Here is a 115,343-nt window from a genome sequence, read left to right on the forward strand (position 1 = left end):
CTGCAAGACTAATTCCATCACCTTCATGTCCTGCTGCTATAAAGTAGTTCGGAATATGTTCCACTCCTGAAATGATTGGCAAATGATCTTCTGTCCACGGGCGTAAACCAGCATATGAACGAATCACCATCATATCTGCCATTTTCGGATAAAAACGAATTGCTCTATTCGCAATACATTTAATAACCTCATTGTTAATCCTCGTATGAAAGCCTACAAACTCTCTACTACTACCAATTAAAAAATTTTGGCTTTCTGTCGGTTCAAATACAAGTGCCACCCCGTATTTTTCAGTTAAAGCATCCACTTTTCGTTTTCCGCCAAATTTAGAAATTAAATAACCAAATTCCATTACTTTACGGCAACCTACGTGTTGTTGCCTTGAAGCTACAATAATATGTCCCTTTCTCGGTTCAATTGGGATATTCACATCTAACATCTGTCCGATTTTAGGAGCCCACACACCGGCTGCGTTCACCACTTGCTTCGCAGTAAACGTCCCATTTGTTGTTTCTACAATAAAGGAACCATCTATATCTCTTTTCATTTCTTTTACTTCTGTATGATTAAAAGCTTTTGTACCAAATTTCTTCGATTCTGCAAGAAGTGAAAAAGCAAGAAGATATGGATTTACAGTTGAATCCGTTGCACATTCTAAACCACCCAATAAATCATCTGCAAAAAATGGTGATTCTTCTTTTATATCTTGCCTATCAAGCATTCGAAACGGTAATCCAGCTTCTTTTTGACGATTTACCCATTGCTGTGCTGCCTCCATTTCTTCGTCTGATTCACAAACGAGAATGCTTCCTGGCGCCCTATATTCAAATGAGTGCTCCAACTCTTCACTTAGTTCTGTTACTAATTTTTGACTTACTAACGACATTTGGCTATCAAACCCTGGGTCTTTATCAATCGCTAAAATATTCCCGTCACACCGTGAAGACGTTCCACTGACAAATTCTCCTTTTTCAATGATCGTTACGTCTCTTCCGTATTTTGAAGTGTAATAAGCGATAGAACATCCTATAATTCCACCGCCTATTATTAAAACGTCACAGTGCCTCATATATAGCACTCCTCCTTTCTCCTAAATCTCTCACTTTTTATTTATGCAATTGGTGTGCCAACTCTACATACAGAACTATTTATATGAAATAATTTTTATTTGTAAAAATATTTTAAATTTATCGTAAATAGGTGTATTATTTCTTTATCACTGTCTAAATTTTTATACATACCAGGAGGACACTATGACATTTTCATTTCCAACAATAAAAGAGTTTATAAAAATTTTATCAATTGATCGTACAAGCACCATTCAGCACATGAAACAGGAAGGTGAAAATTTTTATTACCTTCCTTCATCTACTGAAGAATGTAGTTGCGCAGTTATTTATGAAGAGGACTCTTTCACTACGTTAATCGAAGCTTTTTCTAACAATTCGGCAGTTGTAATTGTGAACGAAAATCTAGATCCTATATGCTGTGTAACTGCTCAACAAATGATTCCATTTCTTTATAAGTCTTACAATGATCTGCTAGCTTTTTATAACACTGTCATTCAAACGACTGATTCTTCTGTTACCGTCATTGATGAGAAAGAATGCGTTCGTACGTGGACAGATGGCGCTGAAAAAATCTTTTCAGTCAAACATAACGAAATTATCGGACAACCGATTACACGTTTTTTTGATTATAAAGATTTAGAAATTTTACAATCATTACATGACGGAAAAAGCATAATCGCCCAGTTCCATCAGCCTCGTCCGGATTTGTTCGTATTAATTAATTCAAATCCAGTTTATTGTAACAATGAAATTATAGGAGCAGTCGTTTCTGAAACTGATGTTACAAATCAAGTCGCTTTGAATGAAAAACTATTTAATATGTCGCATGAAATGCACCGATTAGAACAAGAAGTAGCAAAATATAAAGATACATCCGATCCTTTCCTTGCGATGAATGGAAAAAGCCCTGTTATACAACGAACGATTCAATTAGCTAGAAAGGTTTGTTCAGTGAAATCTACGGTTTTAATACTCGGCGAAAGCGGAGTTGGAAAAGAAGTGTTTGCGAAAGCAATTCATGAAGCAAGTGAGACAGCGAATGCCCCGTTTATTTCAATTAACTGCGGTGCAATTCCTGAAGCGTTATTTGAAAGTGAATTATTTGGTTACGAACGTGGAGCCTTTTCTGGTGCAAATAGTAAAGGGAAGAAAGGGAAAATAGAGCTCGCGCAAGGCGGTACTTTATTCCTTGATGAGATTGGAGAAATGCCTCTCGATATGCAAGTGAAACTTTTGCGTGTACTGCAAGAACGAAAGTATTACCGAGTTGGTGGAGAAAAAGAAATTAATATCGATTTCCGCATTATCGCTGCTACAAATCGTGATTTACAAGAAGAAATGAGAAAAGGAACTTTCCGGGAAGATTTATACTATCGCTTAAATGTAGTTAGCTTGCACATTCCGCCACTGCGCGAAAGACGAGAGGATATTATTGAATTAACCTACTCCTTCTTAAACGATTTTTCAATAAACTATAACAGGCCTATTCGTGACTTACCTTCAAGCATTATGCATGAACTGCTTCATTACAATTGGCCTGGTAATATTCGCGAGCTCCGCAACGTAGTTGAAAGACTCGTCGTATTTGCGACAGACGGCATTATAAAACAAGAATATTTACCGTTTCATACAAATGATACTTTAGAGAACAAAACATCTCATTCCCTATTACTCAGCAATAATAATATGATTCTTTCTTTACAAGAAGAAATGGATGAGCACGAGAAAAAGGTAATTGAAAGAGCTTTACGCATTTTAGATGGTAATAAATTAGAATGTGCGAAACAACTCGGGGTAACGAGGGCCACTTTATATAACCGCTTAAAAAGGCTTGGGTTACAATAACCCCTTCTCCACCTCTATGTTGGCATAGTTATTGCATAATAATTTGTGTAAACCGAACTAGAGGAGGAATACATATGACGAATAAAGAGAATTTAATTGTTTGTCGTTGTGAAGAAGTTACATACGGACAACTTCAATCGACAATTGCTGAATATAATTGCTCAGCTCGTGAGTTAAAACTAAGAACGCGTGCTGGTATGGGTTTTTGCGGGGGACGTACATGTAGAACAACACTAGATCGAATGATCGAAAACGCTAACCCTGGTACATCTCCTGACGAGATTCCATTAAAATATCAACCACCAGTGCGTGCAGTTACTTTTGGGGCGGTAGGTGAAAATAAATGAATAGAATTATAAATCACCCTATTTTAGGTAGTTTAAATAGTAGTCAGCGTATCAATTTTCAATTTAATGGTCAACAATATGAAGCATATGAACATGAAACGATAGCGGCCGCTCTACTTGCAAACGGAATAAGAACGTTAAGAGTCCATGAAGATAGCGGGACGCCGCGAGGTATTTATTGTAATATCGGACATTGTTCTGAATGCCGCGTGACTGTAAACGATCAAACGAACGTACGAGCATGCTTAACGGTTGTAGAAAACGATATGGTTGTTGAAAGCGGAAAACAGCATCCAAATATCGTGAGAGAGATGGTGAAAAAGCGATGATCGATGTAATTATTATTGGTGCAGGACCAGCAGGTTTATCAGCTTCCATCTCTTGTGCACGTTTTGGACTTAACGTACTTGTTATTGATGAATTTATGAAGCCGGGCGGGAGATTGTTAGGACAGTTACATCAAGAGCCTACTGGGGAATGGTGGAACGGAATAGAAGAATCAAAACGCCTTCGCGAAGAAGCAAAATCACTTTCAGTCGATATTCGGTGCGGTGTTTCCGTCTATAATTTAGATAAAGATGAGAGTTCTTGGTTCGTACATACAAATATCGGTACGTTAGAAACACCGTTCGTACTAATTGCTACTGGGGCTGCGGAGTATTCTATTCCCCTTCCTGGCTGGACACTTCCAGGAGTTATGTCAATTGGAGCAGCTCAAGTTATGACAAATGTTCACCGCGTGCAAGTTGGAAAAAAAGGAATCATAATTGGCGCTAACATTTTGTCTTTCGCCATTTTAAATGAATTACAATTAGCTGGAATTAAAGTAGAACATATTGTACTTCCTGAAAAAAGTGAGCTAAGCCAAAAGGCTGGTGAACCAGAAGAAGTTTTGAACTCTCTTTTAAATGCAGCTCACCTTGCCCCATCTGCTTTCCTACGTATAGGTAGTCGTTTTATGAAGTATGATTGGATTCGAAAAGCCGGATTAACCTTTTATCCAAATAGCGGAATGAAAATAAACGGAACACCACTTCATCTCCGAAAAGCTGCACTTGAAATTATCGGAACGGATCAAGTTGAAGGTGTCCGTGTTGCTAATATTGATTCTAAAGGAAATATTATTAATGGATCAGAAAAGATATATGAGGCTGACTTCGTTTGTATTGCCGGAGGTTTATATCCGCTTGCTGAGCTTGCCGCTGTAGCGGGATGCCCATTCCATTACATTCCTGAACTTGGCGGGCATGTTCCGCTTCATTCAGAAGAAATGGAAACCCCTCTTCCCGGTTTATTTGTAGCTGGAAATATTACTGGAATTGAAAGCGGTAAAATCGCAATGGCGCAAGGAACAGTTGCAGGTCTATCTATTGTTAAACATGTAAGTGAGAAACGTGACGTAGTCGACCAACAATTACAACAAGCAATGGAAAACGTTCACTCTGTTCGTCAAAAAGCAGCGATTCAATTTAATCCAATGATTGATGTTGGTAGACGGAAGATGAATGAACTTTGGTATGATTATTCTTCTACATATGCACATACTAAAAAGAGCTGCTGAGATTACTCTCAACAGCTCTTTTCACTACTCATCTGAGTTATTAAATTTCGCTAATGCGTAAATACCTTCTTCATCATCTAATTCAAGTTGCAATCTTGCTGCAAATGAATTGACGTTGTATTCTCGATCAAGTAGTAAGCGTAGTGCTTCGATTAAGTTCGCTTGAATTAATATTTGCTGGCGACCATTTACCTCTACTTCTGCAGAGAAACCGTAGTCATCATCATACATTAGTTCAACTGAAACTTCTTCTGGACCAACTTGTCTTTTTTCAGCGATATATATACAAAGCGCATTTATAAGCTCTTGTTCAGAAATTTTTATTGTTTCCATGCTACTTCATCTGCCTTTTTCTTACGTTGATCCTTGAAGTATTTAAATGCACGAACTGCTAACATTACAATACCAGCCATTACTAACATATTTACCATAAACGCTAATACAGAACCAAGAGCTCCCATATTTGCAAATAAGCTACCCATTAGTAAACCACCAAGACCACCTAGTAATAAGCCTTTCATAAAGCCACCTTTATTACTTTTTGGTGCTGTGTTTGTTGCTTTTGTTTTTGAATCTGTTGTCGTTTTTTGTGAATTTACATTAGAATCTTTTTTGTTTAAATCAACTTTTGAATTTTGACCAGAACTTGGTGTATATGATTTTTTACCAGATTTGTAACTTTTCGCTTCCGCGTGATTTACGAACATAAAGCTACTAGCCCCAAAGATAACCATGAATGCTGTCATTACTGCTACAAGTTTTTTCAACATATTATATCCATTCTCCTTTTATATAGATATATGTGAAATCTACCTTTCTTTTAAAACAAGAATGATAGATTTATTTTAAAACCTTTTTAAAGGTTCTTATGAACTTATTATATGAACTTTTGTCGAAATATGCAAGTATTATTTACTTACGACAATAATTCCATAACAAAGGAAAAATTAAGAAAAACGGAATTGACTTTAAATGAAACAAAACATATTATAAGTTCATAAGAACTTTTTATAATTTTGGAGGTGAAAAGATGGAAACATTTCATCTCACACGAAACGAAATGGCAACGCTCCTTCTATCACTTAGAGGATGGAATCCGAAAAAGCCTCTTAGCATTTTACAAGAAGCTTGGGCAAAGTCACATAAAAAAGATATTGAAAGCGGACAAAGCGTTACAGCTTTTATTACAACCGCACTTTCACCTATTTTTGAAAAATTAATTAAAATCGATGATACGGATGTCGGTTTTTCTTTAAATGAAATAGTTGCGCTTGGTAATCAGATTGAAAACACAAGTTTCTCTGTAACTGCTATGCAAAACTGGGTGAAACGAGATATAAAAGAAATGATTGGCTCCCCTCAAAAAGGGAAGAAATACTCAATCGAACAAGCAGCCTTACTATTCATCGTCGAAGATTTAAAAACAGCACTTGATTTTGAATCTATTCGTAAACTATTACGACTCATCGTAAATGACCCGGCCGATCGAAGTGATGATTTAATTAACCCTGTTCATTTATATGTAGCTTATTCTTCTTTATTTGAAGAACTGAATCAAGGGAACTGCTTACAACTAAATGCAACAGATACCATTCATACGATCGAAAATATTGTAAAAGAAAAAGCTGATAAAATTGCAAGCAAGTTTGATCAAATTAATAACGAACAACGCGAAGCAATTCGTAACGCTATTATTATCGCTACCCTATCTGTTCATACCGCATATGTACAAATGTTAGCGAAGCGCTACGTTTCAGCAACGTTATTTTTACAAAATTTAGATGTGAAGCCGTAAAAAGAGGAGCCATAGTTTAGGCTCCTCTTTTTGTATTTATAAAAGATAGTATATGAAATATCGATGTTGCAACTAGGAATAGCAAACCCTCCTCCCTATTTTTACCACATAGAAAATGAGGATTTTTTAATACTCCTTTCATTTTCTCTTCATGAAAACTCAATTTATTTCCTTTATTATAAATACGAGAGATAAAAAGTATTGAAATAGCAATCCCCTATGTAAATAAGGTATAATTTACACATAGTGAATTTTTTATGTTGTTAAACAAAAGGTTCACTATATTCAAAAATCCATGAACTAGAAGGTGCAACAATGTTAAGTAGTTTTATTCATTCAGTATTAACATTTTTTGAAGGATTAGGTTATTGGGGCATAATGCTTGGACTTATGATTGAAATTATCCCAAGTGAGATCGTCCTAGCTTATGCTGGATACTTAGTATTCAATGGTAGTATCTCATTTGTAGGTGCAGTTATATTCGGTACAATTGGCGGTGTTATTGCCCAAATCTTTGTTTACTGGATTGGTCGATATGGTGGTCGCCCTGTATTAGAACGTTACGGTAAGTATATTTTCATACATAAAAAACAAATGGATGCTGCTGAAGATTGGTTTAATCGTTACGGAACTGGCGTAATTTTCACAGCGCGCTTCATTCCGGTAGCGCGTCATGCGATTTCAATTCCTGCTGGTATCACAAAAATGCCATTACTACGTTTCACTACGTTAACAGCACTTGCGATAATCCCTTGGTCTATCATTTTCATTTATCTAGGTGAAAAACTAGGTGAAAACTGGGAGAATATTAATGAAATTGCTGGACCGTATGTGAAATCGTTTGCTGTCGGTGGCGTCGTACTTATTCTTTTATATTTCGTAATAAAAAAGTGGACAAAAAAACGTAAACATCTTGCTTAAGATTATAATAAAACCGCTATAAATTCATTAAGAATTGTAGCGGTTTTTATTATAGGCTTGATTATGTATTAGAAATTGCATTATTTCTTCTTTATGCTTTAAGTCATGCTGAATGAGTGATGAAAAATAATCATTTAACCTCACTTTTTTTGTACCAAATTGATAATCATTATTAAAATTACGAGCAGGAATTCGCTCAATTTGGTCTACTAATTGTTTACGAGTAAAGCTAAATTGATCTATTAATTCTTCTTTCGAAATACCAGACCTTGCATATTTTATTGCACCCTTATTCATTTCCTCAACATCTGTTGGAACGTTAGGTACAGATTGTCCACTTATAAAATATTGAATTCTATACTTCATTAAAAACTCATCCCAAACGATAAAATGTGAAATTACATCCGCAATTGCCCATGAACCTTTTTTAAATGGTTGAAACCATATATCCTCCGATATTCCATTCAATGTTTGGCACCATTCTATTAGACTTAACTTTTCTTCCAGAATCCTTTCTTTCTCCATAATGCACTCCTCTTCCACACTAATAATTCATTCATGTTAATGATTTCTAGACATTTCATTAAAACCCTCCAGTTTAAGATTTACTTGGATAAGTTACAATTCATTTGTAACTTCGTATAGTAACTCAAAAGGAGTGATTCCCCTATGCATTGGCATCAAAAAGTACCATACTTAATCGGACACCCTATCGGCATTTCCTTTATGAATGGACAAGGAACTTCCGGCGTTTTATGCGGTGTACAAAATAATCAATTATTTGTTTACGAATACCTTTACCAAGCTCAATTTGCAATGAAACATTATGATTTTAGACAAATTCAAGATATACACGCCTTTCCAAATTGTCCGCACCAAAATCCTTTATATTAAAAAACAGGAACGGCTTTATCGCCATTCCTGTTTCCATTGTTTATACATTATTTTTCAGAGTAAAACTTCTGCACTGCTTCATCAAAATAGATCCAGCCTTTCCAGCCTAAATGAATTGTATCTTTTAAGAAATACTTATCATATTCATGGCTAGAAAAATCAACTACTGGGTATCCTGCTTTTTCGACTTGATCGCGAACCTTGTTATAATACACATCACGGCGTTCTTTTGGGAAACCAGCGTAATCATACCACGGTCCGTTTACAGGCACAGAAATAAAGAGTGGTTTTACATTTTTTTCTTTGAAAAGATCTAAAACAATTTGTAAGTCATCATATTCTGGTGAATCATCATACGATTCATTTGCTCTAAAGTTTTTTAAACCTTTTAATTTTTTCTTTAAATTATGTTTATAGTAATATGGATTTTCAATTCCGAATGTATTTGTTGTGGATCCTACTTTACCTTCTTGTTCCGCATGTTTACGTGCATCTTCCCAAGAAAGTGAACGTAATCCCATATTTGTTTTCTCTTTCATCGGTTCGATTTTAAATAGAGAGTTAAATAGATCTCTATGATCTAAAATATTCCGGTACATGTATGCTAACGGTTTAGCTAGTCCAGCCTTTATGTTATGTTTTGTATCGTTATACACAATACTTTCTAGTGAGCTACTTAATATCGCATCCTTACGAACTACTTTATAATCTAGTAAACGTGTCGCAATTTTCTTCTTCATATCAGGATTTATTTCATCATTAAAAATAAAATGATATGCTTGTTGTTTAGAAAAATTATTTAAAAAATCCCCTTGTGATACACCAGTTTTTGTAAACCATTGTGGTGAAAGAACAAACACTACCTTTTTACCTTCTAATTCATCCATTGTTGACGTCATATTTAATATATGAGCCAAACTTTGCGTACCGCCAGTCCCGATTAAAAATGGTGTAAAGCCAGCTGGATTTACTTTAAAATAGTTAGACGGATGATATGCATCCATTCGTAAAAACTCTGATGAACCATACATCGGTAAGTACTGCGAATTCTCTAACATTTTCTGTTGCAAGAAAATACTTTGTAATTTCTCTTTTTGCAAGGAAGTTGCCGCATCTTCAACCTTCTTATCGCTAATAAGTGATACTAAACTTTTAGATGGGATAAGCAGAACAATGAAAAAGAGTAGACACGCTATAATAATTGGACCAAAAGCATGCTTCATCTTCATCGGTTATTCCTCTTTCTATTACGAATAAATTGTAACCCTTGTTTATGACACGTCATCATTTCTCTCCTTTTTCTCTATACATGTTCCATTCTATTTATCTATTATATACATGTATGTATTTCCTTCCTTGTTCTATTAAGTCCTATACAAATAGCGCAAGAAAATGTTTCCAAAGAAACACGTTAATTATACAAGATTCCACATATATTTCACACTGGAAATTTAGTAATAATTTTATTTTTAAACAGTGAAAAAATATATAAAATGTCTATAATTCATTGGAAGCTATAAGAAAAAACAGACTATCACATACGTGAAGTCTGTTTTTTCTCTTTCTTTACTTTTGTATGTCTGCCCATTTCAAGCTTGTTGCTGGGCCAAATTGATGTACGTATAAATCTTTCACGTATGGTTTTTGTAAGTAAGATAATCCGCGCTGGAATACTGGTGCGATTACTGCATCATCAAGGAGCATTTTTTCCGCATCTTGCAATGCCTTCCAACGAGCTTTTTCATCATTACCTAATTCTGTTTTAATCTTTTTAATTAACGCATCATATTCTGGATTTGCATATCCTGTATTATTGACAGTACTTCCCGAAAGGAATACTTCTAAGTAAGTCATTGGATCTGGATAATCAGGTAACCAGCGTGATAACGACATTTCATATTCTTTTTTCTTCTCTAGCGCTAGTTTTTGAGTATGGGGTTGTAATTTCACATTTACTTTTAGCCCTGGTAAGTTTTTCTCAAGCTCTTCTTTAATATACTCTCCTACTTTTTTAAAGTTTTCTAAGTCATAGTTTAAGAATTCTAACGTTACTTCATTTGTTCCCGTCTCTTGCTTTGCTTTTCCCCAATATTCCTTCGCCTGTTTTACGTTCGTCTTATTAAACTCTCCAGCCGTATCTCTAAAATCTTTCTTATCTGGTCCCTTTAAAAATCCTTTCGGAACGTAGTAGTTCGCAGCTACCGATCCATCATTTAAAAACGAAGTCGCAAGTCCCTTCTTATCAAAAACTGTGCTAAGTGCAAGACGTGCGTTTTTATTTTTAAGAATCGGTACATTTTCATTGAAACGGAAGAAATACATAACTGGATCTGTATATTGTTTCAGTTCTTTATTATTTTTATATTTATCTACGAATTCTGTAGAAATGACAGCTCTATCTACTTTATCTGTTTCATATAAATTTACCGCTGTTGAAATTTCTTTAACAATTTGATAGTTTACTTCATCTAACTTCACTTCTTTTTTATCCCAATATTTATCGTTTTTCTTCATTGTAAAACTTGCTTCGTGCTTCCACTCCGACAACGTAAACGGCCCATTATACACCGCTTTATTTGCCTCTAAACCGTATTTATCACCTTGCTCTTTCGCAAAATTTTCATTAATTGGATAGAACGACGGTAAAATAAGTAGTTTTGTAAAATACGGTACTGGATGTTCTAATTCCACAACAAACGTTTTATCATCTTTTGCTTTCACACCTAATTCTTCTAATCCTAATTGTTTCTTATTTATCTTTTCCGCATTTTTCACATCGTACGCAATATATGCATATTGAGAGGCTGTATCTGGATTAATAAGTTGCTTCCAAGCATATACGTAATCATGAGCTGTTACTGGATCGCCGTTAGACCATTTCGCATCACGTAAGTGGAATGTATAAGTCTTTCCGTCTTTACTCACTTCATATTTCTGTGCCCCAGCCTGGATCACTTCATCATTTTTCGATAAACGGAATAACCCTTCCATTACGTTATTCAAAACGTTAAACGATACGGCGTCTGTTACTTTCCCTGAATTTAATGATGGAATTTCACCCGTTTCTAGTAGCTGTAATACTGTCTTCTCATCTTTCGGCTTTGTAGTTGTTTTTTCTTTTGCACAGCCAACTAAAAATGAAGAAACTAATAGAGTACTAACTAATGAATAGCGAACTACCTTTTTCATTTCAAAACCCCCTCTATTTTTTAAGGTAAGTAACGACGAGAACCAGCGTATTCTTCTATATATCCTGGTGTATTTAGCGGTATAATTTCTACCGATCTTTCAGCTTTTGGAGAGTGAATCATATTTCCATCACCAATATACATTCCAACGTGATGAACACTACCTTTTCCTTGATTATGTGCAAAGAATATTAAATCGCCCTTTTGTAGGTTTTCTTTATCAACCGCAATTCCTGCTTTTGATTGTGGCCCAGAATCCCGCGGTATGGTAATGCCATGTGATTTATAAATCGTATGTGTAAATCCAGAGCAATCAAATCCAAAACCACTTGTACCAGCCCATATATATGGTAATCCTAAAAACATTTTTCCGGTGTTTATTAAATCATCAGCGGTTGGAGTCGGAATATCATTTTGAGAATGGTAAACAGTTCCATCATTTTTCCGTAGCCACGCCTTCTGACCATTTGGTAATAGTACGCGGTACGAAATAGCATCTTCACTCAAAAGTGGTAATCGCGTATTATAACTTACTTCTAGTGATTTATGTTTTTCAGAAGGGTTAATATATACAATTGCTGTCGGTTTCGTTACTAATACAAAAGGTTCGTTTGTTTTATCTGCAAATTCCTGATTATACGTTAATTGTTTTTCGGGCATCCATCCCGGGTAACCTACTTCGTTTCGTGGTGTTGGCTGACCATGGACTAACACTTTCACCCAGTCACCTTTCTTATCAACAACCGTTACCTCTTGACCGAGTAGCGCTTGCGTTTCTAATTTATTTGCACTCGTTAACCAAAGCTTCTCATCAAGCGTCATTGATTTCGTCCACTTCCACAAATCAACTGGATTTGTTGCACTCGGTGCATCGATTGGCCGAAGCGAATCTGGTGCGGTCCATAACGTCGCAGCTGCCACATCAATAAATGCTTTCTTATCTTTTTTCTCTTCGGCATTTGCCGATGTGAAAGATGAAAAAATGAATAATGTCGTTAATAATGCAGTCCCCACTTTTTTCATAATATATCCCCCTTAAAAGATAGTTTACTAGGTACTCCTTCTAAGATTGTATATTCACTACAGAATGCAGGTTTACCTTTGGACCAGTGTAAGTCATTCCTTCTGGCTCTTCTACTAACCATAACGGTGCATCAAGATCAAAGTAATGAATGTTCGGATGAGCCACAGCTAAATGTGCAACAGCGCTAACTGAAAGTGAAGATTCCATCATACTTCCAACCATACATTTCACACCTGCTGCTTCCGCAATATCCGCAATTTTCCAGGCTTCTCGAATACCACCGCATTTCATTAATTTAATATTAAGTAGGTCTGCATATCCTCCTTGGACAATCTTTAATGCGTCGCTTGCCGAAAACATACTTTCATCTGCCATAATAGGCGTTTGTACATTGTCCTTCACGTACTTTAATCCATCCCAATCTTTCGCATGAACTGGTTGTTCTACAAATTCTATATTTAAATTTCTATTCTCCATTTCTCTAATAATAGAAACAGCCTCTTTTGGTTTCCATCCTTGATTTGCATCTAAACGTAACGTCGTATTCTTTGGCACTACATTTCGAATTGCCTCTATGCGTTCCAAATCTAAATGTGCCTCTTTACCCACCTTAATTTTTAATGTTTGGAATCCCTTTTCAATATGCTTTTTCGCTTCTTTTGCCATTAATAAAGGTTCATCCACACTTACTGTAATATCAGTATAAATCTCTTTCTTTCCACCTAGTAATGCGTATAACGGTATGTTATGAAATTGACAATACACATCGTATAAAGCCATATCTACCGCCGCTTTTGCACTTGTATTTCCTATACAACTCATTTGAATGTGTAGCAATAACGTTTGAAATTGCAGTACATCTTTTTCAACTAATACAGAACGAATTGGTCCTAATATTGCTTCCTCCATCCCGTTGGCAAAATCACCTGTAATAACCGGCGTTGCTGCAGCAGCTCCTCTTCCAACAATTCCTTCATCTGTATGAATAAACACATCTATACTTTCGATTTCCGTTACAGTACGAAGCGCTGTTTTAAACGGTGTATGAAGCTTTACATGTCGGCGGTTTACCTTCACATCGGTAATTTTCATTTTGTTCATCCTTTCGTTGTTTATAGAGTGATACTTTAATACACGGGAGACTTTATTCTGCCCGTTAATGCGAAACAAAAAAATCCAGCCATAAGAAGATTCTTACGGCTGGATTTTGTCTATGAATGGGTAGACAAAGCAGCAATCTGATTATATTTTTTCTGTGCATCCTTTAGCGCTACAAGTAGCGCCTTTTGAGACGAACCGAAGTATCGATTTTTTATTTCTGTTACTAATGCTGGGTCATTAATATTTTTATGTAGAAACAAATATTTAACAAATTGAGATGTTAATGCAATTGTCGCTGAGCAATCTGCATCTACAATTTCCCCTGTATCCTTCTCAAGTACAAATGCTACAAAATAACTTTTGAACTTTTCGGTAATGGGATTATTTTGAGGTGCTTTCGCATCCCCTACGACGTAAATTGTATTTGAAGCGTACACAGCTATCTTCCTTTCTTATACGAGGATAACGGTTTTCTTAACAGACGTATAAGCTGTTAACTCAACGTTGATCAAAAAATGTATCCGCTTACCTTGTATTATATACAATTGACAGAATTTTAACAATATTTATTTTGACATATATTCCATAATTATGGAAATCTCTTAAAATAATTAAAAATGGCTCAAACTTCTCATTTTTACAATATGTCATTGCTCCTTGTACCATGACATTCACACTACAAACACCTTTTTCCTCATACATCAAAAAACAGTTAGCTATCGCTAACTGTTCCACCACTTCACTTTGGCAATACGAATATTGTTTCGTTTGACTTAGAAAATTGATACTCTTTTCTCGCAAACTTTAATATTTCTTCTTCATTATCCGTTAAATTCTCGATGTTAGTCTTTAAAGAACCTTGATCTTTCTTTAAAGAAACTAATTGTTTCTTTTGGTTCGTTATTGTATTTTGTTTGCCATTAATTACTTCTTGTTGTTTCGTCAAAATATATTGAACGTAAAAAGTAGTCGCAGCAATAAAAATGAACATGAAAATAAAACGCCTTAACTTCTTCTTATTTATAGTTCGATTGTCGTTAGGCTGTGATAGTTGCTCTGGTATATTAGGAACATTTACTCTTTTGAGTTTCCTCATTTTCAAATCCCCCTAACCCATATTTTTTCACTACCATAGGCACGATCTCTTATTAACTTAAATTCTATTCTTATAAAATAAGCTCCTTCACAAAAAAATCTCACAAATTAACCAATTAGAGATAGCGTTCGACGACATCTCTGTATTTAAAATGAGAATTTTTATTTATGCTGCTATAAAATAGTAGTTTATGTTATTCTTTTTCCCCAATTGTAGAAAACATTTTTACACATATAAATTCTAGTTTTGCATACCGATGTTATAACATGCTTACAAGGAGGAAAAATGATGCACTACCGCAAATTGGGTAAAACTGGAATTACTGTTTCTGAAATTGGCTTTGGAGCGTGGGCGATTGGCGGCGATGAATGGGGTCCTGTTAACGACAAACAATCTATAACCGCTATGAAGAAAGCAATTGAATGCGGCGTAAACTTTATTGATACTGCTGATGTATACGGATTAGGACATAGTGAAAGGTTAGTAACTCAAGCGATAAGAGAGCACCGTAATAATATCGTTTTATCAACGAAAGGTGGTTTAATTGGACATCACTATGATCCAAGTGGAGAGCCTGTTTATAATACTGCCGAAAAAGTGATCGCAGTATTTGAAACTAGCTTACTGCGCCTAGAAACAGATTATATTGATGTTTATTTCTGTCACATTTGGTGGGATAAACAAGAAGAAACAGAAGCATTTTTACGCGCATTTGAAATATTAAAACGGGACGGAAAAGTAAGAGCTGTTGGTGTTTCAACTCACGACCTACAATATATAAAACACTTCAATAAAAACGATGAAATTGATGTTGTGCAACTTGATTACAACATATTAAACCGAAAACCAGAAAACGACATACTGCCCTACCTACAAGAGAACAATTTAGGAGCTGTTATACGCGGACCTTTAAAAATGGGGATATTAACTGGAAAGTTTACAAATAAAACAACTTTTCCTGATGGAGATTTACGCAAAGAATGGCCAAAAGAAAAGTGGTTTCAAGAAGATTTACAAAAAGTAGAAAAATTAAGGTTACTCTCAAATAAAAATCAGACATTAGGACAACTTGCACTTCGCTACGTCCTCTCCCATCCAGCAGTATCGGTCGCAATTCCTGGCGCAAAAACAGAAACACAAGCGAAAGAAAATGCAGATGCAACTACCCGTCCGATCCTTACAGATGAGGAATTAGCGTATATTCAGTCAATATAAAACAAGACCAGCAGTTGGATTTTTCCAACTGCTGGTCTTGTTTTACTTTTAATATTGTAAATCAATATCATATTCCATTCTCTTCGCTGTTTCTTCAGCAACCCGAGCACCTAACAAATTTTTCACAATATGAAATGACATATTAATTCCGGCTGAAATTCCACCAGACGTAATAATATGCCCCTCATCTACAAACTTTACATTTTCTAATACTTCAATATTCGGAAAATCATTTCTAAAACTTTCAATACTTGCCCAATGTGTTGTCGCTTTGAAGCCATCGAGTAATCCAGCTTTCGCAAGTAAAAGCGCACCGGTACAAACAGAAGTCATTAACTTTACTTCTTTCATTTGCTCGCGGATCCAATTTGTTATTATTTCATTTTTCATTTCGTTTTCTCTAACACCTAACCCACCAGGAATAATTAAAATATCAACTGGAGGCAAGTTTTCGATACTATAGTCCGGTTGTACCTTTAATCCATTTCTCGCTGTAATCATTTCTCCATCTTGACTAACAGTATGAACTGTAAATGGTTGACCTTCACTTGTTGCTGTAACGGAAAAGACTTCAAATGGGCCCGCAAAATCTAACACTTCCACTTCCTTAAAAAGAAAAATCCCTACATTCCAGTGGCTAATCAAAAGCTCACTTCCTCTTGCAAATGATGTAATAGGGATTCATGCCCTTTTTCTAAAGCAATATCATATGCGGTTTTCCCATCATTTTTCTTAATCATTTTATTAGCACCATTTTCAAGAAGTAATATAATGATTTCTTCATCTCCTAATAACGCTGCTTCATGAAGTCCTGTCCAGCCACCACTTTGCACAGCATTCACATCTGATCCCTTTTCAATTAAGAAAGCTACAAGCTCGCTTTGCTTATTCGCAATTGCTGCTTGAAGAGGTGTCCATCCATCTTCACTAAATGAGTTAACAACACTTGGATCCGTATTAATGATTTCTACTACCTTTTCTTTTTCCCCGCTTATGACTGCTTGTAATATTGATATGATTTGTTCCATAATGAACCTCCATTTATACAAATATTAAATACCCCTTAATAAATTCCATTAATAATCACATGTTCCTTTCTAAATAATTAAGTTTACATAATAATATTATTTTTATAATTCGTTATCCTAATAAAAAAAACAGCCCACTCTTAAGTAGATTGTTTTTGAATTTCATTTTTATAATTATTTTAAAAAATTATCATTTTCACTTGCAACTAATTAACATTAATAAAAATGAAATGAAATTATATATTTAGCAGCCATGAACTCTTTACATATCGAAACCGGCTATTTACTTAAATCAATAGTTTTTTATCATTTGAAAACCAAAATGAATTTTATCCTTACATTTGAAAAATCCATATGTAGCAAGCGTCTATAACGGTACTCTTATCATACTAATCTATAACAATTCTGCCTTCTTCCCTTACCTGTATCCTTTAAAACATAAGACTTTAAAACGAGTGCTGTTAGTGAATCTGTTAATGTTTTATATGATAAATTTGAAAGGGCTAATAGATCGTTCGTATATAACATTCTATGCTTCTCTAATAATAATAGTACTAATCGTTCTGACGGTTTTAATGTTTCATCACTTTCTAGTATAAAATCTATATTTTTCATATTCCCTACTTCTTACTCCTTATATAAAAAAATGATTTTAGTAGTTATTTAATATAAAAATACTACATAACAAATTTGAAGATATATCGAAATAACATAACGCCCAAACACTTTTATACTATAACATAAAAAAGACATTTCCCCAAATTGAAAATGCCTTTTTATATCTACTTCTCTTTTTTATATAATTGATAGGATTGTTCTAGCCCTTTATTATATTTCGTATTATTATCTGTCCATTCTCCCCCCAAGTTTCCTGGCCACCCTGATGTATTAGCAACATATTTAAGCAACTCCCAATCCTGCAGTCCTTTTTTCACACCACGCTCATACGATTTGACCATACTTGAAATTGCTATCGTTGTATTTATACGTGAATCCACTAAACTCTCTTCCGATAATTGTGCTGGTGCTAATCCACCACGATGTAATTGGAATAATCCGAAAGATGTTCCGTTATCTCCTATTGCTTTTCGGTTAAATTTTGTTTCATGATCCGCAATTGATAATGGTATCCAATCTGGAATATCATACCTCTTTGCAACTTCACTAATTACTTGTTTATTATTTTTAATCTCTTTATGCTTTTCATAGTTGGTATGAATTACATAACTTAAGGTAAATAACGTAAGTAATATAAATATATATTGTAACGCTTTTTTCATCATTTCATCTCCTGATTTGTGTATGTTTCACTTTCTATATACACTATAAGACTTTTATGTGACATTCATTTGACAAAATGATATTAATTATACATAAGCTGTTACAATTTTAACTATCAATCTAAAAACTACAATTCTTCTAAAAGACTCCTTCAACACATAAAAACAATCAGCCTTTCATGTATAGTACATGAAAGGCTGATTGTTTTTCACTACACTTTTTTATGTATACAGTATATCCCTGCTATAATAAAACAAATTGAAATTACCGATAAAATTGTACCCTGGATTTCATAAAATGCAGTAAAGAATTTTCCGCTTGGTCTATCCCAAATTTCTAATGAACCCGCGTAAATTGCGGAAGTTATATATGTAAGACCGAATAGGAGAACTCCCGAAAGAACATAGGTTACTCCACTATTTTTCATTATTAGCTCACCTCCATTAATTTTATTTGTGAATAAAACAAAAAAGACCTTTATACGTTAAAGATCTTTTCATCTTATTTTTGTTACAAAAAACGCCAGAATCTAAAACAAAAACTTACTTTATGATAGATATTTATATATATATAAATTAAAGACTACAAGCATCTTCTCGATTAACATTTTTCACATTAAATATCTCTTGCAATATGCGGTTTACTATAATGGCTTGTTCCACCACCGCCTACTATTACTTTACCGCCTTTTTCAAAGATTAATAATTTTCTTGAACCATCAGAAAGTAAAACTACTACTTCCGCATTGTCACTTGTAGCCGTATATATTACATATCCACTTTTCGAAATACAAGTTGCCCAATTCTCATCAAATTCTGATCTTAATACTCGATTAGAATACACTTGATTTTCAATTCTTCCTGGCTGTTCGTTTTCCAAATTCTTCTTACCTTCCTTCTGAAGTTGTCATTTATATATAAATGACGGTTTCTCAATAAATTAGTGACCGTCCTTAATATAAATAGTATATGTGTTTATTAAGAAAAAGCTTGGACAATGAAAACGTAACAGCATTTAAGTATTTTATAATCGAAATTTCTCCTTAATCATTACAGCTACTTCTTTAGCACTCAAATGAGTATTATTAATTTTTATGTACTCTTCTTTTTCGATTTCACCATGAAGAGAGTTTAATCTATGTTTTTTCATCGTTTCTTTTAAATTTTTTTCGGACCATTCAATATCTCTTTTTTTTGGTTTATGTTCTAATCTATGGGGACTTTTATTACGCTCTAATCTTTCACCAATTTCTGCTTCAAGTTCTACAAAATATACTGCTGCACCTTTTGATTCAAAAATGCTTACTACATGGTGTATGTAATCCCAATCCGATTGAAGGTCAAATGCCCATACATATGTAAAAATCATTCCGTATAAATCACTTTGAGACACTTCTTCAAATATTTCATTACGAAACAAACTTACTAATCTTTTTGCTTCTTTTGTACTGTAATCAAAAAATGTACTTACTAGATCAATTGTCATGTGATTATGAAAAATTTTCAAATCTGTTAGTTTCGCTAATTCTTGTCCAACTGTCATTTTCCCGACTGCTTGTGGGCCAAATATTAAGATGAATTTCATTTGTTTCCCTCCGATTTTTCTCTATAAACAATTACATAAAACATATCCTAAAATTAAAAATAAGGCAGTCGATGTTATGTCGATTGCCTTATTTTCATGAATATTTCCTACATTATTCGTTTCGTACAGCTTCAAAAGTAATAATTTGGTCTGCATTTGACGGTGCTTTTTCATAAACATAGTCAGCAGAACAAGTAATGTTAGAGAAACCTATACTTTCTAAAAGGAGTCTAAACTCTTCTATTCCGTACCAACGCATTGCAAAACGTTGTAGTTCTGTTTGCACTAACTGTCCTTTACTCCATTTTTCATATTTTAAATATGATACAGTTACTTGGTTAAGCCAATCTATTTCAATTGATTTATTTTCTAATGTAATCCCGTCCCCGCTCGGCAAAGAAAAAGTCGATGTATGAATTTCACCCGTCTTCCAGTCATATGGAAGCCCAAGATCTACAATTAAACGCCCACCTGGATTAAGATGTTCATAAAAACATTTCAAAGCGTTTATAGAATCATCACGATTTTCAATTAAACAAAAGGATCCAGTAGGAATGATAATTGCCTCATATTTATGTGGCAGTGAAAATTGTTGTAAACTTCCTTCATATAAATTAGGATGTAAACCTCTTTCTTTACAACGCTTCCGGCAAGAATCTAGCATTTCAGGTGAATAATCTATCCCATCCATTTTAAAACCTGCTTCAAGAAATGGAATAATGACACGTCCTGATCCGACTGCCGCTTCGAGAATTCTTCCTTTACAACCTTTTAAACGGTCTTGATAATATTCAATATCACCATTCAAAGAGTAACCGACAGGTTTTGTGTAATCATAAAGTTCTGTACAAAGTGTACTATAAAAACTAAACATTTATTTTCTCCTCCGTTTTATGTGTACGGAAGATTTTAATTTACTTAATCTTTCCGTACCTCAAATTTTAATGAGAATTCGAAAGAGCTGACTGTCATAATATATCACTCGCTTTCTATATAATATATTTACATTGTATAATATTTCCTAGCGATTGAACATATAAAACTTGAAAATTCTGATTATAATCAAAGAGCTTACTATAGTAAGCTCTTCATCAAAAACCATTTATTTCACAATCGGCAATGTTACTTCACTCAATTTCACCGTAAGCTTTGTTCCTGCTTTCGGTCTAATTGTATAATCGTAGTCACTTGCGATTAAAACGACCCCCATTTGATGTCCTGCTTTAAATACGTAATCATCTGGCTGCATGTCCCATGTAAATGTATAATCTTTACCAGGTTGAATCGCTGTTGAATTTTCTATACTATTTAAGTTTTGCGGATCCATCCAACCTCTCGTTACAATTTCAGGCTTCGCTCCGCCGTAATCAACGAGTAAAGCTGTTAAATTTGAAACAGATCGATCAATATTTCCTGTTATTGAAATCTTAGGCGTACCACTTATTCGCATATCTTTTTGCAGTACAGGCATTGTATATACTAATCGATTCGCTATTTCTAACTCAGGGTTTTCTACTAGTTGATTTGACTTTATTTTAGCATCATCTACTAATGAGAAAACATTGTTTACTGATCCCATACTTAATGGCAAATTGATTGCTTTATTACTTAAATACATACGGACTTTTGATGGTACAGCCGCTGGATCTGGCCAATTTTTTATTTTTTGCCACGATTTATTTTCACGTTGTACATCTACCATCGGTTCAGCCATAATTCCATTTTCAATCCCATATAACCAATAATCGAACCATTTATTTTGCGTTTGTTGCCAGTTATTACTTGATGTTCCGCCGTGTCCACCTTGATGTAACCACATTTTACGAGGAACATTATTTTCGCCAAGAGCTTCCCACCACTGTGAAAATTGCTTCGTTTTTACATTCCAATCATTTAGCCCATGAACTACAAATACACTTGCTTTCACATTTTTTACATCTTTTACATAGTTACGTTTATCCCAAAAGTCGTTATAATCGCCTGTTTTACGATCTTGTCCAGCTGTTAGTTCTTTAATAACCTGCCCGCAAACTTCAGGATTCTTTCTTGTTAGTACTGCTTCAGCCATATTATCTGTATCTTCTCCTTGATAACCTCCTGGCGCAATTACTGCTCCATTTGCACGATAATAATCATACCAACTACTAATCGCTGCGATTGGAATAATTGTTTTTAACCCTTCAACTCCAGTCGTTGCGACAGCATTCGGTAACGTACCATTATAAGAAACTCCTGTCATTCCTACATTGCCCGTAGACCAATTTGCATTTACTTCCTTACCATCCTCTGTATATGCTTTTGCCCGACCATTTACCCAATCAATGACAGACTTCGTCCCTAGTATTTCTTGTTCATCTCCAGTTGTCGGACATCCATCTGATTTTCCAGTTCCGATACTTTCACCTAAAATAACTGCATATCCTCTCGGAACATAATAATTGCCGTATGAACCAAGATTAACTGCCCCATACGGTTTTCCTTCATACGCATACAATTCTTCATCAACATTATAAACAGGAACATCTTTTAATCCAGATCGATATGGACTCATTTCATAAATAACAGGAACTTTCACATCTGGATTCGTCTTTGGACGCATAACCTTTACTGATACACGATCTTTTTTACCATCTCGATCACTATCAACTTCTGTCTCTACAAATAGATTTTCTACAATGGCTTCATCAAGTGAATAGATTGGTTTCGTCATCCCATTTTCCAATTGAATTTTCGTATTTGGAGTTAAAGCTTCTGAAACTTGTCCATTTAACTTAACATCATTCTCTTTTACGAAGCTCCCTTCCTTATTTTCCGCATGTGCAGTTATACTAGAAACCCCTGAAGTAATTGTTAAAGATACTATAGCTGAAAGTGTAATTGCTAATTTCTTTTTCTTCATACCCTTCCCTCCCCATATGTTCCTTCTCTTACTATACATCAAAAATACAGAAAATTCAGTTTATTTTTTATAAAAAGTTGAGAAATTTGTAGAACTATCAAATCTTTTTATATAAAAGAAAAGGAACTAATAACAATTAGTTCCTTTCTATATACATATAAAATTGTATTTCCCCATCTACTACCGAAACCCCGTATTCAAATCCATGTCTTTCTAAAATACTTTTTACAATCGCTAGTCCTAATCCAGTACCTGATTTCTCTTTACTACGAGAAGATTCTAATACGTAAAAAGGTTCCCAAATTTTATCTATCTCTTTAACGCCCTCAGCAGCAATACCATTTTGAATTTGAAAATACACAACGTCATTTTTCTCTTCTAATGTGATTTTTATATTTTGATTCGTTGTATATTTTATCGCATTAGAGATTAAATTTTGAAAGACCATTCTCATTTTATTTAAATCAGCATAAACAATCGCGTCACCAGCATTATAGTTCACTTGCAACTTGATTTCTTTCGAATCCAGTTCAATTTTATGCTTATCTATTATACTTTGGACTAGTGGTTCAATAGGGAATTCTTCTTTTTGTAAAATATCTCTTTCTAGTTTAGAAAATCGCAATAACTCTTCAATTAAATTTGAAATTTGATCTGTTTGTTTAATGATTGTATCAACATATGTGCCATCATCTAAACCATCTTTTATTCCCATAGAATATGCTTTTACTAATGCGATTGGTGTTTTTAATTCATGAGTTACATCGCCCATAAATCGTTTTAAGTGGTCATTTCGATCTGTTAAATCTTGATGTGCTTCATGTAATTTATCACTCATGATGTTAATACTATTTGCTAAATCACCTATTTCATCATTCGTTTTAACTTTCGTCCGTTTAAATTTCAGACGTGAAATATCTTCTGCGACATCACTCAATTCATTCAGTGGTGTAGTGATTGTTTTTGAAAAAATCCAGACGAGTACAATAATAAGAAATAGTGAGAATCCCAAAATGTATAAATAAAATGAGTTAAGCGTTTTAATTACTTCATTGGAATGTGCGATAGAAACTCCTACTAAAATCAACATATCATCTTTCGCAATGTATTTCGCAAAAAAACTAGATTTTATCTTTTCTTGATCATATATTTTATTCGATTGTCCGAGGTTCTTCACTTTCGTAATTTCTTCTTTTGTAATCCAAAGTTTATTCAATGCAACTCTCTTTTTTGTAAGTTGCATGCGTAATTCTTCATTAATAGCATCTTCTGAACTATTTATTGATGTATAAGCAATCGTAACATTACCTTCATTTTCAATACGATTTATAGCATCATCCAATTCTTTACGCGGTATTGACTGGATTTGCGCTGTAATGCCTTCTAAGCTTTCGCGTGTTTTGTGCACATTATATTTTGGTAAAAAATAGTTAATTAATAATAAAGAGACCGTATAAATAAGGATGACTGTTACAGAGATGCTGAAAAATAACTTTTTACCGAGTTTATTCACACTCTTCCTCCAAACTGTATCCTAAACCGCGATGTGTCTTTATAATATTTTCTCCTATTTTTTTACGTAATCTTCTTACATGCGTATCAACCGTTCGCTCTTCCCCAAAATAATCAAATCCCCAGACGATATCTAACAACTTTTTCCGCGTTAAAATCGTGCCTTTATGATTTAAAAAGCACTTTATTAATTGTAATTCTGTCTTTGTAATGTCTAATTCTTTCGCATTTTTATATACTTTATTTTTGGTGAAATCTATTTTTAAATCTTGAACTTGAATAACATCTTCATGCTGCACAAGCTTTTTCGCTCGGGTTATTAGCACTCCTGGATGAAATGGTTTTTTTACATACTCATCTGCCCCGCTTTGAAGAGCTACTAATTCATCTTCACTTTCACTTTTCGCAGTAAGCATTAATACTTTCACACTTGAATTCTTTTTTATTTCCTGACAGACAGTAATACCACTATTTTTCGGCATCATCCAATCTAAAATAGCTAAGTCAATTTTCTCATCATAAAATATTTGAAGTGCTTCTTCTCCATCCTTCGCTAATAAAACTTCGAAGCCTTCTTTTTCAAAATACGCTTTTAAAATTTTCAGCATATCTTGTTCATCATCTGCGATTAATACTTTCATTACATTTCCTCCATTACCTATAAACAAATATCAATTTTATCATACAACTTCTTTGTTACATGAATGTGACAGAAAAATATTTACAACATTTGAGGGTATAGTAAGTGTGAGGTGTTGTTTCATGTTCAAAAAAATAGGAGTCATTACTTTGCTTTTCTTTTTATTATCAACAAATGCGCTCGCAAATACAAATAAACAAATTGAAGTATTTGATTGCAAAAAAGAAATGGTAGTCCAAAAACAATCTTTAGATGCGGCTATTCAAAAAGAAGCAGTTCAATTTGCAAAATCAATTACCGGTCCATTCAAAAACTTAAATGTCGTTCCGAAAGATGGACATATGATAAAAATCCCTTTATCTAAGCCTGTTTCTATTACAAATCAATGGTTACATACAACAATCGATGAAGTACTCATCCTTCTTCCACTTAATGAAAAACCTTATATTATGCTTTACGACGATGAGAATAATCCGCATTTTTATTATGTAAAAGGTGATCCGAAGGGATTATTGAAACAAATGAATGTTAAGATGTAATTGCTTAAGAAAGGTTCCGTACATGAGTATGGGACCTTTCTACAATCTTATAAAGTGACTTGAACCTTTATAAGATTCTCCTTTTACAAATCCATTTGCGCAATAAAACTCATCACCTTGCTTCGTATCCGTATGTAGAACCACAACGTGAAAATACTTTTCCGCATGTCTTAATAGTTGCTTTAATAACAACTTCCCTAATCCGATGCGCCGATAATCCTTTGAAATATAAAACCTTCTTAATCGGCCAATCTTTAAACCTTTCGTATTTGGATCTTGATTTAATCCTCCAATACTAATTAACTTATCCTCTCGAAAAATTCCATATAAACATTCGCCTGTTTTACTAAATGTATTTCTTTTACTTTCATATTCATTTATTAATTTTATTAGGAAGTTAAATCCTTCTTCTGTACTTTCTTCGACAAGATGATTGATCTCATATTTAAACAAATCTTCAATCTGCTTAATTTGTATATTTTCCAGCTAAATACCCCACTTCCTCTATCTAAATGTATCTTTTTGAAAAATAAAAATGCCCAAGAACATATAACCCTGAGCATTCATTTGACTGTGAACTTATTCAATTTATTATGTAAATATTCTTCAATTCTGGTAATATGCCCTTCAACTCCATTAAATCATCTATTACTAAATCTGCATGAGCAAGTTCATCTTCTTGTGCAAAATCAAAATTACATCCGATCGCAATCAAACCATTATCTTTTGCTGCGTTAATATCAGATAAACGATCGCCAACAACCGCTGTCTCTTTTATATCATATTTCATCAAAATATTTTTTACTAAGTCACCTTTATTAAGCGATTGAATTTGTTCGATACTAAACGTTTCAGTAACCCATTGATCTAAATCATAATGATTTATGATTGCTTTTAAATAATCTATTAAACCATTACTAGCTATGTAAATTGAGCAACCACTTTCTTTTAAATAACTAAAAACTTCTTTTACATTCGGATATAAAGCGCCTTTCCCACTCTTTATGTTTTCAATTAATCTTTCTAAAAAATATGCATCCGTTTGTTCTCTTACTTCATGAGAATGATTCGGTAACAAAGCTTCCCAAACTTTCGGTAAAGGTACACCCATAATTTCACGGTATTTATCAATAGGCGTTACCGCATCCCATAAATGTCGTGACCGTAAATGATCAAATGTATCATCCAGTGATAACTCTAAAATTTTGTCTGTTTGAAATAAAGTTCCATCCATATCGAAAATTAGTGCTTGTAACATAACTTTCTCTCCCATTCTTTACGTATAAACTACAATACAGTTTTACTCGATTTACTTTTAAGCATCTCAACAATAATTTCTGAACAATAATTCGCTGCGGTTTTCACGAAATCATCATATGAAACCTGCGCTGAATCATCTGCACTGTCAGAAATACATCTCAAAACGAGAAACGGTATGTCATTTATCTAAGCAATATGTCCAATTGCTGCTCCTTCCATTTCTGTACAATAAGGTGCATATTCAGTGACTAATTGCTCCGATAATGCCGATTCTGTTCATGTATGTAGTCCCCTTTATCAATTTGTAACCCCTTTAATCCTCTCCCCCATAACCGATATTAAAAACTTTGGAAGTACGAGTTGTCTTTTTATTCTTTTCGGCTGTGAGATCAATCTATATAACCATTCTGTCCCTGTATCTCTCATCATTTTTAGTGCTCTTTTTACAGTGCCAGATAAAATATCAATCATTCCTTCGACACCAATTGATAGAGGAACATTCAAATCTTGTAAATTTTCATAGATAAACTGTTCTTGTTTAAGTGAACCTAAACCTACTAATAGTAAATGTGGCTTAATTTGAGTAGCCTCTTATTTTTACAAATAGTTACAACACTTTACTCCCTACATAATTATATATGAATTATTTAAATTTCAACACACCTGAATATTCAGACTAATATTAGTTTTTACTAACTGCTTTTTCATTTGGAAAAAGCAAGCTCAATAAATACTAATTACATATGATATTTTGTATTTATTTATGAAATGGACATCGTCATGAGAGCACTTTTATGAAGTGCTCTTTTTAAGTTTCAAATACTTATAAAATGGTGTAAGTGTCCACACTGATTTGTTGGACAAGTATAAAATAAATTAAATCTACTATAAAGGAGGAACAAATATGAAACACCATCGAACGCTTACGTACAAACTCACCTCATTTAACGGGACGACGCTAACTGGTGTCACTAGAGATGGCATTACGCTGTCTGCGACCATCATACCGAGAACAATCTATCATGTCGCGAATCTCAATCAATATATCCCTACTGATCCGATTCTTCCACTAGTCGTGACCTATAATACAGCCGTCAGATCAGGTAGAAGCTCCACTATTTTAAATGCCGTGACGCGCTGGGGCGAATGTACAAGTCCGTCTGGAACCCTACAGCAATATCGTAATCTCCTTCCGCCCTGTTCCCCCAATAATATAGGGCGGATGGCTTCACTACTGCCGCACGTGATGAGCACGAAGTCACTTCGACGGAAGCTATTCTAGAGATTTTACTAACCCTCAATATTTTGATTGGCCCCTACCCTTACATTTATCAATATGTCTGACCCTGCAGACGTGTATGCCTATCAAGCTACAGTTAATATTTCAAACGTCATTTTCGGCACTTATCAAAAAGAATCACATGAATATATATTTTAAGATTATGAGGATATTGCCAAAGATTATACTTAAATATATAATCATACAAATATAAACTTAACAATCTAAAAACGCTAACTTTACCGATATATATAATTTAAACATAGTAGAAAGTGAGAGAATAACTTATGACAACTAATATTGTGCAATCAACCGACTACAATCAAGCATCTGATGCATTACGACGCGAAATTGCTGTAATGCTACAGCGGGTTTGGCCAGATTCCGATTCCCTGCCTAAGGGGAAAATTCCTGAAACACATCTTAAAGAATTTAATGTACACTCATTTTATTCCTATATAGATGAAAAGCTAGTCAGCTATGCAGGTGTAGTGCGCAAAACTATCCATCATAAGGGACAACCATTTAATATAGCCGGACTGAGTTGTGTAGCGATTGATCCAGATTATCATGGTCAAGGTTTAGGTTTACATACAGTTACTGTCGCTACCGAATGGATTGAAAAACAAAGCGATATAGATTTCGGTATATTTACATGTAAACCGTCTTTAGCTCCCTTTTATAATCGTGCTGGCTCTTGGCCTGTTATACAAGATGTAGTACTTATTGGTAGAGAAGATGAAAATGCTTTATCTAGTGCATCCTTAGAAGTTGCTGTTTTAATGCGTTTGTTTTCAAAGAAAGCGAAATCTCATAAATCAATGCTGCGCCATACTACTATTAATCTTGATTTTCCAGTTGGTCAGTTTCTATAATACAGATAAACAAAAGCCAATTCCCATATGATAAGGACATTGGCTTTTTCTTTTTTATTTTGCTTCACATACGGAATTCGTATTTTGTGATTCCTTCCCATACAGTACCATTAATGCGTGGGAACCTCTTTTAATTAATAATCTGAGAAAACATATTACTGAAACCCTGTTTTAATCCATTTTATTTTCAGCTGATATTTTATAATATTTAGCAGATAATTTATAGGAACGATTCTCATAATAATAATCCCCAAATTTAAAAGCTAATTCAGCAACCAAGCTATATTGCTGTTTTTCTATCCCCATCTCAATTGCTTGTTTCATATTCTTCTCATATCCATTATAATCTGCCCATATTTTATACTTTTCTGCTTTAAACCCATAAAGTTGAACATGTGCATAAGGTACATCGAAAATTGATAAAATTTCAAATGCCTCATCTATAAATTTAGTTACTTTTTTCCAATCTTTTAATTCCATATAAATCTCTATTAAATTCCGGATTGTATATACTTTATCTGCTTTGTTTGGTAAATACTCACAAAGAATCAAGTTTTCTTCGTAACATTTTATTGCATTTTTATAATCTTTTAATGCTTGATAAATTTTTCCGTAATTATATTTTACATAACATAAGTTTAATGAATCATTTTCCACCTTTGATTCATTTTCTACTCGTTTCAAAGTTTCAAATGCTTGTTCATACTGTTTATCTTTGTTATATTGCATCACAAGAAGTATTAACGCATAAATTTTATGTTGCTCTATATTAAACTTTTTATACAATTCATATGCTTTTTTTGCGTATATGCGACTAACACTTAGGTCTTTATTAAGATGCTGACTTACCATACTTATATTGTAATACGTATCCGCATGCAACTCGGTCTCTTCTGGTTCCAGCATATTTTCTATCTTTTTGTAAACTCCATATGCTGTGAAATATTCCCCTTTATTAGAAAAATAAAGACCTCGAGCTCTTAAGTAATAAATATAATCCTCAGTATCTTGCATTTCGACCTGACTTGGTATCATTTGCGAAGCTTGATCTACAAGCGACTTCACATATAACAAGTTTTTTTGTCGGGCATGATAGTATATAAGTACACCATATACCTTTAATAATAAAGGGATTGAATCCACTTCACGAACATATAATTCTAATGAGGATAATTCAGCTTCAGTTATACTTTTATCTTTTTTATATTTATTACATATTTCAAGAATAGTAAGCTTTATCTCCTCGTGATTACCTTCTATGAGATAATCGCCATCAACATCCAGCTTCTTAGAAACTTTCTTTAAAAAAGAAGATGATGGTTTTATTTTCCCACTCTCAATTCTACTTAAATAGGTTACTGAGCATATTTCTGATACGAGCTCCCCCTGTGTTAATCCTTTATGCATACGAACTTGCCGAATACGTTCCCCAATTTCCATCTCTCTACTCTCCCTATTTAACCATTTCATGCTTTTTACTAATTAAGTCATTATGTATTTCTTAATCTTTCATACTATATAAAATGGGCATTCTCACATATGTAAAAAAATGTATCGATTATTTAAATTGTACATTCATACTTTGATTATTTCTATACTTCTTGTTAAATTAAATGGTAAAAAATCGGTTTTTCCGGCTATTTTTTTCATACAATTTTACTACTTGTTATTAACAAAGACAGCGCCATATACTTGAATTACGATAAACTTAATAAAAAGGATTTAACTAAATGTAAACTATCATTCTTAATTTAGATAGCATGTTTGCTTAAGCTTGCCTAGTACATAGAAGGCACCGATTGTAAACCAAAAATAAATTAAATGAACTTAATAGACGAATTATAAATACCATATCCTATAAGTTAGTTTATCGAATAATTTACAAAAAAAGAAAGGATGATAACCATGATTGTAAGACTTAAAAATGAATCAGCACGAAAAATAGTAAGATATGTTGGAGGAGCCGTTTTACTTTTAATAATAGCTTCTTTCCTTTATCAGTGGAACAATGACTTAGTAATTGATCATGCTGAAAGAATCAGCTTTGCACTCGCCGTCACTACTTTCCTATCTACCTTCATACCTTTTAAAGAGAAAGTTAATAAATAATTACATATTTTTCATTCGCATAAAACATTTATATTAGAATTAAAAAAGGATTGATCAAAAGATCAATCCTTTACTCTACTTCATTTAAGAAGAACAATGTTAACGCACCAGGTCCTGTATGTGCTCCGATTGCTGCTCCAATTATATTTACGATAAATACTTCACAGCCGAATCTTTCAGTAATTAATGCCTTTAATGCTTCGGCTGTTTCTAAGTCGTCGCCGTGTGTCATACCGATTGTTTGACCTTTAAGGTCTTTCCCACGCTCTTCCATAATATCAACAATTCGGCTTAATACTTTCTTTTTCCCTCTTACCTTTTCAAGTGGTACAAGTTTTCCTTCATCCACATTTAGAATTGGCTTAATATTTAGCAAACCACCGATGAAACCAGCTACTTTACTTAAACGGCCACCTCTTACAAGGTACTGTAAATCAGCTACAGTGAAGATATGCTCCATATGCTCCATTAAAAAAGCGACACGGTTTAAGATTTCTTCTTTTGACGCGCCCTCTTTTGCCATTTTGGCAGCTTCTAATACGACAATACCTTGACCGAGTGAGGCACATTTTGTATCAATAATTTCTAAATTTAAATCAGTGTATGTTTCTTTCACTTCTTCTTTAATGAGAACTGACGATTGATATGTACCAGACAATTCAGATGAAAAGGCTAAATATATACAAGGGTTACCTTCCTTTGCATAGGAAACAAATTTTTCTTGGAATGTTTCAAGTGAAGGCAATGACGTTTTATAAACTGCGCCTTCTCTCATTTTTTGCAGTAATGTAACTGATTTTAATGTAACCCCATCTAAATACTCTGTTTCTGCTTCATCATATACACGGAGTGGAATTAAATCTATATCATATGCTTGCAGCAATTCTACCGGTAAATCCGCCGCACTATCCGTAATGATTTTAACACTCATTTTTAAACCTCTATTCTGTTATAAATATATAAAAATAAAATAAAAATATTACTTTTAAATTATATACGTAAAACAAGAATGAAGAAAGGGAAAGTACTTTATATTGTATGCACTCTTCCTCCAAACTTGAACTGCTAAGAAAAATGATTTTGATTTATCCTCTTTTCACTAGTTATTGAGCTATATATAATGAGAATATTAATACTTTTCCAAAGGGGGTTACTTATGAGTATTCAACTAGCTACTTCTAAAGATTTAGAATGGATTAATAATCAATACGAATCAATAGGATTTGTACCAAGTGATTTAAAACGGGATAAAGTTGCGATTATTACATACAACGGCGAGTTTGCAGGTGTAGGTCGTTTAGTTCAAATTGATGAAGATACTATTGAAATGGGTGGTATTTTCATACTTCCTAAATTTAGAGGCTTACAATTAGCCGGAGAACTCGTTTTATTTTTAGTACAAACAGCGAAGGAATTACATATTCAAAATGTATTTTGTCTCCCTTTCGAGGAATTAAAAAACTTTTATAAAAAATACGGTTTTACTGAAGTCGATACTACGCAAGAGGTTGTCCATCCAATTATTCTAAAAAAATATAATTGGTGTTTAAAAACTTATGATAAACATGTATTACTTTTTAAGTTGTGAGTTTTCTATAATTAAAGGGGATACACATTGTATTACACCTCATGTTTTAACAAAGATTTATCCGTTTCATCTATCTTAATAACTAGTATTTTCAATCGATCCATCAGTTATAGTTCACATCTTTTCCCACGCCTTATTAGCTAGCTCGTTTGCAAACTTGCTAGCACTATTTTTAAATTTCTCTATTACATACTCCTGAAGAAATTTTTAGCTAATCGATGGAGATATGATTATTTATGTAATCCGCACACGAACTTCCTGTTCTTGCAATAATTGAATAGTCAATTCCAATACAATATTTTGCATTAACTGATAGAGCTTATCATGAGATGTACTTTGTTCTAAAATAAATTCAATACATTGAAATATATAGCCCTCTACAAATAAGCTCCCTTTTTCAATTATAGATGGATTATGTCCTTTCTTTATTATTTTTGGCAATAAGAATTCTTTTTTGGTCAAAATAATTTCCTGTGATACCTCTTTTATTCCTATAACTTTTTCTTTAAATACCACCTTTTCTTGTAAGCTAATTTCACCTTTATATCTCCCTATTTCTATTGGTAGTTTCCCAGTTATATAATTATTTACGTCTGCTTCATCTTCCTTCTCTAATATTATACCGTGGATAGGAATCCACGAAGATGTGCCTATCCAATTCTCTTCCATATTCCCTTTTACTTTTTGATTAGAAAATTCTAAAAGCACTCTCTTTTCATGAAGATTTGAAGAAACTAAATTACAATTAACTTCTCCATGATAATGTTGCACTGTAGTTAATAACTTAGCATCCAGTTCACGACCCCTAGCATCTTTTTCATTACGAAATACAAATGCTTCTTGTTTTTTTACATTAATATTAGGAAATTTTATAAAACTAGTCACATCCGAAATAATAGAAAATGGAGTTTTCACTATTATTGAACGAACTGAAGTTTCTATTTTTGATCCTAAATCTATACTTTCTTTCTTTGATTCATTTACTACTTCTTCTTTTTCTGATTCAATCTCTTCACTTTCTTTCTTTGATTCAATTAATATTTCTTCTTTCTCTGAATCGGTTTCTTCATCTTCTTTTTCTGATTCAATTTTCACCTCTTCTTCCTCTAATCCATTCGCTTTATCTTCTTTTTCTGACTCTGTCTCTTTACTTTCTTTCTCTAATTTAATTGCTTCTTCTTCTTTTTTTGACTCTGTTTCTTTCCTTTCTTTCTCTGATTTAATTGCTTTATCTTCTTTTTCTGATTCTGTTTCTTCACTTTCTTTCTCTAATTCAATTGCTTCTTCTTCTTTTTTTGATTCTGTTTCTTTCCTTTTTTTCTCTGATTTAATTGCTTTATCTTCTTTTTCTGATTCTGTTTCTTCACTTTCTTTCTCTAATTCAATTGCTTCTTTTTCTGATTCTGTTTCTTCACTTTCTTTCTCTAATTCGATTGCTTCTTCTTCTTTTTTTGACTCTGTTTCTTTCCTTTTTTTCTCTGATTTAATTGCTTTATCTTCTTTTTCTGATTCTGTTTCTTCACTTTCTTTCTCTAATTCAATTACCTCTTCTTTTTTTGATTTTGTTTCTTCACTTTCTTTCTCTAATTCAATTGCTTCTTCTTCTTTTTTTGACTCTGTTTCTTTCCTTTTTTTCTCTGATTTAATTGCTATACCTTCTTTTTCTGATTCTGTTTCTTCACTTTCCTTCTCTAATCCAATTGCTATACCTTCTTTCTCTGATTCTGTTTCTTCACTTTCTTTCTCTGATTTAATTGCTGTATCTTCTTTTTTTGATTCTGTTTCTTCACTGTTCTTCTTTTCTCTTGTTTTGCTTGAATCATCTTGACCATTCAGCATTTTCCCTTTATAAACTTTGTTCCATATTCCCTTACCAATCCATGGCTTATTCATCACCATCCCCCCATCTGATGAAATTCATAAAAATATGTTTTTTGTACGCAACCATTTCATCATTATATATGTTTTATAATAATAAAAAAGACATTGTCTTTTTATTAAAGACAATGCTTTTTTAGTTTTATACTTGTACTTGTTGTACTTGTAAAACTTTTAAAGTAAGATCTAGTACAATTTTTTCACGAAGAGTATCAAATGGTTCGTTTAGGTCTGTTGGACAAGGTGAAAAGTCTAATTCAAAAAATTGAGCGCTTACTAATTCACAATATGGTTGTTCGTTATAAAAAACTGTATTTTCGAAGAAGTATTTGTCTAAACGTGGTATATCACCATTTTTAGGATTAATAAAGTGAGAAGTAGTATCTGAAGAAGCAGCTACTAAAGCTTGTGATAGAAAATCTGCTGCTGTTAAATCTGCAAAACCAGAAAATGGAACATTTGCAATACGGTCATATAGCACTCCATTACACTCATCATTTGCATATTCAATATTTTTACGAATATATCCTTGTACAAATAATTTTGCTCTTGTAACTCGGCGGTAATTTGTACCTTCTACTGGAGTAAATGCTACAGGAACTAACTTACATTGTGTTAAAAATGCATTTTTTAAAATACGTTTAATTTCAACTGCTGGAGGATCTAAATAGATATCGGACTCTACAACAATTTGAATTGTTCTTTCTGCTAATACAACTGGTATTTTTACAATCGGTGCTCCTGGAGTAAGAATTGGTGTTGCAGCTGCATCACTTAATGGTGTTTGAGTTTGTCCATCTACCTGACATGGTACATTAATTGGGCATTGTTCGCTCATATTTTATAAGCTCCTTTATACAATATTTTGGAGTTTTTAACTCTCTATACTGTATATGTATCTATTCTATTAATGCGTGGGTTTGTATCATAGTCACTTTTATCATTTACAAAAAAATAGAAATTTTTTTGCTAGTTAAACAAATATAACTAAATATATTGAGCCTTTATATGTATCTACCTATATAAAAAGAGAATTTCTGAACCCTCATCGTGGAAGTAGGAACTGATGTGTTAATTATATTCAATAGTAAAATCAATATTGGTATCACTCTACTGTTGAAAAAATAAAAACCGACTAAAAAAAGTCGGTTTTTATACCCAAATTTTTCACTAGAATTTATCAACTCTTCTTAGGAAACCAATCTTGTCGTCATTCTTTTCCCTTAATTTCATTTATTAACATCTCTTTTAATGCCTTTTTATCTTTGGATAGTTTAGTTTTTGTTTGCAATTATAAAAAATAAGACTACTAAACGTTAATTTACTAGTCTTATGACCTTTTACAATCCGTACACGCTCCCGTTCATTCACCTATTGTTTACAAAATAAGTATCATACGCTTTATCAAAAACATATCCTAACTTTTCAGCTAGTTTAGCAGAAGTGCTATTCGCTGCATCCCAGTTTGGATATTTCCCATTTTCTAAACAATCCAATATTAACGCTGCACTAACTACAGTTGCCAATCCCTTTTTTCTATGATTCGGGTCAGTAGCAACTTCAATTTCAATACCATCATCATAAATACTATATGATGATGCACCACATACAACTTCTCCATTATACAAAATACAATAACCTATACCTCGATTTACATAATCATCTATTGAACGGAATTGGCTTATAAAATCTTCAGAAACCTTGTGTAATGATGGGTTATTCGCGATATGCTCATCTATCTGTCTTAATTCATATCCTTTTGGAAGTGCCGATATAAAAGATTGTAATTTTGTATGATTAAACAATTCTGGATTCCGTTTGAATTTATACCGTAAAAACTTATCTATTTTTATTTCGTGGAATGTTTCTAAACGCTTTTTCCATTCATCACTATTTACGATTACCAAAATTCTTTCAGGGATGTTACGTAATAACTCTTCTGTCTCTTTCGCATTTGGATCCCCAGCGTAAAATGTGAAAATTCCTACCGTAATCTGTGCTACTGTCGGGTTTTCAAGATTGTTCACCCAAGCGATGCCCATATGTCCTTGTAAATAAGAAAGTAGAACAACATTATTAAAATCCTCGAACATAGAAATTAATTTTTTTCTTGTATGTATATTTGCTTCATATATCATTTACATTCCCGCTTTCTTTAAAATCAACTAGGCTCAACATTTTCATGAGTTAACTTTTATTAGTATTTTTATACACACTTATTTATTATCTAAGTAAATGTCTATGAAACTCAACCTTCAAATATCAAATAATTATAAATTATACGTAAATGCAAATTTATTATAACATCTAATTCTATTGAAATGATTTTCCTATAAAAAAATGCTACATACTTATCTACTCATTAATTTAGAATTAATATTCCTACTTTCTGCAAACTTTACTCAGTTTCAGTAAAAATTTAAAGAATTAGAGCGATGGGATCCAAGATACATTTAATCGATTAATATATTTTATGTAACAACTCTCATACATAGCATAGTATAGTGTATGAGAATTAATTGAAATAGATACGTTATACCTCCTTCTTAGAAGTATAAGATTCCGTCTCACCATTTATATATAGTTTAGTTAACTTAATAATTGAATTGTACATCATACTACTGTCGTTAATAATCTCTTTTTTCATCTCTTCTATTTCGACATTACCTGTTCCACTCTCTATTTTTAAACAGTTCGTTATATTGAGGTATCCCCTTGATGCGAAAAGAATGATAAACGTAATATCAGGGAAATTAATAAATAGTAATCCGAATTTCAAAGGATTCCCAGCTGTATCCGATAAGATTAATCGAAAATCTAACAGTTCAGGTACCGGAACGAAATCTTTAGAAACAATCGCTTCACCTACTATAGTAATTTGCTTTACTACATTCCCAAGCTCATCTACAAATTCAATACATCTGGGTGGATCAATCGTTGTTGTCTGTAAAGATAAACTTAATTCAGGATTATTAAAATCGAAGAATAGTGTACTTCCCTCAGTTAAACAATGTGGACAAACATTTCCAAGTAAACTGAATTCCTCTTCAATAAATTTAACTTTCGTTTTACAACTACAAACTTTCCCTATTCGAATCGCATCAATTCTTGAACAATCTACAAATATTACCTCGCTGTCTTCTTGTGCAAACGACACTATACCTTTTATCTCGTTAAATGAAATAAAATAGGATACAACTATTTCGTTTCCGTCTATTACGATACTCTCAACTCTAGAATAAGGATTTAAACTTTTCAAAAATTCACATATACTATTTTGACAACACCCACAATCACGTTTCGGCTCACAATCCACTGATTCTCCATTCCTTTCCTATATGTTTTACCTAATAAATATAATATGAAAGGTATGTAAGAAAAGCTTGGACAATATAACTCTAATATTAGTCTAGATAAGTATACAGACATATGCCTGTCAAATTAAGAAACTAATCGTTCCTCAAATAAGTAATAAAATATATTTTTCACTATAAATGCATATAACAATTTCATCTTTCAACAAAAAAGCGTTATAATAAAGTGAAACTTCTATTAGCGGGGAGCTTTATCTCCTACTAATGGTTAGCCCTCACCAATCGGGCTCTTACGGGCAGTTATCTCCTGCCGTCCTCATCATTTGCTTCTTCACCTTGAGGCGGGAGTCTACTGCTCGTTATTGCGGGATGAATTGCAGCCTCTAAGATTACGTTATAAAGGAGATTAAAACAATGACTAAAATTAAAGTATATCAAGTAAAAGAAGAAAATATGGAAGCAGTAAAAAACATTATTGATGTTGAGGAACAAAACCCAACTGCTGAGAACTTACAAAATCTATATACATGTGTATTAGATACTGAAGATATGGCATTACCTGAATCATACGTTGAAGAAGATATCTTAATTGATTCTATGGAAGTTATGGTTAACGCTTCTCAAAGCAAGCTAAGAGACTTAGGTACATATGATGTAATTGAAGTTCAAAACAAAGGTAAGAAAACACACATTTTATTATTAGCAGACGAAGAATACGAAATTATCGAAGGCTAATTCGACTCCGTACATAAGAAAAAGCTCCTTTCAAAATTGAAAGGAGCTTTTTCTTTACGCTTTTGATGTTTCACTTTTCACCTTGTTTTGTTCTTTCTTATATACCATGCGCTCATTTCCCATAAAGAAAATGAATACGAACGCTAAACTTGCTGGGACTAACGCCCACATAAATGTCTGAACGATTGAACTAGAAAGAGCTTCAATAATTTTATCTAATATTTGCGGCGGAATTTGAGATCTTGCCGATTCTGATAGAATAGCTCTTGAATCTCCTAAAGCGTTTGTATTCATTCCCCCGCTCATACCTTTAAACGCTTCTTCTAATTGATCCTGGAAACCAGTTCTTTGAATCATTCCGAAGATTGTAATACCAAGTGTCATACCTAATGAACGAATGAAGTTACTCGTTGAAGTCGCAGAACCGCGTTGCTCCATACCGAAGTTATGAATAGCAGCCATACTTAGTACAGAGAATGAGAAACCAACTCCAAAGCCGATAATAACCATATAAATTGTTAATAATATACGACTTGTTTCTGGCGTTAATGTACTTAATAAGAATAATCCGATTAGCATAATTACAGCAGAAATAATCATAATGTTTCGGTAGCTAAGTTTTGATGTTAAAAATCCACCTAACTGCGCTGTAACTACTGATCCTAACATCATTGGTAATAACAATAATCCTGAGTTTGTTGCAGTCCCGCCGTATACACCTTGAATAAATAACGGAATGTACACAGTTGCTGACATAAATGCCGCCCCGTAACATAAGGCAATAATTGTACTCATTCCGAATAGACGTTGTTTAAACAGCTCAAATGAAATGATTGGTTCTTCTACTTTTCGTTCAATAACAATAAAAGCAATTACTAAAATAGCGAACCCAGCAAATAAACTTAAAATAAAGCTAGAATCCCAATCATACTTTTGTCCGCCTAATTCTAAGGCGAACATTAAACAAATTACTGCACCAACTAAAGTAATTGCGCCAAACCAATCAATCTTTTGTTCTCTATGAACTCGTGACTCTTTATAAAATAATGTAATAAAAATAAGTGCTAAAATTCCAAGTGGTAAGTTAATATAAAACACCCAGTGCCAGCTAATATAATCCGTAATATATGCGCCCAGTAGTGGCCCGAAAATACTTGATAAACCAAATACTGCTCCGAATAAACCACCCATTTTCCCGCGCTTTTCTGGAGGGAAAATATCAAACACGATAGTAAACGCGATCGGCACTAATGCCCCGCCGCCAATACCTTGAATGGCACGATAAATGCCTAACTGTGTAATATTTTCAGCAGTACCACAAAGTGCCGAACCAATCATAAAGACGATTAAACCGAAAATAAAAAATCTCTTTCTACCATACATATCTGATAGTTTACCGAAAATCGGCATACCTGCCATTTCTGCGACCATATAGGCAGAAACGACCTATACAAAGTTTTCAAGGCCTCCTAAGTCACCAACAATCGTTCCCATCGCTGTTACGACAATGGTATTATCCATTGATGCCATTAAGATACCTAGCAATAAACCGGCAACAACGAAGCCGAGTTTATTATTCTTCTCAACCATATTTCTTGCTCTCCCTCATGCTACTTATATTTGTTTGTTTTCTTTTACGACTGAATTCCCTTTTTGGTTAAAACTAGTATGATATTCTACAACACTAATTTCACAGCCAGGGCCAATCATAACATGATTTCCTCTTACTACGTCTGCTATTGTATGTTCTAAATAAATATCATCCCCCTCAATAATTGATGTTTGAAGGCTTCCTGCATGACTTGTAAAAGGAATAAATCTCGCTTTTTTACGTACTGTAATCTTTTTCCCACCGATTTCTCTCACTTTACTTCCTTCATAACGAAGTGAGATTTCAATATTTTCAGCATTAAGCAAACCATCACTTTCAAGACCACCAGTTAGTAATAATTCCTCTACTTCTATATCTCCCTTCACATTTAAAGCGCCTTTCACATCTACGAAATCACCGGATAGCTTCCCTTTAAATTCTATCATACCTCTAACTTTTGTTTTATTAATTTGTCCGTCACCTTGTACTTGGGCATTGCCATATACTTTTACATATTCCGCCTCCATATTCCCCTGTACTTCACTATCTCCATACACGACATAATTTTTCGCTTTCATATTGCCACGTACTTCACTCGTACCATACGTTTTAAAATCATTACAACTCATATTATTAGAGATTGTTCCTTCGCCGCGAATCTTCACTTTATTATAATCTCCACCTGCCGAGCTACCTGATCCATTAACAGTAAGACTATGTTGATTTTCCATATCGATTGCTCCCTTCCTTTAAACCTGCTTAATTTCTTTCACACTTGCGTTTTTATCAACATTAAGTACACCTGTATATTCAATAAGATCAATCTCACAGTTCGGTCCTACTGTAACATTGTTTCCTCTTACCGTTTTAATGTGAGCATAATCAATATCGATATTGTCACCTTCTAACAATTCAGCCTCTAACTGCAGGCCAAATACTGTTTTAAAAAGTTTACTAAAAGTACTCAATCTATGTCTTACTTTAATTGTTTGACCGCCAATTTCTTTCGCTCTACATGTACCGTGAATATTAATATTAATTTCATCTGCGCTTAATAAACCACCTACCGTAAACTGTCCCTCTGAAGAAAAAACATCAACCTCGCAATTACCATCAATCGTCGCTTGGCCATTGATTTTAAATTCTTCACCGGTGACATTTCCACCTATCGTACCTTTTCCTGCAATTTTTAAACTGTTCGCCTTTACATCTTGTGTAATTGTCGCTTTCCCATCGATTCGCATCATTTCTGCGCTAACTGTACCATCAACTTTACCCGATCCGCTAATTCTTGCATTACTACTTTTCAAATCACCAGTAACTGCACCGTAACCATTACATTCAAATTGCTCACATTCAACGTTTCCATTAACAGTACCTTTTCCGTTTAGCTGTACTTTGTGAAACTCCCCGCCATTCGATGTACCGTAACCGTTTATAATTAAATTTTCTGTACGCATGATTTCTCCTCCACTACAACAGTTTAGTTTTTAATGCTTCGGTATATTTCGTAATTGCTTCACGTAAAACAATTTTTGTTCCCTTTTCAAAAATTAAATCATCCACATTTGAAACTAAGAAACATGTAGAAATCCCTAACTTTCGAACGATAATTACGTCACAATTTTTATGCTTAATCGCTTCGTAATTTTCACTTAATACTTGTAAGACCATTTTCCCCTCTTCTAAACTAACGTCTCCTGATTGAAGAAGTTCTTCTAACATATACACGTAAAGAATATCTGCAAATTGAAACTCTGCCGTTTTATTCGTTTGTTCTATAAAAAATTGTAAAACTGGTTCTGATGCAATACCCTTACGTAACAAATCATCCTTTGTTAAAAGAATTTCTGTCACGCTCGGTGAAAACATATTTGCTAATTCATCAAGTGATAAATCCTCTTTCATCGTTTGGATTTTATCAATACGTTCTAATATCTTTTCTTTCGGAAAAAATGTTTCCTGGCCTGTGAACGTTGACTTCCGTACAAACCAATCTTCCGGTATTAAATTTTTTCTCTTCCACCTATATAACTGTCCGTATGAAATACCAGTTAGTTCTAATAAATCTTTTTTTGAAATTAAATCTGTACTCAACTGTATAACACTCCTTCCTGATAACAATGTAACATAACACTGTTACACTGTAAACGGACTTTTATAATAAGTAGCGTAACAATGTGTAAAACAAACCTCCTTTTTATATGAAAAAAGGTTCTTACGCATTTCATCAAAATGCATAAGAACCTTTATATATCAAGCTTTAAACCATATATCGTAATAATCAATCCAGCCTTGTGAATTAATCATTACATTTTGTATTTTTTCGTGTGAACTTACTCGCTGTTTATTACGATATAAAGGAATGATATGTATTTCACGTAACAGTGTGCCCTCAATATCGCGTAACAGTGTCACCCGTTTCTCTAATTGATTTTCTGTAAAATAAGGCTGCAATACTTCGTTAAAGTTTATATTGCTATGCTGATGAATAAAGCTGTTTTTTGTAAGAAACATATATAGTAAACTATCTTCTATCCGTTCGCTAATTGTCGCACTATCGTGCATTATGTCAGCCTTTTGTATCGTACTCATTTGCAATAACTCTTCTTGTTCAAGAAACTCAATATCAATTTTAATTCCGTATTTTGCACATTCTTTTTGTATCCAATGCGCATCTTCAACGTGATCTTGCCCTGTAAATGTATATAATCGCAGTGTTTCATTACGGTAAGAGCTGCATTTAATAAGTGTATGTATATCCCTGTTAATTTGAATTGTACCGTTCTTTGTGAGTACTAATTCATCCGCTACTTCTCCGCGCTCTCCCTGTAATTCTTCAACAATTTTATTACCATGAATAATTGTATATAAAGCTCTACGAAACATCACATTTTGCATAGGTCCTTCTTTTGCAGTATTTAACGTACTGTAAGTTACATTCGACTCAAGTCTAGATACTTCTTTATGATGGTTTTCTATATTTTTATAACGTGCTTTCGCTAATATATCGCACGTATTAACTCTGTTCTCTACATTCCATAATTCAATTCGGTCGAGAAAAGGTCGCTCGCGAAAATATAAATCATTTGCCTCTAATACGAATACATCCTCATTCTTTTCACATAACCGAAACGGTCCAGTACCGATTAACTTCCCGTCTTCATCTTCATTTACAATCGAACACTGTTCTGTACTTAAAGCATGTAAAAACAACTTATTATCTGTAGATAAACGAATCTGCACAATATAGTCATCAAGAATATGTAAACTTTCAACGTGCTGTAACATCCAAGCATGTGGATTATTTTTCGCTTTCAAGAATCGTTTAAATGTCTGTTCAACATCATAAGCGGTTAGTTCTTTTTTATTATGAAATTGAACACCTTTTCGTAAGTAGAAGGTCCATATATATTTCTGGTCATCATATTCCCAATAAAACGCAAGTCTTGGCTCTACACTGTTTGTATTTCCGTCTACATACACTAATGTGTCGTATATATGTTTTACCATATGACATTCCGAACGCATCGTAGCGTATACAGGGTCTAATGCAATATCTAGATTCATTTGCACTTGCAAACGTAGCACATCTTTTCTTCCTTGAGACGTCCTCTCAACTTGATAACCGAATATCGAATCTATCCAAGTTCGAAATTGAGTTTGAAGTGATGGAAAATATGAGCTATACCTTTCAATAAATGCACTCCCGCTTTTTACATCCCCTTGTTTCGTTATTTCTTTTCCTCTTTCTAAAATTAAAGAAAGTGGATGTTTTTGAAATAACAACTTTGAACGATTCCCTCTCCCTCGGCCTGGAAACCACATAATCCAATTTAATTCTTCTAATTTTTTTATGATTAATTTACTATTTCGCTCTGTACAAAATAAAGTTTCAGATATATTTTGTATTGTTATTTCTAATCTTTCGTCCTCTGCTCTCCCTTTTCCATACTGGAGCCAAAGGTGCATATATTGCTCCAAAATAGTCATAAAAAGCCCCCTAAAAGATGAAAAATCTTCCTCTTTCATTCTACCCTTTTTCATTTCTAGCTTCCATCTTATCATTTCAATATAGAAAGGAGGAAATAAAAATGAAGTATCTTTTAAAACGTTATAATAAGCCTATTCTCATTCGATTGTTCGGTGAATTGTTAGTCCGAACGACTGAAGCAATGTTAGCTATCATTTTTATTGTTCATGTTAATAAAGCTTTAAATGGTAATGTCATAGTTACAATGCTTCTTTTCGGATTACAGCCTCTCGCTGATATTGTGTTTACATTAATCGCTGGGGGTGTAACAGATAAATACGGCCGAAAGAAAATAATGTTACTCGGATTAGTTTTACAAGCTTTCGCCGTTAGCGGGTTCGTTCTTGCTGAATCAGTCGCCTTTTTCGCCTTATTGTATGTCGTAAATGGTATTGGCCGCTCTTTATATATTCCGGCACAGCGCGCTCAAATCGCTGACTTAACGAAGGAAGAACAACAGGCAGAAATATTTGCTGTTCTGCATACTACTGGAGCGATTGGCTCTGTAATCGGACCATTAATTGGTGCCTTTTTCTATACTAGTCACCCTGAATATTTATTTATTTTGCAAGGTGTAGCCCTTACGCTATATGCTATTCTCGTTTGGACGCAGCTTCCTGAAACGGTTCCACTTAGACAAAACGTTAATAAAACTAAAGAAGTATATCCGCCAAAACAATTTATTTCGAAACATTATGCTGTGTTTGGGCTAATGGTTTCTACGCTACCGATTAGTTTTTTCTACGCTCAAACCGAATCCAATTATCGTATATTCGCCGAAAGTGTATTTCCAAATTTTTTATTCATACTCGTGTTTATCTCAACTTGTAAAGCAGTCATGGAAGTGCTTCTTCAAATTTTCCTTGTGAAATGGTCTGAACGATTTTCTATGCCTAAAATCATTGTTATTTCCTATACTTGCTATACGTTAGCTGCGATTGGCTACGGCTACTCCACAACAATATGGTCATTATTCTTCACATTGCTCTTTTTAGTAATTGGGCAAAGTATCGCTTTGAATCACTTACTACGATTCGTTTCACAAATAGCTCCAAGTCATAGACGCGGATTATATTTTTCTATATACGGTATACATTGGGATATTTCAAGAACTTGCGGGCCTTTTGTAGGAGCATTGTTATTAAGTAAATTAAGCGGTAGTACTCTATTTTATATTTGTGCCTTCTTATTAATAATTGGCGGTATCATTCAAGCATTTTTTGTTCAGTCGATAGAACGAACAAAAGCAAAAGAGCTGTCCCTATAGGAACAGCTCTTCATTTAACCTGCCATATTATTAATGCTATCCTCCGGTGAGAACACAGAAATATGATGTACTTTACCAGTTGATTTTGGAATTACGAATTTTAATTCAAACTGGTCATTTACTTTATAAACATAAATTTTATCATTACCATTTACTTTAACAGACGCTGGTTTTCCTAAAGCCTTTTCGATTTCTTGCAACGTAATTGATTTGAGTTCTGAATGATATGAGCGAACGTCAAAGACTTGAGATCCTTTGTTAAAGCCAAATGCCACATTTTTACTTGTAAAAGTTGCATACGTCCCGTTCCCTGCTTGATCAGTTTTATCTGCTTTCCCCCACGCCTTCTCTATTTCTTCTATATCACCTGTATGCGCCGCATATGGTACGTTAGGTACTTTACCTTCTTTCGCTTGCTCAAATAAATCTTTTACATGGTTAATTGATTTTTGATTAAGCACTGTATTTTTCGAATTAGAATCTGCTGTAGGTTTTGCTGAATCTTGATCTTTTGGTTTTTCCATAGGTTCTTTCTCTGTTTTTGGAGCGGTGTCCTCATTCTTTTTACTGGTTTCTGACGTATCGCTCTTTTTTTCTGTACTATTTTCTGATGTTGAATTAGTTTGTTTCTTTTCCTCAGCGTTATTACACGCGGTTAAAGCCGCTACACACGTTAAAGTTAGGAATACTATAAGCACTTTCATATATACTTTCATCATTTTCAGCCTCCCTCTTCAACATATTCACTTTTGCAACCATTCCATAACACTGTCCCTTAAATTATTTTTGGTCCATAAAGGAAGTACTTCGGTTTACGAAAGTTTTAAAAAGCTTGGAATTGTATTATTAATCCTCTTATTGATCTCCTTGTATACACTTTCTCACCTTAATTGTTATATCCTTCTTTTATTAATTAACATGCGCTGTCACAAAAGCTCATGTCAATTAATAAAACGACAGTTAGTGGTGTTGCAACTGAAACATAGCAGGAATAAACAGCCCCCGTAACGATTGAATTTCCACTCTCAACTTGTTTAACCTATAAGGCTTGAGGGAATGGCACTTGAAATAATATCTTAATAAAATTAAAAAAGCTGTCCTATTTAAGGACAGCTTCAAATATGTATTTTTACACTTCGATTGATTTACCATCTTCAACGATATGGTAAAGTAAATGTGCTAAATGATGAATTGGACCATTTTCTTCCTCTTCTTCATTTGTCTCGCCTTGGAATTCAAGATCATTTAAGTATAGTGCTAAAAATTGATAGAATAATTTCAAATCAAATCCGTAGCAAGCACTTGGTTCTTCATGATCTCCTTCATATTGTAACATTAAGTATTGCTCGTTTCCTTCTTCATCTTCAGCATCAAAGAATACGAAGAAACCAACGTTTGTATCTAAATCAAATAGATGACGAGTACCTTTTTCTGTTGCTTTATCGAAGTCCTCTTCACTTAATTTATGTACTGTTGTTGCCTTTGCATTATCCTCTTGATGAAAATTTACTGTAAATGATTTCAATGCTGACACCTCCTGATTGTATAAAAGTAGCATAACAGATTAAACAACATAATACAAAGGGACTGCTCACAAATGTAAACAGTCCCTTTGTATTCATTTCCGCATTGCACGGAATATAAAGCTTACGATGAAAATCAAAACAATCGCGCCTATTAAAGCCGGAACAATCGCATATCCGCCTATAACAGGTCCAAATTTACCAAGTAATGCTGTACCAAGCCAAGAACCGACAATACCCGCAATAATATTACCAATTACACCGCCTGGTACATCTTTTCCAGTAATTAAACTTGCAAACCAACCTAATATACCACCGACTATTAAAGACCAAATCATATCATTTCCTCCTTTATAATTGACCAATAAAAATTATAATTAGAAACAATTGCTTACCATTAGTTATGTTTCATTTTTCGTAAGTTATTCGTCTTATGAAAATCATTCAAATCTACTCAACCTTTTAAGGACAATCTGGCTTCAATATTGTTCTCATAAATTCGTCTTTAAACGCTTGATAATTAAATTCAACGGCAATCCTTTGTATAGGACGATTATCAAACGTCGTTGGCTCAGCTATTTTTCTAAAATCCGCAACACTTTGACCTCTCGTTACATCATTTGTCGTACTAATCCAAACTGCTGATTTTTTATATTCAAAAATATCATCATTTATAAATGAAATGAACGGAAGTAAATCGTGAATCGGACTCCCAGCAATACCTGGATATTCTTTTTTGTAAAAGTTCTCGTAATAAAAATCAATCATTGGTTTAATAAGTTTTGCCTGCCCTGCTCCTTCTTTATCAATAATATCGACCATTTCAGGAGTAATAAGTGCTTCTTGCGTTACATTTAACGGATATATAGTAGCGTTCTTCGCATATCTCATTACGATATTTGCCGCAATTGGATCGCCGTAAAAATTGGCTTCAGATACCGGTGTAACATTACCTGGAAATAGAAAAGCACCGCCCATTATATAATAAGAACATACTCGATTCATTAAATTGGGGTACAATAAAAATAATGTTGCAAGTGTCGTTAATCGTCCCGTCGCCACAATAATAATATTTTCAGGACAAGGCTCAATTAATTTAATCAATTCGCAAAAATTTTCGCTGTCACAAAATCTCATTTTCGGTGGAATGATTGGACCTAAACCGTGATCCCCATGAATTTCAGGAAAAAACAAAGGATCTTCAGCTGTCATTGGTCTACTGGCACCTTTAATGATTTTCACTTTTGTAGCATAGTATCTTTCTAAAAAATAAACATTTTCCGTTACAATTTCTCTTGATACATTTCCATACTCTGCAACGATACCTATAATATCTAATTTGCATGTTTTATTCGCATAAATTAACGTTACTGCATCATCAATACCAAAATCTCCGAAAAAGATTATTTTTTTATTAACTTTTCTCACCCCTCTCCAGCATAATCTACTATCATTATTATGCAAAAAAGACAAGGCGGTGAAACGGAGATAATTAAAAAAGCCGCCTATTTATTGGCGACTTCAATCTTCTTATACGATAAATATGCTAGTACATTTTTGCTTGAATCATATTTCGGATTATTCCCTTTTCTCGGTTCTCTCATATGTGTTTTTTCAAACCCAGGAATGTCAGGCATTTTCTCTAAAAATTCAAGCATCTCTTCCTCAGTTCCCTCAATACGTACACGAATCATTATTGCTATTCCTCAATTCTCATTTTATCTGTACTAAGTATATCGTACATCAGAAAGACTGCAAGAAATTTATCTTTTTAATGTTGAACTTTTTTTACATACGAACAGTGCCATTTCAGTATAGAACGATTCTATTTTATTGTTTTCAAATTGAATTTTGAAAAATCCCTGCATTTCATTTGATGATTTCATCATACACTCTGTTAACTTTACACGTTTTTGCATAGGTACATCCATCATATCGCACCACCAATCAAAATCGAACTTCTTGTCAAAAGTATGACATGACTGCATTTGCAAACCTTGTTTTTCTAATAAAGTAATCCATTCTGTTTTTTTCAAAGCTCGTTCATGGCTCGGATCTCTCTTCTTTTCGATAAAGTTATAAAATGTATCAAATTCATTATTTTCTGGTGAAACATTATCAATTAATATAAATAATCCATTATTTTCTAACGTTCGATGTACTTCAAAAATAAATTGCAAAGGATCAACAAAGTGATGTGCGGCAATTCGGCATGTAATTGTATCAAAGGCTTCATCAGCAAATGGTAAATTTTCTGCATTTCCTGCTACAAATGATACATTTTCATGTCCGTTCCCTTCTATAAAACCTTTTGCTTTTTCTAACATTTTTTCTGTTAAATCAAGAGCGACTACCTCTTTAAACATTGGGGCTAACAAATTTGCAACATGTCCACCACCAGTAGCAATATCAAGAAGACGAGTATTATGACGAGTTTCAACTTGCTGAACTACATATTGTAAATCCGGTCCATTTGCATGAATTTTACTTTTCACATACTTCTCTGCATTACTACCAAATTGTTGTTTCACAAGTTCTTCTTTACTCATTTTTATCATCTTCTTTCTATAAAGTATTATATTTAATTTATAAGTTCTCTCTATATAATTTCAAATCCTCTTTTAGTCTCGTCTCTTCTATTAGAGACCTTCTATCAAAAAAATTTAACTCTTTTATTTTTAAGTACAAAACAAAAAAGGTTATGGGAACTTATCCCACAACCCCACAAAGTATCTCTTATATTTGAGGATCTTCTTACACGTCTAAATAGCTTAATCCCCCTGTAACTTCACAAGAACTTCTACTTCGCTATTAGTAGCCTCTCTTGCATGAAATCCATATTGATCCATGCCAATCCATATCCACCCAGGACTATCATAAAAAATATCTATGTTGAAATGCTCCAACTTAGTAAGTTCTGACCTAATAAATTTATTCCTACTAGCGATTTGCTTATCAAGCAAACCATATTCTTTCCCATTTTCAAATAGCGCTATAATCTTTCCTGCAAGTGGATGTATACGAACAATAAAGTGATATTCCTTTTCATTTATATTCACCACAATCTTACTAGAATTAGGCATATTCATATCAATCAGCTCCTTTATTGGTTTCATTAACATCATAAAAGATGAATATTTAAATATTATTAATATAATGTAAAAAATATAAAAGCTGACTTCCCTTTAGAAATCAGCTTTTACACATTGTTTATCTTTAAACTTTCTACAAATTTTATAATGTTTCTTTCTCTTCATCATTTCCGGAAACTAAATCTCCTAAAACATCCACCGTAACTTCAACTACAAATTCACAAATCCCTGCTACAACTTCTCCAATTACTTCCTCCATCTTTCTCCCCCCTTGTTTTATGAAACTTATTTTTAGTATAGAAGATACTGGTTAATTTTAACTATCGGAAAAGATGACATTAAGCTTACAAATTTGTAAGCTATTTCATTGTATTCTTCAATATGTACTCCTATCCTTTGAAACTTTAAGTATTATTAACAGTCAGATCGGCCATCATAATATAAGGTACGTCATAATCCAAAATTTGAGGAGGCGTGTAAAATATACTACGTAAAACTAATTAAAGGTCAATCTTTCTATGCTTTTGATCATCGTTTCTTAATATCCGAGGAAAAAGAGGTTTCAGAGAAAATTTTTAATTACTTACGCCGTAATGAATTCTTTGAAGTGCGTAAAGAAGAGTTTTCTGCCTAGCGTTTGAAAAATATTAAGAAACAACTCACATAAAAGTTTTACTAATTTTATCTATTTTTTATTTTTTGAGAAAAGTGAGACGTATTATCTACGCTCTTGCTTTTTTTATTTTCCCTACACATACTTTTCCTTTGAATTTACTTGTAAGTTTTTTTGTCTTTTTAGTTACCCATCGCATCACTTAATCCATCATTTTTCCACAAATCAAAAAGATTGAAATCCACTAATGAAACACGTAATATAGACTCTGACTCTAAAAAAGGCGCGTTAAAAAATAATGAATAAATACGGAGGTTTTATATACGAGTTTTTAATTTCAAAAGACTGAGAGGTTTAAATTATGTGGCGTAATAAAAATGTTTGGATCGTATTAATTGGGGAGTTTATTGCTGGTCTAGGGTTATGGCTTGGTATTCTTGGTAATCTTGAATTTATGCAAAAATACGTCCCTTCTGATTTCATGAAATCAGTTATATTATTTATCGGACTGTTAGCTGGCGTTCTAGTTGGTCCAATGGCTGGTCGTGTCATTGATCAGTATGAAAAAAAGAAAGTTCTTCTTTACGCTGGATTTGGTCGTGTTATTAGTGTTATTTTCATGTTTTTCGCTATTCAATATGAAAGTATCGCCTTTATGATTGCTTTTATGATTGTACTTCAAATTTCAGCGGCATTTTATTTCCCTGCATTACAATCTGTAATCCCACTTATCGTTCGTGAACATGAGCTATTACAGATGAACGGTGTACATATGAATGTTGGTACAATCGCTCGTATTGCAGGTACTTCACTAGGTGGAATTCTTTTAGTTGTAATGAGTTTACAGTATATGTATGCCTTCTCAATGGCAGCATACGCTTTATTATTCCTCTCAACTTTCTTCCTACAATTTGAAGATAAAAAATCAGCTACATTAAGTAAACAATCAGCTAAAGATAATAGTTTTATGGAAGTATTTCGTATTTTAAAAGGAATCCCTATTGCTTTTAAAGCACTTATATTAAGTATTATCCCTCTTTTATTTATAGCTGGATTCAATTTAATGGTTATTAACATTAGCGAAATGCAACATGACCCAACAATTAAAGGATTCATATATACAATTGAAGGTGTAGCGTTTATGTTAGGTGCATTCGTTATTAAACGTTTATCTGATCATTTCAAACCTGAAAAGTTACTATATTTCTTCGCATTTTGCACCGCTTTTGCACACCTTTCGTTGTTCTTTAGCGATATTAAATGGATGGCACTTGCCTCATTTGGTTTGTTTGGATTTAGTGTTGGCTGCTTCTTCCCTATTATGTCGACAATTTTCCAAACGAAAGTCGAAAAAAGCTATCACGGACGTCTCTTCTCATTCCGTAATATGTTTGAAAGAGTTATGTTCCAAATTGTCTTACTCGGCACAGGCTTCTTCTTAGATACGATTGGATTACAGTATATGGTTCTAATTTTCGGAGTCATTTCATTGTTGATTATTTTTATTTCCCTATCTAAGCAGAAACAATTTGAAAAACAAACGTCACAATCTGCAAATTTATAAAGTGAAACTTTAATCAGTGAGGGGTTTGTTCATCTCCCACTGCCCACAAATAGCGGGATAAAACTAATACTTCTTAAGACTGGATCAAGTATTTTACTTAATCCAGTCTTTTTCAATTCCTAAGATTAAACTTTATATACTTTGTATAGTCCAAATTTTTAAAGGTGGATCGCCTACTGTTTTCGAATACAATAAACAATAGATTTTTCAAAAAGGAGCTGTGGAAATGTCTGTTGGTATGCAAGTATTAATTACCCTTCTTTTTTCATTAATTATGTTTGGCGTCCTTAATTTTTTAGCCATTTCCCTATCTCAAAATCACTTTAAAAGAAGGATTGTTGCAGGTTTCTTATTTTTACTGTTAACTCCCATTATCTTTTTGACTACTACAGCATTCGCTTCTATATTCGATAAAGGTGGTTTTGGTGCAGCTAACCTAGCCTTTATTATTACAGATGTATATATTGTAAATGGAATTTTCATTCTTCTTTCCGCTTCATTTATCCTCAAAAGACATAACATAAGATAGACTGTTAGGCATGAATCTGGTATTACACTAGATTCATGCCTTTTTATTTTGAAAATCTCATCTTTATCCAAATTTTTATGTGAAATTTAGTAATTCTTTATAAAAATTTAAACTTTATTTTTTACAATATTCCTATCGTATTCGCACGTTTATAAAAACTAATAAGAAAGGAGTACACAATGAAAAAGTTTCTACTTGTTTTTCCTATATTAGTCGTTCTACTTAGTGGATGTAGCAATAATGATATATACGGCTCTTGGGAAGTCATTTATAATAAAAAAGGTGAATGCCCTGTATATTATAAATTTGAAACAGTTGTAAAAGAAGAAAAGAAAGAAAAGGTTGTTCACAATTTAGTGGAAATGCAAACAACAAATAAAAAAGAGGATTTATTTAAAGGAACGTTTGTTAAAAATTCTAACGTTTATCATATTGATTATGGTAACTCGTTTACATCAGATCAATCTTTAAAAGTTGTCGATAATAAATTAAATGTATACTTTTTTACAACTGAAAAAACATGTACATATAAAAAAACAAACAATTAATCTCCATTTATAACGTAGAAAATATTTTCTGCGTTATTTTTATTTCTCTCCTTATTATCCTCCCTCTAAATTTGTCAATCGTTTTAATTTTCATAAAAAAATGATAAAATGTAAACATGTGTTTTCAGAATAATTAAAAACGCAGAAAGAAAACACTGTTTTTAGGAGGGGTTTTGATGACTTACACGTTAGCAACTAGAATGAAAGCATTCCAATCTTCTATATTTAGTGAATTAGGGGCCTATAAAAAAGAGAAAATTGCAGCAGGTCATAAAATGATTGATTTAAGTATCGGGAATCCCGATATGCCTCCTGCTGATTTCGTAAGAGAAGCAATGGTACATACAGCAAGTGCAAAAGAAAGTTACGGATATACGTTATCTGGTATTCAAGAATTTCACGAAGCTGTAACTGAATATTACAACAACACTCATAATGTTATATTAAATGCTGAAAAAGAAGTTTTATTATTAATGGGTTCACAAGACGGACTCGTTCATTTACCTATGGTTTTTGCAAATCCGGGAGATATAATACTAGTTCCTGATCCAGGATATACAGCTTATGAAACAGGAATTCAAATGGCCGGTGCAACATCTTACTACATGCCATTAAAGAAAGAAAATGATTTCTTACCTAACTTAGAAGTTATCCCTAAAGAAATTGCCGATAAAGCGAAGATGATGATTTTGAACTTCCCAGGGAATCCAGTTCCAGCAATGGCTCATGAAGATTTCTTTAAAGAGGTAATTGCATTCGCGAAAAAACATAATATTATCATTGTCCATGATTTTGCTTATGCTGAATTTTATTTTGATGGTCAAAAGCCAATTAGCTTCTTATCTGTACCTGGTGCAAAAGAAGTTGGTGTAGAAATAAACTCTTTATCAAAAAGTTATAGTTTAGCAGGTAGCCGTATTGGTTATATGATTGGTAACGAAGAAATTGTCGGCGCGCTTACGCAATTTAAGTCTAATACAGATTACGGTGTGTTTTTACCAATTCAAAAAGCTGCATCCGCTGCATTACGACACGGCGCTGCGTTTTGCGAGAAAAACCGTGGAATTTACCAAGAACGTAGAGATACTTTAGTGGACGGATTCGGCAAATTCGGTTGGAATGTCGATAAACCCGCTGGAAGTATGTTCGTTTGGGCTGAAATTCCGAAAGGATGGACTTCTCTAGAGTTCGCTTATGCACTTATGGATCGTGCAAATGTCGTTGTCACACCAGGCCATGCTTTCGGTCCTCACGGCGAAGGCTTTGTACGTATTGCACTTATTCAAGATAAAGTAGTATTACAAGAAGCAGTTGAAAACATTAAAAATAGCGGTATTTTCTCTATTGAAAAAATAGAAGAATTAGTTAAGAATTAATAATAACTCCCCTGCTTAACTTTAGCAGGGTTATTATTATTCCTGGAGGTACGATATGAATATTAAAGATACTCTTCCACATCGCTATCCATTTTTAATGATCGATAAAATTACAAACGTTAAAGAATCTCAATCAGCTATAGGATACAAACTGATCACAAATAACGAGTGGTTTATTAATAACAATCAAAACTATATGCCTCATATGCTAATTGTAGAAGCACTCGCTCAACTTAGTGCTTTTGTAAGTACAGGTGAATCTGAAGGACTTGGTTTCCTCTCCTCTTTAGATGGGGTGGAATTTCATGAAAATGCGTATCCCGGTGATAAACTTGACTTACATTATGAATTAACACGTAACAGACGAGGTTTTATTCTTGGGAAAGGAATTGCCTCTGTAAACGGTCAATCAATCGTTACCATTGAAAAGCTATTAATATATCAAGCTGATTAAACAGATTACATAGTAAGGAGTAGAAAAATGCGGAATGTTGTTGGTATTGATGCTGGGGGAACATTAACAAAAATTGCTTACTTTAACGAAATGAACAAATTAGTTTTTGAAAAATTTTATTCATATGAACAAAAAAGAATTAAAGAATGGCTTCATAATAATAATTCAATTACACAATTATGCATTACAGGTGGTAAAGCTAAACAGTTAGAACAACTACTTTCAGGTTCATATAAAATAGTAGAATTAAACGAGTTTGAAGCTACTTTAGCAGGCGTACGCTACATACTAAAAGAAGAAAAACGTGCTATAAACAACTTTGTATTAACAAATATCGGTACAGGTACTTCCATTCACTATGTTCACGACAAGCAATACGTTCGCGCTGGGGGAACTGGCGTTGGCGGTGGTACTATTATGGGCCTTTCAAAACTATTAACAAATATAGATCATTTTGAAGATGTGATTCCGCTTACGAATATAGGCTCCAGAAAAAGTCTAGATATTACAGTTGGAGATATTTATGGTGGGATTCTCTCCCCTATTGATAATAACTTAACTGCTAGTAATTTCGGAAAAGCGGCCATTACAGATTCAAATTATAGTAGTTCAGATATACTAGCTACCGTTCAAGGACTTGTCGGTGAAGTCGTCACAGCATTAAGCCTTCAATTCGCCGAAACGAAAAATATTGACCATATCATTTACATCGGTTCTACTCTATGTAATAACGTACATCTTCAAAATATTATAAGTAGCTATACAGAATATCAAAATAAAATACCAGTCTTTTTACAAGACGGCGGTTATAGTGGTGCGATTGGTGCTTTACTTCATGGTACGAAATAAAAAAGCTGACTTTTGTCAGCTTTTTTGCAATGGTACTTCAAATTCAATAATTGACTCTCCATTCTCACCAATTCGTTCCACACTAATTCTATTAATTACACAGTCCAACTTCTCATGAAAACTAGGAATCCCCTTCGCTATTTCAGTTGCTAACTCCGCGCTACCTTTTCTCCCAACTGTTACATGTGGTATGTATGGAATATCCGTTCTCAAAAATTGTAGTAAAGGACCTGTATACAATCTATCGTGCAATTCTTCTATTTTCTCTTTCCCTATCACTTAGATTCCCTCACAGGATGTTCATCAAAAAATTGCTTTCGAAAATCTTTATTATTAACTAGCTTTTCTATTTTTTCTTGATTACCGTAAAAGAAGTTCATTACGATTCCCTTATTCCATATAAGATCATCCTTTGGTAAATCATTAAATTCTTTATAAAGTATGGGTAAAAGTTCTTCTCTTTTCAATGCAAAACTTTGATTTTTAACCTGAAACTCATACCCTTTCGCATTTGGTACTAAAATTGCAAGATAAATAGCATTAAAGAGAAAGTTCTTTTTCATCGTATCCCTTTCATCAAACCAATACGTCTCAATGATATCTTCTGTTAAATTACCACTCTTTTTCTCACCGTATTTCACCGCGATCTTCTCATTTTTCAAATTTATACTTTGAACTGTTCCACCACCAGGTAAGTTTTTAACAATCGCAAACACGTCGGAATTATTTCCAACGTATGTCCCCGTATATTTTTTAAAAACCCCAGGTTCAATATGTGATATTTCTTTTATTTGTTCCCCATTAGAACAAGCAGTAACAAATAAAAAAAATGTTAGCATAACACCTGCTATGCTATTCATATACTTCATTAGACACCCCCAAGTTCTATTTATTATCCAATCTATACAATGTATCCATTAAAAACCCTTTAAAATATACGCATTTTAATCAAAATTAAAAATTTTCAATTTTTATGTTTACAATTATCCATTAATTGTATATAATTACTAACGTAAGAAAAATATTCTAAAAGGAGGTCGAAGGAAATGATGAAATTACAATTAGATGCTTTAACTTTAGCGTTAACTGCACCTGTGTTTTTCGGACAATTAAATATGAATTCGACCACCCTAATGGAGAATTGAAAATCGCACTTTATTTCTATTAATTCATAAATTCGCCACAGGAGGTCGTATACTTTCCTGTGGCTTTTTCACGCCCAGCCATAGGAGAACGATATCTTCCTGTGGCTTTTTTGTGCGATTTTTTAGTCTCATACATTATTTTTTAAAGAAAGGAGCAACATTCGATGACTATTAGCGTATTGTTTTTAAGTATTACGATTCAAAGAAATACACTTTCCAAAGCTGAAATTCTTCATAATGAGCAAATTGCAAAAGCTATGAATGATGTTAAGGAGCGCCAAGTGCTTTATTGTGATCACCTGTAATTCCTTTTCGAAAGGAGGAATTCGTCTATGACTTTTCATATTTTCTTTTTTACGACAGCACTTCAGAAAAAAACGTTATCTGAAGCTGAAATATTTCGTAAACAACAATTAAAACAAACTATGGATAAAATAACGGACATTAAAAGTTCGTATTATACACAAATGTATTAAAAATATTTTTTAAAGGGGTAATATCCTAATGAAATTTAAAGCTTTCTTTTTAACGATTACCATTCAAAAACGCAAACTTTCAAAAGATGAAATTTCACGTGAACAACAAATTAAAAATATTATGGACGGAGTAAAAGAGCGTCAGTCCTCTTATTACAATCGTCTTTACTAAATAAATTATAAAGGGGCAATATCCTAATGAAATTTAAGGCTTTCTTTTTAACGATTATCATTCAAAAACGTAAACTTTCAAGAGATGAAATTTCTCGCGAACAACAAATTAAAAATATTATGGATGATGTGAAAGAGCGCCAGTCCTCTTATTACAATCGTCTTTACTAAATAAATTATAAAGGGGTAAAAATCCAATGAAATTCAGAGTATTATTTTTAACGATTACCATTCAAAAAAATAAACTGTCTGAGTCTGATATGCTTCATGACCAACAAATTGAACAGGCTATGGACAACGTAAAAGAACGACAAAGTCATTATTGTAGTCACCTGTAATTCCTATTCGAAAGGAGGAATTCATGTATGAAGTTTCACCTTTTCTTTTTAACCATTACGATTCAAAAAGAAACTATATCTGCAAATGAAGTACAACAAGAGGTACAGTATAAAAAGATTATAGATGAAATTCGTGATCGTAGAAGCAAGTACTACACTCACCTATAATTGTTTGAACTTACATTAGAAATGAAAGGAGTCGATTATGATGTTAATGACGCGGTGTAAAGAAATGATTTGGATAGTTCAGAGGGATTCCACGTAGTTTAACAGGAATAATTTATACAAGTGTTGCAGTTAATTTGATGTGTGAAAAATATATAATAATACGTATTTCATACACTCTAAAAAAACAAAAGATACACCACTATTAAGCGGTGTATCTTTCTCAACATATTCTATTTCCGTTTACTTCGTTTCGTCTTAAACAATCTCACTAAGTTCGAAACAACCGTTTTTGTTACCGCATAAGCTGGTACTGCTAAAATCATTCCGATAATTCCCGCGAAATTACCTACCCCTAAAATAAGGATGATAATTGTTAACGGATGGATATTTAATTTTGAACTCATAATACGCGGTGAAATGATGTTACTTTCAAACTGTTGTACGATTGTTACTATAATAATTACGTACAAAGCTTGCATCGGAGATACGAACAGACCTATAATGACAGCTGGTGCTGCTCCGATAAATGGACCTAAGTTCGGAATTATATTTGTAAATGCTGCGATAATCCCTAAAACGAAAGCATACGGTAAACCGATAATTAAATAACCAGTAAATGTAAAGGCACCTATAAATAAACAAACGAGCGCTTGCCCTTGAATATATGCAGATAATGTTTCGTTCGTTTCCTTTATGATACGAAGTCCTTCTTCACGGTAAGACTCTGGTAATACACTAACAGCTTTTCCTGGAAATGCATGTCCATCTTTAAACATATAAAATAAAATGAACGGTACTGTAAAAATAACTAACGCCACGTTCGTGATAATACCAAATAAAGCCGTTGCACTCGACGTAATTGTGTTTGGTATTTCCTTTAAGTATTCAATCGCATTTTTCTCAATTGTTTCAATGGAAACGTAGTTTTGTGTAGATAACCATTCAAATAACCTATGATGGGATAGATCTTGTATGTATACTTTCCCCTCTTTTATATAAGTCGGCATGTTTTTCACTAGATCCATTAGCTGTTGTGAGATGGTTGGAACAACTACTCCAATAGCAACTCCAGTTAATGTGATAATAAAAAGATACAGTAGTAAAATCGCTAAACCTCTAGGTACTTTTTTATTCTCCAAAAAGACTAACAATGGGTTAAATATGAAGTATAAAAATAACGCGATTAAAATTGGGAAAAATAATGTTGATATGAAGATACCAATCGGTTGAAATAGAAACGATATTTTTGTGCAAATAAATATAATTCCTACAACCATCAGCACTTCTAATGTCCAAAAGTGCACTTTCGATTTCAAAAAAACGTCCTCCTTTAAACTAGCACTTCTCTTCATTGTACCAAATTAAACTTAGATTTCACATAATATTTTCCTTTACAATATTCCAAAATCCCATTAAATACACTACAATGAGATTACAGACAAATTTGCAGGTAAAGGTGATAAATATGACACAATGCATCATTTGCAGAAAAGATACGAAAGAACTTAGTGAACAATATGTCATTCCAGAGATATTATGTGGATATTATTTCACAAACTCAATTTGTGATTCCTGTCATGAACATATGACAACAAATATTGACCGTCCTTTAATTAGACATAAATTAAGTCAATATAAGATTGAGCAAATGAAAAAACAAATCGACTCCCCTCTCTATACGAATGAACATGGTGAGGAGCTAGCAGCCGCTGAGACAGATGTAGTCGAAGTAAGTGATGAGATACTTTATTCTAATGCATTAATTATGAAACTATGTAAAAAGCACGATATTTCATTACATAATGAAATTTGGAAAGAAGAGCGCGTAACAAAAGTAGCTAGTTCTATTCAACGTGAATTGCTTTTAGATAACCGTAAATATAAGATGAGTGTATTAAAAATGGCCTATACTTTTGCTGTACAAACAATTGATGGCTACTTTGACGATCCAGATGCGATTGATATTTCTACCATTCTATTAAATGCCGATTTCATGGAATTAAAGGAAAAGAGTATCGTTCGTGACTTAAGCAAAAGCTCTTTATGGAATACATTAAATACAACGAGCGAAAACCATTACTTTATTTTACTTAGTGATAAAGACGGTCTGTTCTGCTTCATTCGCCTATTTGATATTTTTGATGTTGTTGTTCATTTATCAGAAAAAAAATACAATCTTCCATCACCAATTGTCGGCGTAAATAATGTAGACAAAAAAGGATTTTTTGTGGAAAGTTTAAAACAGTATATGGATGGGCTATTTAAAGAAACTACACGTTCTATTTAATCCACATAAGAACATACGGTCTCCTTTCTTCATGAAAAGACACTGTGTTATAATGAGTATGAAAAGAACAATACAATCACATAAAACAATTAAAAACTGTATATAAATAAAAAAGACTAGTGTGCGGCTACACACTAGTCCACGTAACTTAGCAGATTGGATTGTTCATTTATCCTATTTGTTTCGTACAAACACAACAACCCACATTCTATAGGCATAGGTGGGTTGTTATTTTTTGAGCTTGTCAATTAAGACGACAATAAACGTTAACAATGCAATGAGAAACAGTCCACCTTGCAGTAACAACGTAATTTCACTCACTTATTATCACCCCCCTCCTACTCGGAGAAGTGATAATTGAACAACCAACCTTACCATAAGTTACCTCTTAATTTTATCATATTTTTTAATTGTTTACGACGAAAACCCGCAAGCTATTAAGTTGCGAGTTTTTTTATTTTTCACTATTTTTACTCCTATTTCAATTTCTCCATAACCGCATCATAAAATTTCCGTTCATCGTCTACATTTAAGTGAATACGACTTACTGTTTTAGAAAATCCATATAACAACTGTGCTTTAATTGGCTCTTTTAACGTTATTTCAAAAGTTGCAGGTTCTTTTATAAATTCCATAACAGTTGCGTCAAGAACCTCTTTCTCTTCTTCTTTCGTTAAAGGTTCACCTTTATAAAACGCAATGTTATCAATTTGTGTATATGGTATAACGATTTTCTTTCCTAATCCAATTTGAATGATCACTTTTTCTTCCGCCACGATAATTGGATTTTTACGCATCGCTTGGATTTCAGCTAAAAAATAAAACATCGCATATATGTTCAAAATGAGTAAAATCCAAGCTATAACTGGATTCCATTGATGAAGTAAATAATGAAAACCGATACTTTCAATTAATGTTGCATGAATAATCATGATATAAACACCTATTGCACCGGTCTTCTTATGATATGAATATATGAATTCATTTTCTAGTACTTTTTCACGCCACGATAAAAAAGCATAATAGAGTAATTTACACTCTGTTAGAATGATATTTACTGTCTTACTTCGCTTCATATTAGCATCAAATGCTGCATCAATCGCATAAGAAAATGAAGAATACTCACTTCTATATTCTTTATATCGTTTTATTATTTTAGGAAGTACTCTTATAATTTTATATATCAGAAACAGTTCAAAACATACGAACACAATTTCTCCAGCAACTATTACATACGAAACAAATGAAAAAGCTTGTAAATAATCACTAGGAATTATAAATCTTGCGAACACATATCCAGCTATAACTACAGGAAACATATACGTTAACGAATATCTTTTCCTTATAATAAAGAAATATGTGATAACCGGAATTACAAACATAAAATCTAATAACGAACCAAGCACTACTTCTTTCGGGGCAGCTGGCACTATTGGAAGGGCATACAATAAATAGTTTGATAACATAATTAAAGATATGAGCCCAATCCAAATGCCTTTTCGCCTTCGTGAAATTGATGGATTCATTCCTTCTCTCCTCTATTCAAAAACCTCATTTAAATGATCTTTATAAAATGAAATGGCACGTTCAAATTCTTTTACTTCCTCTACTTTTACGACCATTTCAAGTAGTAATTTCATCGCGGATTCATGATCGTTTACGTTATATTTTGCTAATGATAAAAATACTTTCATCACGTCATTTTCCGGGAACTTCTTTATCCCTGCTTCTAATACAGTAATCGCTTTATCATATTCCCCTATACAACGATACGTACTGCCAAGACCGATATACGCACCGCGAAGTGATTCACCATCAAGTCCGTTCGCAATCGCCTGTTCATAATACGGAACCGCCTCCATTTCAAGACCCATGACATCATGTATCCAAGCGCATTGATATAGCACTTCTGCATCTCTCGTAAAATTTGTTAATCCTATAAGTATCTCTCTAGACTGCGCATATTTCTTTTCATTTCTAAGTTTAATAGCTTGCTTTAATAAATGTTCCATACAATCCACTCCTCACAAAATGTTCATTATGCATATATCATGTATTACACATTTACGAGCAGCTAATGGTCTATTCCATTGATTTGATTCAATTTAATACTTAGTGAGGGATACGTTCCCCCACTAAGTTAATATTAACTCCATTATATACTATGCGACTGCAGCTCTTTCTAAAAGCTTAAATTTCCATCGCAGTAATACGATTACATAAATGCTCTAACATATTGACAATTTCTTTTGCAGTTTCATCTTTCCCATTACATAACTTCACATTACCATCTTGTCCAATGACGTGATGCACGGCGCCGCGAGAATATAAAGAATGCGGTGAGTTCGCTACCATCACACTCGCTTTTGCACCTTCCATTCTTTTGCTTGCTCTTTCAATAAGTTCTGCTTCATTTACATCACTTTCCAGTTTAAAGCCGACGAGTATCGTTTCTGGATCCCAACTCTTTATTTGTTTTAATATTTTTGGCGCTTTTTGAAAATGAATAATTGGTGCGATATCACTTGAAATCTTTCCGTTCATATTAAGAACATTTCCATCTTGATCACAAATTTTTTCGACAACCCAATCTGAGCCAGCTGCAGCCATAATAACTGCATCTACTTTTTCATGTGTAATAATACTTTTCATCTTATCTTGTAAATCAATAATCCCCTCAAATGGGTGCAATTCTAATTGGTTATTTACAGCCATTGGCTTCTCAGCAAAGTAGCCATGCAAATATATTACATTTGCTCCTTTTGTCATTAGCTCTTCTGCAATGATTCTTCCAATCGTACCTTTTGCTAAATTTGTATGTCCGCGTACTTGATCCCATTTTTCTAGGCAACCGCCGCTCGTAATTAATACTTTTTTCCCCTTCATAATAACCATCCCTTACTGATTTTTCGCACGAAACCACTCTGTTCCAAAGTCAACTGCATCACGTTGCCTCATAAAGCGGCACGTTGCATTCCCTATCTTCCCACGCGTAACTGTTCCTTTACGCTCATATTCAACTCCGATTTCTACAAACGTGTCAGAATCGTAATCCATTTCAACGAATTCTTTCCATACTCTTACCCCTTCTTCTATAATAGGCGCTCCTACCTTTATTAACTCACGTGCACCTGTACGTACCTCAGATAAATGTATGGACGTATTGGAGTCATAACCGACACCAAGTAATAATATGTATCCATCTAAATCGTATATTTTTCGTAATGGCGATTCTTCACCAAAACTTATGGAAAGTGAATGATTCGCTGTAATTTCTTCTGCGTGTTTCCCCCATGCTGCAAAACTACTGAGCGGATGATTACTGCGCAATACATTCGGATATGTACGAAAACATTCAACTACTTCTCCCATTGCCCTTGTTGGTGTTATACGTGGGTCAAATGCTGGGACGTTATCCCGAATAATTTGCCACCAGTCTTCTGGTACAGGTGGTCTTGACCAATGTTTTGGATCGGATAAGTCTGAAGATTGGGTTGGCATAATGATTGTTCCCTCTTCCGTAATGACTTTCATTAACGCCTCTACTACTGCAACTGCTCCGCCAGATACCCAACCAATCGAACTTAATGATGAATGAACAATAACTGTCATTCCCTTTTCTATTCCTAATTCTTTTAAATCATTTGTAATTGTTTCGATTGTATTTGGAAATTGTGTATTCGCCACTATTTCATTCATTTTCACGATTGTTCCCCCATTTTACTTTAAACTAATACATACATATATTATCATATTTTTCTTAATTTTTAACATAATCATTTTCAAACAAAGCATAAAAATAGCTGTTCCAATTCTTTCTCTGCCAACAGTTCCTTTTTCCTTGCAAACCTATTACCTATACCCTTCATTTTTAAATTTGTCTTAATGTTTAATCCTTTGTGAAATTTCATACGCCGTATGTAAATTTATTTATTTTTACATTCAAATTATATAAAAACAATGGTAAGATTACTTCGATTTATCTTACTACTTTAAGGAGGTATTTTTATGAAAAAAATTGTCGGGTTGTCTCTAGCTTTTGTTTCTGTCATATCTATTACCATTCCTTCTTCGACATTTGCAGCAAATCATTATGACACATTCGGAGGGAAGTTAACGGGTGGTGTAGGAAATTGGGGGAAGTCCACACAATATTATTGGATTGATAGTTCAGCTTCTGGAGAATCCTCTAGAATTAATAGTTCTATGAGCGCTTGGGTTCATACAGGTAAAATTGTATCGACGCCTCTTTCTTTTAGAAATACTTCAAACAAGCCTTCTAGTGTAATAGATATTTACAAAGGCAATTATTATCCACGTTCAAGTGGTATTCTTGGTGAAACAAAATTTTATAGAAGCGGTAGTCAAATTGATCCGTCTTCTAACTATTCTTGGGAAAAAATTCAACTCAATTCATCGTCATTCGATTCTCTAAATACTTATCATAAGTCAGGAACCATTGCTCATGAAATGGGACATGCATTTGGCCTTGCTCATAACAATTATGAAGGTGACTCTATTATGTGTCAGTTTGGCTCAGGTAGAACTGTAAATACACCAGATTCAGGTTCACTTTACGGAATTAACTCATTGTATTAATTAGTATTCTATATTAGGAATGGAGTGAATTATATGAAAAAGAAATTTATTGCGAGTGGACTTATATGTATCATATTAACTTCAAGTGTTGCATTTTATATTTATAGTGATTCACAAGAAGTAGAAATGAAGCAAAGCTCTCCCGTATCTTTGCTAAAAGTATCATCAAAAAAATCTGTTTTCAAAACAAACGATATTACACAAGTAATTCATAAGGCCGACTTTGAAAAAACATATAATGATGTAAAAGAATTAGCTTTAAATGCTGATATTATAGTAGAGGGGACAATTATTGAATCTCAGTATTTTGATTTTAATACAAATACATTTACGCGTTCAAAAATTCAAGTTTCAAAAAGCTTTAACAATGCAGTGAACCCCGGTGATATAATTCAATTTATTGAAATTGGTGGTGTCACAACAAAAGGTAAATTACAAGAGTATGATCCAGAAAAAATTAAAATACAAAAAAATGAATTAAACGAACCGATTGAAGTTTTACTAGATGGTGCTCCAACTTCTAAAAAGAATGAAAATGTTCTTCTATTTGCCAAAGAAGATATGGAGGATTTTTTCAAACTTAAAGAAAAAGTGTTCATTTCTTTAAATTCTTATCAAGGTAAATTTACAATTGATGAGAATAACAAAGTAAAACGGTATACTGAAAAGTATGATCACAAACTAAACAAACCGGCTTCTCATTCTACTAATAAATATAATTCAGGCGAAGCAAATTTATTAAATGATACTTCCTTAGAAACTACATTACCTGATATGGAAAATCAAATTACTAGTAGTTTGAAAAATAATTAAGAGAATAATAGTGTTTTCATGAGATATGTAAAAGTAAAAAAGAAGCCGTCCAAAAAGTATTCTGGGACGGCTTTCTTTTAGTAATAGGTTTTGTCATATTTTGTCGTTAAGTCGATATAATGTGAATTGTGTTCGATATAATTTTATTTACTATCGTTATCTTAACAAAAAGATTAAACTTTTGGGACAGCCCCTTTTTACGCTACGCTGTTATTTTTTCTTCTTTTTTCACAACTACAGCTACATAACTATGCAATATCATTCCGACAATAACGAGGCTCATTCCAATCCACGATAAAGAAGACGGGATTGGAGCAGATAACCAGATAAGCTCTCCTACTAATGCAAATAAAACTTCACCAGACTGTGTCGCTTCGACTGTTGCTAATTTTTGCGGATCATCTTTTACAAGATCTGTCGCATAGAAGAATAATACTGTCGCAATTAAACCTGAACTAATCGCAACGATAAAACATTGAAAAACTTGACTACTTGACGGTAAACCGCTTGTAGATACTTCGTAACCAGAAAGTAAAAACCAAAATGGTAAACTTGCTAATGTCATACCGAGAACTCGTTGGAAGACATCTAATTCGCCCTTACATACTTGCATCATTTTTCTATTTCCAAGTGGATACGCAAACGCAGCAATGAGTACCGGAACTACACATAAAATGGTTTCACGAATTCCTAAAGAAGAAGCGTGTTCTACTTGCATAAGAACAACACCGAATAAAATAATGCCTGACATTACTAATTCCTTCATCGGAAGCTTCTTATGTAATGGGTCTACAGCGAAAAATGGTGTTAATAAAATTCCTGCAACTATCGTAATTTGCCAAGTTGAAGCAACGAGCCACCCCGGTCCAAACGCACCCGCGAAACTAAGCGGTGCATAAAAGAGACCAAATCCAACAATACTCCATAACAACCATTCTTTCGGATTGTTTTTCATATATTGAAAGAGTTGTTTTAAGTTCCCTCTATACATAACAATAAGTAATAGCATTGGAACCATAAAGTAATACCGTAGTGATGCACTCCAAATCCAACTTCCGCCTTCTAAGTCCATCGACCGGTTTAACACAAAGGTAAAGGCAAAGAAAAACGATGCCACTATCCCTACTGCAATAGCTTTCATTATAAAACCCCTTGTTTAGTTTCTTGTTATACTATACAACAAAATGAATATAATTAAAATTCGGAATACTTATTATATATGTATTCTTTAAAGAAACAACACCATATATTCGTCATCACTATATACACCATTCATTTTTAAAGCTCTCTTTTCAATTCCATAAGTTTTAAAGCCCATTGATCCGTATAATTTTTTTGCTGGTTCGTTTGTGGATACAACCCCTAAGTTCAATTGCTCTAGTTCTATTTCTCTCGCTCTTTGAATTGCATTTGCAATTAACTCACGTGCCAGTCCGTTACGTCTATTTTGTTCATCTACATACATCGCAACGATATGACCTTTATGCTTATACGCCTCTTTCTCTTCTGTTAGTAAAGTGACAACTCCAATTAATTGATTTTCTTCATTAAAAGCACCAAATGTACAGCTAGTATTAGATGTTAAATTACTTGCAACTCGCTCAAGAGGATTTTCTTGCCGCACCGCTTCTTCATAAGTTGTTACAAATGCCTCTGGATTTACTTGTAAGGCTTGTAAACGTAAGTCCCAATATTGCTCCGCATCTTCTTTAGTAAGTAATCGAATCATTTTCCCCATCCCCTTTAAGTTTACATAATATTTTTATAGACTATTGAATAAAGATTGATATTCTTCTTTTAACATACTATAACGATAGCGATGAATGAACTTACCTTGACGTAATCGATCATTTCTCATTAGTCCTTCACAAACAAATCCAGCTTTTTCATAACTCTTTCTAGCTTTTAAATTATCTTCGTCTACTCGTAGCCAAACTTTTTCTAATTGGAATTCAGAAAAGCCGATTTGTAACATACTGTATAGAGCTGCCATTCCATATCCTTTACCCCAATATTCTTTATTTCCAATTGCAATCCCTAATTCGGCATTTTTATTTGTATTATCAAAGTTTTTTAGGTCTACCCATCCAATGTGTATACCTTCCTTTGTAACGATAGCTCGTTGTTCATAACCATTCTTTCGACTTATGCATGCTTCAATCCACCTTCTCGTATCTTCACGAGTGAACGGTGGATATTGATTTGGTACAACTAAATGCTTTGTTACTTCTGTATCTAATGACCATTGATATCGATCTTCTACATTGTCTAGTGTCAATTCTCTTAATTGAACGAATGGTATATTCACTTTGCTATCCCCTTCTCATTTCCCTATAGAAAATCCTTCGAACACTCTTCCTCCATACTGATCTAGCGTTTTTTCTACAAAAGTAATTAATTCATTTTTCTCCTCTGTTTTATAAAAATGATCAAAAGCCGCTACAAAATGTTCTGCATATTGTTCGTCATACCTTCTTAACACTCTAATAAACCATTTTGAATTTCCAAGCCATTGACCATTTGCCCTTAAAACATATTCATGTACTAAATCAGCTAATAAATTGGCGATGAACAATTCTTCTTCTCTCTTTGTTGCACCAATGAAATCATCCAAAGTATCCGTAATAAAATAGCGTTTCTGTTTCATCGTTTCTTCTGACCATTTCTCTGGTCCTTTATTTAATAATTCATTCGCTTCTCTTTTGAGTATCTCTACAATTTCATCTTTACCTTTTAACACAATACCTTCTGAAACTAATTGAGGTAATGAAGGTCGTCCGCGCTCACAATCACTTTTGAAAAAGGTTTTATACGTTTCAAAATTATGTACGAATACTTCAACAGGCCAACCATTACTATAGAAAGATTCTCTATAACAAGATGACAAACTTTGGTCAAATATTACAATATCAAGGTCAGATGTTTTCGTAGCCTCTCCTCTAGCAACACTTCCCCCTAGTAAAGCAACATCACAATTCGAAAATTGTGATGTAATAATACTTCGTGCCGCTTCAATTGGTTTCATAGCCTTTCTCCTTCTCTTATTTTACTTTCTTCTTTTCAGCTCTTTCTCGTGTCTTTTTAATATAGGATTCTGCATCTGGTGTTTTGCATGACGTTTCACCGTGATCAACTTCTACTTTTCCGATTTCACGTGAAATTTCAATTGCTTGTCGTTCCAAACTTTCATTTCGAACCCCTACCGCAATTAAAGCTCTATTCATCGCTTCTCTTTTACGATTTTGTTCATTATGTATATGAACTTTAATCTCTTCTAAATACGGTAAGAAAAAATCATCGTCTAACGTTTTATTTTTTATTGCGATATTCGCTAATAATGACCAACCAGCTCTTCCAATCCATTCATCATCAGACTTCGTCCATTCTTCCATTCTTTCTATCGCGATTGGCGACGTACATATAGCTGTCATAAGAACGTCCATTAAACAATAATAATCAACATCTTGAACCCATCTATTTAGCTGTTCTGACGTTAGTTTCTTCGGATCTAAAACCATCGTTGCTAAAGTCATTGCGTCCATATTTTTTGTTTCCCATAATGAGATTGCTAAATCATGATCTTTTTTTATCTTCTTTTTCAACAATTTTAAATTTGCAAAACTAACTCCAAATAACGGCTCTTTCGCCCCATGATTTTTAAAGGTTTTACGATTTTGTTCTGTTCCATATTCTTCTAGTTGCTGCATTACTTCTTCAAGTAACATATGTCCACCTCTTTTATGTTTTATGTTGACTTCATATATGTATGTACGATATATTCTACATTACTTTTTGGTTTTCCTATATTTATTTTTAAAATACGGTATGTGAAATTTTAAAACTGGCCTCAAAAAATCTTTTCATCTTTTTAGCGCATAACCATTTCCCTTCCTAAGCAATGCAGTATAGGTTGGCCCAATGGATACAATAACAATCTATTAATAAGAATGGCCTTTCTAAAGGAATGTTTAAAACTTATAAAAGCCACTTTCCTTAAATGAAGAGAAAAGGGCTTTTATAATTTAAAGTTACTTACTTCTATTTTTCATTTTTATGCTGTAAATTTTACTAATCCGCAATTACTCATTTTCTTTTTTCTCTTTTCTTTCTTCGGAAGGTTCTTCAGTTGGATCTGGCTCCTGTTCATCCTTTTTATTTAACTCATTATTTTTTTCTTTAGAAGGATCTTGCTGTTTATTCTCATCCTGTTTTCTTTGCTCAGAAGGTTCCTCCGTTGGATCAGGTTCCTGTTCATCCTTTTGAGCTGTATTACACCCAAATAGCAGTCCTACTGTAAATATGCTTGTCATACATATAGAAAGTATTTTTTTATACTTCAATTAAAGCCCCTCCTAAAATTAATATCCCTTGTAGTGTTCCTATTAAAGATTAAGATTATCCATTTTTTTATCCCATTTATTCAAAACGCAATTATTATAAAATCTTGCATACTTTTGGACAAACTTTTTTGCGCTTGTAAAAAAGTTTTTTTGCATTTCCCCCTCTAAAATTGCTAATATAGTAGAGTAGAACTTTTATAGAGAGTAGGAAAATTATGCACAATGGAATTCGGATGACAACTTTAGTGAAAAGGGCTCTGTTGATTTGCGCTGGGGTATTATTTACATACGAAGCTGCTTACGGATCAACACATATCGCTCTAGCAAGTACAGAGGATGAAGCTAAATCTGTTCAACTTGTAAGTGAAATTCAAACGTCACTTGCTCCGAAAGAAGCTCCAAAGCACTATAACGGGCAAGTTAGAAAAGTCGCTTACTTAACATTTGACGATGGTCCTGGAAAATACACAGCTGAGCTTTTAGATATGTTAAAGAGTGAAAATGCAAAAGCAACATTCTTCCTAATTGGTTCAAACGTAAAAGCTTTCCCTGATCTTGTAAAACGTGAAGATGCTGAAGGCCACTATGTTGGGATGCACAGTATGACTCATAACTACAAGAAGCTTTACACAGAAGGTCATTACGTTGATGAAATGAAAGAAGACCAAGGCTTAATCGCTGGCGTTCTAGGCAAATCACCAGTATTAACTCGCCCATCTTACGGCTCAATGCCAGGATTAAATGAAGCCCTTCGCAACAAAGTTGTTGAGAATGGTTTAAAAGTATGGGATTGGACAATTGATTCATTAGACTGGAAATACAACAAAATGCCAGTTGATGCTGCATCTGCTAAAATCGTAGAAAACGTTCTAGCTGGTGCTACAAACCCAACAGAAGTTATTCTTATGCACGATATTCATCCACAATCAGTTAAAGCAGTACCTGGAATTATTAAAGGGCTGAAAGAAAGAGGATATGAATTAGAAAGCTATCATGAGAACGAACACTTCCCATTAAACTTCTGGCATGATAATCGTATGTAATAAAATAAAAAGACTTGATTCCCTCTTGCAGGTTATCAAGTCTTTTTTTATCGTTTTGGGAATTTCTTTTGCTGCTCTTCAATAGAACGAATAATATTCTCTCTATCATCTTGAGTGATACTGATAGAAAATTCGTACTCATCTTCCTTACACCATGAAGGATTAAGTTCCAGCGATAAGCGAATAACAAGGTGAAACTCCCCTTCTTTTTCTCCCATAAATTCAAACGCTAAATTTGGCTCGATGAAATCTAGTTCGTTATATGTAGGGTTTGGTAATGCTTGAAACCATTTTATCATGTACTGTAAATCGGATGTTTGTAAAAAAGGATCCATCGTTTCAAAAACTTTATTTTCTTCTGACAGTCTCGCTTTTACTCTTAACCAATTTCTATCACACTCGTCTTTTGCATCTTTATATTGGTAATTTACAACCTCTAAATGTAATGATATTTTTTCATTTTTAAAATTCATGAATATCCCCCTTCTATCTCTGGATCTTTTGTTTTATAAATTTTTATTAATCCCGATCCTTAAAATCATTACCCTTTATACATAAAATAAATTTGATTTGCAATATAATCTGAACTAAAGTGAAGTCCATTCCTTATCCACCACATGATAATACCTACCAAAGAGGCTGTTTTAATATCAACCGCAACATAGTCATCTGGCAAATTCTTTTTCGTATTCTCTCTTCTCGTTTCTATTAACTCTTTTAAAAATAAAAATAATTGCTCCTCAAATTGATTCATTTTAAATAATATAAATAAATAATTTCGGTGGATATATATATAATCAAGTAATTGTGTTAGCTTTTGTTTTTCTGATAAATCTTTTGCATGCATTAAATCAACAATTTTATTAGAAAGCTCATTTAAAATCTCATTCGTGATTTGGTCTATTAAATCTTGAATATCTTGATAATGTAAGTAAAATGTTGTTCGATTTAATCCTGCTTTAGTTGCGACTTTCTGAATCGTTAAACTTGAAATACTAGAATTCTCACATAAGAGTGAAATAACAGCATTTTTAAACATTTCTCTTGAACGTACTGTACGAGGATCTTCTTTTTTAGGTGTAGACATTTTTAAACCCCTTTATAGATTTTCTTTAACTTTATCGACATCATATACCATCTATGTCGAGTAGTGAACATTTTCAAAAAAACTGTTCATGGTCAAAGAAAATATATTTTGTTACCATTAATTTTATCGACACATTGTCGATAAATCAAGAAAACAACGAAGGAGTTTACCAATGCAAAAGGAAATATCAGAAAGAAATAAAAAAATTATATTAGTTGTGCTCATTGCCGGCTGTTTTTTATCAACATTAAATCAGACGCTATTAAATGTGGCGATGAGTAATTTGATGGAAGTATTTGATGTTTCGGCTGCAACAGTGCAATGGCTATCGACAGGCTTTATGCTCATAAATGGTGTTCTAGTGCCAATTACAGCATTTTTAATGAAACGATTTACTACAAGGCAGCTATTTATTAGCTCGATGCTCTCTTTGTTTATCGGGACTGTTCTTTGTGCATGTGCCATGAATTTTGGCATTTTGTTAACAGGAAGAATGATTCAAGCAGTTGGCGCAGGAATTATTATGCCACTAATGATGACAGTTATTTTATATTTATACCCTAGTGAAAAGCGTGGAAGCATTATGGGAACCATTGGTTTTGCCATAATTTTTGCGCCAGCCATCGCTCCAACGCTATCTGGCTTTATTATTGAATATGTATCATGGAGATGGTTATTTATTGGATTAGCTCCATTTGTATTAATCGTTATTATTCTCGCGCTAAAATATTTAATGAATGTTGCTGAGACAACAAAAGCAAAATTGGACATCGTAAGTGTCATTTTATCAACGATTGGCTTTGGTTGTATTATATTCGGGTTCAGTAGTGCAGGAAGCAAAGGATGGGATCATCCAGTTGTTATTACTACAATTATCATCGGAATAATTGTTACAACGCTATTCTGTTTACGTCAAATAAAGTCTAGCGATCCACTATTAAATTTATCCGTATTTAAATATAAAATTTTCACTCTTACATCAGTCATTAACGTACTCATTACGATGATTATGTATGCTGATTTAATTCTTTTACCGATTTACTTGCAAAGTGGACGAGGTTTCACTGCTTTTGAATCCGGTTTACTTCTATTACCTGGCGCTATAATTAATGCCTTCTTATCACCTATCACAGGTAAAATGTTTGATAAATACGGGGCAAAACCACTCTTTATTACAGGTTTAATATGTATCATTATATCAATGTGGGGTGTAATTGACTTGACCGAATCCACCACTTATATGTATTTAATGGTTCGTACTATTATTCTACGCATTGGACTAAGTTTCATTTCGATGCCTTTAAATACAGCAGGTTTAAACGCTTTACCAAGAGAACTGGGTTCACATGGTTCCGCAGTGAATAATACCGTACGTCAATTAGCTGGTGCTATTGGAACAGCAGTTATTATCACGGTATACACAATTCAATCAACTTCACATGCTTCGCAGTTATCTAGTGAAAATGGAAACATTTCAGTTATGCAAGTAAAGAAATTATCTTCTATCTTCAGCTCAAGTGATGCCTACGCATTTATGTTAGTCTTATCTTTTGTAGCTTTGATTATTGCATGTTTCATGCCTAAAAAAGTAGCACTCCAAAAATCCGAAAGTAAATCTTAAAACAAAAAATCCTACCCGTATTCCATACGAGTAGGATTTTTTATTATTTATTTCGTTTCCCCGTCTTCAGTCGTCTTCACCTTCGTTTTATCTTTATCACGATTGTTATAGTTATATTTAGAAGGTTCTACTGGTGTAAATCCTTCTGGTGTGTAGAATCGTAATAAGTCACCGTTAACAACTTGGTCGGAGTATTTTAGTGATTTTTGAACCATTTGTTCATTTTGTTTTATTTCATCTGTAAATTCTACAGGTTTCCCAGTCGCTGTATCATAATATTTGCCGTTAAGTGCTGTAACTGTTGGGCTTACGTAGTTACCGTTACGGAACGGAACGACTTGTTTATGCTCTGGTGATAATAAATCTGACCCGAATTGGACATAATTTTTCGTATCTGTACCTAGTAAGTGTAATAACGTTGGTAGAACGTCAATTTCTCCGCCGTATTGATGTTGTACGCCGCCTTCCATTCCTGGTACGCGAATGATTAAAGGTACACGTTGTAATTGAGCATTTTCAAATGAGTTCATTTCTTTACCCATTATTTGAGACATTGCTGCACTATGATTATCTGAAATGCCGTAATGGTCACCGTACATAACGATAATTGAGTTATCGTATAAACCAGATTGTTTCAAGTAATCAATGAATCCTTTTACAGATTCATCTAAATAGCGTGCTGTTTGGAAGTACGTATCTACTGATGAATCACCTGTTTTAGCTGGTTCAATCGTTGCTTCCGCTTTATCAATCGGATAAGGGAAATGGTTCGATAACGTAATGAACTTCGTATAGAACGGTTGTTTCAACGTTTGTAATAACGGAATTGATTCATTAAAGAACGGTTTATCTTTTAAGCCATAGTTTACTACATCTTTTTCATTCATATCATAGTATGACGCATCAAAGAATTTATTAAAACCAAATGATTTATAAATTTCATCACGGTTCCAGAACGTTTTGTAGTTACCGTGGAACACTGCTGATGTGTATCCTTGTTGACCTAAAATAGCTGGTGCTGATTGATACGTGTTATGAGCTTTATTTGTAAAAACAGATCCTTGTGGTAATCCAAACATTGAGTTCTCTAACATGAACTCCGCATCAGATGTTTTACCCTGTCCTGTTTGATGGAAGAAGTTATCAAAGTATAACGTATTCGCATCTTTTGTAAATGAGTTTAAGAATGGTGTAACTTCTTGGCCATTTAGCTTGTAGTTTAGTAAAAAGTTTTGGAATGACTCTAAATGAATATAAATTACGTTCATTCCTTTTCCTTTACCGAAATACTCAGGATTTGGACTTGCATAAGTTGATGTAAGATAGTTTCTAACTTCTGTCATATTATCTCCATCCGCTAATGCTCGTTCTGTTGATGCTTTCGCACTTTGAATACCATCATAAATCGTGAAATTGTACGCCCCTAAATATTTCACGATATAATTGCGGTCAAATGTTCTTGTTAACAATTCAGGACGGTCAGATTCTGCCAGACCTAAGTTAACGCTAAAGAATAAAATACCTGCTACAAATACTAGAGATAATTTATGCTTCGCAACACGGATTGGTTTAGGATTTACAAATTTCGTTGCGACTAAAACAATTAAAATGATTGTATCTAAGAAATATAGTGGATCATATAAGTGTAGCAATGCAAAAATACTACCACCTAAATCTCCAAAGTTATTCGATTGTGTTAATGTCGGGAACGTAATAAAGTCGCTGAAAAAGCGATAATATACTACGTTTGCGTATAAAAGTATAGACATTAGCAAATTAATAATAATTAACCAAATGTAAGCTCGTTTCCCTTTTGCGAATAATGCGAGCCCTAAAAATAGAACTGCTGAGCTTAACGGGTTGAAAAACAGTAAAAACTTTTGGATTGTGTTCGATATCCCTAAATTAAATTCTGTCACATATGCTGCATATGTTTTTAACCAAAGTAAAATAACGGCAAATACGAAAAATCCAAAATGATTACTTAATACTCGTTTACTCTTTAATAAAAATTGTTGCATCTCTCCACCTCTTTTGATCATCCAAGGCTTATTTTGTATAAGTCTGTCTCTCTATTTGATTTTTCTTCTTCAGATAGATTTTATTTGTTTAACTATATGAAGAATATTAGTAATTATAATTTGTAGCTTTTATTTATTCAACTATTTCTTTTTAAACATTTTGACCTTGGTTTCTATTTAACAAAATACATTTGTAACATTTCCTGTTTTTTCCCAAGGCTCATCCACTAATTATGACTCCACAAACTATAATCCTTTATTTCCTCATTTGCAAACTAATCTATCTCCAATTTTGGTACATATTTCACATAAGAAAAAGTGTAGTTTGAAGTAATTGCTCAAACTACACTTTTCCTACAATCTTATCCTTTATAACTAACTTCCTCCTATTTCAGGAGTATTTTCCGTTACTTTATTCGTCCCTTCCAATGTAAAAAAACATTGCTTCATCATTTCAGGGTTTCTCCACGCTTCAAAAATTTCTTACCATCGCTAATGTTATTTTTGAATAATTATTCATTTCAGTCCCCCCTTTATTTAAATGAAAAGATTGTATTTCTTTTCAACAAAACCCCCGCTCTCATAAAAGAGAGCGGGGGTTTTAATCATTCATTATTGACCTTTGTACATTGCATCAACTTGTTTTTGAAGTTCTTCATTTTCTAAGAACTCATCATACGTTGCTACCTTATCAACTACACCGTTTGGCGTTACTTCGATAATACGGTTTGCAATTGTTTGTACGAACTGATGGTCATGAGAAGTGAATAGTAATGTTCCTTTAAATGTGATTAAACCGTTGTTTAATGCTGTAATAGACTCAAGGTCTAAATGGTTCGTTGGATCATCTAATGTTAATACGTTTGCACCGCTTAACATCATTTTAGATAACATACAACGAACTTTTTCTCCTCCAGATAAAACAGAAACGTTTTTCTTTACTTCTTCACCAGAGAATAGCATACGGCCTAAGAAACCACGTAAGAAACTTTCTGATTCATCTTGTGGAGAGAACTGACGTAACCAATCAATTAAAGTGTAATCACTGTTCTCGAAGTACTCAGAGTTATCTCTTGGGAAATGAGCTTGAGATGTTGTTACACCCCATTTGAATGAACCGCTATCTGGCTCCATTTCACCCATAAGAATTTTAAATAATGTTGTCATTGCAATATCGTTACGGCCGATAAATGCAACTTTATCACCTTTATTTAAAGTGAAGTTCACATTATCTAATACTTTTTCTCCGTCGATTGTTTTAGAAATACCTTCAACCGTTAATAAGTCATTTCCTACTTCACGCTCTGGTGTGAAACCAACGAACGGATAACGACGTGATGACGGTCTAATATCATCTAATGTAATTTTATCTAATAATTTTTTACGAGAAGTTGCTTGCTTCGCTTTAGATGCGTTTGAGCTAAAGCGCGCAATAAAGTTTTGTAACTCTTTTACTTTCTCTTCTTTTTTCTTGTTAGAATCTTGCGTTAGTTTTAATGCTAATTGGCTTGACTCATACCAGAAGTCATAGTTACCAACGTATAATTGAATTTTACCGAAATCAAGATCAGCCATGTGCGTACATACTTTATTTAAGAAGTGACGGTCATGGGATACAACGATAACTGTATTTTCAAAGTTCATTAAGAAGTTTTCTAACCATTGAATCGCCTTTAAGTCCAAATGGTTGGTAGGCTCATCTAGTAATAGAATGTCAGGTTGACCGAATAAAGCTTGAGCAAGTAATACTTTTACTTTCTCTGCTCCTGTTAATTCAGACATCTTTTTATCATGAATATCTTCACCGATACCTAATCCTTTTAGAAGGATTGCAGCTTCTGACTCAGCTTCCCAACCGTTTAGCTCAGCGAACTCACCTTCAAGTTCTGCAGCACGCATGCCATCTTCATCACTAAAGTCTTCTTTCATGTAAATTGCATTTTTCTCTTGCATTACTTTATAAAGACGTGTGTGACCCATCATTACTGTTTCTAGTGCAGGGAACTCTTCATATTCGAAGTGATTCTGTTTTAATACTGCTAGACGCTCACCTGGCGTAATATGTATGTCACCTGTTGATTGGTCAACTTCTCCAGATAAAATCTTTAGAAATGTTGATTTACCAGCACCGTTTGCTCCAATTAAACCGTAGCAATTACCTGGCGTGAATTTTATGTTAACATCTTCAAATAATTTGCGATCCGCGAAACGCAAACTAACGTTACTTACTGTAATCATTTGTGTCCTCCTACTAATACCGCTTATTTCAGCATTTTCTCACCGATTGTCCTAAAAAATCGCATATTACGACTCAATTATTGTAGACTATAGCTATTATATAGTAGAAGCTGGATGAATAGCAACGATTGATTACTTTTATAGTGTGGTTATTATATTGATTTACTAGCTAATACAGCGTTTTAAAGAAATGTTATTTACATAATACTAGTTAAACTCCATACACAGTGAATAAAAATTGGTGCTAGTAATGAATTTTTTTCGGTATACATAACTAGTAACAATACTCGAAACAAACGGAAACACACGATATTCCATTGGGATATTATGTATTAAAAAAAAGAGAATATAAATGAATCGGTCATTTCGTTATACAAATTAATATCAAAAAGATATTCACACAACCTCAAGAATATAATTGCCCCAACAAAACTTAAAATACCATACAATAAACGAATGATCTGGTTGTTCCCCATAAACCACTCCTACTGCAAAAAAGAGCGTGGATATTTTCCGCATCTCCCTAACTATATTTCACCATATATTAGAAAGTGTTTTTCCGTTTATTCGCAAACGTTCTTCACTCTGTTTTTCAATAAAAAACTGTAGAGAACACACTCTCTACAGTTTTTTTATTACTTCGTATCAATTATTTTCTTTTTATAACTTTGTATTTTACTCGTTAACCCTATTAAAGCTGGTAATAAAATTGGCATAACAATTAAAGCTAGTAGTATAAGGGCAATGCCAACAACTAATGCCACTTGTATTAGCGTTAATACACCTGAAGGAATTAACGCTGCAAATGTCCCGCCTAAAATAAGTGCCGCTGATAATACGACTCCTCCTATATGACGAGATGCATTTACAATTTTCGTTACTGAATCCCCTTCTAGCTCATTGTATCGCATCATTATGAAAATGCTATAATCCACTCCTAAAGCGACAATCATAATGAAGCTAAAGAATGGAACATTCCAGCTTAATGACTCTACGTTTAATACATGTGCACTAATTTGTTCACTAATACCAAGCGATGCAAAGTACGCTAAAATTAACGATCCAATGATAAAGATTGAGTTTAAGAATGAACGTGTGATCACGATTAAAACAAGCGTAATACCAATTAACATAATCGTAGCAGTACGTAAGAAATCTTGCCCGGTTACTTCTTTTAAATCAACGTTTCTAGCTGTTGTCCCTCCAATTGCTTTTTTCGTACTTTTTATTTCAGTTCCATTTAAAGTACCATCTATTGTTTTATTAATCTCCTGAATGATTGGCATCGCTTCTTTTGAATACGGATTTACATCTAAAATGATTGTCATTTTAGTAGTTTTTCTATCATGTGACATGTACGTATTCAAAGCTTTTTGGAAATCTTCTCCCTCTAAAACTTCTTTTGGGATATAAAATTTCTCAGAACTTTTTGATTCATTAAGCTCGCCTAAATATTTTTGAGCATCCCCTAGACCGTTACTTACTTTGCCTAAACCTTCTGTACTTTTAGATAAGCCTGATTGTAATTGCCCCATCTTTTCTTGCAAATCCTTAAGCCCAGTTAATAACTGTCCTTGCCCATCATTTATTTTCGTTAAACCGGATTTTAACTCAGCTGATTTGTTTGCAATTTGTTTTGAACCTGTGGCTCCTTCATTTAATCCATCTTCCAGCTCACCAGCGCCTTTTTGTAATTGTGTAACGCCATTATTCATTTCTTTTAAACCTTTATCTACTTTCAGTAACGACTGATTCGCTTCTTTAAATGAACCCATTGCTGCTTTATGCTGCGTTGCTAATTGATTTAATTCATTTGAAAGTACACTTAATTGCTTCTGAGCTTCCTTTGCAATTCCTAATGTTTGCTGAATGTTAGGATCATTTGCTAATTCTGGTTTAGTTTGAATGAAATTGTTCATTAACATTTCAATTTGTTCGTATCCTTTTTTCGCACCATCAATCGCTTGAGAAATACTTCCGAAATATTGATTGTAAGAACTTAAACCTTTTTCTAGCTGAGCATAACCAGCATGAAGTTGCGAAGTTGCATTAGATAACACATTTATATTTTCGTTTAATAAAGCTAACCCACTCTCAATTTGCTTCGCTCCTTGTGCTCCATCGTTTATTCCATTCGATAATTGATTTAAAGCTGTTCCTAATGCCGATACCCCATTTTTCGCCTCGTTCGTTCCATCAATTAACTTTTGAACATTCGCAAGACTATTTGAGTCATTACCACCCATTTTATTTTTAGCATCCGTTAAACCATCATTAATTTCTTTTATGCCACCATTGGCATCTCCTAATCCTGTATTTAGTTCTCCTGCTTGTTTGTTTAAATATAATTCTTTTATCTTTTCACCGGTTGGACGCGTCGGTGAATATACTTCTGAAACTCCTTTAACTTTCGAGATTTTATCAGTTAGTTCATCTAAAGTTTGTAGAGAAGTCGCCTCATCTAACTTTTTATCCGATTGAATGACTAACGTACTTGGTGAAGAAAAACCAGGCGAAAAATGCTCTTCTATTACGTTAATCCCCATTTTTGATTCATATTTATTATCCACTTCAAATAAATCATTGTAATTAAGCGTGTTAGAATATTTTAATACGAAAGGAATCGATATCACTAATACAATAATTAAAGCGATAAATGGTCTTGCTACTGAATTTTTCGCAAAGAATCCCCATAAACGACTATCCTCATGTCCTTTAAATGTTTTAACTGGATAAAACATTCCTTTTCCTAATAGCACCATGAAAAATGGATTTAAAGTGGTTAATACGAGTAGTAATACTGCGACACCAATTGCTACCGCTGAAGTAGATTGATATAATTTAAAACTTGCTAAAGCAAGTGCAGCAAAACCAATTAGCACTGCAATTCCGCTATATAAAACGGTTTTACCTGCTGATTTAAATGTTTCTTTCGTAGCTAAATATGCATTTTCTTGTTTACTTAATTCTTCTTTAAACCTCGTATATAATAAAATGTTATAATCTGTTCCCACTCCAAACAGTACGACAACTACAAATACTTGCGTAAAGTTAGAAAACGGAAAATTAAATTGATCTACAAGATGAGAAATAATCCCCATTGAGACTAAATACGATACACCAACTGTAAGAAGAGAAACAATCGGAACAACTGGTGAACGGAATACAATGATTAATACTACAAGAATGAAAATGATTGAAATAACTTCTGTCTTTTTCACTCCCTCTTGAGAGGATGTAAGAAAATCACCCGCTATTAAATCACTTCCTGTTAAGTACGTTTTAACTCCTTTCGGTTTAATTTTATTATGAAGTACATTTGCAACTTTTGATATTTCACCATGTTTTTTGTCTACCGATATTTGCGTTAAAATAGTCGTATTATCTTTAGAAACTAATTGTTTCTCAAGATCTTTATTATCTAAATGTGAAACTACTTCCTTAATTCCCAATTGCTCTTTTTCATTTTGTAAAGCGTTGATTGTTTTTGTTATTTCCTCTTTTTGTTCCTTCGTTAAAGCGTTTTTATCTCCACTATTAAAAACGGCTATAATTTCATACTTTTGAGCCCCTTCTTTATCCATCTCTTTTATCATTTTGTCAGCAATACTGCTTTGTTCTGTATTAGGAATCGTAATTTGCCCTTTTTCTTTCACTAATTTATCCATATTAGGCATCGTTACGACCATTGTAATAGTAATAACTATCCATAATAGAAAAGATAAACTTCTCCAACTTTTTAACTTGCTCATATTAATCATCTCCCACTTTTAGAGGTTTACGTTTCCTTCGGAATGAATATTCATTCCTATTATTTGAAAACTATCATTTTGGAATGAACGTTCATTCCTATTAAATTATTTTATAAACGCTATTAAACTACTCTTACCAGAATGAATATTCATTCCTTTAGCTATACAAACATATCATCTCCTATTTTCATATCTATTTAGGAATGAATGTTCATTCCTATCCTTATAAAGCTATAGAATCAAATGATTCTAATAGCATTCCAAGAGCTTTCTTCCAATTCTTTTACTAATTCTTTTGAGTATTCTAATTGCCCTGTCGCCATTACTTTTGTTAATTTTTCAAGCGGCTGATATACAATAATAATTAAAGCAACTGGAGGTAATGGACGAAGAAGGCCTTTTTCAATCCCACCCTCTATAATATTCATAAAGAATCCTATAAAGTCGTCAAATATTTTCTTACTCTGTTCATCAAGAAAATAACTATCACAGTGAGAATTTGTAAAAAGAAAAGCATCCACATTGTTTCTCGCAAATTCAAATAAACGATTATACGTATGACTAAATTGTTCACGAATATTTGCTTCAACAGGAAAATCTGTTTTTATTGTTTCAGATAGTTGTAACATACTTTCTGAAAATAATGAGTTAACGAGTGCCTCTTTATTTTCAAAATAGCGATAAATAGTACCAGCGCCGACATTAGCTTTTTCAGCGATCATCGGAATCGTCGTACCATCGTAACCTCGCTCTGCGAAAAGTTGCATCGCAGCATCAAAAATATCCTCTTGTTTATTTTTAGCCACTTTTCCCACCTCAATTTCCAGGAATGAAAATTCATTCCGTTTTTAATTATAAATTACATGGGTTAAAAGTCAAGTGTGCGACAAAGTAATGTAGCATTTTTATATCCCATGATTGTGAATAAAATTATATCAGCGATTTTCAAGATATATCGACTCACCGACAAAAACTGACAACGATTAGAGAAAGCTGTACCAAAATTTCTTTTGGAGACAGCTCGATTTCATATTTCCAAATTAAAAGAAATCATATATAAATGCTTCACGCACCGGTACTACATTTTCAAATACTCGTATCTCCTCTTCGCTTCCACTAATTAATTCCAGTTCATTTAGTTCTAATGGGCGCTTGTAGCCAAACATTATTGTAGATAGCGCATTAATATCCAGCCTAATTCCTTTATCTATTGTTTCTTCTTTCATAATTGTTATTTCATGATTTGCAAGTCTCACTGATACGTTATTCCACGGAGCAAATGAATCTGTAATCTGTAAGATCACTTCTTGCTGCGCATTGTTCCAATTAAACTCATATTGCTTTAAAAACTGCTCCACATCTACAATTCTACCCATAAAATATGGTTTAATTTCTGCCTTCACTCGTGGCTCTTGCAATGTGTAAAGAAGTGGTTCTGTCTCACTTAGTATCATTTCTAGATCTTTTATCATAGAATCATGTTGGCAAATGAAATTCCAAAGGCCATTTCTCGCTTCATTATGTAATGGGACAAATTCGTCTACTGTCATTTTAGAATTCTCTATTTTGTATAAAATGTAACCAGCTGCATTCTTATTTTCATCATAGTAAACTGCCAATGTTAATTCATGATATACCGCTTGTAGCCACCATTTAGACCCTCGAACTAACATACCAGAAAAACGTTCTGCAAATGTTTCATAGATCTTCTCGACCTCTTCTGGGTGATTTTCTTTATTGAATCGTTTCACAGTACCATTCACTTGTTTTTTCATAACTAAATCGCTCTTCGTCATATGACATGTAAGGCGATTCGCACAAAGTTCCCAGCCGTATTTACGGTAAAATGAAACGGCAAATGGATGTAGCATCGATACACTATATCCATCTTTTTTCATCGTTTGAAGGGAGTGCTGAAGCAACTCTTTTACATATCCGCTTCTTCTAAACTCTGGATACGTCGCTACCCCTGCAACGCCGCCCATTTTAAACTTTTCTTTTCCTATGTAAGTATGAAACGGAATAAGATGCAGTTTTGCCGCTAACTCTTCACCTTCCATAATGCCGTATATTTGATGACTTTCCTTCATTCGTGTAATTTTCTGCTCTACCGATTCTTCATTTGCTTTATATTGAAAAGCATATTCTGATAAACGTAATGCTTCTCTAAACTTATCTTCTTTTAATTGTATAACGTTCATATATTTCTCCTCCATTCCTTGTTTGAATTGTACCATAATTCTTAATATTCCAGTACAGTGAATGAAATTATATCGACGCTTCGACAAAGAATATCGACACCTATCTTATATAAAAAAGCAGATACATTACGCATCTGCCTCTCATCAATTTATTTAGCTAATATTTGAAGCTCTTCAAAAAATGTAGGATACGATACACCTACTGCTTCTGCATCTTCAATTGTTGTTTCTCCTTCAGCAATGCAGCCAGCAATCGCAAGCATCATTCCAATGCGGTGATCACCGTGACTATGTACTGTAGTTCCTTTTAGCTTCGATTTACCGTAAATAATCATTCCATCGTCGGTCGCTTCAATGCGAGCTCCTAGTTTCGTTAGTTCAGCAACGACTGTATCGATACGATTCGTTTCTTTCACTTTTAGCTCGTGTGCATCTTTAATGACTGTAATTCCGTCTGCTTGTGTTGCTGCTAAGGCGATAATTGGAATTTCATCGATTAGTCTCGGAATAATATCCCCGCCGATTTCGATTCCTTTCAGTGACGATGTTTCAATTGTAATGTTTGCAGCTGGCTCTGATGCACCTTCGTTAATTGGCTCCCCAGTAAACGTAGCCCCCATTTTCTCAAGAACATCAATAATACCTGTACGAGTCGGATTCATTCCTACATTTTGTAATAATAGTTTACTATTTGGAATAATTGCACCTGCTACTAAGAAAAATGCCGCAGATGATACATCACCCGGAACTTGAACGTCTGTTCCTTTTAGATTTTGTCCACCAGCTAGTTTTACAGTTTTCCCTTCGCGAGTTACTGTAACGCCAAACGCCTCAAGCATTCTTTCTGTATGATCACGCGAAACGTGAGGTTCTGTAACAGTTGTTACACCTTCAGCACGAAGGCCTGCAAGTAAAATAGCTGATTTCACTTGTGCACTTGCGACAGGTGAAGCATATTGGATCGCTTTTAAATCTCCTCCGCGTATTGTTAGCGGCGTAAACGTTCCTTCTTCTCGGCCATCAATTTTTGCGCCCATTTGCTTTAGTGGAGTTGTTACACGTTGCATCGGTCTCTTCGCAATTGAAGCATCACCTTGCACGCAAGAAAAGAATGGTGTGTTTGCAAGTATTCCTGACATTAATCGAATCGTTGTACCAGAATTACCAACATCTAATACAGCTTTTGGCTCTTGTAAACCTTCTAATCCTTTTCCAATTACCGTAACTTCGTCTTCATTTTGCGTAATCTCTACTCCCATTTCTTTAAAACAAGAAATCGTACTTAAACAATCCGCACCAGGAAGAAATCCTTTAATTGTTGTTTGTCCATCTGCAATTGCGCCAAACATGACAGCGCGATGCGAAATTGATTTATCACCTGGGATTGTAATTGTTCCATTCAATCCATTAGTTACAGGTTGTATTTTTGTTCCCTTCACGTTCTCACCCTCTTTTTAAATTGTTTCATACGTTTGGTATTCTTCTTTTCCTAGCGCCAGCTTTGCCTGCATGCGGTCTTCTTCTCTTTGGAAGCTAATTCTAAGCACTCCAAGTAATCCTTCGCGTGCTTCTAAAATTTGCAAGTTTGTAATGCTAATTTCTTCTTCTGCTAAAATACTCGTAATATGAGCTAAAGCCCCTACTTTATCTAAAACATCGACGTATAAGTCGTGATAGGCAGGAATTGCGCCCCTCTTTCGCACCGGTAAAGAATCACGGTATTCTTTTGCATCAGCAAAATAGTTTTGTATTTCACCTGCATCTCCTTTAGAAACCGTCTTATATAACTCTTCCATTTCTGAGATCCATTCTTCTAATAGTTCCAATAAATGTCTGCGATTTTGTTTTACGATATCACTCCACATTTTCGGACTACTTGATGCAATGCGTGTTATATCTTTAAATCCACCTGCCGCCAGTTGATGAATAAGCGGGTTATCCCCTGCATGTTTCTCAACTTGTTTTACTAATCCTGCTGCGATAAGATGCGGAAAATGACTAACAATGCCAGTTACATAATCGTGTTCTTTTGTATTTAAAACGAGAAAATGCGATCCGGTTCCTTTTAGCCATTCTTTTAGCTCATCTACTTGATCAGCCTGCACGTGATTCATTGGCGTTAAAATGTAAAATGCGTTTTCGAAAAGGTGCGCCTTTGCACTTTCGACACCAGTTTTATGAGAACCTGCCATCGGATGTCCACCGATAAAAGAAACTTTCTTTGATAATAAAGCTTCCGCTTCATTCATAATTGTCCCTTTCGTACTTCCTACATCGGTAACAATAACATCTTCTCGTAAATGAAATGATGCAAGTTTGTGTAATAACTTTTTCGTTTCTTCAACTGGAGAGGCAAAAACAATTAAATGTGCCTCCTCACATGCACTCTGTAAATCTACTGCTACTTCATCAACTACATGTAATTCTTTTGCGCGCTCTACTTGCTCTTTAAATATGTCATAGCCGGTAATCGTTACATCGTGCTCTTTTTTTATCGCTAATGCAAGTGAGCCTCCTATTAATCCTGTTCCAATTAATACTACCTTTTTACACATTTGCCTCATCTCGAGACTTACTTTTTTTATTTTCAAAGTGTTGTTTTAACACTGAAATCACTCCCTCATTTTGTTCCCTTGTTCCAATTGTAATGCGCACGCCATTTGGAAACGGACGAATAATAAAACCAGCGTGCGCGCAAGACTCATAAATTTCTCCAGCATCATCTACTGGTAAGAAGATAAAGTTCGTTTGCGACGGATAAAACGGGATTTCATTTTCTGTACAAAAACTTTCGTACTGGTGTAATCCCTCTTTATTAACACGTACTATTTCCTCAATAAACGCTTCATCACTAAAGGCAATCGTTGCCGCTTTTTGCGCTAATGAAGATACGTTAAATGGCAAACGGACAACATTTAATTTCTCAATTAACTCTTCCTGTCCAATTGCATATCCGACGCGGAAAGAAGCTAATCCGTATGCTTTAGAAAATGTTCTAAGTACAAGAATGTTTTTATGCTTTTCCAGAAGAGGTAATATCTCTGGAAAATCTTTTGCTGTTACGTATTCATAGTACGCTTCATCAATGACAATTAACGTATTTTCACTAATACCTTCAATAAATCGAGTCAATTTTCGCTCATTAACATATGTACCTGTCGGATTATTCGGATTACAAATCCATACGATTTTTGTATGTTCATCAACTGCTGAAGAAACTTCGTCTAGATCATATACACCGTTATTTAAAGGAACTTCTTTCACTTTACATCCTTCAATAACCGCATGATGACGATATTGAGGGAATGTCATGCCAGCAGTTACGATATTATCTCCTTTACAGAGCACTGCACGGCTTATCATTTGAATGATTTCATCGAGCCCACTACCACAAAGCACTTGTTCCATTTGCACTTGTAATTTCTCTGCAATCGTTTGACGGAGCGTTGTAGCTCCGCCATCTGGATACAATGCATGTTCCTGCCACGATTTTTGTAATTCTCCTAAAACACGAGGTGAACAGCCAAATGGATTTTCATTTGATGCTAACTTAACAAATGAATGATTCCCGTATACTTCTTTCATTTGCTCTGGTGATTTACCTGGTTTATACGGTTGTAATGATGATAGTTGATCTTTTACTCGCATGTTAACCCCGCCTTTTCATTAAAATTCTTTTGCGTATTTGTTATGTTGCGTAATGTTTTGCTTTAGTAATTCCATGCGGTCTTTTCCGAATTGTTCGACTAGTGCATCTGCAAGTTCCCATGCAACAACCGCTTCAGCTACAACACCTGCTGCAGGTACTGCACAGCTATCAGATCTTTCAATACTCGCTTGGAACGCTTCTTTCGTATCAATATCTACGCTTGCTAACGGTTTATATAATGTAGGAATTGGCTTCATTACACCTCTTACTACAATTGGCATACCTGTTGTCATACCACCTTCTAAACCACCCGCATTATTTGTTTTTCTCGTGTATCCTTTTTCTTCATCCCATATAATTTCATCGTGCACTTTACTTCCCGGCTGTCTTGCCGCTTCAAAACCAATTCCGATTTCAGCACCTTTAAACGCATTCACGCTCATAATAGCCCCGGCAAGTTTTGCATCTAATTTACGGTCGTAATGAACATAGCTACCAACTCCAATTGGCATACCTTCTGCAATTACCTCAACAATACCACCGATTGAATCTCCGCTACTTTTCGCATCATCAATCGCATCCATCATCTCTTGTTCTACTTCTTTATCTAAACATCGAACAGGTGAGTTTTCAGTAATCGTTTGAATTTCTTCTATCGGCAACTGAGTAATAGGCTTCGCTTTTACACCGCCAATTTCAAGAACATGTCCTGCAATTTCCACACCTAGTTCTTTCAAAATTTGTTTCGCAACTGCACCAGCCGCAACTCTAACAGTCGTTTCTCTTGCAGAAGAGCGCTCTAATACGTTTCTTATATCACGATGACCGTATTTAATTGCCCCGTTTAAATCCGCATGTCCTGGACGTGGTTTTGTAATCGTACGCTTCATTTCTTTACTTTCTTGCTCTGAAATTGGTTCTGCGCCCATTACTTTCGTCCAATGTTTGAAATCATCATTTTTTACGATTAACGTAATCGGTGAACCGAGTGTCATCCCGTGACGTACACCACTTACAATTTCAACAGTATCTGTTTCAATTTGCATGCGTCTTCCGCGCCCATGCCCTTTTTGTCTTCTTAATAATTCTTTATTAATATGTTCCGCTGTTAATGTTAAACCTGCTGGTACACCTTCTAAAATAACTGTTAACTGCGGACCATGTGATTCTCCAGCTGTAATGTATCTCATTTCTCTTGCCCCTTTATTATTTTTTTGTACAAAAAAGTCCCTACTGAGCGCTCAGTAGGGACGATGTTTATCGCGGTACCACCCTAGTTGTAGACTTATCTCGTCTACCTCTCTTCTGCTTTAACGATCGTTTGACCGTCCTTCCCTTCAAAAGTTGGCGGGAAAGATGCTCCAAGGCTGTAATTCATGCTTATCTTTGTACTGATTTACACCGACCATCAGCTCTCTTTAACAGTGAGATAAGCACTACTGTTTTCCTCTTCAGCGCATATATGATATGGAATTAAGATAATTTATTTTTGAAACCTTTTAACTCATCCATGAATCTATGGAATTCTGGAATGTCCATTTGTTGCGCAGAATCTGATAACGCAACTGCTGGATCCGGATGTACTTCCGCCATTACTGCATCTGCTCCAATTGCAAGTGCCGCTTTTGCTGTTGGTAATAATAAATCTCTACGCCCTGTTGAATGTGTTACGTCTACGATAACTGGTAAATGTGTTTCTTTCTTTAAAATCGGTACTGCTGAAATATCTAATGTGTTACGTGTCGCTCTTTCGTATGTGCGAATACCACGCTCACAAAGAATAATTTGATCATTACCTTGTGCAATAATGTATTCCGCTGCATTAATGAACTCATCAATTGTTGCTGCTAAACCACGTTTTAATAATACTGGCTTGTTAACCTTACCTACAGCTCGTAGTAAATCGAAGTTTTGCATGTTACGTGCTCCAACTTGAATTACATCAACGTATTCTAGCGCCATTTCTACGTCATTCGGATTTAAAATTTCACTAATAATTGCTAAGTCAAACTCATCTGCTACTTGGCGTAAAATTTGTAAACCTTCTACTCCCAAACCTTGGAAATCGTATGGAGATGTTCTCGGTTTGAAAGCGCCGCCGCGCATTAATTTAAGCCCTTGATCTTTCATCGCTTGCCCTACTTGGCGAACTTGCTCTAAGCTTTCTACTGCACAAGGTCCCATAATGAACGTTTGTGTTCCGTTCCCTATCAATTCACCTTTAACATTAACAATTGTATTTTCTTTTTTCTTTTTACGTGAAACTAGTAATGCTTTACGGTTATCATCTTCTTGCAGTTCTAAGCTAGCTTTGAAAATCGTTTTGAAAATATGTTGAACCGTTGACGTTTCGAATGGTCCTTCGTTATGCTCTGCAAGCATATCAAGTACTTCACGCTCACGTACTGGATCAAAGCGTTTCGTACCTTGTACTTGTTTTTGCTCCCCGATTTTTTGAACAATTTCACCTCGTTTGTTTAAAAGGTGTAGTAATTGTAAGTTAATTTCATCTACCTGTTTACGTAATTGATCTAATTCATGATTTGCCATTTGGAAATCCTCCTCTAATGTTTTAAAAGTATAGTAAGAGAATGAAAAATTCTCTATTTTCTGAACTGGTTAATTATACAAATTTAAAGTGGAATCGATACCTCTTCTTATTTTAAACTAATAATTAGTACAAAGACACTATCTACTAGTTAAAAAAACACTTTTTTGTACAAAAAAGCCCTACTGAATAAATCAGTAGGGACGATATTTATCGCGGTACCACCCTAGTTGTAGACTTCTTTCGTCTACCTCTCTTCATTGTTAACGATCAATATGACCGTCTTTCCCTTCATAAAGACAATACTATCTTTACTACGAAAAAGATGCTCCAGGACTGTAATTCGCTCTTGTTTTTGTACTGGTTCGCACCAACCACCAGCTCTCTGTTACAGGGAAACAACAACTACTGCTTTTCCTTTCAACGCATGACTATTTTATTTTCAAGTTGGACCACTAAAATACAAAAAGTCCCTACTGAATAAATCAGTAGGGACGATATTTATCGCGGTACCACCCTAGTTGTAGACTAACTTTCCGTCTACCTCTCTTCACTGTTAACGATCAATTGACCGCTTTTTCTTCATAAAGACAATACTATCTTTACTATGAAAAAGATGCTCCAAGACTGTAATTCATGATTATCCCTGTACTGGTTCACACCAACCACCAGCTCTCTGTTACAGTAAGACTAACCACTACTGTGATCTCTTCATTGCACTTTGTTTATTCAAATGTTTTTGAAATTGAATAAGTATGATTCGTATTATAGAACGCTTTTCAAAACACTGTCAATAACTTTTTATTTTTTTTGAAAAAATTCCACTTCTGCCCTATAATTCCCCTTGTAAATTCCCCATTACAATTCCGATACGAATCATCTCATTTTCAATTAAGTTTAATACATGTTTTTCTACTTCATACTGGATTAATAGTTCTTTTATTTGTATGATTTCATTTTCAAGTAAATCAGCTTCTTGACGTGTTTGAAGTAAAATGAAAAACACATTTGCATACTGTTCTTTATACGCTTTCATGCTATCCTTCTTTTCAAGCATCTCAATAAATAACTGTTTCATTTCCTCTTGATTGCATTGCCCTTCTACACCTAGAAATTTACTCGAAATAATACAAAGCCCTTTTTCTAAAATCTCATCCATACATAATACAATACGTAAAAGCATCATATATTCTCTCGTTGATATTACGCCCATTTTCGGACGTTCTCTTAAAAATACATGTAGCCACGCTGTCCAAAATTTTTGTTGTTCTTTTCCGCTTAACGTTTTTACGTAGTAGCATACATACTGCATAAATTTAATTTTATTCTCTTCGTTTTCTTGCATTAAAAGTGGATATAACCAATCTGTTTTTTGCTCCCAATACAGCACACATTTAATAAATACAAAACTAAGCCATTTTAAAAACGCTTCTCTCGTATATGGATGTAGCAGCTCTAAATGCTCTACCGCATATTTAATATATCTCTTCATCTCTGTAAATAAAGGTAAATTAATTTGCGTATAACATAATCCCGCCCACGCATACTTGGTCAACTCATTTTCTTTCTTTAAATCTAAGTAAGGTAATACATATTTTCGGCACCATTGCTTCTCAATATGGTATAAAAACGTAATATCTGCTGTTAAACGGGCTAACATAAAGTTCGTTCTTTCCGAAGTAACCCTTACCTGTTCCTCAAATAAAAATAAATATTCATACACATTACGATCATATAAGTGATCGTATGATAACAGTTTTAGTAATACAGCGGTCATCTTCCCAACAGGATGCTGTATAGACTCATTGTAAAACTCTTGTTTTCCAATTTTAAAATCCGTTTCCCCTCTCATAACTTGTGGAAATACTGAAAAAGCAAAGCGTTTTATAACCCGTATACTATTCTCTTCTAGCTCTTCTAATCGATTGCTAATTTCATATAGAAAACTACTAATTAACCAATGAAAAGTAGTATTTCTAACAAACTTCTGCAATAACGGAATGATCCTTTGAATCTGCTCACTCGTTAAATTCCTATTATTTCTCCACTCTCTAATACAAACAAACCAAACTTCATTACTAATTTCATGTACGCCTACTAGTTGATAAGCAAACGAAATACTCCACTCTACATTTAATTTACATGCTTTTGATAACATCTCTACAAAATGACGTTGTTCAAAAACACCATCTTGAGAGAACTGCCGAACTTGCTTCATTATTTCATCGTCTTTCAGCTGTAGTAATCCATCAGCTGTTACATTACAAGTTATGCTTTGTTCAATATATTCTTTCTTTGGAACACTGTATCGATCAGAAGAAAAATGAGGGTGCTTCTGTTTCATTAATTCATATCCTTCTATCGTGCATCGACTATTCGAATCACATGCAAATAATGTATCTAGAACGAGACAAGCATCAAACGCCCTCTCTTCTGCAAGATGTTCTAATACAGTTCGAATAATTTCCTCTTTTGTTTCTTCTAAAACATCTGCATAATAATTCTTTAAAAGTTGAAACACTTCATGTTTATATGTGACATCTAGCAGAAGACCTTCATGTAGTAACCACTTCAGTTTGGCATCCGCAGTAACGAATACATTTTTACTCATTGCTTCAATCGCAATTCGCTTTTGAAGTACACTATCTGTTTCTATCATTTCTGTAATATAATAATTCGCTTTTTTCTCATTGTTTTCACATAAATATGTAAGACACTCTTTTACAATTTGAATTAAAAACGTAAAATCATTTTGCTGTAACTCCTGCTCTGAAATTTCTCTATCTCTTCTTTTCAGTGCATTTTGTCTTAATGACAATAGTTGTATTTTTTCTAACCCCGTAACCATAATTGGATTTGCGTAGTAAGTAATATGTGGTCTCATTTTCTCTTTCCAAATTCGCTCCACATGAGAAAAAATAGGCATTGGTATACGACTCGATTCCTCGAGTTCAATCGACTCTTGCGTATCATTTCCCCATCTTCTTACACGCTTCAATTTTAGTTTTCCATCTAAAATAAACGTTAACAACAACAAGCCAATTTCTTTATGCTCAGGGAAAGAACATTTTTGCAATAAGTATGAAATCATTTCAATAGAGCTACTATCTTTTTCTGCCGTTTCTAATACAAGCAATGTCCATTTTGCAAATAACAAAGGATCCATTGTTTCCTTCGTTTCGTTCAAATAAGTACAAATTGTTCGCCACAATAACGGGGATATTTTAGAGTGATTTTTAAAAATCAATTGAAATAGTTCTTTTTGATGACTAAATAGAAATTGCTCCACTAACCATTCTGCAAGCAATTCATCTACTTCATCATAATTTGCTGTAAGCAAAAATAAATTTCGTAATTTCCCTTCCGCTTCAAGCCATTCTACCCATTCGTAATCACGAGCAAATTCAACGAAGTACCGAACGGTTTCAATTTTTTTTATTGACTGTTTTATATAGGATAATTGCTCCTGCTCCACTGATGGAGGTACGGTTACAATATCACGAATACGCATTCTTTTCGTAATATAATTATCCCCCATTAATTCCGCCCACCGCTTCACCGCTTTCACAAGTGCCTGATGATTATTTGCTTTATTCGGATACACAATCGGTCTTATCCCTAAATGCTCCCAATGATATGTATTATCCCCTTGTGCGACGAAAGCATAACGCCTTGTACTCGGTGGTAAGCCTGTTGCTAAATATTTCATTACAGGATCATTATGACTATACCCAACGAATAAAACAGTGTAATTTGAAAATAAATCAACTAAAAATCGTCTCGCCCATCCTTCTGTTAAGTAAGCCCTTCCAAAATCACCATCCGTTAAAATTAAAGCTTCTTTCTCTTGTTCTATATTCCCATGTATGTAAGCCAACCCTTTAAACGCTCTCCCTGTCGGTAAAGCAGGTGCATAATAAATATTCAGCTCTCTATTCATTTCTGTAATTACAGACGTAAAATGTTGATCAAAGTTTGTCGTTACAATTCGAACATCCGTATCTAACGGAAACAACCTTGGAATTGCGTAGTGTAATGGATTTGGTTTTGATTTTTCTATATTGACGAGGTCTCTTGCAACTTGATGCACATCTTTCGTTTTCGCAATTTTACCGAGATAATAATCGTGGGGTTCTGTCATCTCACGCCTTTCGACATATAAAGCTTTCGAAATTTCATCAACTAAATCATCGAAATTCGGTAAGTTTGATTTCCCCTTCATAGAAACTCCTGCTCCAACGAATAATACTAACTTCCCTTGTTCAAGGTGATCGATTAACTCATCTGGAATTTCTACTTCTGAAGTAATCCACATCCCGGATTCCCCCTTACCTAAAAATATCATACGCTCTCATTTTACTATAACATTTTTTAGTTGTTTTTTTAATATTTAGACAAAATTTCAATGTGATAAAGTTTTATATAAATTAAACCGTTCCAATGTATGAACTCCTGAATTTATTGTAAAACTATGTATAAATGGGAGGTGTAAATATTGAGTGATATTACTGTAATACTTATCAAATTTATATCATGCATCATCGCTTTTAGTATCGGACTAGCTCTATTTTTCCCAGCAACGCTCGTCCAAATCATTTCTTTTAGTCTCTTCGTCACAATCGTTTCTTATATGTTTGTTGATAAAATTGTTTTAAATCGAATTGGCAATTCCGCTGCCATTATGACGGATTTCTTACTTACGTATTTAAGCGTTTGGATTTTCGGTAATATTTTATTAGACAACTACATGCAAATTGCGTGGGGCAGTATCCTTTCTGCCATCGTCTTTACATTATCAGAAGTAATCGTCCATCGCTTTTCCAATTCCCACACAAGGCACAACAATGATAATATTCGAATTAATCGCCGGTTTGCATATGGTACGGAGTTTGCTGAAGAACAGAATGTGTTGGATAAAGATAAGAAGAAATAAAGCCATAATTACTGGTGCAAAAAAGGAGCTGTCTCATCAGTCGAATTTTTGACGATGTGGCGCTCCTTTTTGTTTTTTTATGATACCAATGCGGTGAATGAAATTATATTAACGATTTTTTGAATATATCTATCGTAACTTTGAATATACCAACGATTTTTGAAATATATCTATCGTAACTCTAATTATATCAACGATTCGACAAAGAATATCGACAATGTTTGACGACCTATCCTCTAATAAAAAAGCTGCCCCCATTTAGAGACAGCCACTTCAATACTTACGCTTCTACTTTTAGATCTTTCAATGCAACAACATCCGCAAATGATCCAAACACAACATTATGATGCTTTACAATATCTTCAGCACGCAATACATCTGTATCAAACGTACTATGCGCATCACTCACTAATGTTACTTTATATCCTTCACTAAACGCTCTGCGCGTTGTCGTATCAACACAGTACTCTGTTTGCATTCCTGAAATAATAAAATGCTCAATCCCTTTTTCTTGTAACACTTCGTTTAAGTTCGTCTTATGGAATGAATCTGGCGTCGTCTTTTCAACGATATTGTCCCCTTCTTGCGGTGCAATCGCCGCATGTACTTTCCAGCCATCTGTACCTTTTTCTAACGGATGATCTTTTGGCCCGTTATGTTGTACATAAATAACCGGAATACCATTTGAACGACATTCCCCAATAAGCTCTTGCAACGTTTCTAAAAACTTTTCCCCATTATGTACTGGGATTCCTGCTGTATACATACCCGCTTGCACATCAATAACTAGTAATGCCTTTTTCATTTCACACAGCTCCCTTTGTTTGTATAAGCCCTTTCATAAATCATTATAATTGTTTATATTCCATCATCCAACAATCTTCTAATTTCCCCTCATGCAGTTCATGTTCCTTTAAAATCTTCACTTTTTTAAATCCGCATTTTTCATAACAGCTTATCGCACGTACATTATTTACTCTAGGATCCATCGCTATCGCTTCTGCTCCTAAGCTCTCCATAATGTATGTAATTGCCGCTTCAACAAGGGTTGTTCCAATCCCTTTTCCCCAATACGCTGGTTCACCGATAAATTGGTCCATTCCCCACACATTTTTCATTTCTTCATATCCATATAACGCTTTCCATTCGGAATCAACAGGATATATTTGTATGTAACCGATCGGTATTTCATTGAACTCTACTAAACATCTTTTTTCATTACTATTTGGATTATGTATAAAATGATCGAGTACCTTTTCTACAGACTGCGGATTATCTCTTCCTTCGTAATACTGTAAAATTTCTGGATTTGTTAACCATTTTGAAATGATAGGTGCATCGTCTTTTGTTACGTATCTAACCGATAAATTTTCTTTTTGAAATAGCATATTACACCTCTTTGTTAATAGCTTAAATCTTTGTATTTTCCCTTGATGTTAAATCTTTAATTGCGCCTATTAATGCGTATGGTAGTAATGCAATGGTAAAAAATGCTGTATACAAGTTAAATTGTGAGGTTTTATACGGAGCAAATGTTTCTGTAAAGAACTGTGAGTTCATAATTCTTTCAAATAATCCCCCTTCACTAAATTTCGGAGACCACCATGAGTTTAAGTCACAGAAGAAAAATATGAATTGCATAACAAGAAATGCAAAAAGAGTGCATACCCAGTCTCGCTTCCAAAAAGACTGAGACTTTTTTGTTACTTACTCTATTTAACACCCCCCCTTATTATCCATTACATTGATTATACACTTAATCCTATTTAATTATCAAAAAATTCAATTTAATCCCCTTGCTACAAATCATACTTCCGCCTATATTTTAATTAAAATAAATACTACTATCGTTGGAGGATAATGTGATTTTCCCGTAATAAAATAAAAGTAATAAACAATAAATTGGAGGAATTCACATGACTAAATACTATAATTCCAAAGAAGAATTACAATTAGGGATGAAGCACATTGAACAAACCATTCATGAAGTTGAAGCTGCATTCAATAAACATGATGCCGATGAACTTGATCGTCACTTTACATTACACGCTTCATGGGTAAATGTCTTAGGAATTCGCCTCTCGGGCTGGAAACAAATCAATGAAGCTCACAAAATTCTTTTAGCAGGACCACTTCACAACTCTTATGCACAGTATGAAATTGAAGACATTCATTTCATACGTTCCGATGTAGCTATCGTACACATTAAACAATATCCAACAACTTCTGAAGGAACGATAATAGAAAATGAACAAAGTAGCCTCGCTATGTATGTTATGGTTAAAGAAAAAGATACGTGGAAAATTGCATCTGGACAAAATACATTCGTACAATAACTCTTCACATAACACCACTCGTTTACAAAGCTAAAATAAGCTCTGTAAACGAGTTTATTCTGAAAATCTAGTATAGCCCTACTGAAAATTGTCTAATAAAAACACATAGGAGATGAGACTTTGAAATCAACATTAATCATTCTTCGAGGGAACTCCGCAAGCGGTAAGACAACAATCGCAAAAGAATTGCAAGAACATTTCGGTCACGGAACACTTCTAGTCTCTCAAGATGTCGTTCGTAGGGAAATGCTAAAAGTTCACGACACATTGGGCAACCTATCTCATGATTTAATTTTTGAGATTACGAAGTACGGAAAAGGAAAATGTGAATTTGTCATTTTAGAAGGTATATTAAACAGTCGTAGATATGGAGATATGCTGAAAGAATTAATACATTATTTTGACGGAAACGCATATACATATTACTTCGATTTATCGCTAGATGAAACAATTAAACGGCATAATACGAGAGAAAAACGACTTGAATTTGGAGAAGATTTATTGAGGAAATGGTATAACCCGCACGATACAATTGAAGTTGATAAAGAAACTGTTTTTACAGATGATTTCACGCAAAAAGACATATTTCATGCCATTGTTAATGATGTGACACATCAAAAATAAGACTGACAGGATGAGTCAGTCTTATTTTCATTATGTTCCTTGTATTTCAGTTTTGATAACTGAACAATCTTTACATAAGTAATAATATATATTCATTTTAAATTTAAATACCAATAAATCGCAACTTCATCATTTTGCTCATTTATCCCTTTATAAACAAGAAAATCAAATCCCCCTATTACAAATCCACATTTCTCATAAAACTTACACGCTGTCATATTATTATTTTGTGTTTCAAGCATAACGCCTGGCATATTACCATCTTTTGCCCACTGCTTTGCTTGCTCTATTAATCTTCTACCAATTCCAAGTGCTCGGTATTCTATGTCCACCTTGATATCTTCTATATAAGCATAGCGATTCCAATTCTTTTTCAATATCATAACTCCTACGATTTGGTTATGTAAAAGTGCTATGTAAATTATTTGATTAGGATTATTTATATATTCATTGTACGCTAGCTCTTCATCGTCATCATACCTATCTTCTAAATAACTTTTTTCATAGCTAGGTACTTTTTCAACTGTATATTCTATTTTGTTATTTATTTTTGAAACAGAAAGAACTAACCGGGCATTTACTGTAAAACTATCATCAATTTCAGGTAAATGGTCTAAATCATTTATTTCTAATTTTCTAATCAAAAGGCTCATTATTTATACTCCTTTAAGTATAAGTATTAACGTTTCATCCCCCTCTACCTTATACTAAATAGTTGTCGCAATTCCTGCCACAAATAAACTTATTATTGCTAAAAATGGCGTTCCGACTATCGCTCCTCTTAAGTGAAATATATAGTCTTTATACCCCTTCATCCCTTCTGTACTAGGAATAACAACAAACCTTGGAGTAATCCAGCAAAATATAAGCCAATCAATTATAAATAAATCTACTAAATTGAAAATCATTACAATCCCAAAAGTATGTAAATAGGCCTCAATATACAATAATTTTTCATGTTGATGTAGTATATACGTAGAAACTAAAGGCGTTCCGAAGAGAATAATATTGTAAATAATTTCGAAATAATACGTTTGCTTTTTTTCATTTATCGATTTTGGCAAAACTACTTTTTGAATATCTTTCGGATAATCATTTAGCCAAAGACGAGGATTATAATATAAAGACCCTAATATCATAATAGTTAGTATAAAAGACATAGAAATGCCGACAATCATTATTTGTTCAATTTCCCCCACAAATGCCCCTCCTTATTCACAATTGTTACGTACGTAATTCACTTAATTAGACATTGTATGCATGTTGTGACCTGAAAATTAACAAACTCCTTTAGTAAAATCATTATCATTTGATTTCTCCTAACGTCCATTCTTATTTCTTGCAATATGGTTGCAAATTTAATACAGTGAACATCTAATTAGTGTTATTCACCTTCTCTAATTATTTCAGAGTAAATATTTATTAATTTACATAAAGATAGGATCGGTGAAACGAATGAAAATCGAACATATAGCAATTTGGGTAAATGACTTAGAATTAATGCGTACTTTTTATACAAAGTATTTCAATGGTAAAGCAAACTCTTTGTATAATAATAAAGCGAAACACTTTGAATCTTATTTTATTACGTTCGAATCTGGGGCAAGGCTTGAACTTATGCATAAAAAAGGTATAGAAAACGAACCTAACCTTAATATAACTGGCTATGCACATATGGCATTCTCTGTCGGTAGTGAAGAACGTGTAAATGAATTAACTTCAACATTAAAAGATGAGGGTTATCCTTTATTAAATGGACCACGTTTCACTGGAGATGGTTATTACGAAAGTGTAATAAGTGATCCTGAAGGTAATCAAATTGAAATTACGATTTAACTTATCTTTTTCTTTTCTGAAGAACAAATGAAAATTAGTTTGGAGGAATCATATGCATAAGCTACATTTCAAAAAATTTGAAACAACAGACTTTAATCAATACTTTCAGCTCGTATCAAACGAAAAAGTGATGGCACAAATTACTGAGCGCGCCATTCCTTTAGAGGAAGCACAAAACGACTATAAAAAATTATTAATGCGCAATGAAAAACATAAACTGTATGGATCTTATAAAGTTTATAACAGTGCAACAAATGAATTTATCGGACTTGGACATATAACAGTAAATGAGGATGATTTTAAAGAAGCTGAACTTGGTTATATGATATTGCCGGAGCACTGGGGAAAAAGATATGGTAGTTGTATCGCAAGAGAATTAATTGAAATAGCGAAGCAGACAGATGTAAACGTACTAAAGGCAATTATCGATCCAAACAATATCCCCTCTCGAAAAATTTTATTAAACGCTGGTTTTACATCAGATATAGTTTGCGAGATTGATGGATTACCTGGGGAGATATTGAGTAAATATATTTAACTATATAAAAAGCAATGCTACATTTGAACTAACAGTAGCATTGCTTTTATCTTTTATTATTATAAAAATCCATTTTCACTTTAATACGAACTAAATCATTGTTTCTTTATCTCGTCTACTACACTTTGAACTAAAGAGATAAGAGCTTGCTTTGTATCCTCATCTGTAACTTTTGCATCATCACTAAATTTAGTGCGCACAGATGGGATTAATAGCGAACCATTTTGAACGACAATTGTATCTAGCATACCTAGCGTAAGTAATAATGATTCATGAGCTTTATCCCCTCCAGCAATCGACGGTGAAGCTGTTATAATAGCAACTGGCTTTTTATAAAGTTCCGCTGATGAAACAAGCCATTCTAATGCATTCTTCAAAACTCCTGGAATACTTTTTGCGTACTCTGGTGTACAAATAATAAGTGCATGTGCTTCACTTAATGTCTTTCGAAATTCTTCAACAACAACCGGTGCTCCAACTCGATCTACATCCGGATTAAAATGAGGTAGTTCCCCTATCCCATTATAAATAGTGTAATCTATACCTTCTGGAATAAATGCTGCTAAAGTTTTTAATATGTTTGTGTTGGATGATCCTTCCCTAATACTTCCTGAAATCGCTATGATTTTTTTGTGTATACTCATATGATCCCCTCCTACAAACATCATACTTATGCAGCCATAGAAAAATCAAAAATATTGAACTATTTAACAAGCTGTACATTCATCAATTTTGTTTACATAATAATATTATGGTTTATTTTTAACCTTTTATAAAATAGGTAAGGAAACTCCATATTTGTTATCCTATTTGAGAACGGACAAATCATGTTTGTAAATGGTTTTCACGACTATTATGAATGTTGGCCAGCTGGGGTCCAATGTGAGGATTTGCTTGTAGTTGCTGCACCTGTTATCAAAGGTGAAAAATGGGTCGTGACGCAATGGATGAGAAGAAGAGCATTGTTGTAACAATTAAATTTGCCGACTTTATCATTATAACCGAGAAGCCCCCCCTCCTCTAAACCAAGTGAAGATGGGGGGATTTCAATTCCAATCTACAATTGAATTTTTTTTGTGAAATTCATTGAAAACATACAAACAGCCATCGTTTCATGGAATGATGGCTGTTTCTTTTTACCATTATACATAATCTTAACTTGATGGCTGCGTTATTTATAACAGCCAATCAATCTCCCTCCTATACAATAGAAAACATCATATACACTCCAACAACGAAGAAAACGGCTAATGTCTTAATTATCGTAATACCAAAAATCTCTTTATAAGCTTCCCGGTGCGTTAATCCTGTAACCGCAAGTAAGGTTATAACTGCCCCGTTATGAGGTAAAGTATCCATACCTCCTGCTGCCATTGCAATTATACGATGCAGCACATCTAACGGAATATCAAAGTTCGCTGCCGCTTCAATATATTTATCTGCCATTAAACCTAATGTAATACTCATTCCACCCGAACCTGATCCCGTCAGACCGCACAAAATATTCGTCATGACCGCTCCGCTAATTAAAGGGTTTGAAAATGTACCTGTCAAAGAATTTTGAATCATGACAAATCCGGGTAAAGCTGCTATAACGGCACCAAATCCATACTCGGCTGCAGTGTTCATGGCAGCTAAGATTGAACCACTTACGCCCACGCTTGTAATAGATTGAAACTGCTCTTTTACCGCTTGGAAGTTTAATAATATAGCAGCAAGTATTCCGATAAGAAGTGCCATTTCCACTGACCAAATACCTACGACTTGTCCCATATCAATCGTTCCGTACTCCTTCAAACCTATAGATGCAAAATCAAATCCCTTTGTATACCAAACCGGGATGAATTCTGTAAAGACTTTATTCATCACTCCGACCAGTACAAGCGGAAGAAAAGCTACCCAATAACTAGCTGGAATAACATCGCTGGAAACAATAGGCGCTTGCACCAATTGTGCGCTAGTTGTGGCAGCCAGTTCAGAAGTGGCACCGCTTTTTCCGAAGTACCCCTCTCCCTTAGCAGCAGCCTTCTTCCTACACCTTTCCAAATACAGCATGCCACATATAAAGATAAACAGTGCTCCGATAATCCCTAATGTAGGAGCTGCATAAATATCTGTTTTAAAGAACGTAGTTGGAATAACATTTTGGATTTGAGGTGATCCAGGAAGTGAATCCATCGAAAACGTGAATGCACTGAATGCAATTGTCGCTGGAATGAGACGTTTCGGAATATCCGCCTCGCGAAATAATTGCGCCGCAAACGGATAAATCGCAAATACTGCGACAAATAAACTGACACCACTGTATGTAAGAATCGCTCCCATTAACACGATGGAAAGAATAGCTCTTTTCACGCCTATAAAATGGATGATAATTTTCGCGATTTTTTCTGCTATTCCAGTGATTTCTACCACTTTACCGAATATCGCTCCAAGCAAAAATACAGGAAAATATAATTTTATGAATCCGACCATCTTCGCCATAAAAACATTAGAAAAGAATGGTAAAACATTCGCCGGTTCCGTTAAAAATACAGCCAACAAAGCACATAACGGAGCGAATAAAATGACTGAGAATCCTCGGTAAGCTACAAATATAAGCAAGCCAAGCGATAGCAATACAATCAATAAATCCATAACCGCATTCCCCCTCAATAAAATAGATTCTCTTAAATTTACTTTACACCCTTTTATATTTATATATATTATTGCAACACCTGCCAGAGGCAGGCATTACTTTTTGTTATTTTATTTATGATGAAAAAGCGGTACCCTCTTTTCTATAAAAGCCTCCACTCCCTCTCTTACATCACTCGTTTGAAATACATGGCCGAAATTCTCAGCTTCTATTTTTAGCCCGTCCTCAAGAGAAGAAGATAATCCCTTATTGATAGATTGCTTCATCAAAGATAAAGCAGGAAGGGAAAATTGAGCCATCTTCGCGGCTAGTTCCTTCGCCTTATTCAGCGCTTCGCCACGCGGAACAACATGATTCACCAAACCAACTCGCCAAGCTACCTCGGCAGTGAACGGTTCACCAGTGAACATCATTTCTTTCGCACTTGCAGTTCCTATTAATCGAGGCAAACGTTGCGTGCCTCCCGCACCTGGAAACAATCCTAACTTCACCTCTGGAAGTCCGATTTGGGCATGTTCTTCTATAATCCGTAAATCACATGATAAGGCTAATTCACACCCGCCCCCAAGCGCTAATCCGTTAATAGCAGCGATTACAGGCTTCGACAATCTTTCTATTTTATTTAATGGATTCTGAAGCCACAATGATTTTCCCTCTGCATATTCATTCCCTTTCCCAATCCATTCCGGAAATGACTTGATGTCTCCTCCTGCAACGAAGGCCTTTTCTCCAGCGCCAGTTAGAAGTACAGCAATTACTTCATCATCCCGTTCGATTTCATCGACCACCACCGTCAGTTGCTCAACCACAGCACCGCTCAATACATTCACAGGAGGATTATCAATGATGATTGTCGCGATTCCTTTTTCTTTGGACCATGTAACAACCCGCTTATTTTCCAATTCAATCCCTTCTTTCCAATATGTAATGAGATAAAAAGCAAACTGTTTTACTCCCCTTCAGCACATCAACTCGTTCTTTTAATTACATAGCCGACCTGTTCGCGATCCCAAGCAGTACTGATTCCTTCCTCCTTCAGCTTGAACTTCTGAATCCGTTCCGTCGCGGTTTTTGGGAAAGTTTCACTGAACTGAACATATCGCGGCACCATGAAGTAAGCCATACGTTCTTGACACCAATCTATAATCTCTTCATGGGACATCGTTTCTCCTTTCTTTACAATCACATATAATTTGACATCCTCTTCTCCCACTTCCGATGGAACACCGATGGCCGCTGATTCAAGTACTTTCGGGTGATTATTCACTACCTTTTCGATTTCCCAAGAGGAGATATTTTCTCCACGCCTCCGGATACACTGTTTGATTCGATCGCAAAAATATAAGTAACCTTCCTCGTCTAGATAACCGCGATCTCCTGTATGGAACCATCCCTCCTTCATCGCCTCTTCTGTTTTATCCCGCATTTTATAGTAGCCTTCCATGAATGCTTGTCCCTGTAAGGAACGTATAAAAATCTCTCCAATTTCACCAGTCCGCGCTTCATTTCCATCCTCATTGACAATCTTCGTCTCTACGTAAGAATAAGGCTTTCCAATAGAAGGCGGCTTATTGGCATTCAATGGATTCGTTACACAAAAACCCGTCGTTTCCGTTAATCCGTAACCTTCTACAATCTGGACGCCAAACCTCTCCTCAAACGGCTTCCAAAATTCCTTAGGCGTAGCAGCACAAGCCGTCACCCTTACAAAATTTTCATTATCGTTTTCCTTTTCTGGTTGCTTGCAGAGAATAGGAATCATAGATCCTAAAGAATTAAAAATGGTTGCGCCATGACCGCGAATTTCATCCCAAAATCCAGAAGCACTAAACCGCTTGCCAAGAGCAATTGTCGCATTGGAAGAAATAGCACCGAGTACTGTATGGGCCTGGGCGTTAATATGGAATAACGGCAGCGCTGTAAATAAAATATCTTTCGAACTTGCGCCAACCATATAGGTGGCAAATGACTGCGCAGAATTTACATAGGCAGAATGACTTAACATGACCCCTTTAGGTAATCCAGTCGTTCCAGAGGTATAAAGAATACTGTTAATAGAAGAGGAGGAAACAAATTCAGTTGGAAGGTGATGATTATTTGTATTCAGTACATCTTTCAATTCGATTACCAGCGGTTCTTTACCATCGTTCAAAATGATTGCGCTTTCATCATTTCCGTAAACGACAATTTGAATGTCCCTTTGTATAAATGGCAAACAAGAAGCAATTTGAGGAACAAATTCCTTATCAACGATAATCAGCTTGCAATCAGAGTGAGATAAAATATACTGCAAACCTTCCCCTTTTAAATGCACATTCAGAGGCACCGCAATTGCTCCCATAAAAGATAAAGCAAACCATACATCCAGATATTCAGGAGTGTTATGAAGCATAATACAAACCTTGTCACCTTTTTGAATACCGAGCTCACAAAATCCCGCTGCGGCTCTAGTAATTCGATGATAGAGCTCCTCATACGTAACTCTTTGTTCTTCAAATTGTAAATAGACCTTACTTGGTGTTTTTTCAATACTTTGCATAATAAAATGTGGCAAACTGTGATTTTTCAGCATTGAATTCCATCCCTTCTTGCTATAATCTTTTTTATTTATATAGCAAGAAACATGCCAAAAATCGACTCATTCTCTATTCCCTTATTCCTTCAGGGACATACCCCAAGTCTCCCTTACATGTCCACCTTCACATGTCGCATTTGCGCTACAAATGATTACGATCATGTCGCATCTATAAGAAAGTGTCGCAAAAAAGAGACAGTATGTATTACTGCAAACCAAACAAAAAAAGGGCCTGTTTGCCCTTTGCTTCCTTTCACAAAATTCCATATTTTTCTATTTTTCGATATAAGCTAGCCCGATGAATCCCTAAAAGCTTGGCTGCCTCTTTTATATTTCCAGCTGTCTTTTCCAAAGCCCTTGTAATCGCCCGTTTTTCAGCCGATTCCACTTCCTCCTGCAGTGAATAACTCATCTCATTCTTCTCTTGATCCACCGCAAATATTTCATGATATAACTCTTCTTCCAAATCTTTTTTCCGCAAATATACAGGAAGATGATGCACTTGAATAATCATTCCTTCTATAACATTCATCGCTCGTTCTAACACATTCTCTAGCTCCCTAATATTGCCTGGCCAATCATGCTCCATGAATATATCCCTTACTCTCTCATCCAATGAAAGAACGCTACTACCCAGCTCCCCATTCAATTTCTGAATTAAAAATTCCATTATATGTATCATATCTTCCTTTCTCTCTCGTAACGGAGGAATATCAATCGCAAACACATTCAACCTATAATATAAATCCTCCCTAAATTCCCCTCTTTGCACCATTTCACGAAGATTTCGATGTGTCGCCGCAATGAAACGGACATCAATCTTTTGAATTTTCGTACCACCAATTCTTTCAATCTCTTTCTCTTGCAACACACGCAGCAACTTCACCTGCATGTCCAAAGACATATCACCGATCTCATCTAAAAACAACGTTCCCTTATGGGCCAACTCAATCTTCCCAGGCTTACCACCTTTTTTCGCTCCTGTAAAAGCCCCCTCTTCGTATCCAAATAATTCAGCCTCCAAAAGATCCCTCGGAATCGCAGCACAATTCAAACGAATAAATGAACCCCTAGCACGCGGACTTGCACGATGTACCGCATGCGCAAAGAGCTCCTTCCCTGTACCGCTCTCTCCTCTTATCAAAACGGTAGACCGACTTTTAGAAACCTTCAAGGCCATCGTTTTAACTTCTTTCATTTTCGCACTCTCTCCTATAATACTTTGAAAGGACAATCTACCTTCTTGCAACCGCTGTAATTCAGTTTGATAGTAAGATAACTTTGATTCCATTGCACTAATCTGATCCCCCAAAGCTTTAAACTGCTGTATATCATGAAACATAATTTTACCAATCGCACCAATAACCTCACCGTCCTTAACAATAGGTATGCGAGTTGCGATAATATTCCGATTACTTATACGCTGGATATGCCCAATTTCCACCTGTCCCGTCTTCACGATAATATGCATCCTCGTATTCTCAACAACCTCCGTACAATGCTTACCTATCGCTTCCTTTGGATCATCAATCCCTAAAAATTGTGCATAAGAACCACTTAAAAAATTGACAATCCCTTGTTCATTTACCCCTAGAATACACTCCGACAGTAAATTCAAGGCATTTTCATACCGACTGATGATACTTTCCAAGGACTGTATACTTTTTTCCTTGTTTTCCAAAATGGCAATTGATCCATCTTCTTTCCCGCTCTGATATACACGGGATTCATTCATAATCAATACTTGGTTGCCCACCTTACACTCGTACTTGTACAAACTATCATTTTGATTCACTACTAGCTTTTTACGATCAGGAATAATCGTTGATATATGCTTACCTATTATTTCATTTTCTTTTTTATGTAACATGCTGCAGAATGGTTGGTTGCTGAATGTGATGATTCCATCATGACTTATGACAGCAATTCCGTTATTCATTACCTGAAGAGCCTGGCTTGTTAACTGCAAATTCATTCTTTCATCCATATGCATTTGGAAGCCCCCCTATCAAATTGTGCTCTTTCTCGCATGTATTATATATTCATTTTAAACATTTACTTTCCTTCGGTTCTTCCGTTTGAAGTAATAATTTCTTGAACCAGTAATATAGCTGATTAACCGGTAGGTTCTTTTTTGACACCTGTCAGGTTTTAATAATCCAATTTCTTTAAATCCTTGGATGTAAGAAGATGAATCTCATGGGCTATTTACAACTTGTAGGTGAGGAATATTTGACGCTTACCTTAGATACCTAATGAGTTTTATGAAAAGTAAAAAACAGTTGATGGAGTGTCTTCCATCAGCTATTTTAATTACGAATTTTGGTGATGAAACCCATAATTATTAGATTTACTTTAGCATAGCTTCTTATCCCCCAATCCCCAACTAAACCATCTCCCATGCCCTTCCGTTTCCCCAACAGTTTCACAATATTCGTTTCCGTTAATATAATAATCAATATGAAGGTCCCGGTCCCACATGTTGTTATATAGGTGGAATACATCACGTTTTGCACCAATGTCTTTAATTTGTTTTTCTAGCGTATGTTTTACATTTTCAGGTATTTGGTTTGCCACATGTGTATGGAAAATACAAATCACCGCATCTTCCCTTATTTGATCTGCAATGGCCGGAAGAAGTGCTACACCGTCACCTTCTATTAATCTCACTGATTTTTCTTTTACAAGCGCTGCTGCTTGATCGAATAGTTCAAGTCTTTCTTTATGTTCTGGCCAAATAAGCGCGCGTAACCATAAATAATCTTCATCGGCATTTAAATCATTCACATGTAAATCTAGTCCGATTCTTTCTACGACAGGTGGACTTTGTTTTAGAAAACGGGGCACATTCTTCCCTCTTATTTCAGAAGTTAAATGTACATTCGAATTTATATTTCCGTATGTTTCATCTGTTCCATACGAATAGCTATATTGGTCCCAGAACAGTTGTAATCCAGAGCTTGTACCAATTTCAATTAACGCGAACGGTTTATTCACTTTGTTAAATATGTAGCAGAAACATGGATATAAGTATGCGCATCGTCTAACTTCATTCGTTTGAACGAGTTTTATTTGTAATAATGTAATGATTTCTTCTCGATATATGTTACAGAAATCTTTAAATTGTGAAAAAGCGTATTCTAAATTTGTATCTGCATCTTCAACTAAACTATGATAATACCTTTTTAAACTGTGTTCTTTTCCTTTTAACAATAAATAATGGACCGCACCTAATAATAAGTTCGGGATTGGCTGACCAGGTTGTGCATTGAAAGCTAACGTAAGAACTTCCTCATCTTCAGAAATTTTTATTGATAAGTATTCGTATAAAGGACTCGATCCTTTACATTCATTCACAGAAAAATCCCGAAATAAGTTTGCGACTTGTTCTTTTGTAAGCATTGGTATCCCTCCTTGGTTATTTCCAGAATAATCTTATCATTTATTTGTTATTTACTCTATTTTTTCAAATTAGATGTTACAAAAATAGAATTTTACTAGTTTTCAAAGATAAAACATAAAAATAGAAGTTTTTTTGAGATAACATCAAAATGGAATTCTTCTCCAAATTCCGCTTTACTACTATGCTTTTTACCCTTATGACAGAAGAATTCTATGAAATAAAACGTTAAATAGTTTAAAATTATCAGATAACACTAGATATTTTAGTCTATTAATTATTATAATAGACTATGAGATGGTTATATAATTGAGACAAAAAAGGTAAATACCTAGGTGGGGCCTAGGCGGTGTTTTCTTTTTACGGCTTAGATATAAAAACACCTACTCTTTTTTGCCAATATAGGGGATGGAGAGATTATCATGAGCAACATGCAGCAAAAAACAGACGTTATCTTAATTGGCGCTGGAATTATGAGCGCAACGTTAGGATCATTACTTAAAGAATTGGCACCTGAATGGGAAATTAAAGTATTTGAAAAACTCGCTAATGCCGGAGAAGAAAGTTCTAACGAATGGAATAATGCTGGTACAGGACATTCTGCGCTATGTGAGCTTAACTATACGTCCGAAAAATCTGACGGGTCTATAGATATTGGTAAAGCTGTAAAAGTAAATGAGCAATTTCAACTTTCAAGACAATTTTGGGCGTATCTTGTTAAGAGAAACTTAATTCGTAATCCACAAGATTTTATTATGCCACTACCTCATATGAGTTTGGTGCAAGGAGAAAAAAATGTGGAGTTTCTAAAAAACCGTTTTGAAGCGCTTTCAAAAAACGCTCTATTCCAAGGAATGGAATTTTCTGATGCTCCTGATACATTAAAAAAATGGCTTCCACTCATTATGGAAGGTCGTAACTCTAATGAACCGATGGCTGCAACGAAAATTGACTCTGGAACAGATGTTAACTTTGGTGCGTTAACGCGCATGTTGTTTGATTACTTAAAAACTAAAAATGTCGAGCTAAACTACAAACATAGTGTTGAAAATATTAAACGTACGAAGAACGGTTTGTGGGAAGTAAAAGTACACGATATGAATAGTGGTAAAATCGAACACCATACTGCAAAGTTCGTCTTTATCGGCGGCGGTGGTGGTAGTCTACCTCTACTTCAGAAGACTGGTATTCCTGAATCAAAACATATTGGAGGATTCCCAGTAAGTGGACTATTTATGGTATGTAAAAACCAAAAAGTTGTAGAGCAGCATCATGCAAAAGTATACGGAAAAGCTAAAGTTGGCGCTCCGCCAATGTCTGTACCTCACCTTGATACAAGATATATAGACAACAAAAAAGCTTTACTGTTTGGACCGTTTGCAGGTTTCTCGCCTAAGTTCTTAAAAACTGGTTCAAACCTTGATTTAATTGGTTCTGTAAAACCGAATAACGTCTTAACGATGTTAGCAGCCGGTGTAAAAGAAATGGGATTAACAAAATACTTAATCCAACAAGTTATGTTATCACACGAAAAGCGTATGGAAGAATTACGTGAGTTTATTCCGAACGCTAAAAGTGAAGATTGGGATACTGTCGTTGCTGGACAACGTGTGCAAGTAATTAAAGATACTGATGCAGGTGGTAAAGGAACACTTCAATTTGGTACAGAAGTTGTTAGTGCAAATGACGGATCAATCGCTGCGTTACTTGGCGCTTCTCCAGGTGCTTCTACTGCGGTTCACGTTATGCTTGAAGTATTAGAAAAATGCTTCCCAGAACGTATACTAGCATGGGAGCCAAAAATAAAAGAAATGATCCCTTCTTATGGCGTATCACTAACGGAAAATCCAAGACTGTTCCAAGAACTTCACGCTTCAACAGGACGCACACTTGGGTTAAATGAAAAAGAAACTGTTCACAATTAATGAATAGATTAAAAAAACGACATAATAAAAACGTCCGATATATTCGGACGTTTTTATTTTCTACTAGAAATTATACTTATCGATATTATCTTTCGTAAATACAACTCGTTCAGGTAATACGATAATACCATTTCCTTCTGCCTCATAGTCATACCCTTGAATAGAGTTCGGCTCTACTTTCACTTTTCCGATTCCTTTTACTTCAAAGCTATCCCCGACTTTTAACTTCTTCCCTTTTACAACAATTTCATTTGCAACATAAGTTGCTAGTGCACCTTGTTGTTTTACATCCCATAATCCAAATTGTTGTACTGTTCCTCGTTTCACATAATCACGCATAACGTTCGGTGTCGAAAACCCCGTTACGACTACTTTCTTATCCATTTTCAAATTCTCAGCTGCTTGTGCCATTGCTGGTAGTGCTGTTGCATCTGGACATATTACTGCGTTAATATCTGGATACGTTTTTAAAATACTCTCTCCAACTGATAAAGATTTTTGCGCATTATTTTCACCGTATTGCGTCGTTACAATTTCCCAATTCGGATATTTTTCTTTAATAATCTCTTTCGCCTTCGTTACCCACTGATTTTGATCTGTTACAGTCGGGCTTGAATAAAAGAATGCTACTTTTCCTTTATCTCCAATTTGCTTAGAAGTCATTTCAATTAATAAGTTTGCAAGTTGGTCTGGTGTACCTTGGCTAATATAAAACGAACGGTCTTTCGGATTCACATCAGAATCCCACGTTAATACTGTCATCCCTTTTTTCTTTGCACGTTGTAATGATTGCGAGAGACCATCAACTGACGTAGATGAAACCATAATTGCATCATAGTTTTGGTTAATAAAATTGTTTATATATTTTACTTGCCCTGATACACTTGCCTCAGACGGTCCATCGTACTTCACTTGTACACCTAACTTATCTCCCATCTCTTTTGCACCTTCACCACCTGATGTGAAGAAGCCAACTCCCGTTAATTTCGGAATGAACGCAAATTTTACATCATCTGCTTTTTTCTTATCCGCAGTTTGGCTAGAACAAGCAATTAAACCGATTAAACAAATACACATAATAATAACAATCCCCAGTTTTCTCTTCATGACATTTCCCCCTTATGCAAATTCCTTCTTTTCCCCGTAGTGAATCGTTGTAATTTGAAATGTCTCATAATAACAGAAACAATAAGGATAATACCTATTACTACATTAGATTGTTCATTCGTTAAGCCCGTCATTTGCAAACCGTACTGCATGAGTCCTATAAAAACACTCGCTAGTACTGTCCCAATAATACTCCCTTTTCCGCCTGTAATTAGTGTGCCGCCTAATACAACTGCCGTAATAACTGGCAAAATGGTTTCACTTCCAATATCAGCACGAGCAGAACCGAAATACGCTGTTAAGAAAGCTCCTCCTAATCCACCTCCTAACCCAGAAAGTACGTAAGCAGTAATCACTACTTTCTTCGTTCGAATTCCGGAATATTTCGCCGTACTTTCATTTGCGCCAGTTAATTTTGCGTGGCGACCGTATGTTGTACGGTGAAACAATATCGTAAATACTATCGTTAAAATGACAAGGAGCCATAATAAATTAGGTATACCGATAAAACTACCATTTGCCAGTTGCACATACGAATCTGGTAAACCACTTATTCCTTCATAGCCCGCTGCACCCGAACCACCTGAAATAACAAGGGCGATTCCTGCATATAAAAACATCGTTCCAAGTGTAACGACAAGAGGTTCTACATCTGTCATTTTTATAATAAGTCCATTTAATCCGCCCGCTATGCAACTTATTACGAGCGCAATGATAACGGCTAACAGTATAGGCATGCCATTCATCCAAAGTACTCCGATAAGAATCGAAGTAAGCCCCATAATAGATCCTACTGAAACATCAATTCCGCCAGTTACAATGACAAATGTCATCGGAATAGCCGCGATTGAAATAATGAGGAAATCGTTCATACTAAAAAGGAGGTTACTAATGTTTAAGAAATCACTATTTATGAAACTAAAGAGAATGAATTCTACGAGAAGCAATATGAGAAGAACCCCTTCCCATCTATACAAGCTACGTATTCCCCTCATAGATTCACCCTCCTTTCTTCTAATTGCCGGAGTTTCTTCCATTTTTTTAAGACACTATCTAATATGATGATGAGTAAAAGTAAAAATCCTGAAATAGCACTATTCCAAAATGCAGGTATTTTTAAAAAGACGAGTGAACTGCTTATCACTTCTAAGAAGAATGCACCTAATGCCGCTCCAAATATAGAACCTGTTCCTCCTTTTAAATGAATACCACCTAAAACAGCAGCAGCGATAACTTGTAATTCTATCCCTGTACCTGTTTGATTTGGAACGAATCCAATATTCATTACGAATATACATCCAGCGAACCCAGCGCTTATGCCTGATATGATAAACGCGTATATTTTCACTTTATCTACATGTATTCCAATAAGCCTTGCACCATCTTCATTATCACCGACCGCATAAAAATATCTTCCAATTTGAACTTTCATTAAAAAGAAATATAGCAGCAGTAATATGATAAGAACGGTCCATACCGTTATCGGAATCCCTAACATCATAATAGAAGAAATTTGTTTATACTCATTCGGAATATCTTCAATCCACTTTCCGCCCGTAAATATTAACATTACGCCTCTAATAATCCCGAGCATTCCTAATGTCATAATGATAGCTGGCACCCTAAATTTCGTAACGCCAATTCCGTTTACCATACCAATAAGAGCACCAAGTATAATTGCCGCAAATATTGAAATAAAGGCACTGTATCCATCTGTTAACAACATCCCGCAAACCGCAGCGCTTAATCCCATAATAGATCCTACTGATACATCTATATTTTTCGTAAACAATACGAAAGATTGACCAATTGCCAAAACAACTAAAATAACGCTTGATTTCATAATTAAAGATAAAGAGCTAAACTGAACAAAACTAGGGTTCATTACTCCAACGAAGGCTATGTAAAGAAGTAATAAAATAATAATAGACGTCTCATGCATTTTAAATAACCGGTTCACTCCGTTACACCTCCCTTTCCTCCGTACGCAAGGCGTGTAACTTCATCAATACAAATTTCCTTCTTCTCCAAATGAGAGACGAATTCTCCGTTTCTCATCACATAAACACGATTCGCTAATTGAACGATTTCTTCCATATCTGAAGAAATTAATATGATCGCAAGTCCCTTTCTCTTCAAACTTTGTATCGTTTCGTATACTTCTAATCTTGCTTTCGCATCAATACCACGGGTCGGTTCATCAAGAATAATCACTTTCGGATTACATGCAAGATATTTCGCTAACAGGACCTTCTGTTGGTTCCCACCTGATAAAGACGTCATTTTCTCATTCATATGAGGGACAACAATTCGAAACTGTTTTATATACAACTCTGATAAAGCGCTTTCTTTTTTGTTATTTAAAAAGAAGCTACTCATACTGTTTAAAGATGCAGCTGTTATATTCTCTTTCACAGACGCAATTGAAAAAATGCCATTCCCTGCCCGGTCCTCCGGTACATACACCATACCTTCCTTTATTCGCTTATGTACCGAATACTTCGTAATGGATTTTCCCTCTAATAAAACAGAACCTGATTTCAAAGGCATTAATCCAAATATTGATTCAGCTAATTCAGTCCTACCTGATCCGACGATACCTGCAATCCCGACAACTTCTCCAGCGTGTACAGTTAATGATACATTTTGAAACGCATAACTAGACGCATTCGTGACATCTAATACTTTTTCCGAATGCTCTATTTCTTCTTGCGTGATTTCTTTCTTCTCCTCAAGTTTATAACCTTTCGGTAATAACCCCTCCATTAACATGTCATATGTATAGCTTGATACATCCCCTTGACTTACAATCATTCCGTCACGCAAAATTGCTACTTTATTCGCAATTTCAAAGATTTCTGGAAAACGATGCGTAATGTAAATCATGCCAATTCCTTTTTCTTTTAAACTTTTCATC

The 115,343-nt window shown here is 34.3% G+C and carries 119 protein-coding genes, 7 pseudogenes and 3 other annotated features (2 of these 129 cut by a window edge); of the genes and pseudogenes, 38 read left to right on the forward strand and 88 right to left on the reverse strand.

All coding sequences use genetic code 11. The features are described from left to right. Window positions 1–1,069: the 5' portion of an NAD(P)/FAD-dependent oxidoreductase gene (locus MHB76_RS13555; protein WP_078174676.1), read on the reverse strand. Its footprint begins 107 nt before the window's first position; the window shows 1,069 of its 1,176 coding nt (coding positions 1–1,069); its start codon is at window positions 1,067–1,069; its stop codon lies beyond the left edge, outside the window. Window positions 1,070–1,253: 184 nt separating this feature from the next. Here MHB76_RS13555 and MHB76_RS13560 point away from each other — a divergent pair, with 184 nt between their 5' ends. The 4 genes from MHB76_RS13560 to MHB76_RS13575 all read left to right on the forward strand — a co-directional run bounded on the left by MHB76_RS13560 (window position 1,254) and on the right by MHB76_RS13575 (window position 4,823). Next, window positions 1,254–2,915, forward strand: coding sequence for a sigma-54 interaction domain-containing protein (locus MHB76_RS13560; protein WP_078174675.1), 1,662 nt, complete (start codon window positions 1,254–1,256; stop codon window positions 2,913–2,915). 74 nt (window positions 2,916–2,989) lie between these two features. Further along, entirely contained in the window at window positions 2,990–3,262 is a 273-nt protein-coding gene (locus MHB76_RS13565; protein ID WP_002065856.1) for a (2Fe-2S)-binding protein, read from the forward strand. Further along, window positions 3,259–3,591 (forward strand): (2Fe-2S)-binding protein, encoded by a 333-nt coding sequence (locus MHB76_RS13570; protein ID WP_078174674.1) that lies wholly within the window; start codon window positions 3,259–3,261, stop codon window positions 3,589–3,591. Before MHB76_RS13565 ends, MHB76_RS13570 begins: the two co-directional genes overlap by 4 nt. After that, window positions 3,588–4,823 carry an FAD-dependent oxidoreductase gene (locus tag MHB76_RS13575; protein WP_199709121.1) on the forward strand — a complete coding sequence of 412 codons (1,236 nt, stop codon included), beginning with the start codon at window positions 3,588–3,590 and terminating at the stop codon, window positions 4,821–4,823. Before MHB76_RS13570 ends, MHB76_RS13575 begins: the two co-directional genes overlap by 4 nt. A gap of 24 nt (window positions 4,824–4,847) precedes the next feature. Here MHB76_RS13575 and MHB76_RS13580 read toward each other — a convergent pair whose 3' ends face one another. Further along, window positions 4,848–5,156 (reverse strand): YxcD family protein, encoded by a 309-nt coding sequence (locus tag MHB76_RS13580; protein ID WP_002110338.1) that lies wholly within the window; start codon window positions 5,154–5,156, stop codon window positions 4,848–4,850. Continuing rightward, entirely contained in the window at window positions 5,144–5,593 is a 450-nt protein-coding gene (locus MHB76_RS13585; RefSeq protein ID WP_002012966.1) for a hypothetical protein, read from the reverse strand. Before MHB76_RS13585 ends, MHB76_RS13580 begins: the two co-directional genes overlap by 13 nt. Window positions 5,594–5,853: 260 nt before the next feature. Between MHB76_RS13585 and MHB76_RS13590 the strand changes: the two genes are divergently transcribed. Both MHB76_RS13590 and MHB76_RS13595 read left to right on the forward strand, forming a co-directional pair. Then, window positions 5,854–6,618, forward strand: a complete 765-nt coding sequence (locus MHB76_RS13590; RefSeq protein ID WP_002110340.1) for a DUF1836 domain-containing protein — start codon at window positions 5,854–5,856, stop codon at window positions 6,616–6,618. 315 nt (window positions 6,619–6,933) lie between these two features. Then, on the forward strand, window positions 6,934–7,539 hold the full coding sequence (locus MHB76_RS13595) for a DedA family protein (protein WP_078174671.1): 606 nt from the start codon (window positions 6,934–6,936) through the stop codon (window positions 7,537–7,539). A gap of 27 nt (window positions 7,540–7,566) precedes the next feature. Here the strand turns inward: MHB76_RS13595 and MHB76_RS13600 are convergent, their stop codons facing one another. Beyond that, window positions 7,567–8,064, reverse strand: coding sequence for a DinB family protein (locus MHB76_RS13600; protein WP_078174670.1), 498 nt, complete (start codon window positions 8,062–8,064; stop codon window positions 7,567–7,569). Window positions 8,065–8,208: 144 nt separating this feature from the next. Between MHB76_RS13600 and MHB76_RS13605 the strand changes: the two genes are divergently transcribed. After that, a complete protein-coding gene (locus MHB76_RS13605; RefSeq protein ID WP_078174669.1) occupies window positions 8,209–8,433 on the forward strand; it encodes a hypothetical protein in 225 nt (74 codons plus the stop codon). A gap of 47 nt (window positions 8,434–8,480) precedes the next feature. Here MHB76_RS13605 and dltD read toward each other — a convergent pair whose 3' ends face one another. The 7 genes from dltD to MHB76_RS13640 all read right to left on the reverse strand — a co-directional run bounded on the left by dltD (window position 8,481) and on the right by MHB76_RS13640 (window position 14,842). Continuing rightward, window positions 8,481–9,662 carry a D-alanyl-lipoteichoic acid biosynthesis protein DltD gene (dltD, locus tag MHB76_RS13610; RefSeq protein WP_078174668.1) on the reverse strand — a complete coding sequence of 394 codons (1,182 nt, stop codon included), beginning with the start codon at window positions 9,660–9,662 and terminating at the stop codon, window positions 8,481–8,483. Between the two features lie 337 nt (window positions 9,663–9,999). After that, on the reverse strand, window positions 10,000–11,622 hold the full coding sequence (locus MHB76_RS13615) for a peptide ABC transporter substrate-binding protein (protein ID WP_340986823.1): 1,623 nt from the start codon (window positions 11,620–11,622) through the stop codon (window positions 10,000–10,002). A 20-nt stretch (window positions 11,623–11,642) separates the two neighbouring features. After that, on the reverse strand, window positions 11,643–12,644 hold the full coding sequence (locus MHB76_RS13620) for a C40 family peptidase (protein WP_016105106.1): 1,002 nt from the start codon (window positions 12,642–12,644) through the stop codon (window positions 11,643–11,645). Window positions 12,645–12,684: 40 nt separating this feature from the next. Next, window positions 12,685–13,746, reverse strand: coding sequence for a dipeptide epimerase (locus MHB76_RS13625; protein ID WP_176108025.1), 1,062 nt, complete (start codon window positions 13,744–13,746; stop codon window positions 12,685–12,687). A 110-nt stretch (window positions 13,747–13,856) separates the two neighbouring features. Then, on the reverse strand, window positions 13,857–14,183 hold the full coding sequence (locus MHB76_RS13630) for a DUF3870 domain-containing protein (RefSeq protein WP_002012954.1): 327 nt from the start codon (window positions 14,181–14,183) through the stop codon (window positions 13,857–13,859). Between the two features lie 88 nt (window positions 14,184–14,271). Further along, entirely contained in the window at window positions 14,272–14,547 is a 276-nt protein-coding gene (locus MHB76_RS13635) for a hypothetical protein (protein WP_033710959.1), read from the reverse strand. Further along, complete coding sequence (locus MHB76_RS13640) at window positions 14,486–14,842, reverse strand: FtsB family cell division protein (protein WP_002161475.1); 357 nt, start codon at window positions 14,840–14,842, stop codon at window positions 14,486–14,488. Before MHB76_RS13640 ends, MHB76_RS13635 begins: the two co-directional genes overlap by 62 nt. A 288-nt stretch (window positions 14,843–15,130) precedes the next feature. Between MHB76_RS13640 and MHB76_RS13645 the strand changes: the two genes are divergently transcribed. Continuing rightward, window positions 15,131–16,057: an aldo/keto reductase gene (locus tag MHB76_RS13645; protein ID WP_078174665.1), complete on the forward strand. Its 927-nt coding sequence runs from the start codon at window positions 15,131–15,133 to the stop codon at window positions 16,055–16,057. A gap of 48 nt (window positions 16,058–16,105) precedes the next feature. Here the strand turns inward: MHB76_RS13645 and MHB76_RS13650 are convergent, their stop codons facing one another. The 11 genes from MHB76_RS13650 to MHB76_RS13700 form a co-directional block, all read right to left on the reverse strand. Continuing rightward, complete coding sequence (locus MHB76_RS13650; RefSeq protein ID WP_016105111.1) at window positions 16,106–16,702, reverse strand: DJ-1/PfpI family protein; 597 nt, start codon at window positions 16,700–16,702, stop codon at window positions 16,106–16,108. Then, a complete protein-coding gene (locus MHB76_RS13655; RefSeq protein WP_340986832.1) occupies window positions 16,699–17,085 on the reverse strand; it encodes an ankyrin repeat domain-containing protein in 387 nt (128 codons plus the stop codon). The genes MHB76_RS13650 and MHB76_RS13655 overlap by 4 nt, the downstream gene beginning before the upstream one ends. A gap of 384 nt (window positions 17,086–17,469) precedes the next feature. Continuing rightward, the gene (locus MHB76_RS13660) at window positions 17,470–17,700 is read right to left on the reverse strand and encodes a hypothetical protein (protein WP_000789035.1); all 231 of its coding nucleotides are present in this window, start codon (window positions 17,698–17,700) and stop codon (window positions 17,470–17,472) included. A gap of 167 nt (window positions 17,701–17,867) precedes the next feature. Further along, window positions 17,868–18,368, reverse strand: coding sequence for a hypothetical protein (locus MHB76_RS13665; protein WP_002110354.1), 501 nt, complete (start codon window positions 18,366–18,368; stop codon window positions 17,868–17,870). Between the two features lie 209 nt (window positions 18,369–18,577). Then, the gene (locus MHB76_RS13670) at window positions 18,578–18,793 is read right to left on the reverse strand and encodes a hypothetical protein (protein ID WP_078174664.1); all 216 of its coding nucleotides are present in this window, start codon (window positions 18,791–18,793) and stop codon (window positions 18,578–18,580) included. A 188-nt stretch (window positions 18,794–18,981) separates the two neighbouring features. Beyond that, a complete protein-coding gene (locus tag MHB76_RS13675; protein WP_002110358.1) occupies window positions 18,982–19,245 on the reverse strand; it encodes a hypothetical protein in 264 nt (87 codons plus the stop codon). Window positions 19,246–19,389: 144 nt separating this feature from the next. Continuing rightward, window positions 19,390–19,950 carry an AAA family ATPase gene (locus tag MHB76_RS13680; protein WP_078174663.1) on the reverse strand — a complete coding sequence of 187 codons (561 nt, stop codon included), beginning with the start codon at window positions 19,948–19,950 and terminating at the stop codon, window positions 19,390–19,392. Window positions 19,951–20,062: 112 nt separating this feature from the next. Continuing rightward, window positions 20,063–20,824: a class I SAM-dependent methyltransferase gene (locus tag MHB76_RS13685; RefSeq protein WP_002161468.1), complete on the reverse strand. Its 762-nt coding sequence runs from the start codon at window positions 20,822–20,824 to the stop codon at window positions 20,063–20,065. A gap of 228 nt (window positions 20,825–21,052) precedes the next feature. Further along, a complete protein-coding gene (locus MHB76_RS13690; RefSeq protein WP_002161467.1) occupies window positions 21,053–22,849 on the reverse strand; it encodes a Xaa-Pro dipeptidyl-peptidase in 1,797 nt (598 codons plus the stop codon). Window positions 22,850–22,985: 136 nt separating this feature from the next. Then, window positions 22,986–24,362, reverse strand: coding sequence for a sensor histidine kinase (locus MHB76_RS13695; RefSeq protein ID WP_002161466.1), 1,377 nt, complete (start codon window positions 24,360–24,362; stop codon window positions 22,986–22,988). Then, the gene (locus tag MHB76_RS13700; RefSeq protein WP_002110372.1) at window positions 24,355–25,002 is read right to left on the reverse strand and encodes a response regulator transcription factor; all 648 of its coding nucleotides are present in this window, start codon (window positions 25,000–25,002) and stop codon (window positions 24,355–24,357) included. The genes MHB76_RS13695 and MHB76_RS13700 overlap by 8 nt, the downstream gene beginning before the upstream one ends. A gap of 121 nt (window positions 25,003–25,123) precedes the next feature. Here MHB76_RS13700 and MHB76_RS13705 point away from each other — a divergent pair, with 121 nt between their 5' ends. Further along, window positions 25,124–25,540 carry a hypothetical protein gene (locus MHB76_RS13705; protein ID WP_078174662.1) on the forward strand — a complete coding sequence of 139 codons (417 nt, stop codon included), beginning with the start codon at window positions 25,124–25,126 and terminating at the stop codon, window positions 25,538–25,540. Window positions 25,541–25,579: 39 nt separating this feature from the next. Here the strand turns inward: MHB76_RS13705 and MHB76_RS13710 are convergent, their stop codons facing one another. The 4 genes and pseudogenes from MHB76_RS13710 to MHB76_RS13725 all read right to left on the reverse strand — a co-directional run. Then, window positions 25,580–25,993 carry a GNAT family N-acetyltransferase gene (locus MHB76_RS13710; protein ID WP_002161464.1) on the reverse strand — a complete coding sequence of 138 codons (414 nt, stop codon included), beginning with the start codon at window positions 25,991–25,993 and terminating at the stop codon, window positions 25,580–25,582. 130 nt (window positions 25,994–26,123) lie between these two features. Continuing rightward, window positions 26,124–26,798, reverse strand: coding sequence for an HAD family hydrolase (locus MHB76_RS13715; protein WP_199709120.1), 675 nt, complete (start codon window positions 26,796–26,798; stop codon window positions 26,124–26,126). Between the two features lie 29 nt (window positions 26,799–26,827). Further along, a pseudogene (locus MHB76_RS13720) lies at window positions 26,828–27,073 on the reverse strand (phosphorylase family protein); the annotation flags it as partial. A gap of 24 nt (window positions 27,074–27,097) precedes the next feature. Beyond that, window positions 27,098–27,382: pseudogene (locus tag MHB76_RS13725) on the reverse strand (WecB/TagA/CpsF family glycosyltransferase); the annotation flags it as partial. Between the two features lie 984 nt (window positions 27,383–28,366). Here MHB76_RS13725 and MHB76_RS13730 point away from each other — a divergent pair. After that, a complete protein-coding gene (locus MHB76_RS13730; protein WP_002161461.1) occupies window positions 28,367–28,954 on the forward strand; it encodes a GNAT family N-acetyltransferase in 588 nt (195 codons plus the stop codon). A 171-nt stretch (window positions 28,955–29,125) separates the two neighbouring features. Here MHB76_RS13730 and MHB76_RS13735 read toward each other — a convergent pair whose 3' ends face one another. Further along, the gene (locus MHB76_RS13735; protein ID WP_002161460.1) at window positions 29,126–30,394 is read right to left on the reverse strand and encodes a helix-turn-helix domain-containing protein; all 1,269 of its coding nucleotides are present in this window, start codon (window positions 30,392–30,394) and stop codon (window positions 29,126–29,128) included. Window positions 30,395–30,859: 465 nt separating this feature from the next. On the opposite strand from MHB76_RS13735, the gene MHB76_RS13740 reads away from it, so the two are divergent. Next, a complete protein-coding gene (locus tag MHB76_RS13740) occupies window positions 30,860–31,063 on the forward strand; it encodes a hypothetical protein (protein ID WP_340986840.1) in 204 nt (67 codons plus the stop codon). 70 nt (window positions 31,064–31,133) lie between these two features. Here MHB76_RS13740 and MHB76_RS13745 read toward each other — a convergent pair whose 3' ends face one another. Next, window positions 31,134–31,994: a DegV family protein gene (locus MHB76_RS13745; protein WP_078174658.1), complete on the reverse strand. Its 861-nt coding sequence runs from the start codon at window positions 31,992–31,994 to the stop codon at window positions 31,134–31,136. 225 nt (window positions 31,995–32,219) lie between these two features. On the opposite strand from MHB76_RS13745, the gene MHB76_RS13750 reads away from it, so the two are divergent. Further along, the gene (locus MHB76_RS13750) at window positions 32,220–32,651 is read left to right on the forward strand and encodes a GNAT family N-acetyltransferase (protein WP_078174657.1); all 432 of its coding nucleotides are present in this window, start codon (window positions 32,220–32,222) and stop codon (window positions 32,649–32,651) included. Window positions 32,652–32,885: 234 nt separating this feature from the next. Here MHB76_RS13750 and MHB76_RS13755 read toward each other — a convergent pair whose 3' ends face one another. From MHB76_RS13755 to MHB76_RS13770, 5 genes and pseudogenes are all read right to left on the reverse strand, one after another. Beyond that, complete coding sequence (locus tag MHB76_RS13755) at window positions 32,886–34,037, reverse strand: BC_2427 family protein (RefSeq protein ID WP_445661359.1); 1,152 nt, start codon at window positions 34,035–34,037, stop codon at window positions 32,886–32,888. A 57-nt stretch (window positions 34,038–34,094) separates the two neighbouring features. Continuing rightward, window positions 34,095–34,544 (reverse strand): annotated as a pseudogene (locus MHB76_RS26320) (BC_2427 family protein); the annotation flags it as partial. Between the two features lie 127 nt (window positions 34,545–34,671). After that, window positions 34,672–35,367: a CsxC family protein gene (locus tag MHB76_RS13760; RefSeq protein ID WP_199709118.1), complete on the reverse strand. Its 696-nt coding sequence runs from the start codon at window positions 35,365–35,367 to the stop codon at window positions 34,672–34,674. Between the two features lie 529 nt (window positions 35,368–35,896). Continuing rightward, window positions 35,897–36,667 (reverse strand): GNAT family N-acetyltransferase, encoded by a 771-nt coding sequence (locus MHB76_RS13765; protein WP_002161454.1) that lies wholly within the window; start codon window positions 36,665–36,667, stop codon window positions 35,897–35,899. A gap of 395 nt (window positions 36,668–37,062) precedes the next feature. After that, window positions 37,063–37,845 carry a BC_2878 family exosporium-associated protein gene (locus MHB76_RS13770; protein ID WP_002161453.1) on the reverse strand — a complete coding sequence of 261 codons (783 nt, stop codon included), beginning with the start codon at window positions 37,843–37,845 and terminating at the stop codon, window positions 37,063–37,065. 412 nt (window positions 37,846–38,257) lie between these two features. Here MHB76_RS13770 and MHB76_RS13775 point away from each other — a divergent pair, with 412 nt between their 5' ends. After that, complete coding sequence (locus MHB76_RS13775) at window positions 38,258–38,578, forward strand: hypothetical protein (RefSeq protein ID WP_002110396.1); 321 nt, start codon at window positions 38,258–38,260, stop codon at window positions 38,576–38,578. Between the two features lie 54 nt (window positions 38,579–38,632). Here MHB76_RS13775 and MHB76_RS13780 read toward each other — a convergent pair. The 5 genes and pseudogenes from MHB76_RS13780 to MHB76_RS13800 all read right to left on the reverse strand — a co-directional run bounded on the left by MHB76_RS13780 (window position 38,633) and on the right by MHB76_RS13800 (window position 44,201). After that, window positions 38,633–40,168, reverse strand: a pseudogene (locus tag MHB76_RS13780) (MDR family MFS transporter). 24 nt (window positions 40,169–40,192) lie between these two features. Beyond that, window positions 40,193–40,900, reverse strand: coding sequence for a polymer-forming cytoskeletal protein (locus MHB76_RS13785; protein ID WP_078174326.1), 708 nt, complete (start codon window positions 40,898–40,900; stop codon window positions 40,193–40,195). Between the two features lie 18 nt (window positions 40,901–40,918). Continuing rightward, entirely contained in the window at window positions 40,919–41,629 is a 711-nt protein-coding gene (locus MHB76_RS13790; RefSeq protein WP_002110399.1) for a polymer-forming cytoskeletal protein, read from the reverse strand. A 13-nt stretch (window positions 41,630–41,642) separates the two neighbouring features. Beyond that, window positions 41,643–42,266 (reverse strand): YhbD family protein, encoded by a 624-nt coding sequence (locus MHB76_RS13795; protein WP_002161451.1) that lies wholly within the window; start codon window positions 42,264–42,266, stop codon window positions 41,643–41,645. Window positions 42,267–42,425: 159 nt separating this feature from the next. Then, window positions 42,426–44,201: an ABC transporter substrate-binding protein gene (locus tag MHB76_RS13800; RefSeq protein ID WP_078174331.1), complete on the reverse strand. Its 1,776-nt coding sequence runs from the start codon at window positions 44,199–44,201 to the stop codon at window positions 42,426–42,428. Between the two features lie 62 nt (window positions 44,202–44,263). On the opposite strand from MHB76_RS13800, the gene MHB76_RS13805 reads away from it, so the two are divergent. Beyond that, window positions 44,264–45,469 carry an MDR family MFS transporter gene (locus MHB76_RS13805; protein ID WP_078174325.1) on the forward strand — a complete coding sequence of 402 codons (1,206 nt, stop codon included), beginning with the start codon at window positions 44,264–44,266 and terminating at the stop codon, window positions 45,467–45,469. Between the two features lie 14 nt (window positions 45,470–45,483). Here the strand turns inward: MHB76_RS13805 and MHB76_RS13810 are convergent, their stop codons facing one another. The 7 genes from MHB76_RS13810 to MHB76_RS13840 form a co-directional block, all read right to left on the reverse strand. Continuing rightward, window positions 45,484–46,188, reverse strand: a complete 705-nt coding sequence (locus tag MHB76_RS13810) for a YjgB family protein (protein WP_078174324.1) — start codon at window positions 46,186–46,188, stop codon at window positions 45,484–45,486. A 410-nt stretch (window positions 46,189–46,598) separates the two neighbouring features. Beyond that, window positions 46,599–46,994 carry a hypothetical protein gene (locus MHB76_RS13815; RefSeq protein ID WP_002161447.1) on the reverse strand — a complete coding sequence of 132 codons (396 nt, stop codon included), beginning with the start codon at window positions 46,992–46,994 and terminating at the stop codon, window positions 46,599–46,601. A 93-nt stretch (window positions 46,995–47,087) separates the two neighbouring features. Beyond that, window positions 47,088–47,330 carry a GlsB/YeaQ/YmgE family stress response membrane protein gene (locus MHB76_RS13820; RefSeq protein WP_002013368.1) on the reverse strand — a complete coding sequence of 81 codons (243 nt, stop codon included), beginning with the start codon at window positions 47,328–47,330 and terminating at the stop codon, window positions 47,088–47,090. 124 nt (window positions 47,331–47,454) lie between these two features. Then, window positions 47,455–48,420: a nucleoside hydrolase gene (locus MHB76_RS13825; RefSeq protein WP_002161446.1), complete on the reverse strand. Its 966-nt coding sequence runs from the start codon at window positions 48,418–48,420 to the stop codon at window positions 47,455–47,457. Window positions 48,421–48,497: 77 nt separating this feature from the next. Continuing rightward, entirely contained in the window at window positions 48,498–48,686 is a 189-nt protein-coding gene (locus MHB76_RS13830) for a DUF3970 family protein (RefSeq protein ID WP_002110407.1), read from the reverse strand. Window positions 48,687–48,755: 69 nt separating this feature from the next. Continuing rightward, window positions 48,756–49,541, reverse strand: a complete 786-nt coding sequence (locus MHB76_RS13835; RefSeq protein WP_340986847.1) for a class I SAM-dependent methyltransferase — start codon at window positions 49,539–49,541, stop codon at window positions 48,756–48,758. Window positions 49,542–49,763: 222 nt separating this feature from the next. Further along, window positions 49,764–50,081, reverse strand: coding sequence for a hypothetical protein (locus tag MHB76_RS13840; RefSeq protein ID WP_078174322.1), 318 nt, complete (start codon window positions 50,079–50,081; stop codon window positions 49,764–49,766). Between the two features lie 484 nt (window positions 50,082–50,565). Here MHB76_RS13840 and MHB76_RS13845 point away from each other — a divergent pair, with 484 nt between their 5' ends. The 7 genes from MHB76_RS13845 to coaW all read left to right on the forward strand — a co-directional run bounded on the left by MHB76_RS13845 (window position 50,566) and on the right by coaW (window position 56,017). Then, window positions 50,566–50,718, forward strand: coding sequence for a YqbF domain-containing protein (locus tag MHB76_RS13845; RefSeq protein WP_078174330.1), 153 nt, complete (start codon window positions 50,566–50,568; stop codon window positions 50,716–50,718). Between the two features lie 340 nt (window positions 50,719–51,058). Continuing rightward, window positions 51,059–52,261 (forward strand): MFS transporter, encoded by a 1,203-nt coding sequence (locus tag MHB76_RS13850; RefSeq protein ID WP_002161443.1) that lies wholly within the window; start codon window positions 51,059–51,061, stop codon window positions 52,259–52,261. A gap of 226 nt (window positions 52,262–52,487) precedes the next feature. Beyond that, entirely contained in the window at window positions 52,488–52,790 is a 303-nt protein-coding gene (locus MHB76_RS13855) for a hypothetical protein (RefSeq protein WP_002161442.1), read from the forward strand. A gap of 179 nt (window positions 52,791–52,969) precedes the next feature. Then, window positions 52,970–53,338 (forward strand): hypothetical protein, encoded by a 369-nt coding sequence (locus MHB76_RS13860; RefSeq protein ID WP_078174321.1) that lies wholly within the window; start codon window positions 52,970–52,972, stop codon window positions 53,336–53,338. 176 nt (window positions 53,339–53,514) lie between these two features. After that, window positions 53,515–54,714, forward strand: a complete 1,200-nt coding sequence (locus tag MHB76_RS13865) for an LL-diaminopimelate aminotransferase (protein WP_078174320.1) — start codon at window positions 53,515–53,517, stop codon at window positions 54,712–54,714. A gap of 55 nt (window positions 54,715–54,769) precedes the next feature. Continuing rightward, entirely contained in the window at window positions 54,770–55,168 is a 399-nt protein-coding gene (locus MHB76_RS13870; protein WP_078174319.1) for a 3-hydroxyacyl-ACP dehydratase FabZ family protein, read from the forward strand. A gap of 27 nt (window positions 55,169–55,195) precedes the next feature. Then, a complete protein-coding gene (gene coaW / locus MHB76_RS13875; RefSeq protein WP_078174318.1) occupies window positions 55,196–56,017 on the forward strand; it encodes a type II pantothenate kinase in 822 nt (273 codons plus the stop codon). Window positions 56,018–56,032: 15 nt separating this feature from the next. On the opposite strand, the pseudogene MHB76_RS13880 reads toward coaW, so the two are convergent. Continuing rightward, window positions 56,033–56,290, reverse strand: a pseudogene (locus MHB76_RS13880) (hypothetical protein); the annotation flags it as partial. Window positions 56,291–56,292: 2 nt separating this feature from the next. Beyond that, window positions 56,293–56,886, reverse strand: a complete 594-nt coding sequence (locus MHB76_RS13885) for a DUF4825 domain-containing protein (RefSeq protein ID WP_002161436.1) — start codon at window positions 56,884–56,886, stop codon at window positions 56,293–56,295. Between the two features lie 440 nt (window positions 56,887–57,326). On the opposite strand from MHB76_RS13885, the gene MHB76_RS13890 reads away from it, so the two are divergent. The 6 genes from MHB76_RS13890 to MHB76_RS13915 are packed head-to-tail and all read left to right on the forward strand — an operon-like array spanning window position 57,327 to window position 58,315. Next, a complete protein-coding gene (locus tag MHB76_RS13890) occupies window positions 57,327–57,467 on the forward strand; it encodes a YrzI family small protein (RefSeq protein WP_002110421.1) in 141 nt (46 codons plus the stop codon). 27 nt (window positions 57,468–57,494) lie between these two features. After that, the gene (locus tag MHB76_RS13895) at window positions 57,495–57,638 is read left to right on the forward strand and encodes a YrzI family small protein (protein ID WP_000142704.1); all 144 of its coding nucleotides are present in this window, start codon (window positions 57,495–57,497) and stop codon (window positions 57,636–57,638) included. Between the two features lie 28 nt (window positions 57,639–57,666). Continuing rightward, window positions 57,667–57,810: a YrzI family small protein gene (locus MHB76_RS13900; protein WP_016100548.1), complete on the forward strand. Its 144-nt coding sequence runs from the start codon at window positions 57,667–57,669 to the stop codon at window positions 57,808–57,810. A gap of 26 nt (window positions 57,811–57,836) precedes the next feature. After that, window positions 57,837–57,980, forward strand: coding sequence for a YrzI family small protein (locus MHB76_RS13905; protein WP_002161433.1), 144 nt, complete (start codon window positions 57,837–57,839; stop codon window positions 57,978–57,980). A gap of 26 nt (window positions 57,981–58,006) precedes the next feature. Then, entirely contained in the window at window positions 58,007–58,147 is a 141-nt protein-coding gene (locus MHB76_RS13910; protein ID WP_078174316.1) for a YrzI family small protein, read from the forward strand. 27 nt (window positions 58,148–58,174) lie between these two features. After that, the gene (locus MHB76_RS13915) at window positions 58,175–58,315 is read left to right on the forward strand and encodes a YrzI family small protein (RefSeq protein WP_002110425.1); all 141 of its coding nucleotides are present in this window, start codon (window positions 58,175–58,177) and stop codon (window positions 58,313–58,315) included. 230 nt (window positions 58,316–58,545) lie between these two features. Here the strand turns inward: MHB76_RS13915 and MHB76_RS13920 are convergent, their stop codons facing one another. Next, complete coding sequence (locus tag MHB76_RS13920) at window positions 58,546–59,631, reverse strand: AI-2E family transporter (RefSeq protein WP_078174315.1); 1,086 nt, start codon at window positions 59,629–59,631, stop codon at window positions 58,546–58,548. 149 nt (window positions 59,632–59,780) lie between these two features. Between MHB76_RS13920 and MHB76_RS13925 the strand changes: the two genes are divergently transcribed. Then, the gene (locus MHB76_RS13925; RefSeq protein WP_078174314.1) at window positions 59,781–60,602 is read left to right on the forward strand and encodes an HNH endonuclease; all 822 of its coding nucleotides are present in this window, start codon (window positions 59,781–59,783) and stop codon (window positions 60,600–60,602) included. Between the two features lie 228 nt (window positions 60,603–60,830). Here the strand turns inward: MHB76_RS13925 and MHB76_RS13930 are convergent, their stop codons facing one another. The 5 genes from MHB76_RS13930 to MHB76_RS13950 all read right to left on the reverse strand — a co-directional run bounded on the left by MHB76_RS13930 (window position 60,831) and on the right by MHB76_RS13950 (window position 64,301). Further along, window positions 60,831–60,923, reverse strand: a complete 93-nt coding sequence (locus MHB76_RS13930; RefSeq protein ID WP_087945754.1) for a putative holin-like toxin — start codon at window positions 60,921–60,923, stop codon at window positions 60,831–60,833. A gap of 155 nt (window positions 60,924–61,078) precedes the next feature. Then, window positions 61,079–62,128, reverse strand: a complete 1,050-nt coding sequence (locus MHB76_RS13935) for a hypothetical protein (protein ID WP_078174313.1) — start codon at window positions 62,126–62,128, stop codon at window positions 61,079–61,081. 12 nt (window positions 62,129–62,140) lie between these two features. Beyond that, entirely contained in the window at window positions 62,141–62,614 is a 474-nt protein-coding gene (locus tag MHB76_RS13940; protein WP_002110429.1) for a tetratricopeptide repeat protein, read from the reverse strand. Window positions 62,615–62,792: 178 nt separating this feature from the next. Further along, the gene (locus tag MHB76_RS13945; protein ID WP_078174312.1) at window positions 62,793–63,488 is read right to left on the reverse strand and encodes a phosphopantothenoylcysteine decarboxylase domain-containing protein; all 696 of its coding nucleotides are present in this window, start codon (window positions 63,486–63,488) and stop codon (window positions 62,793–62,795) included. Between the two features lie 12 nt (window positions 63,489–63,500). Further along, window positions 63,501–64,301, reverse strand: a complete 801-nt coding sequence (locus MHB76_RS13950) for an aminoglycoside N(3)-acetyltransferase (protein ID WP_139358330.1) — start codon at window positions 64,299–64,301, stop codon at window positions 63,501–63,503. A gap of 309 nt (window positions 64,302–64,610) precedes the next feature. Here MHB76_RS13950 and MHB76_RS13955 point away from each other — a divergent pair, with 309 nt between their 5' ends. Both MHB76_RS13955 and MHB76_RS13960 read left to right on the forward strand, forming a co-directional pair. Next, window positions 64,611–65,201, forward strand: a complete 591-nt coding sequence (locus MHB76_RS13955) for a M57 family metalloprotease (RefSeq protein ID WP_078174310.1) — start codon at window positions 64,611–64,613, stop codon at window positions 65,199–65,201. Between the two features lie 33 nt (window positions 65,202–65,234). Beyond that, window positions 65,235–66,014, forward strand: coding sequence for a hypothetical protein (locus MHB76_RS13960; RefSeq protein WP_016105155.1), 780 nt, complete (start codon window positions 65,235–65,237; stop codon window positions 66,012–66,014). A 202-nt stretch (window positions 66,015–66,216) separates the two neighbouring features. Here MHB76_RS13960 and MHB76_RS13965 read toward each other — a convergent pair whose 3' ends face one another. The 6 genes from MHB76_RS13965 to MHB76_RS13990 form a co-directional block, all read right to left on the reverse strand. Further along, the gene (locus tag MHB76_RS13965) at window positions 66,217–67,155 is read right to left on the reverse strand and encodes a DMT family transporter (RefSeq protein WP_078174309.1); all 939 of its coding nucleotides are present in this window, start codon (window positions 67,153–67,155) and stop codon (window positions 66,217–66,219) included. A gap of 87 nt (window positions 67,156–67,242) precedes the next feature. Further along, entirely contained in the window at window positions 67,243–67,743 is a 501-nt protein-coding gene (locus MHB76_RS13970; protein ID WP_078174308.1) for a GNAT family N-acetyltransferase, read from the reverse strand. A 33-nt stretch (window positions 67,744–67,776) separates the two neighbouring features. Next, window positions 67,777–68,322 carry a GNAT family N-acetyltransferase gene (locus tag MHB76_RS13975; protein ID WP_002161421.1) on the reverse strand — a complete coding sequence of 182 codons (546 nt, stop codon included), beginning with the start codon at window positions 68,320–68,322 and terminating at the stop codon, window positions 67,777–67,779. Window positions 68,323–68,337: 15 nt separating this feature from the next. Further along, window positions 68,338–69,039, reverse strand: a complete 702-nt coding sequence (locus MHB76_RS13980) for a nucleotidyltransferase domain-containing protein (protein WP_078174307.1) — start codon at window positions 69,037–69,039, stop codon at window positions 68,338–68,340. Window positions 69,040–69,055: 16 nt separating this feature from the next. After that, window positions 69,056–69,739, reverse strand: a complete 684-nt coding sequence (locus MHB76_RS13985; RefSeq protein WP_078174306.1) for a DNA alkylation repair protein — start codon at window positions 69,737–69,739, stop codon at window positions 69,056–69,058. A 354-nt stretch (window positions 69,740–70,093) separates the two neighbouring features. Then, window positions 70,094–70,354 (reverse strand): hypothetical protein, encoded by a 261-nt coding sequence (locus tag MHB76_RS13990; protein ID WP_002161418.1) that lies wholly within the window; start codon window positions 70,352–70,354, stop codon window positions 70,094–70,096. A gap of 215 nt (window positions 70,355–70,569) precedes the next feature. Here MHB76_RS13990 and MHB76_RS13995 point away from each other — a divergent pair, with 215 nt between their 5' ends. Then, window positions 70,570–71,397: a peptidoglycan-N-acetylglucosamine deacetylase gene (locus MHB76_RS13995; RefSeq protein WP_078174305.1), complete on the forward strand. Its 828-nt coding sequence runs from the start codon at window positions 70,570–70,572 to the stop codon at window positions 71,395–71,397. A 47-nt stretch (window positions 71,398–71,444) separates the two neighbouring features. Here MHB76_RS13995 and MHB76_RS14000 read toward each other — a convergent pair whose 3' ends face one another. Both MHB76_RS14000 and MHB76_RS14005 read right to left on the reverse strand, forming a co-directional pair. Further along, window positions 71,445–71,870 carry a WapI family immunity protein gene (locus tag MHB76_RS14000; protein WP_078174304.1) on the reverse strand — a complete coding sequence of 142 codons (426 nt, stop codon included), beginning with the start codon at window positions 71,868–71,870 and terminating at the stop codon, window positions 71,445–71,447. 68 nt (window positions 71,871–71,938) lie between these two features. After that, window positions 71,939–72,484, reverse strand: a complete 546-nt coding sequence (locus tag MHB76_RS14005) for a TetR/AcrR family transcriptional regulator (protein ID WP_078174303.1) — start codon at window positions 72,482–72,484, stop codon at window positions 71,939–71,941. 172 nt (window positions 72,485–72,656) lie between these two features. Here MHB76_RS14005 and MHB76_RS14010 point away from each other — a divergent pair, with 172 nt between their 5' ends. Then, on the forward strand, window positions 72,657–74,105 hold the full coding sequence (locus tag MHB76_RS14010; protein WP_199709114.1) for a DHA2 family efflux MFS transporter permease subunit: 1,449 nt from the start codon (window positions 72,657–72,659) through the stop codon (window positions 74,103–74,105). A gap of 47 nt (window positions 74,106–74,152) precedes the next feature. On the opposite strand, the gene MHB76_RS14015 is transcribed toward MHB76_RS14010, so the two are convergent. The 12 genes and pseudogenes from MHB76_RS14015 to MHB76_RS14070 all read right to left on the reverse strand — a co-directional run bounded on the left by MHB76_RS14015 (window position 74,153) and on the right by MHB76_RS14070 (window position 94,859). Beyond that, entirely contained in the window at window positions 74,153–76,126 is a 1,974-nt protein-coding gene (locus MHB76_RS14015; protein ID WP_078174301.1) for an LTA synthase family protein, read from the reverse strand. A 378-nt stretch (window positions 76,127–76,504) separates the two neighbouring features. Beyond that, a pseudogene (locus MHB76_RS14020) lies at window positions 76,505–76,579 on the reverse strand (ATPase); the annotation flags it as partial. A gap of 159 nt (window positions 76,580–76,738) precedes the next feature. Continuing rightward, window positions 76,739–78,364: an ABC-F family ATP-binding cassette domain-containing protein gene (locus tag MHB76_RS14025; RefSeq protein WP_002110450.1), complete on the reverse strand. Its 1,626-nt coding sequence runs from the start codon at window positions 78,362–78,364 to the stop codon at window positions 76,739–76,741. 635 nt (window positions 78,365–78,999) lie between these two features. Continuing rightward, window positions 79,000–82,116, reverse strand: a complete 3,117-nt coding sequence (locus MHB76_RS14030; protein ID WP_078174300.1) for an MMPL family transporter — start codon at window positions 82,114–82,116, stop codon at window positions 79,000–79,002. A gap of 239 nt (window positions 82,117–82,355) precedes the next feature. Beyond that, complete coding sequence (locus MHB76_RS14035) at window positions 82,356–82,922, reverse strand: TetR/AcrR family transcriptional regulator (protein ID WP_016105167.1); 567 nt, start codon at window positions 82,920–82,922, stop codon at window positions 82,356–82,358. Between the two features lie 234 nt (window positions 82,923–83,156). Then, window positions 83,157–84,317, reverse strand: a complete 1,161-nt coding sequence (locus tag MHB76_RS14040; RefSeq protein WP_340986865.1) for a GNAT family N-acetyltransferase — start codon at window positions 84,315–84,317, stop codon at window positions 83,157–83,159. A 149-nt stretch (window positions 84,318–84,466) separates the two neighbouring features. Further along, complete coding sequence (aroA, locus tag MHB76_RS14045) at window positions 84,467–85,756, reverse strand: 3-phosphoshikimate 1-carboxyvinyltransferase (RefSeq protein ID WP_078174297.1); 1,290 nt, start codon at window positions 85,754–85,756, stop codon at window positions 84,467–84,469. A gap of 15 nt (window positions 85,757–85,771) precedes the next feature. After that, on the reverse strand, window positions 85,772–86,872 hold the full coding sequence (gene tyrA, locus MHB76_RS14050) for a prephenate dehydrogenase (RefSeq protein WP_078174296.1): 1,101 nt from the start codon (window positions 86,870–86,872) through the stop codon (window positions 85,772–85,774). Beyond that, window positions 86,865–87,965, reverse strand: a complete 1,101-nt coding sequence (gene hisC, locus MHB76_RS14055) for a histidinol-phosphate transaminase (protein WP_078174295.1) — start codon at window positions 87,963–87,965, stop codon at window positions 86,865–86,867. Before hisC ends, tyrA begins: the two co-directional genes overlap by 8 nt. An 18-nt stretch (window positions 87,966–87,983) precedes the next feature. After that, window positions 87,984–89,156 carry a chorismate synthase gene (aroC, locus tag MHB76_RS14060; protein ID WP_002161402.1) on the reverse strand — a complete coding sequence of 391 codons (1,173 nt, stop codon included), beginning with the start codon at window positions 89,154–89,156 and terminating at the stop codon, window positions 87,984–87,986. A gap of 53 nt (window positions 89,157–89,209) precedes the next feature. After that, window positions 89,210–89,430 (reverse strand) — a binding site (T-box leader). A 9-nt stretch (window positions 89,431–89,439) separates the two neighbouring features. After that, the gene (locus MHB76_RS14065; RefSeq protein WP_002161401.1) at window positions 89,440–90,516 is read right to left on the reverse strand and encodes a bifunctional 3-deoxy-7-phosphoheptulonate synthase/chorismate mutase; all 1,077 of its coding nucleotides are present in this window, start codon (window positions 90,514–90,516) and stop codon (window positions 89,440–89,442) included. Between the two features lie 194 nt (window positions 90,517–90,710). Then, window positions 90,711–90,947 (reverse strand) — a binding site (T-box leader). A gap of 54 nt (window positions 90,948–91,001) precedes the next feature. Next, window positions 91,002–91,238, reverse strand: a binding site (T-box leader). A gap of 108 nt (window positions 91,239–91,346) precedes the next feature. Further along, window positions 91,347–94,859, reverse strand: coding sequence for a DUF4020 domain-containing protein (locus MHB76_RS14070; protein ID WP_033710950.1), 3,513 nt, complete (start codon window positions 94,857–94,859; stop codon window positions 91,347–91,349). Between the two features lie 150 nt (window positions 94,860–95,009). Here MHB76_RS14070 and MHB76_RS14075 point away from each other — a divergent pair, with 150 nt between their 5' ends. After that, window positions 95,010–95,447: a YndM family protein gene (locus tag MHB76_RS14075; RefSeq protein WP_002161399.1), complete on the forward strand. Its 438-nt coding sequence runs from the start codon at window positions 95,010–95,012 to the stop codon at window positions 95,445–95,447. 280 nt (window positions 95,448–95,727) lie between these two features. Here the strand turns inward: MHB76_RS14075 and MHB76_RS14080 are convergent, their stop codons facing one another. From MHB76_RS14080 to MHB76_RS14090, 3 genes and pseudogenes are all read right to left on the reverse strand, one after another. Next, window positions 95,728–96,252, reverse strand: a complete 525-nt coding sequence (locus tag MHB76_RS14080; protein ID WP_078174294.1) for a cysteine hydrolase family protein — start codon at window positions 96,250–96,252, stop codon at window positions 95,728–95,730. A 43-nt stretch (window positions 96,253–96,295) separates the two neighbouring features. Next, window positions 96,296–96,835, reverse strand: a complete 540-nt coding sequence (locus tag MHB76_RS14085; protein WP_078174293.1) for a GNAT family N-acetyltransferase — start codon at window positions 96,833–96,835, stop codon at window positions 96,296–96,298. A 22-nt stretch (window positions 96,836–96,857) separates the two neighbouring features. Further along, window positions 96,858–97,148: pseudogene (locus tag MHB76_RS14090) on the reverse strand (YfzA family protein); the annotation flags it as partial. Between the two features lie 215 nt (window positions 97,149–97,363). Here MHB76_RS14090 and MHB76_RS14095 point away from each other — a divergent pair. Together MHB76_RS14095 and MHB76_RS14100 are read left to right on the forward strand one after the other, a co-directional pair. Beyond that, window positions 97,364–97,783, forward strand: a complete 420-nt coding sequence (locus MHB76_RS14095; RefSeq protein WP_002127872.1) for an SgcJ/EcaC family oxidoreductase — start codon at window positions 97,364–97,366, stop codon at window positions 97,781–97,783. 120 nt (window positions 97,784–97,903) lie between these two features. Then, entirely contained in the window at window positions 97,904–98,407 is a 504-nt protein-coding gene (locus tag MHB76_RS14100) for a kinase (protein ID WP_078174292.1), read from the forward strand. 92 nt (window positions 98,408–98,499) lie between these two features. On the opposite strand, the gene satA is transcribed toward MHB76_RS14100, so the two are convergent. Both satA and MHB76_RS14110 read right to left on the reverse strand, forming a co-directional pair. Continuing rightward, window positions 98,500–99,060 carry a streptothricin N-acetyltransferase SatA gene (gene satA, locus MHB76_RS14105; RefSeq protein ID WP_002161394.1) on the reverse strand — a complete coding sequence of 187 codons (561 nt, stop codon included), beginning with the start codon at window positions 99,058–99,060 and terminating at the stop codon, window positions 98,500–98,502. Between the two features lie 54 nt (window positions 99,061–99,114). Beyond that, on the reverse strand, window positions 99,115–99,606 hold the full coding sequence (locus tag MHB76_RS14110; protein WP_002161393.1) for a hypothetical protein: 492 nt from the start codon (window positions 99,604–99,606) through the stop codon (window positions 99,115–99,117). Window positions 99,607–99,862: 256 nt separating this feature from the next. Here MHB76_RS14110 and MHB76_RS14115 point away from each other — a divergent pair, with 256 nt between their 5' ends. Beyond that, window positions 99,863–100,243: a VOC family protein gene (locus tag MHB76_RS14115; RefSeq protein ID WP_078174291.1), complete on the forward strand. Its 381-nt coding sequence runs from the start codon at window positions 99,863–99,865 to the stop codon at window positions 100,241–100,243. Window positions 100,244–100,295: 52 nt separating this feature from the next. After that, the gene (locus MHB76_RS14120; RefSeq protein WP_002161391.1) at window positions 100,296–100,781 is read left to right on the forward strand and encodes a GNAT family N-acetyltransferase; all 486 of its coding nucleotides are present in this window, start codon (window positions 100,296–100,298) and stop codon (window positions 100,779–100,781) included. Window positions 100,782–100,876: 95 nt separating this feature from the next. On the opposite strand, the gene MHB76_RS14125 is transcribed toward MHB76_RS14120, so the two are convergent. The 6 genes from MHB76_RS14125 to MHB76_RS14150 all read right to left on the reverse strand — a co-directional run bounded on the left by MHB76_RS14125 (window position 100,877) and on the right by MHB76_RS14150 (window position 109,396). Beyond that, window positions 100,877–101,425: an NADPH-dependent FMN reductase gene (locus tag MHB76_RS14125; RefSeq protein WP_078174290.1), complete on the reverse strand. Its 549-nt coding sequence runs from the start codon at window positions 101,423–101,425 to the stop codon at window positions 100,877–100,879. A 556-nt stretch (window positions 101,426–101,981) separates the two neighbouring features. Then, window positions 101,982–103,418, reverse strand: a complete 1,437-nt coding sequence (locus tag MHB76_RS14130; RefSeq protein WP_002161389.1) for a GntP family permease — start codon at window positions 103,416–103,418, stop codon at window positions 101,982–101,984. A gap of 111 nt (window positions 103,419–103,529) precedes the next feature. Beyond that, complete coding sequence (locus tag MHB76_RS14135; protein WP_002161387.1) at window positions 103,530–104,321, reverse strand: enoyl-CoA hydratase; 792 nt, start codon at window positions 104,319–104,321, stop codon at window positions 103,530–103,532. Between the two features lie 65 nt (window positions 104,322–104,386). Then, on the reverse strand, window positions 104,387–105,991 hold the full coding sequence (locus MHB76_RS14140) for an ATP-dependent acyl-CoA ligase (protein ID WP_002161386.1): 1,605 nt from the start codon (window positions 105,989–105,991) through the stop codon (window positions 104,387–104,389). A gap of 256 nt (window positions 105,992–106,247) precedes the next feature. After that, a complete protein-coding gene (locus MHB76_RS14145) occupies window positions 106,248–107,987 on the reverse strand; it encodes a sigma-54-dependent Fis family transcriptional regulator (protein ID WP_002161385.1) in 1,740 nt (579 codons plus the stop codon). Window positions 107,988–108,349: 362 nt separating this feature from the next. Then, a complete protein-coding gene (locus tag MHB76_RS14150; protein WP_002161384.1) occupies window positions 108,350–109,396 on the reverse strand; it encodes a DUF2332 domain-containing protein in 1,047 nt (348 codons plus the stop codon). Window positions 109,397–109,816: 420 nt separating this feature from the next. On the opposite strand from MHB76_RS14150, the gene MHB76_RS14155 reads away from it, so the two are divergent. Beyond that, a complete protein-coding gene (locus MHB76_RS14155; protein WP_199709111.1) occupies window positions 109,817–111,319 on the forward strand; it encodes a malate:quinone oxidoreductase in 1,503 nt (500 codons plus the stop codon). Between the two features lie 63 nt (window positions 111,320–111,382). On the opposite strand, the gene lsrB is transcribed toward MHB76_RS14155, so the two are convergent. The 4 genes in view from lsrB to MHB76_RS14175 are tightly spaced (each overlapping or abutting the next) and all read right to left on the reverse strand, a layout consistent with a single transcriptional unit that may run on beyond the window. Continuing rightward, window positions 111,383–112,426 (reverse strand): autoinducer 2 ABC transporter substrate-binding protein LsrB, encoded by a 1,044-nt coding sequence (lsrB, locus tag MHB76_RS14160; RefSeq protein WP_002110487.1) that lies wholly within the window; start codon window positions 112,424–112,426, stop codon window positions 111,383–111,385. Further along, window positions 112,423–113,421 (reverse strand): ABC transporter permease, encoded by a 999-nt coding sequence (locus tag MHB76_RS14165; protein WP_002110489.1) that lies wholly within the window; start codon window positions 113,419–113,421, stop codon window positions 112,423–112,425. Before MHB76_RS14165 ends, lsrB begins: the two co-directional genes overlap by 4 nt. After that, window positions 113,418–114,386: an ABC transporter permease subunit gene (locus tag MHB76_RS14170; protein ID WP_002161382.1), complete on the reverse strand. Its 969-nt coding sequence runs from the start codon at window positions 114,384–114,386 to the stop codon at window positions 113,418–113,420. Before MHB76_RS14170 ends, MHB76_RS14165 begins: the two co-directional genes overlap by 4 nt. Next, window positions 114,383–115,343, reverse strand: partial view of a sugar ABC transporter ATP-binding protein gene (locus MHB76_RS14175; RefSeq protein WP_078174287.1) — the 3' portion only. Its footprint extends 533 nt past the window's final position; 961 of the gene's 1,494 nt are visible here — the last part of the coding sequence; its start codon lies beyond the right edge, outside the window; the stop codon is at window positions 114,383–114,385. Before MHB76_RS14175 ends, MHB76_RS14170 begins: the two co-directional genes overlap by 4 nt.

Source organism: Bacillus sp. FSL M7-1345, assembly GCF_038006985.1.
In the GTDB taxonomy this organism is placed as follows: Bacteria; Bacillota; Bacilli; order Bacillales; family Bacillaceae_G; genus Bacillus_A; species Bacillus_A cereus_U.

What these genes read in the sequence shown, in the direction of transcription:
- MHB76_RS13560 (WP_078174675.1), top strand. Translation starts at nt 1,254, where the DNA reads ATGACATTTTCATTTCCAACAATAAAAGAGTTTATAAAAATTTTATCA.
- MHB76_RS13565 (WP_002065856.1), top strand. Translation starts at nt 2,990, where the DNA reads ATGACGAATAAAGAGAATTTAATTGTTTGTCGTTGTGAAGAAGTTACA.
- MHB76_RS13570 (WP_078174674.1), top strand. Translation starts at nt 3,259, where the DNA reads ATGAATAGAATTATAAATCACCCTATTTTAGGTAGTTTAAATAGTAGT.
- MHB76_RS13575 (WP_199709121.1), top strand. Translation starts at nt 3,588, where the DNA reads ATGATCGATGTAATTATTATTGGTGCAGGACCAGCAGGTTTATCAGCT.
- MHB76_RS13580 (WP_002110338.1), bottom strand. Translation starts at nt 5,156, where the DNA reads ATGGAAACAATAAAAATTTCTGAACAAGAGCTTATAAATGCGCTTTGT.
- MHB76_RS13585 (WP_002012966.1), bottom strand. Translation starts at nt 5,593, where the DNA reads ATGTTGAAAAAACTTGTAGCAGTAATGACAGCATTCATGGTTATCTTT.
- MHB76_RS13590 (WP_002110340.1), top strand. Translation starts at nt 5,854, where the DNA reads ATGGAAACATTTCATCTCACACGAAACGAAATGGCAACGCTCCTTCTA.
- MHB76_RS13595 (WP_078174671.1), top strand. Translation starts at nt 6,934, where the DNA reads ATGTTAAGTAGTTTTATTCATTCAGTATTAACATTTTTTGAAGGATTA.
- MHB76_RS13600 (WP_078174670.1), bottom strand. Translation starts at nt 8,064, where the DNA reads ATGGAGAAAGAAAGGATTCTGGAAGAAAAGTTAAGTCTAATAGAATGG.
- MHB76_RS13605 (WP_078174669.1), top strand. Translation starts at nt 8,209, where the DNA reads ATGCATTGGCATCAAAAAGTACCATACTTAATCGGACACCCTATCGGC.
- dltD (WP_078174668.1), bottom strand. Translation starts at nt 9,662, where the DNA reads ATGAAGATGAAGCATGCTTTTGGTCCAATTATTATAGCGTGTCTACTC.
- MHB76_RS13615 (WP_340986823.1), bottom strand. Translation starts at nt 11,622, where the DNA reads ATGAAAAAGGTAGTTCGCTATTCATTAGTTAGTACTCTATTAGTTTCT.
- MHB76_RS13620 (WP_016105106.1), bottom strand. Translation starts at nt 12,644, where the DNA reads ATGAAAAAAGTGGGGACTGCATTATTAACGACATTATTCATTTTTTCA.
- MHB76_RS13625 (WP_176108025.1), bottom strand. Translation starts at nt 13,746, where the DNA reads ATGAACAAAATGAAAATTACCGATGTGAAGGTAAACCGCCGACATGTA.
- MHB76_RS13640 (WP_002161475.1), bottom strand. Translation starts at nt 14,842, where the DNA reads ATGAGGAAACTCAAAAGAGTAAATGTTCCTAATATACCAGAGCAACTA.
- MHB76_RS13645 (WP_078174665.1), top strand. Translation starts at nt 15,131, where the DNA reads ATGCACTACCGCAAATTGGGTAAAACTGGAATTACTGTTTCTGAAATT.
- MHB76_RS13655 (WP_340986832.1), bottom strand. Translation starts at nt 17,085, where the DNA reads ATGGAACAAATCATATCAATATTACAAGCAGTCATAAGCGGGGAAAAA.
- MHB76_RS13660 (WP_000789035.1), bottom strand. Translation starts at nt 17,700, where the DNA reads ATGAAAAATATAGATTTTATACTAGAAAGTGATGAAACATTAAAACCG.
- MHB76_RS13665 (WP_002110354.1), bottom strand. Translation starts at nt 18,368, where the DNA reads ATGATGAAAAAAGCGTTACAATATATATTTATATTACTTACGTTATTT.
- MHB76_RS13670 (WP_078174664.1), bottom strand. Translation starts at nt 18,793, where the DNA reads ATGAAAAATAGTGGAGTAACCTATGTTCTTTCGGGAGTTCTCCTATTC.
- MHB76_RS13680 (WP_078174663.1), bottom strand. Translation starts at nt 19,950, where the DNA reads ATGAAATTCATCTTAATATTTGGCCCACAAGCAGTCGGGAAAATGACA.
- MHB76_RS13685 (WP_002161468.1), bottom strand. Translation starts at nt 20,824, where the DNA reads ATGTTTAGTTTTTATAGTACACTTTGTACAGAACTTTATGATTACACA.
- MHB76_RS13690 (WP_002161467.1), bottom strand. Translation starts at nt 22,849, where the DNA reads ATGAAGAAAAAGAAATTAGCAATTACACTTTCAGCTATAGTATCTTTA.
- MHB76_RS13700 (WP_002110372.1), bottom strand. Translation starts at nt 25,002, where the DNA reads ATGAAAGTATTAATCGCAGATGATGAACAAGATATGCTGAAAATTTTA.
- MHB76_RS13705 (WP_078174662.1), top strand. Translation starts at nt 25,124, where the DNA reads ATGTTCAAAAAAATAGGAGTCATTACTTTGCTTTTCTTTTTATTATCA.
- MHB76_RS13715 (WP_199709120.1), bottom strand. Translation starts at nt 26,798, where the DNA reads ATGTTACAAGCACTAATTTTCGATATGGATGGAACTTTATTTCAAACA.
- MHB76_RS13730 (WP_002161461.1), top strand. Translation starts at nt 28,367, where the DNA reads ATGACAACTAATATTGTGCAATCAACCGACTACAATCAAGCATCTGAT.
- MHB76_RS13735 (WP_002161460.1), bottom strand. Translation starts at nt 30,394, where the DNA reads ATGGAAATTGGGGAACGTATTCGGCAAGTTCGTATGCATAAAGGATTA.
- MHB76_RS13740 (WP_340986840.1), top strand. Translation starts at nt 30,860, where the DNA reads ATGATTGTAAGACTTAAAAATGAATCAGCACGAAAAATAGTAAGATAT.
- MHB76_RS13745 (WP_078174658.1), bottom strand. Translation starts at nt 31,994, where the DNA reads ATGAGTGTTAAAATCATTACGGATAGTGCGGCGGATTTACCGGTAGAA.
- MHB76_RS13750 (WP_078174657.1), top strand. Translation starts at nt 32,220, where the DNA reads ATGAGTATTCAACTAGCTACTTCTAAAGATTTAGAATGGATTAATAAT.
- MHB76_RS13760 (WP_199709118.1), bottom strand. Translation starts at nt 35,367, where the DNA reads ATGAGCGAACAATGCCCAATTAATGTACCATGTCAGGTAGATGGACAA.
- MHB76_RS13765 (WP_002161454.1), bottom strand. Translation starts at nt 36,667, where the DNA reads ATGATATATGAAGCAAATATACATACAAGAAAAAAATTAATTTCTATG.
- MHB76_RS13775 (WP_002110396.1), top strand. Translation starts at nt 38,258, where the DNA reads ATGACTAAAATTAAAGTATATCAAGTAAAAGAAGAAAATATGGAAGCA.
- MHB76_RS13785 (WP_078174326.1), bottom strand. Translation starts at nt 40,900, where the DNA reads ATGGAAAATCAACATAGTCTTACTGTTAATGGATCAGGTAGCTCGGCA.
- MHB76_RS13790 (WP_002110399.1), bottom strand. Translation starts at nt 41,629, where the DNA reads ATGCGTACAGAAAATTTAATTATAAACGGTTACGGTACATCGAATGGC.
- MHB76_RS13800 (WP_078174331.1), bottom strand. Translation starts at nt 44,201, where the DNA reads ATGAAAGAGGAAGATTTTTCATCTTTTAGGGGGCTTTTTATGACTATT.
- MHB76_RS13805 (WP_078174325.1), top strand. Translation starts at nt 44,264, where the DNA reads ATGAAGTATCTTTTAAAACGTTATAATAAGCCTATTCTCATTCGATTG.
- MHB76_RS13810 (WP_078174324.1), bottom strand. Translation starts at nt 46,188, where the DNA reads ATGATGAAAGTATATATGAAAGTGCTTATAGTATTCCTAACTTTAACG.
- MHB76_RS13820 (WP_002013368.1), bottom strand. Translation starts at nt 47,330, where the DNA reads ATGATTTGGTCTTTAATAGTCGGTGGTATATTAGGTTGGTTTGCAAGT.
- MHB76_RS13830 (WP_002110407.1), bottom strand. Translation starts at nt 48,686, where the DNA reads ATGATTCGTGTACGTATTGAGGGAACTGAGGAAGAGATGCTTGAATTT.
- MHB76_RS13835 (WP_340986847.1), bottom strand. Translation starts at nt 49,541, where the DNA reads ATGAGTAAAGAAGAACTTGTGAAACAACAATTTGGTAGTAATGCAGAG.
- MHB76_RS13840 (WP_078174322.1), bottom strand. Translation starts at nt 50,081, where the DNA reads ATGAATATGCCTAATTCTAGTAAGATTGTGGTGAATATAAATGAAAAG.
- MHB76_RS13850 (WP_002161443.1), top strand. Translation starts at nt 51,059, where the DNA reads ATGTGGCGTAATAAAAATGTTTGGATCGTATTAATTGGGGAGTTTATT.
- MHB76_RS13855 (WP_002161442.1), top strand. Translation starts at nt 52,488, where the DNA reads ATGTCTGTTGGTATGCAAGTATTAATTACCCTTCTTTTTTCATTAATT.
- MHB76_RS13860 (WP_078174321.1), top strand. Translation starts at nt 52,970, where the DNA reads ATGAAAAAGTTTCTACTTGTTTTTCCTATATTAGTCGTTCTACTTAGT.
- MHB76_RS13865 (WP_078174320.1), top strand. Translation starts at nt 53,515, where the DNA reads ATGACTTACACGTTAGCAACTAGAATGAAAGCATTCCAATCTTCTATA.
- MHB76_RS13870 (WP_078174319.1), top strand. Translation starts at nt 54,770, where the DNA reads ATGAATATTAAAGATACTCTTCCACATCGCTATCCATTTTTAATGATC.
- coaW (WP_078174318.1), top strand. Translation starts at nt 55,196, where the DNA reads ATGCGGAATGTTGTTGGTATTGATGCTGGGGGAACATTAACAAAAATT.
- MHB76_RS13885 (WP_002161436.1), bottom strand. Translation starts at nt 56,886, where the DNA reads ATGAAGTATATGAATAGCATAGCAGGTGTTATGCTAACATTTTTTTTA.
- MHB76_RS13890 (WP_002110421.1), top strand. Translation starts at nt 57,327, where the DNA reads ATGACTATTAGCGTATTGTTTTTAAGTATTACGATTCAAAGAAATACA.
- MHB76_RS13895 (WP_000142704.1), top strand. Translation starts at nt 57,495, where the DNA reads ATGACTTTTCATATTTTCTTTTTTACGACAGCACTTCAGAAAAAAACG.
- MHB76_RS13900 (WP_016100548.1), top strand. Translation starts at nt 57,667, where the DNA reads ATGAAATTTAAAGCTTTCTTTTTAACGATTACCATTCAAAAACGCAAA.
- MHB76_RS13905 (WP_002161433.1), top strand. Translation starts at nt 57,837, where the DNA reads ATGAAATTTAAGGCTTTCTTTTTAACGATTATCATTCAAAAACGTAAA.
- MHB76_RS13910 (WP_078174316.1), top strand. Translation starts at nt 58,007, where the DNA reads ATGAAATTCAGAGTATTATTTTTAACGATTACCATTCAAAAAAATAAA.
- MHB76_RS13915 (WP_002110425.1), top strand. Translation starts at nt 58,175, where the DNA reads ATGAAGTTTCACCTTTTCTTTTTAACCATTACGATTCAAAAAGAAACT.
- MHB76_RS13925 (WP_078174314.1), top strand. Translation starts at nt 59,781, where the DNA reads ATGACACAATGCATCATTTGCAGAAAAGATACGAAAGAACTTAGTGAA.
- MHB76_RS13935 (WP_078174313.1), bottom strand. Translation starts at nt 62,128, where the DNA reads ATGAATCCATCAATTTCACGAAGGCGAAAAGGCATTTGGATTGGGCTC.
- MHB76_RS13940 (WP_002110429.1), bottom strand. Translation starts at nt 62,614, where the DNA reads ATGGAACATTTATTAAAGCAAGCTATTAAACTTAGAAATGAAAAGAAA.
- MHB76_RS13945 (WP_078174312.1), bottom strand. Translation starts at nt 63,488, where the DNA reads ATGAAGGGGAAAAAAGTATTAATTACGAGCGGCGGTTGCCTAGAAAAA.
- MHB76_RS13950 (WP_139358330.1), bottom strand. Translation starts at nt 64,301, where the DNA reads ATGAATGAAATAGTGGCGAATACACAATTTCCAAATACAATCGAAACA.
- MHB76_RS13955 (WP_078174310.1), top strand. Translation starts at nt 64,611, where the DNA reads ATGAAAAAAATTGTCGGGTTGTCTCTAGCTTTTGTTTCTGTCATATCT.
- MHB76_RS13960 (WP_016105155.1), top strand. Translation starts at nt 65,235, where the DNA reads ATGAAAAAGAAATTTATTGCGAGTGGACTTATATGTATCATATTAACT.
- MHB76_RS13965 (WP_078174309.1), bottom strand. Translation starts at nt 67,155, where the DNA reads ATGAAAGCTATTGCAGTAGGGATAGTGGCATCGTTTTTCTTTGCCTTT.
- MHB76_RS13970 (WP_078174308.1), bottom strand. Translation starts at nt 67,743, where the DNA reads ATGATTCGATTACTTACTAAAGAAGATGCGGAGCAATATTGGGACTTA.
- MHB76_RS13980 (WP_078174307.1), bottom strand. Translation starts at nt 69,039, where the DNA reads ATGAAACCAATTGAAGCGGCACGAAGTATTATTACATCACAATTTTCG.
- MHB76_RS13985 (WP_078174306.1), bottom strand. Translation starts at nt 69,739, where the DNA reads ATGTTACTTGAAGAAGTAATGCAGCAACTAGAAGAATATGGAACAGAA.
- MHB76_RS13995 (WP_078174305.1), top strand. Translation starts at nt 70,570, where the DNA reads ATGCACAATGGAATTCGGATGACAACTTTAGTGAAAAGGGCTCTGTTG.
- MHB76_RS14000 (WP_078174304.1), bottom strand. Translation starts at nt 71,870, where the DNA reads ATGAATTTTAAAAATGAAAAAATATCATTACATTTAGAGGTTGTAAAT.
- MHB76_RS14005 (WP_078174303.1), bottom strand. Translation starts at nt 72,484, where the DNA reads ATGTCTACACCTAAAAAAGAAGATCCTCGTACAGTACGTTCAAGAGAA.
- MHB76_RS14010 (WP_199709114.1), top strand. Translation starts at nt 72,657, where the DNA reads ATGCAAAAGGAAATATCAGAAAGAAATAAAAAAATTATATTAGTTGTG.
- MHB76_RS14015 (WP_078174301.1), bottom strand. Translation starts at nt 76,126, where the DNA reads ATGCAACAATTTTTATTAAAGAGTAAACGAGTATTAAGTAATCATTTT.
- MHB76_RS14025 (WP_002110450.1), bottom strand. Translation starts at nt 78,364, where the DNA reads ATGATTACAGTAAGTAACGTTAGTTTGCGTTTCGCGGATCGCAAATTA.
- MHB76_RS14030 (WP_078174300.1), bottom strand. Translation starts at nt 82,116, where the DNA reads ATGAGCAAGTTAAAAAGTTGGAGAAGTTTATCTTTTCTATTATGGATA.
- MHB76_RS14040 (WP_340986865.1), bottom strand. Translation starts at nt 84,317, where the DNA reads ATGAACGTTATACAATTAAAAGAAGATAAGTTTAGAGAAGCATTACGT.
- tyrA (WP_078174296.1), bottom strand. Translation starts at nt 86,872, where the DNA reads ATGTGTAAAAAGGTAGTATTAATTGGAACAGGATTAATAGGAGGCTCA.
- hisC (WP_078174295.1), bottom strand. Translation starts at nt 87,965, where the DNA reads ATGCGAGTAAAAGATCAACTATCATCATTACAACCGTATAAACCAGGT.
- aroC (WP_002161402.1), bottom strand. Translation starts at nt 89,156, where the DNA reads ATGAGATACATTACAGCTGGAGAATCACATGGTCCGCAGTTAACAGTT.
- MHB76_RS14065 (WP_002161401.1), bottom strand. Translation starts at nt 90,516, where the DNA reads ATGGCAAATCATGAATTAGATCAATTACGTAAACAGGTAGATGAAATT.
- MHB76_RS14070 (WP_033710950.1), bottom strand. Translation starts at nt 94,859, where the DNA reads ATGATATTTTTAGGTAAGGGGGAATCCGGGATGTGGATTACTTCAGAA.
- MHB76_RS14080 (WP_078174294.1), bottom strand. Translation starts at nt 96,252, where the DNA reads ATGAAAAAGGCATTACTAGTTATTGATGTGCAAGCGGGTATGTATACA.
- MHB76_RS14085 (WP_078174293.1), bottom strand. Translation starts at nt 96,835, where the DNA reads ATGCTATTTCAAAAAGAAAATTTATCGGTTAGATACGTAACAAAAGAC.
- MHB76_RS14095 (WP_002127872.1), top strand. Translation starts at nt 97,364, where the DNA reads ATGACTAAATACTATAATTCCAAAGAAGAATTACAATTAGGGATGAAG.
- satA (WP_002161394.1), bottom strand. Translation starts at nt 99,060, where the DNA reads ATGAGCCTTTTGATTAGAAAATTAGAAATAAATGATTTAGACCATTTA.
- MHB76_RS14115 (WP_078174291.1), top strand. Translation starts at nt 99,863, where the DNA reads ATGAAAATCGAACATATAGCAATTTGGGTAAATGACTTAGAATTAATG.
- MHB76_RS14120 (WP_002161391.1), top strand. Translation starts at nt 100,296, where the DNA reads ATGCATAAGCTACATTTCAAAAAATTTGAAACAACAGACTTTAATCAA.
- MHB76_RS14125 (WP_078174290.1), bottom strand. Translation starts at nt 101,425, where the DNA reads ATGAGTATACACAAAAAAATCATAGCGATTTCAGGAAGTATTAGGGAA.
- MHB76_RS14130 (WP_002161389.1), bottom strand. Translation starts at nt 103,418, where the DNA reads ATGGATTTATTGATTGTATTGCTATCGCTTGGCTTGCTTATATTTGTA.
- MHB76_RS14140 (WP_002161386.1), bottom strand. Translation starts at nt 105,991, where the DNA reads ATGCTGAAAAATCACAGTTTGCCACATTTTATTATGCAAAGTATTGAA.
- MHB76_RS14145 (WP_002161385.1), bottom strand. Translation starts at nt 107,987, where the DNA reads ATGCATATGGATGAAAGAATGAATTTGCAGTTAACAAGCCAGGCTCTT.
- MHB76_RS14150 (WP_002161384.1), bottom strand. Translation starts at nt 109,396, where the DNA reads ATGCTTACAAAAGAACAAGTCGCAAACTTATTTCGGGATTTTTCTGTG.
- MHB76_RS14155 (WP_199709111.1), top strand. Translation starts at nt 109,817, where the DNA reads ATGAGCAACATGCAGCAAAAAACAGACGTTATCTTAATTGGCGCTGGA.
- lsrB (WP_002110487.1), bottom strand. Translation starts at nt 112,426, where the DNA reads ATGAAGAGAAAACTGGGGATTGTTATTATTATGTGTATTTGTTTAATC.
- MHB76_RS14165 (WP_002110489.1), bottom strand. Translation starts at nt 113,421, where the DNA reads ATGAGGGGAATACGTAGCTTGTATAGATGGGAAGGGGTTCTTCTCATA.